We start from the raw sequence: 115343 nt of genomic DNA on the forward strand, positions 1-115343 counted from the left end.
AAGCTGGTTGCTTTTAATACTTAAGCTAAGTTAGATATTAATTTTTCAAATATAAATAATCTTTAAAATATTAAATAAATTTTTATTACTAATTTGATAGAATTGATATAAAGATAGAGCCCTAAAGCTCTATCTTTACTATTAAAATATATATAATGAAAATAACATCTGATATGTTGTTTTATATTAAGCTACTTTTACCAGCTTAATGCGCCACCCGTCTGATAATCAGTTACGCGTGTTTCAAAGAAGTTCTTTTCTTTACGCAAGTCCATCATCTCAGACATCCACTGGAATGGATTATTTACACCAGCAAACTGCTCAGGCAAGCCCAACTGGTTTAAACGACGATTACAAATAAATTTGAGATACTCTTCCATCATTGCTGCATTCATACCAAGTACTCCACGTGGCATGGTATCCCGTGCATACTCAATCTCAAGCATGGTGCCTTCTAAAATCATCTGAATGATTTCTTGCTGGAACTCCGCAGTCCATAGGTGCGGGTTTTCGATTTTGATCTGGTTGATCATATCGATCCCGAAATTCAAATGCATTGACTCATCACGCAAGATGTACTGGAACTGTTCAGCTACACCATTCATTTTATTACGGCGGCCCATTGATAAAATCTGGGTAAAGCCACAGTAAAAGAAAATACCTTCAAGAACACAATAAAAGGCAATCAGGTTACGTAGTAGAATCTGGTCATTTTCAGGGGTGCCCGTTTTAAAAGTCGGATCACTTAAAGACTGGGTATACTTCAGTCCCCACGCTGCCTTACGTGCTACTGACGGTACTTCACGGTACATATTGAAGACTTCGCCTTCATCCATGCCCAACGACTCGATACAATACTGGTAAGCATGGGTATGAATTGCTTCTTCAAATGCCTGTCGCAGAATATATTGACGGCATTCCGGGTTGGTAATATGACGGTAAATTGCCAGTACCAGGTTATTTGCGACCAGTGAATCGGCAGTCGAGAAGAAACCGAGTGAACGCATGACAATAGTACGCTCATCTTCAGTCAAGCCGTTTTCAGACTTCCAGAGCGCAATATCATGATTCATGTTAACTTCTTGCGGCATCCAGTGGTTGGCACAACCATCCAGATACTTTTGCCATGCCCACTCATATTTGAATGGAACAAGCTGGTTTAAATCAGCACGACAGTTGATCATGGCTTTATCATCAACCTGTACACGCTGCGCACCCATTTCCAGCTCTTCAAGCCCGGGCGCAACATCCAAATGATTTAAGGATTCAGATGCTCGAGCCAGCGTATCGGTTGAATCTGCTGGTCGCAGCTGACCGGTTCCAGCGAATTGTCCATAAGCCGCATTCTGCGGTGATGGCTTTGCATCAGATACCACTTGCGTATGAGCCGCTTTTTGCGGTTCGACGGGCGCAGGCTGCTGTGCTGGAGCAGCCGGTTTTTGCGAATCATCTTCGAAATCGTCCCAACTTAGGATAGACATGGGATTCTCCTTAAGTATAAAAAGGTGAACCCCATTTGAAATAGAGTCAAGATTATAAACCTGTCTCTATTTCAAAACCATTTAATATGAATATTAAAATGGCTGGGGGTTCCTATTCCTTTAAAATGTTTAACAAATTTTGGTCAATTGGAAAGACAACTAGATGGTCATTCAAATCAACACAATGCCTAAAATCGTTCATGATCTCATCAGTCGTTTTGGCTGTATCCAATAGCCATATCGACTTCTGTAATCTCTCATGTTTATACTTGCCAAGAGTTTGATAAATCTTGGAATAATTTGAGCGTGGTTTATTGTGTAGATCGTAACTTAAACACATGTAGTGCATAAAAATCTCCTAGTACTTGAGTGAAAAACAACTGAAAATTAACTTTCATTTTTAAAACTCCTAAAAACATAGTTTTAGACTAAATGTAAGAATTAACGGTTGACTCCAAACTCAAAGTGAACGAAGATTTCGTTACTTTCTTTATGGAAAGTATCTGAGTCAACCGTGTTTTCGGTTATCTGAGATTTATGGAGGGGATACTGCAATATCCCCAACATTTTTCTCAAATCTTTTCTAAATCTCCAATTACTTTTAGTTTTCGTAATCTTTAATTTAGATTTGATTTTGTATTTCTACATAATCAAAATAAGTAATTCATCTAAAGAAAATTACTTATTTTGGTTACGCTGTTGTGCCCGGATTTTAATAAAGGCATATACCATCGGTACGTAGAAAAAAATAAAGGAAAAAACCAGAACCGTGAGTCCTAACACATAGTTATGAGTCATATGAGGCATGATCATTTCCTTTACTTTTCAAATTTATTTTTGGCTCTCCATCCTTATCCTTAAACATATTATTATTTCCAGGATAAGGACAAAGGCCTTAGTTCATCAATTACTGACAAGCTTCACAGTCAGGATTATCAATTGAACATGCCATAGGCACCGGCGCAGCTTGAGCAAAACCGTCTTCTTCAGCTACAATTTCCGGTTTGGTTTCTACCACAGGAGCTGCAGCTACTGGGGCCGTCGCTGTGGCTTTAACAGCATTTAATGCACCGGTGTTGATAGTTGATTTCTCGGCTGAAGTAGCACCAAGCGCTCGCAGATAATAGGTTGTTTTCAGGCCACGCAACCATGCCATTTTATAGGTTAGATCAAGTTTCTTGCCATTGGCACCTGCAATATACAGGTTCAGAGACTGGGCCTGATCGATCCATTTCTGACGTCGTGAAGCAGCATCTACAATCCAGCGTGGCTCAACTTCAAATGCTGTGGCAAAAATAGCTTTTAACTCATCTGGAATACGGGCAATCTTCTGTACAGAACCTTCAAAGTGTTTCAGGTCATTTACCATTACCGAATCCCACAGGCCGCGTTCTTTCAGGGCACGTACCAGATACGGGTTAATCACTGTAAACTCACCAGACAGGTTTGATTTCACATACAGGTTCTGGAAGGTTGGCTCAATTGATTGCGAAACACCACAAATATTAGAAATGGTTGCAGTCGGTGCAATCGCCATTACATTCGAGTTGCGCATTCCGTCTTTCTGGACTTTGGCACGTAAAGTATTCCAGTCCAGACGTTGGGTACGGTCCACTTCAAACATACGGTCCGGGCGGGATTTTGCTACAATTTCCAGAGAGTCAATTGGTAAGATTCCTTGATCCCATAGTGAACCTTTGAAGGTTGAATAAGCACCACGCTCAACTGCAAGATCACTTGAAGTCTGAATGGCGTAGTAACTGATCACTTCCATAGATTCATCAGCAAATTCAACTGCTGCATCTGAACCGTAAGCCATGTCAAGTTCATACAGTGCATCCTGGAAGCCCATGATACCCATACCAACCGGACGGTGTTTCAGGTTAGAGTTTTTGGCTTGTGGTACAGCATAGTAGTTAATATCGATAACGTTATCGAGCATACGTACAGCTGTTTTTACGGTACGTGCCAGTTTCTCGCGGTCAAGCTTGCCGCCTTGTACATGCTGTACCAGGTTAATAGAACCGAGGTTACATACTGCAATTTCATCCTGATTGGTATTCAGGGTGATTTCAGTACACAGGTTGGAAGAGTGAACCACACCCACATGCTGCTGAGGTGAGCGCAGGTTACATACATCTTTGAAAGTAATCCAAGGATGACCTGTTTCAAACAGCATAGACAGCATTTTACGCCACAAGTCTTTTGCACGGATTTTCTTGTGCAACATGTTCTGTTCTTTGGCAACAGACTCATAATAAGCATAACGCTCCGCAAATGCTGAACCTGTCAGGTCATGCAGATCAGGCGTTTCAGAAGGGGTAAACAGAGTCCATTCACCATCTTCGAAGACACGCTGCATAAACAGGTCAGGTACCCAGTTGGCCGTGTTCATGTCATGGGTACGACGACGGTCATCACCTGTATTTTTACGTAGTTCCAGAAACTCTTCAATATCAAGATGCCAGGTTTCAAGATAGGCACATACTGCACCTTTACGCTTGCCACCTTGGTTAACTGCAACCGCAGTGTCATTTGCAACTTTAAGGAATGGAACTACACCTTGAGATTTGCCATTAGTCCCTTTGATATATGAGTTCAGCGCACGAACCGGGGTCCAGTCATTGCCCAGGCCACCAGCCCATTTTGACAGCATGGCATTATCACGCATTGCGCCATAGATATTATAAAGATCATCTGAAATGGTGGTCAGGTAGCAGCTGGAAAGCTGTGGACGCAGGGTACCTGAGTTAAATAGTGTCGGCGTAGACGCCATATAGTCAAAACTGGACAGCAGGTTATAAAATTCGATTGCACGGGCTTCTCGATCATCTTCCTGAACAGCAAGTCCCATAGAAACGCGCATAAAGAATAGTTGCGGCAGTTCGAAACGTATCCCATTAGAATGGATGAAATAACGGTCAAATAAGGTTTGCAGGCCTAAATAGGTAAACTGGTTTGAACGTTCTGGCTGAATTGCTGCTGCCAGCTTTTTCAGGTCAAATTTCAGCAACTCGGCATCAAGCAGTTCAAGCTCGACCCCTTTTTTCAAGAAAGCTTCAAGCGCTTCACTTTCCGGTGTATCTTCAGACAGTCCCAAAAATGCCAGACCGGTTGCCACCAGTTCATCACGTAACAGACGGGCCGTAACATAAGTATAGTTAGGTTCCTGTTCGATACGGGTACGTGTTGCCATCATCATGGTGGTGGCAATATCAGATGCTTTAACGCCGTTGTAGAGGTTTTTTACAGTTTCATCAATAATTGCTTGTACATCAATACCTTCCAGACCTTCACTAGCTTTTTCCAGTGTGGTTTGAAGTTTGCTCATGTCCAGTGGCTGAAGCTGTCCTTTACTGTCAGTAATCTGCAGTGTTGGATGGTGATGAGCGCCAGTTTGCTGGCGAGCTTGGTTACGCTGTTCACGATAAATAACATAAGCACGGGCAACTTTCTGCTCGCCAGTGCGCATAAGTGCCAGTTCAACCTGATCCTGAATTTCTTCAATATGAATCGTCCCGCCAGAAGGTAAACGACGCTTGAAGGTATTCATGACCATTTCAGTTAATTGGGTAATCCGGTCATGGACGCGACTAGAGTCAGCACTTTGCTGGCCTTCTACCGCCAAAAATGCTTTACCAATCGCAACAGAGATTTTTTCTGCATCGAAAGCGGCAACTTCACCGGTGCGTTTAATCACCTGAAGTTGACCTGGGGTTGAAGTGATTGCGCTCATCTCAGTCGCTCTCCATTGTCATCTATTGTTATGTTTAATAAGCCTGATTCATCTGTTTGCAAAACAGGACAGCTGATCAGGATAAACACAAGACTTAGTGGTTTATATTTGAATTGGACACAAGATACGGGAATTTTTAGGGTATATCAATATTGACATTTTAGTAAAAATTTTTCTTGAAAAAGGCCTTTGCTTCGCAGCAAATTTTCCCATTTTCTGTCATTCAGCTATAAGCCTTATTGGCTAAGGCATAGCATAACAAAGCTGGTTCAGCATGCTTATAGATAACTATGTGGATAACTAAAAAAGCGACGAATCAATTACTCAGTTTCTGAACAATGCAATCTTTTGTATATAAAAATACATTTTATCGGTTAAAAAAAAGCTAAAATCCGGGACAAATACTAGAATCTATATAAAAGCCTAGTGATATCAAGCATTAAAAGAATATTACAAAACAATGCTGACATGTATCAGTTTGGTGAACAGCTACTTGTTTACAATGTAAACGTGTGTATATTGCGAATTATTAATGACGTATCACTGAGTTTCGATTCATTAAAGATACCAACAAACATATACATAGAGGCATATTTCATGAGCCAAGAAGAAAAGTTACCAAAAATTTTAATTGTTGAAGATGATGAGCGTCTTGCTCGTCTGACCCAGGAATACTTAATCCGTAACGGGTTGGAAGTGGGGGTGGAAACGGATGGTAACCGTGCAATCCGCCGTATCATCAGTGAACAGCCAGATATGGTCGTACTTGATGTAATGTTACCAGGAGCAGACGGATTAACCGTTTGTCGTGAAGTGCGTCCACATTACCATCAACCGATTCTGATGCTTACCGCACGTACTGAAGACATGGATCAGGTACTGGGTCTGGAAATGGGCGCTGATGATTACGTGCCGAAACCAGTTCAGCCACGAGTACTATTGGCGCGTATCCGTGCACTGCTGCGTCGTACAGATAAAACTGTTGAAGATGAAGTGGCACAGCGTATTGAGTTTGATGATCTGGTTATTGACAATGGCGGTCGCTCGGTTACTCTCAATGGTGAGCTGGTTGATTTCACCAGTGCTGAGTATGATTTGCTGTGGTTACTGGCTTCGAACGCGGGCCGTATCTTGTCACGTGAAGATATCTTTGAGCGTCTGCGCGGTATTGAATATGATGGTCAGGACCGTTCAATCGATGTACGTATCTCACGTATTCGTCCAAAAATCGGTGATGATCCAGAAAATCCAAAACGTATTAAAACTGTACGAAGCAAGGGATATCTGTTTGTCAAAGAAACCAATGGTCTATAAGATATAGCGGTTTTTTTGCTTCTAAACAAATTCATCTCCTTACAAGGTTGGTCGAGTGTTCAAACACAGTATATTCCTGCGTATATACGCAGGACTTGTAGTTCTGGTTGCTTTAGTTGCTGTATTTGGTTACCTGCTGGTCCAAATTATTAACTATCAACGGGCGCAGGAATATCGGGAATCACTCACAGATGGTATTTCTTATGTGATCAGTGAGGGGGTTTCCCGGCAGCCAAGTGAACAGCAAAAGCTGGACTGGATTGCGGATGCCTCTGATCTTCTGGAACTTTCAATCTATTATGTTGATGCCAGTAAAGTAGAGCTGTCACGTGCGGAACGCAAACGAATCAATAATTTGCAGGCAGTAGTACGTTATGATGCCAAGAATACAACTGCGTATATTATTCTTGGGCTAAAAGATGATCCTAAGCATTATCTCTATGTCAAAGTAGACAAGATTGGCGAGCGTCAAATGAAGGCCTTGCCAATTTTTATTTTAGATTATCTGATTTACTATCCGGGTCAGGAGCGCGAGTATCTGGCCAAGATTCAAAAATACTTTACTTATCCAATTTCTATTCAAAACCTGCATGAGCTCCAGCTCGATTCTGAACAGATCGGGCAGCTGCGTCAGGATCAGAGCATTATGCTCTATAAAGACAGCGCGACCATGCGTGGTACCAACATCACGATTATTTCACCAATGCCAAGCAATCCGTCTGAAGTGCTGGTGATTGGTCCTGTGCCGGTCTTTAACTGGATGCCGTTCCAGCTGGCTGGTGGCATTACCTTGCTGAGCCTGTTTTTATTGAGCTTGGGAGTTTACGGTTTAATTGTACCGCTAGAGCGCAAGATCCGTCAGGTACGTTATGCTTTAAACCGTATGAAATCTGGTGATCTGTCATTACGTGTACCTATTGAAGGTAATGATGAAATGGCTAATCTGGCAGCCAGTTACAACAATATGTCAGATCATATCCAGCGTCTTATTGAAGCACAACGTGAGTTGATGCGCGCCGTTTCACATGAGCTAAGAACACCAGTGGCTCGGATTCGCTTCGGTATGGAAATGCTGGCAGAAGAAGATGATTATGAATATCGTCTGCAACAGATTGAAATGATCGATAAGGATATTGAAGCACTGAATACCCTGATTGATGAAATTATGACTTATGCCAAACTGGAGCAGGGGACACCTTCGCTTGAGTTTGAAGAACTTCCGCTGGTAGAAGTGCTGAGTCAGGTAGCAACCGAAACAGAAGCTTTAAAGACCCAAAAGGAAATTGAATTGTTAGCACCAGCCCCTGATCTCCGGGTAGATGCTGAACGCCGCTACCTTCATCGTGTAGTACAAAATCTGGTGGGTAATGCAGTACGTTATTGTGACCATAAGGTGCGAATTTCGGGTGGTATCGATAAAGATGGGAAAGCTTATGTCAGTGTTGAAGATGATGGAGCAGGTATTCCTGAAATAGACCGTGCCCGTATTTTTGAAGCCTTTGCTCGTCTAGATGACAGCAGAACCCGTGCTTCAGGTGGTTATGGACTGGGCCTTTCTATTGTCAGTCGTATTGCATACTGGTTTGGTGGAACCATACAGGTTGATCAGAGCCCGGACTTGGGAGGGGCGCGTTTCATTATGACTTGGCCTGCTCAGCGTTTTAAACATGAAGCCAGAAAAAATCGTATCGATAAAAAAAGCACCTGACAGGTGCTTTTTTATATTAGCCTTATTGCTGGATGGTGGGGTCAGGTGCAATCAGTGGATTGCCTTGGCGTAAACCTTCTAAAGCTGCCTGATTAAAATCAACCAGAAGTTTATGATTTTCGACATCGATACGATGGTTAAGAATTACTTTACAGTCCCCATTGATAGTTTCAACTGTATATTCGTCCGCAATATTTAAAATGCCAGCCAGATTAACGGTAGTAGAAGCATAATCTTCAGTGAAAAGCTTATAAATATCGTTTAAGTCAAAAATGGCATTATTAACTTCTGGATATTTACGTACATACCCCTGTATATATTTAATCAGTAAATCTGCATATAAAAAATAATTAGGTTTATGGGTAAATTTTAAACTCATGTTATTGCTCCTTATTCTTTGATTTTAAGCATAACCTGTAGTGAAAATTAGCAGTGTATTAAGTTCATTAAAGCATGTAACTGAATTATCAAAAAATTATTGAGTGATCACAACACGGTCCCGTCCTGAGCGTTTAGCTTCGTAGAGAGCTAAATCAGCTTTATGCAGTAGTACTTCTATATTGTGTGGGACTGCCGGATTAAATAAAGTCAGGCCAATACTGATCTGGATAGAAAATTGAGTCTCTGCATCTAGCTGGATGATATGTGTTTTTAAAGTTTCTCTTATTCTTTCAGCAATTTCAAATGCCTCAGCAGGACCAACATCAAGCAGCACTATAGCAAACTCTTCACCACCTAACCGGCCAAAAAGATCATAGCCGCGCAAGCTGCGCCGAATAACTGCAGCACAGGCCCTTAATGCCTCATCTCCAGCCTGATGCCCATATTTGTCATTGATCAGTTTAAAATGATCAATATCAAGCATAAGTACCGCAAGTGACTGACTTTCCTGAGTGCGCTGTCTAAGAAGTAAATGGGCAGAGCGCATAAATTGGCGCCGGGTTAAGCTGGCAGTCAGCTCATCATGTGCTACATGATGTTGAAGTTCCCGGATCAGTTGGGAACGGATGCGGTTAATACTTGAAACAGTTAAGGGGGCAATTGCCATGGTAATAATACCAAAGCGGAGTGAAATCATTTCCTGATAGTACTGTTCAGGATAAAGTGTCAGGTATTTATCTGACATGAAAAAAGCAATATAGAAGCAGCTAATTGATGTAATCAGTGCCACAGTAAAATGCCGGTAATTCAGGGCACACCAGATTAATGCTGCAATCGGATAAAGAATGGCGCCTGGGCCTGAATCGTAGTAACTGAGTGATAACGAAAATAACAGTACAAAAATGGGTAAGATATGCAGAAAGCTATATGGTCCATCTGCTGGGCGAAAGATCTGATGAATTCCTTTTTGATAAGGCAAGTTTAAAATAAGAGGCAAAATTAAAATCGCATTCTGTAACTCGGCACTAAACCAGTAACCAAAAATAGTCCAGAATGAGCCGTGAATAAGTTTGGTATCTAATTGAGGAAATAGACTGGCAATAAAGAGTGAGCTAACCAAACTGCCTATGCAGCAGAATAAAAGCAGAAACAAATAAAAATAGCCTTGGTGCAGTAGACGAAAATAAGGGCGAAATTTTATATAAAAGGCAAAAGCAATAATTACATAGAGCAAATTGGCAGTAGTAAAACCAAGGGCAATACTCCATGAGTGAAATGACAGAAGATCTGAAACTACATAACCAGTAAAAGCACCTGCTAAAGTATAGGCATTTCGGGTAGCTGGAAAGCGTGCCAAGCAACCCAAGAGAATGGAGTTAGCTGGCCAGAAAGCTGCCAGATGATTAAAAGGACGGGTTGCAATACCCCACATGCAGCAAGCGAAAATCATTATTGCGAAGATGAAGAAGTATTGCCATGCCTGAACCTTTAGTATTCTTCCTTGAAAATAGGGCATGAGCTAAGCCTTGCAAGATATATAATTACAATCTCATAAAAAGTTAATAAAGCATTGTTGTTTAAATGTTGATCATAGTTGAGTAATATTTATAAATACAGTCATGTTTTAAAGCAAGATCAAGAAAAATGTAAACTGAAAGAATAGGGATATTAGAAAAGAATATTAATATGAAAAAACAATAGAGCTTGAGAATATTATTTTTTTAACCGATTTTATGGCTGTAAAAGTACAAGACTTGTCTATATAGGTTTAAAAACGAATAAAAAATCATCCAAAAGACTAAGTGCCTTTAACTAGCAAGTCAAATCATAAATCAGGTACAATTGGCGGGATTAATTTTATGTTTGGTATATTTAAACGGCCAATACATACATTCTTTGTTAATATAGGCCTGCCAGGAGTTATCCCCGCATGAGTGCCATTACTCCATACGATTGGGCAATTATTGCTTTCGTGATCGGCGTTACATTTCTTTGTGTTTTTATGCTGACAGTTCCCTTACTCCTTGGGGGTAAATCATGGGGGCGTGCCAAGCAGGAACAGTTTGAATCAGGTGTAGTGAGTGCCGGTGGTGCACGTATTCGCTTGTCTGCAAAGTTCTATCTTGTTGCTATTTTCTTCGTGGTATTTGACCTTGAAGCTCTCTATCTTTATGCATGGGCATCTTCTGTGCGCGAAGTGGGCTGGATCGGTTTTGCAACAGCCGCTGTATTTATTTTAGTTTTACTCGTTGGTTTGATTTACGAAATGTCGACAGGTGCACTGAACTGGGCACCTTCAGACAAGCGTAAAGCAGCAGGGATTAAACCTAAAGTAGGCTCACCTAATATGGATCTTGCAGAAATTACCCGCTTCAACTCTATCGACGAGCTGGTGATGGACCCAACGGGTCAGATTCCAGCTCAATCCTCAGGTCGTATGAAACAAAAAACATCGACTGTTTTGACATCTGAACAGGAGTAACTCGGGATGAAATATACCTTAACCCGTGCGAATCCAGATGCTGAGCAATATCCGCTTCAAGAGCGTCAAATCGTAACTGATCCGCTTGAGAGTGAAGTGAATAAAAATGTGTTCATGACCCGTTTAGAGGACGTGCTGCACACAGCTGTAAACTGGGGCCGTAAAAATTCTATCTGGCCTTTTAACTTTGGTACATCTTGCTGTTATGTAGAGTATGCAACGACCTTAACAGGCGTTCATGATATGTCACGCTTTGGTGCCGAGGTTATCCGTGCTTCACCGCGTCAGGCTGACCTGATGATCGTTGCCGGAACCTGTTTTACCAAAATGGCACCGGTGATTCAGCGTCTGTATGAACAGATGCTTGAGCCAAAATGGGTTATTTCCATGGGTGCCTGCGCCAACTCGGGCGGTATGTATGACATTTACTCTGTAGTCCAGGGTGTAGATAAAATTATTCCTGTAGATGTATATGTACCAGGTTGTCCGCCGCGTCCTGAAGCTCTGCTCCAGGCATTGATGCTGTTACAAGACCAGATTCAATTAGAGCGCCGTCCGCTTTCTACAATAATCGGTGATGATCTTCAGCCAGTATATAAGCCAAAGATGATGCCGGAACGGGACCGTAAACAGGCTCAGCGTATTGCTGTGACTAATTTGCGCTCTATGGATGAAATTGAATAATTTTAGCGACTGAATTTTTAAATGCACCCGTATGGGTGTAATTGTCGTTAGGGTTGACCAAATTTGTATTGAATAGGAAGCCAAGCCAATGGCTGAAACTGACATTGCTATGCCAGAATCAACGCCAGTTGATTCACGCCCAGCATTTGCAATTGTAGAAGAACTCAAAACCAAGTTTGGTGAGAACTTCTACGTGCAACCGACTTGTGAAAATTTTCCGACGGTCTGGGTCGAACGCGCACGTGTACAAGAAGTGCTGATGTTCTTGCGTACGGTAAGTAAGCCGTATGTGATGCTATTTGACTTGTCTGCGATGGATGAGCGTTTACGCCAGCATCGTGATGGTTTGCCTGCATCAGACTTTACTGTGTTCTATCATTTGTTATCGCTTGAGCGCAATACCGATATCCGGATTAAAGTGGCGCTGAATGAGCATGACTTGAACCTAGGTACCATTACCAATATCTGGCCAAATGCCAACTGGTATGAACGCGAAGCTTATGACATGTTCGGGATTAACTTCGAAGGTCATCCGATGCTTCGTCGTATTCTCTTGCCAACTTACTGGGAAGGTCATCCGCTTCGTAAAGAGTACTCTGCGCGTGCAACTGAATATACGCCATATATGCAGGACAAGGCCAAGCAGGACTATGAACAGGAGCATCTGCGTTTTGTACCAGAAGACTGGGGTCTAAAACGCGGCAATGCCGATGAAGACTTTATGTTCCTGAATCTGGGTCCTAACCACCCGTCTGCGCATGGTGCATTCCGTGTCATCTTGCAGCTAGATGGTGAAGAGATTAAGGACTGTGTACCGGACATTGGTTATCACCATCGTGGTGCCGAAAAGATGGGTGAACGCCAGACTTGGCATTCATACATTCCTTATACTGACCGCGTAGATTATCTGGGTGGCTGTTCTCAGAACATGCCTTATCTGATGTCGATTGAACAGTTGGCTGGTATTACTGTGCCGGATCGTGCACAGTGTATTCGTGTCATGATGTCAGAGCTGTTTCGCATCAATAACCATCTGTTATATATCGGTACTGCGATTCAGGATGCCGGCGGTATGACTCCGGTGTTCTATATGTTCGCCGATCGCCAGAAAATTTATGATGCAATTGAAGCAATTACCGGTTTTCGTATGCATCCGGCCTGGTTCCGTATTGGTGGTACTGCACATGATCTGCCAAATAACTGGCAGAAACTCATCCGTGAAATCCTTGAGTGGATGCCGAAACGGATGAATGAATACTATACGGCTGCACTTCGCAACTCGGTGTTTATGGGCCGTACCAAAAATGTGGCACAGTATGATGCTAAAGCAGCATTGGCTTGGGGCGTAACGGGTACAGGTTTGCGTGCGACAGGTATTGATTTTGATGTGCGTAAATACCGTCCATATAGCGGTTATGAAAACTACGACTTTGAAGTACCAGTAGAGTATGAAGGTGATGCTTACGCGCGTGTCATGGTTCACTTCCATGAAATTAACGAAGCACTGAAAATTATCAAGCAATGCTTGGATAATATGCCTTCTGGTGCTTATAAGGCAGACCATCCACTGGCTGTACCACCACCAAAAGATAAAACTTTAAAAGATATTGAAACCCTGATTACCCACTTCTTGAGTGTGTCTTGGGGACCTGTAATGCCAGCAGGTGAATCCGCAGTGATGGCAGAGGTGGTTAAAGGCGCGTCAACTTATTATTTGACTTCAGACAAGTCAACGATGAGCTATCGTACCCGTATCCGTACACCGACCTTCACGCACTTGCAGCAAATTCCTTCTGTGATTAATGGCAGCCTTGTGTCTGACTTGATCATTTATTTAGCGACTATTGATGTCGTAATGGCAGACGTGGATCGCTAAGGGGTAACGCATTATGATGATTTTGACTGACAAAAAACCACGTGTGAATGTCGAAGGGATTTTAACTTCTGAAGAAATCCATGAAATTCAGCATCACATTGGTCATTATCCCTATGCACGTGCGGCGTCACTGGACGCACTAAAATGTGTGCAGCGCCGTAACGGCTGGGTAGATGATGCCCAGCTTAATGCGATTGCCCAGCTGCTTTCAATCAGTACTGCTGATCTGGAAGGCGTTGCAACGTTTTACAACCGTATTTATCGCCAGCCTGTAGGGCGTCATGTGATCCTGTTGTGTGATTCGATTGCATGCTTTCTGATGGGTGCAGAAACTTTGGCAGAAGCATTTCAGCGTGAACTTGGCATCCAGTTTGGTCAAACGACTGCTGATGGCCGTTTTACCTTGCTACCAATCTGCTGCCTGGGTAACTGTGACAAAGGCCCAACGTTAATGATTGATGGAGATACTCACGGTCTGGTTGAAGTGACCTCTATCCAACAGTTATTGGAGAAGTATGTATGAATACCGAACCAAAACCAATTTACGGCGACGGTAACCCGGAAACTCATCCATTAACTTTGCGTCTAAGTAAACAAGAGCATGTACGTAGTGCTGATGACTATGAAACGCTTGAAGGTTATGAAGGCTTTAAAAAAGCGCTAGGTATGCCGCCAAAAGATGTACTGGAAATTGTCAAAGCTGCAACCGTTAAAGGGCGTGGTGGTGCAGGCTTCCCGGCGGGTATCAAATGGTCGCTGATGGCGCCAAATGATAATTCAGGACCACGTTACCTTATCTGTAACGCCGATGAGATGGAGCCAGGTACGTTCAAAGACCGTTTGCTGATGGAGCGTTTACCGCATCAGCTGATCGAAGGTATGCTGATTGCAGGTTATACCCTGGAAGCGACTCACGGTTATATCTTCATCCGTGGCGAGTATATCGAAGCTGCACAGTATTTAAATGAAGCTTTGGAACAGATCCGTGCCAAAGGTTATTTGGGTGAAAATATCCTGGATACTGGCTGGAACTTTGAAATGTACGTGCACACTGGTGCAGGACGTTATATCTGTGGCGAAGAAACTGCACTGATCAACTCGCTGGAAGGCCGCCGTGCCAATCCGCGTACCAAACCGCCATTTCCACAGGTCGCAGGTGCTTGGGGACGTCCTACAATTGTCAACAACGTAGAGACTTACAACAACCTGCCAGCGATTATGCTACGTGGTCCAGAATGGTATATCGGTCTGTCTGCAGGCAAGTCTAAAGATCCTGGTACCAAAATTTATGGTGCATCAGGCAAGGTGAGATTTCCGGGGCTATGGGAGCTGCCATTTGGTACTACGGCACGTGAAGTCATTGAAGAGCATGCCGGTGGTATGCGTGATGGACTGAAACTGAAAGCCTGGCTGCCAGGTGGTGCATCAACAGACTTTCTGACCGCCGATCATATTGATCTGCCAATGGACTCTGACAGTATCATGAAAGCTGGCTCTCGTCTGGGAACCTGCTTGCTAATGGTTTTTGATGAGAACCAGTGCATGGTTTCAGCGACCCGTAATTTAGAAGAATTCTTTGCGCGTGAATCTTGTGGCTGGTGTACACCGTGCCGTGATGGTTTGCCATGGAGTGTGAAAGCACTGCGTTCAATTGAAAATGGTGAAGGCAAGATGGAGGATATCCAGCATCTTCAGGAACTCACCAAGAAATTGTGGATTGGCAAAACATTCTGTGCCCACGCACCAGGTGCGATGGAACCGCTACAGAGCGCATTAAAATATTGGCGTCATGAGTTCGAAGCGAAGATCAAAGATCATGCTCCAGCTCGTGAAGCAGAACAAGCTTAAGGAATTCGACTATGGCTACAATTCATGTCGATGGAAAATCATACGAAGTTGACGGCTCAGAAAACCTGCTACAGGCCTGTCTATCACTGGGTATCGATATTCCGTATTTTTGTTGGCATCCATCCTTAGGCTCTGTAGGTTCCTGCCGTCAATGTGCAGTAACCCAGTATGCAAATCCTGAGGATACGCGCGGTCGTCTGGTTATGTCATGTATGACCCCCGCGGCTGACAATACCTATATTTCGATTGAAGATAAGGAAGCGGTAGATTTTCGTGAGTCTGTCATTGAATTCTTGATGACAAACCACCCGCATGACTGTCCGGTATGCGAAGAGGGCGGCCACTGTCACTTGCAGGATATGACTGTGATGACCGGTCATGACCGCCGTCGTTACCGCTTTACCAAGCGGACGCATTACAATCAGGAACTGGGTTCATTTATTGCGCATGAAATGAACCGCTGTATCGCATGTTACCGCTGTGTACGTTATTACAATGACTATGCCGGCGGTACTGACCTGGGCGTATATGCCAACGCGTCACGTGTGTATTTCGGTCGTCCAGAATCAGGTGCCTTGGAATCTGAATTCTCTGGAAATCTGACAGAAATCTGTCCAACTGGCGTGTTCACTGATAAAACCCACTCAGAGCGTTATAACCGTAAATGGGACATGCAGTATGCGCCGAGCGTATGCCAAGGCTGTTCTTCAGGATGTAATATCTCTCCGGGCGAGCGTTATGGTGAGCTGCGCCGTGTTGAAAACCGGTTTAACGGAGAAGTAAACCAGTACTTCCTGTGTGACAAGGGTCGTTTTGGTACCGGCTATGTCAACCGTGCCGACCGTCCACGTCAACCGCAGTTCCGTTCAGGTACCACAGTGACTAACGCAACTGTAGATGAAGCGCTGGATCAAACAATTGCCAAGTTAAAAGGTAAAAAAGTTCTGGGAATTGGTTCGCCACGTGCCAGCCTTGAGTCTAACTTTGCACTACGCGAACTGGTTGGGCAGGAAAACTACTCAACAGGTATGAACCAGAAAGAGCAGTCACTGGTCGAGCTAGCCGCAGCTATCATGCAGACTGAGGGAATTTATAACCCGAGCATGCGTGAAATTGAAAGCTATGATGCCGTTCTGATTTTAGGTGAAGATCTGACCCAGACCGCACCACGTATGGCCTTGTCTGTACGTCAGGCTGCAAAAAATAAAGCCAAAGAAATGGCTGCAGAGCGCCGTACTCAAGAATGGCTGGCTGAACCGGTCAAGCGTATTGCTCAAGATGCAAAATCTCCGATTTATATCTTGGCTGCAACCCAGACCCGACTGGCAGATGTCGCTACAGGTGAAGTGGTTGCTTCTCCAAACGATATCGCGCGTTTAGGCTTTGCGGTCGCACAAGCAGTAGCGGGTGAAACCATTACTGGTCTGGATGACAGTGCATCTGCATTTGCACAGACTATTGCTGATACCCTGAAAGCTGCGAAAAAACCTTTGATCATTTCAGGCACCAGCTTGCAAGATGCTGCCATCATGGAAGCTGCTGCACAGGTCGCACAAAATCTGGGTGCTCATGCCGGTTTAAGTCTGACTGTTCCTGAAGTGAACTCAATGGGGCTGGCTCTGCTTGGTGGCTTAAGTCTCGAACAGGCGTTTGCACAGGATTATGATGCAGTAATTGTGGTTGAAAACGATTTGTATCGTCGTCTGCCAGCTACCCGTATTGATGCCGCACTGGCTAAAGCGGCTGAGGTTATTGTATTGGATCATTCTGATACAGCGACTGTTGCTCAAGCATCGATTATATTGTCTGCTGCAAGCTTTGCTGAAGGAGATGGTACGGTAGTTAGTCAGGAAGGTCGCGCACAGCGTTACTATCAGGTTTATGATCCGTCATACTATAACCCTGCTTATGCGATCAAGGAGTCTTGGCGCTGGCTGCATGCTTTACAGACCGGTCTTGAAGACAAGAACATTAGCTGGACTGTACTGGATGATGTCATTGAAAGTGTCGCCAAAAATGTACCTGTACTTGAAGCGATCCAAGATGTTGCTCCAGACGCAGGCTATCGTATCCATGGTCTGAAAATTGCGCGTGAACCACGTCGCTATTCTGGTCGTACTGCAATGCGTGCGCCGCTTTCTGTACATGAGCCAAAACAGCCAACAGATATTGACTCTGCATTAACCTTTTCTATGGAAGGTTATGTGGGTCCGCAAAAAGCATCATCTCTGGTACCATTTGCCTGGGCTGCGGGTTGGAACTCGCCACAAGCCTGGAATAAATATCAAGATGAAGTCGGTGGCCATTTAAAAGGTGGAGACTCCGGCGTGCGTCTGTTTGACCGTCTGGCTAAACGCCCGGCACGTAGCTATGTTGCACCTGCTGCAGTTCTGGCAAATGCAGAAAGCTTCCGCCTGGTTCCAATGCATCACATCTTTGCTTCTGGTGAGTTCACTGTTAAAACACCAGCGATGGAAACCCGTATTCCTGAAGCGATGTTTGCTGTAGGTGAACAGGATGCCAGCCGCCTCAATGTACAAGATGGTCAGCGTATTACTGTTAAAACAGGGGATACCTCCATCAGCCTTCCTGTACAAGTGATTGAATATTTACCGACAGGTTATATCGGTTATCCGGTAGGACTGGCGCCTACGGTATCCTTGGCTGAGCCTGTATCAGTTGCGGTAGGAGTGTAATCATGAACGAAACCTTACGCGTACTACCGCAATGGGCAGCCGGCTGGGAAACTACCTTTATGGTAGTACAGGCCATTATCGTACTGCTGGTGGTGGTATTAATGGCAGCACTGATGTCTTTTATTGAGCGTCGCCTGCTGGCTGTCTGGCAGGACCGTTATGGTCCGAACCGTGTAGGTCCAGGCGGTATGTTCCAGATCGTAGCCGACATGCTTAAAATCATGTTCAAGGAAGACTGGACACCAAAATTCTCTGACAAACTGACATTCCGTCTGGCACCTGCGGTTGCGATGGCAACTGCAGTACTCTCATTTATGGTGATACCTGTATCACCATCTCTGGGCGTAGCCGATATGAGTATCGGCCTGCTGTTCTTTATGGCGATGGCTGGTATTGCAGTTTATGCCGTATTATTTGGCGGCTGGTCTTCAAACAACAAGTACGCATTACTGGGTGGCCTGCGTTCTGCAGCCCAAACGATTTCTTATGAAGTCTTCCTGGGTATTTCACTGATGGGTGTAGTTGCAATTGCAGGTTCTTTCAACCTGCGTGAAATTGTAGAAGCCCAGCGTGACATGTGGTTTATCATTCCGCAGTTCCTTGGTTTTATGATCTTCGTAGTCGCAGGCGTAGCGGTGACTCACCGTCATCCATTTGACCAGCCGGAAGCCGAACAGGAACTTGCAGAAGGTTACCATGTTGAATATGGTGGTATGAAATGGGGGATGTTCTTCGTTGCTGAATACGTCAATATCATCCTGATTTCTGCCCTGATTGTAACTCTGTTCTTTGGTGGATGGCTTGCACCATTCAATCTTGAAATTCCGTTCTTGCCACCAGCATTTTGGTTCATTATTAAAACTGCTTTCTTTGTCATGATGTTTGTATTGGCTCGTGGTTCACTTATGCGTCCACGATATGACCAAGTGATGAATTTTGGCTGGAAAGTGTGTCTACCATTGGCGTTAGTAAACCTATTGGTAACTGGCGCTGTTATTCTGATGAATGCGGCCTAGGACAGCAGGGAGTTAAAAATGTATAAAATTCTAGCTGGAGTTGGGTCAATTGTTCGTACGCTATGGATGGTCTTCACCCATGTCGGACGTAAACGTGACACCATTTTATATCCGGAAGTACCTGCTGAGCAGATCGTACCGCCACGTTATCGTGGACGGATTATTCTGACACGTGACCCGGATGGTGAAGAGCGTTGTGTTGCCTGCAACCTGTGTGCTGTCGCCTGTCCAGTAGGCTGTATTTCACTGCAAAAGGCAGAGAAAGAAGATGGCCGCTGGTATCCGGAATTTTTCCGTATCAACTTTTCACGTTGTATCTTCTGCGGTATGTGTGAAGAAGCATGCCCAACCACAGCCATTCAGCTGACACCTGACTTTGAACTTGGTGAATATGTTCGTCAGGATCTGGTTTATGAAAAAGAACATCTGCTAATTTCTGGTCCCGGTAAATATCCTGACTATAATTTCTACCGTGTAGCAGGTATGGCAATCGAAGGCAAAGACAAAGGTCAGGCACAAAAAGAAAGTGCACCTATTGATGTACGGAGTCTATTACCATGATGTGGCCATTTTATCTGATGGCTCTTGTGGCCATTATCTCGACGATTCGTGTGGTAACCAACACCAATCCGGTACACGCTTTACTCAGCCTGATTGTTTCACTTCTGGCAGTAGCAGGTATTTTTCTGATCGTAGGTGCGCCTTTTGCTGGTGCACTTGAAGTGATCGTTTATGCAGGCGCTATTATGGTGCTGTTCGTGTTTGTGGTTATGATGCTGAATCTGGGGCAGCAAACCATGCAGCAGGAGCGTAAATGGTTAAACTCATCTGCCTGGGCTTACCCGGCACTGATGTCATTCCTGATGGGGTTGATTTTAGTGTGGATGCTCGGTGGTGAATACACTACTGCAGGTGCTACGCTCGGCCGTGAAATTATCGGACCCAAGGCTGTAGGTCAGTCACTCTTTACACATTATTTATTATTGGTTGAGGTTGCCGCAATGCTGCTTCTGGCTTCGCTGGTTGCTGCATTCCATATTGGTCGACGTGAACCGGGTGCAGAAGAGGAAAACAATAATGGGTAACATCCCTCTAGAACATGGTTTGATTGTCGCGACCATTCTTTTTGCACTGGGCTTTTATGGTGTAATGGTACGACGTAACCTTTTGTTTATGTTAATGAGCCTTGAAGTCATGATGAATGCAGCAGCATTGGCATTTGTATTGGCGGGGAGTGCCTGGGCACAGCCGGATGGACAGATTATGTTTATCCTGATTCTGACCTTGGCAGCAGCAGAGGCTTGTATCGGTCTCGCGATCGTCCTTCAGTTTTATCATCGCTTCCATCATCTGGATGTGGATGCTGCTAGTGAGATGCGCGGATGAGCTATTTATATTTAACAGTATTATTCCCGCTGATCGGTTTTCTCTTGTTGGCGGCAGGACGCGATAAGCTTTCTGAAAATATCTCTGCAGTAATCGGTGCAGGTTCAGTGGGCCTGTCTGCTCTGATCGCACTGATTGCCGGTATGGAATTTGTCGATAATGGTTCAGTGGCTCAGGTTCAGCATTTGTGGACCTGGTTCAGTGTTGGTACATTTGCTCCTGGCATTAGTCTGCATCTGGATGGTCTATCTTTATTGATGACCGGTATGATTACTGGGGTAGGCTTTCTGATCCATATCTTTGCTTCGTGGTATATGCGTGGTGAAGAAGGTTATGCACGCTTTTTCTCTTACTTCAACCTGTTTGTAGCAAGCATGTTGTTGTTAGTACTTGGCGATAACCTAGCACTTTTATTCTTGGGCTGGGAAGGCGTGGGCCTGTGTTCATATCTGCTGATCGGTTTTTATTATTCGAATCCTGCTAATGGCTGGGCGGCAATTAAAGCCTTTACCGTGACTCGTGTAGGTGACGTATTCCTGCTGATTGCATTATTCCTGCTTTATCAACAGTTCGGAACATTAAATATCCAGTATATCGTGGCAAATGCAGCTCAGGTCATGACTCTAAGCTCGTCACTATCTATCTGGACTGCGTTAATGTTATTCCTTGGAGCAGCCGGTAAATCTGCACAGATACCACTGCAAACTTGGCTTGCAGATGCAATGGCAGGTCCAACACCTGTTTCTGCACTGATCCATGCCGCTACTATGGTAACTGCAGGTGTCTATCTGACCTGCCGTATGTTTGCTGTAATGGAAATGGCGCCAGAAGTGATGCAGTTTATCTCTATTACTGGTGCGGTTACTTTGCTGGTTGCTGGTTTTGCTGCCTTGGTACAGACCGATATCAAACGTATTCTGGCTTACTCAACCATGAGTCAGCTGGGTTACATGTTTATGGCGGTTGGTGCAGAAGCTTATCAAGCAGGGCTGTTCCACATGCTGGCACATGCTTTCTTTAAAGCATTACTGTTCCTGGCTTCAGGTGCAGTGATTCTGGCTTGTCATCATGAACAGAATATTTTCAAAATGGGTGGCTTACGCAAGAAAATTCCATTTGTGTTCTGGTGCTTTGTTATTGGTGGTGGTGCACTGGCAGCGTTACCAATCGTGACCGTGGGCTTCTTCTCTAAAGATGCGATCCTTGGTGCAGTTTATGCACAGTCAGCCATGTCCAACCTGCCACTTTATAATACATTGTACTGGGTAGGGGTAGTTGGTGCTTTCCTCACTTCAATTTATACATTCCGCTTGATCTGGGTAGTATTCTTTGGTGAAGAGAAGACTCATGCGCATGAAATTAAGGGAGTGACCTATTGGGGTCCGCTGGCAATCCTTGCAGCGTTGTCAACTGGTTTGGGTTACTTCTTGCAAGGTCCAGTAAATAAGCTTCTGGCTACAGCTATTCCTGCATTTAGTATTCCTGAAACGCTGGAAGATGCGGTTGCACATGCCGAGCATCTAGCAAGCGGTGTTGCAATTGCTGGTCTGATTGTGGGAATTATCCTGTTTGCTTTTGCTTACAATGTCGTAAAAAGCATTGCCAATACATCGTTTGGTACAGGTATTGCCACTATCTGGCGTAATGCTTTTGGCTTCGATGCCCTTTATCATCTTGTTTTTGTAAAACCATATTTGCTCATCGCGAAGATCATGGGTCGTGATCCGATTGACAGTCTGTGGCTGGTTCTGCCTGCGCTAGTTAAAAGCGGCAACAGCTTTACAAGTTCTCGTCAAACCGGTTTGCTACGTGAATACGCATCTAGCATGTCACTCGGGGTAGTGGTGTTGCTGATGATCCTGATCGTGATTCAGGTAGTGGGGAAATAAAATGGAAAACAATTTAATTTTACCCGCGCTGATCCTTGTTCCGTTCATTGCAGGTTTTATTTGCTGGCTGGTCGACAAGCTCGACCAACATCTACCACGCTGGATTGCTTTAATTGGCATGCTCGTTACTTTGGGCCTGACCATTGCTCTTTGGCAGACTGGTACTTATGACTATAGCTTGGGCCAGAAGGTTCCAACCTGGTCTGCAGAATTTGCACTACCTTGGATTCAAACCCTGGGTATCAATATTCATTTGGCAGTAGATGGACTTTCTTTACTCATGGTCGGCCTGACAGCACTTCTTGGTGTGCTGGCAGTAGGCTGTTCATGGGGTGAAATCCAGAAAAATGTTGGTTTCTTCCACCTGAACTTATTATGGTCTCTAGGTGGAGTCATCGGGGTATTTCTGGCTATCGACATGTTCCTGTTCTTCTTCTTCTGGGAGATGATGCTGGTGCCGATCTACTTCCTGATCGCACTTTGGGGACATAAAGGTTCAAATGGACGTTCGCGTGTTTATGCGGCAACCAAGTTCTTTATTTATACGCAGGTTGCAGGCCTGATCATGCTGATCGGTATTCTGGGGCTGGTGATTTACGGTTATATGATGACCGGTACCATCAACTTCAGCTATAACTATCTGCTGGGCGTTGCCAATGCACTGGACACTCAGCTGCCTTCAGTTGCATACGCATTTATGATCTGTATGTTTATCGGGTTTGCGGTCAAGTTGCCAGTATTCCCGTTACATGGCTGGTTACCAGATGCCCATGCTCAGGCGCCTACAGCAGGTTCGGTTGACCTTGCAGGGATCCTGATTAAGACTGCTGCTTATGGTTTGCTCCGTTTTGTTATTCCGTTCTTTCCGGCAGCATCTGCAGATTTTGCCAATATCGCTATTATCTTTGGTTTGATCGGTATTTTTTACGGCGCATGGTGTGCTTTCCAGCAAACAGACATGAAGCGTCTGCTGGCTTACACTTCCATTTCGCACATGGGTTTTGTGTTATTGGCGCTATATGCCGGTAATATCCTGACCTTCCAGGGTCTGATGATCATGATGCTGGCTCATGGTTTGTCGTCTGCTGCATTGTTTATTATGTGTGGCCAGATTTATGAGCGTCTGCATACACGTGATATGCGTCTGATGGGCGGTATTCGCGGTCAGTTCCAGTATCTGCCATTCTTCCTGATGTTCTTTGTGGCAGCGTTAGTCGGTATTCCTGGTTTGGGTAACTTCATTGGTGAGTTCCTGATCCTGATGGGTTCTTATGCAAAATTCCCAGTATTTACAATTCTTGCAGCAGTCAGTCTGGTATTTGCCGGTCTGTATGGTTTAATCCTGATTCACAAAGCTTTATTTGGTGTGCCAAATGAAGAACAAAAGCAGCATTATTCACATCCATTAAAAGATCTGAATGCTCGTGAAATGGTAATTCTGCTGATCTGTGCGCTAGGTCTAGTCTGGCTTGGTCTCTATCCACAAACTTTCCTTGATGTGTCCAACTCAAGTATGGCGTGGTTAGCAAATAGCTACATTCCTGTTCAAGAAGTCGTTGATGTCACCCAGCAGGTGTCGACTCAACTCGAAAATGTGGAGATCCAATAAGCCATGAACTTCACAATGTCATTTTCCGAGCTTATGCCATTAGCTCCTGTGATGATCGTGGCCTTAACTGCGATCGTGGTAATGATCCTCACGGCAATCAAACGTAACCATAACTTGATTGCTACTGCCACAGTAGTGGGTTTAAACCTGTCCGTCATCTATATCCTGATGGAAATGTTCGGTGGTCATTTTGTACCGGCGAATGTTATGGGCATGTTTATGGTTGATCCATTTACCATGCTGTACCAGTTACTAATCTTGATCGCTGCACTGGCCTGTTCAACACTGTCTCATGCTTATATCGAGACCTATAAGAGTAACCGTGAAGAGCTGTATATTCTGCTACTGACTTCAGTGGTTGGTGCAATGCTGATGGTTTCAAGCAGTCACTATGCATCTTTCTTTATCAGCCTCGAACTGATGTCAATTCCGGTTTACGGTTTGCTGGCCTATACACATCAGCGCGCCCGCTCTCTTGAATCTGGTGTGAAGTACCTGGTGCTGTCAGCTACTGCTTCAGCTATGCTACTGATGGGTATGGCATATATCTATGCTTATACTGGCTCACTGTCATTCTATGATTCAGTACAGGCACTCATGCAGGCAATCCAGCAACCAATGGTAATTATTGGTCTGGGACTGATTATCTTTGCTATTGCATTTAAACTATCGCTGGCGCCATTTCATAAATGGACGCCTGATGTTTATGCAGGTGCACCAGCACCGATGGCAACCTTCCTTGCTACCGCAGCAAAAGTAGCGACTATTGGCCTGTTTGTGCGCTATATACTCACTTCAGGTGCGATCCTGATTGAGTCACTAGTGACTATTATTACCATTATTGCAGTTTTATCGATTCTGGTCGGTAACCTGCTGGCAGTTCGTCAAGTAAACTTAAAGCGCATTCTAGGTTATTCATCGATTTCGCATTTCGGTTATCTGCTGATTGCACTGGTCAGCATGACCTATGTAAGTCTGGGCAGTGTAAGCGTTTATGTGATTACTTATGTATTAACTACGATCGGCGCTTTCGGTGCTGTTGCCCTGATGTCGAGTCCATATAATAATCTGGATGAAGCTGAATCACTGGCAGATTACCGAGGTCTGTTCTGGCGCCGTCCGGTTCTGACTGCAACCTTAACTGTCATGATGCTGTCTCTAGCCGGTATTCCGTTGACTGCAGGCTTTATTGGTAAGTTTCTTGTAGTTATGGCAGCAGTTACTACCCAGCACTGGTTCTTGGCTGCAATGGTGATTGTAGGTTCAGGTATTGGTCTATATTACTACCTGCGTGTAATGGTGGTTATGTATATGACGCCGCCTGAGACACCGCGTATCGATGCAGATAAGCACTGGGGCCAGAAAGTCGGCGGTTTAATGGTTCTTGGTGCAGCTGTGCTGGTATTGTTCCTGGGTATCTATCCAGATCCGATGATCAAGCTTGCGCTCCAAGCCGAGATTTTATCTCCAATCCACTTCATGTTAAGTCAGCAATAATTCTTAAAAATTATTGGATTTAACAAAAAAAGCCCCCAGACATTGGGGGCTTTGCTTATTTCAGATATAAAAAACATTTATAATGCCCCCAACTAAAACTTATTCTTTAGGTGTTCTCCCGTGCCCATTCAAGAAATCCGACATCCATTAATCCGTCATAAAATTGGTCTTTTGCGTCGTGCCGATATCAGCACCAAGAATTTCCGTGAACTGGCTCAGGAAGTTACTATGCTGCTGACTTATGAAGCAACACAGGATCTGCCAGTAGTTGACCATGAAATCGCAGGATGGGCAGGACCAGTTACAACTCAACGTATTGCCGGTAAAAAAATTACCGTAGTACCAATTTTACGTGCCGGCATTGGTATGCTGGATGGTTTTTTAAACCTGATTCCGAGCGCCAAAGTTTCTGTATTGGGGCTTGAACGTGATGAAGAAACATTAGAAGCGCGGACTTACTATAAGAAACTGGTTCCAGATGTACAAAATCGTATCGCCATGATTATTGATCCAATGCTGGCCACAGGTGCTTCGCTAGTGGCTGCAATTGATGTCCTTAAAGCCAGTGGCTGTAAAGATATCCGGGTGATGGTCCTGGTTGCAGCGCCTGAAGGAATCAAGAAAGTAGAAGATGCTCATCCAGATGTGCGTATTTTTACTGCTTCAATTGATGAAGGACTAAATGCACAGGGGTACATTGTGCCGGGTTTAGGGGACGCAGGCGACAAGATTTTTGGTTCAGTACAAAAAGACTAAAATATTTGCTGTCGAGGTAAGAAAGAGGCGAAAGCCTCTTTTTTTATTAGAATATTTTAAATTTGAAATACTGCAAATTATGCTGTTAAGGTTAAGAGTGCAACATTATAGCAAAGGCCTGTACCCGCTTAATCTGGCTAGAATGAGCGTGATATTAGCCAGATGAATTCCTGCTAAAAAATGAAATTTTTTCAAAAATTGCTCCAAAATAAGAAAGACAGTAAGAATATAGCTAATGAAAATGATGTAGACTGATCAAAAAAAGCGCCTTAAGGCGCTTTTTTTTATTTCTCTTCACAAAATCGCATAAATGCTTTTAAACCCGGACCCTGATATTTCTGGCGGTGAACCAGCATAAAAAGAGGGCGCGTTAACTGCCAGAAGGGTGTATCTAGTATGACTAACTGACCTTTTTCACGAAGAGGCTCAATAGCTAGTCTGGAAATACAGGAAACCCCCATACCACCAGCAACTATTTTTAAAATGGCTTCATTATGCCCAAGCGTTAAACGGATGTTTGCATCAGGTAGATCCTGCAAAATACTATTATCAAATACTTCACGGGTACCTGAACCTTCTTCACGCAAAATCCACTCAGCATTTAAAAAATCTTTCTGACTCAGCGGTTGTTTATGCTGTGCCAATGGATGATCAGGTGCACAGCAGACAGCAAGCTCATCATCACGCCAATGGATACATTGCAGTTGGGGTAAATGGCATGAGCCTTCAATGAGTGCCAAATCCAGCTGAAACTGATTTACAGCTTCAATCATCTGGCGGGTATTACCTACCTGAAGCTGTAGATGAGCTTGGGGCTGAAGCTGCAAGAAGCCAGCCATCAGATCAGGCATTAAATAATCACTGATCGTTAAGGTCGCACCCAGACGCAAATCAATACTTTGTAGTTCACCTTTAGCAGCCTGTTCAAAAGACTCACAACGACCTAGTATTTCTAAAGCTTGCGGAAGCAAGAAACGTCCCAGATCATTCAGTTGCAGACGTTTACCTAAGCGGTCAAACAGGGGGGCACCCAAACCATCTTCCAGATCTGCCAGTGCCATACTGGCTGCACTTTGAGTCAGTTTTACGGCATCGCTTGCCCGGGTGACGGTACCCTCTTGAGCAACTGCTACAAAAACCGCCAGCTGGCGTAATGTCATACGCATGAATGAAGCCTTAACGTTTAAAAAATATAAAATAAATAGATGGTCATGCTACCATGAGCACAGTCTCTCATGCCATGTAGAAATCATGTCAATTGAAAAATTTACTCAGGAAAAAGTTTTATCAGTACAGCGCTGGACCTCTAACCTGTTCAGTTTTACGCTGACACGACCTGCACATTTCAAGTTTACTGCCGGCCAGTTTGCGCGTATAGGCTTAAAAGTTGGAGATGAGCTGATCGTACGCGCTTATTCAATTGTTTCTTCACCTTTTGATGAAACTCTGGAATTTTTCTCGATTGTTGTGCCTGACGGGGCTTTTACTTCTCAGCTACAGTACCTGAAAGTAAATGACGAGCTGTATCTGGAAAAGATTCCTTATGGATATCTGACTTTGGCACGTTATCAGTTGCCACTGCCTAAAGATCTATGGCTGCTTGCCACAGGAACTGGTCTGGCGCCGTTTCTATCAATGCTACAGGATTTTGAAACTTGGACTAAATATCAGTCAATTCAGCTGGTCTACAGTGTACGTACAGCGGCCGAGCTGGCTTATCTAGACCGCATTCAGGAAATGGCCAAAATATTTGGGGAAGGGCAACAAGGCTTTCATTTTATACCAGTTATCACCCGTGACCCAAATGCCCGATTACATGAACGTTTGCCCGTACTTATTGAAAATGGTGCACTGGAAGCTGCGGCAGGGCTGCAATTTAACCCTGAGACCAGTCATGTAATGCTTTGTGGTAATCCGCAAATGGTAGAAGATACCAAAGAGGCACTGAAACGGCGTGGGCTCAGTATGAATCGTCGGGGTGAGGGAAATATTGCGGTGGAAAATTACTGGTAAGGGATAATAAGTATATATAGATATGTTTAATGCACAAACATATCTACGAACTCGCGGATCTCCTGAATTGCACTGTCAACATCTGAACTGAGCCAAGTCGGTTCAAATATCCCTGAATAATGTTCAATACGGTCTTGTGGGACCACCAGCCGGATTGGACAGTCTTCTTCAAGCAGGCGCCAAGGAATGATAGGCACTTCCTGATCCAGAAATGCACTGATATTACGAATATCAATGATCATCGCATTTACACAATCGGGAAACGGCATTACTGAAAATTCTTCAGTACGACGCCGGAAGTATTCTAGATCGCCCCACTTTAATACATAGCTAGGCTTGCTAAACTCAATAATCCCGATCAGGTGCAGGTCACGCGTATGATGTAAATAGCACTGATGCGTAACATCGGTGTCTAAATCCAGTGAGGTACGCTGTAGACGATATGCCATAAATAAACAGAATGCATAAAACTTGGCCCAATAGTATAGCGCATTTTTAACTACAACTTAGAAACATTGCACACGTTCCCACTATGCTTTTTCACACAATACAACATAAGTGCTTGTTATGATGAAAATCCAAGCCATAAGAATAAGAGAATGACTATGCAACACGATTTTAATAAACCACCTCATACTAATGGCCCACAGGATACGGCAAAAAAAAACCGTTTACCTATTTATATTCTTATTGCGGTAGGTATTTTTCTGGCGGCTTTAGTGGTTTATATGATTGGCGACCGTGATCCGGATTCTTCTGAGGCTCCGCCACAGCATCCTAATGCAGAAATGGAACAAGCTTCCATGAACAATACAACTCCAGCAGTAGCCGGTAATACCGAAGCGACGGCAGTAGACAACAGTACGGCAACGGCAACAGATACTGGCGGTACAGCAGCAGCTCATGATACCGGTACTGGTTCTGCCCATGGTCAATAAGGCTAGCTAGATGAGGATCAGACTATAGTGGCGGCCGTTTAAATATTGCTATCCACTTAAGTCACCTCAGCCTATAGCCTTAATGTGTATACATTAGGGCTTTTTTGCAATCTTTTACTGACGATTTGTTGTATTTATGCTCACTGTAGTTGAATAAACATTGTCCACAAAATATGTTGAAAAGGAATATAAGCCTAGCTTTCTAAACATTCTTAACAACTTAAAACGCTTTAAAACAAGCAAATTGAAGCATAACAAGAGGGCATAACAAAATGAATGATTACTATGCTGGAGGAGCCCGAGGTCCGGGTTTTGATGCAATGTACTATTGGGATCAATTCCATCCCATTATTGCGGCGGTTGTGATATTAATTCTGGGCTGGATTATTGCATTGGTCATTGCTGCCGGAGTTAAAAAGCTTCTGCAAAAAATGAATACCAATCATAAATTATCTAATGCAGCAGGGCACACTACAACTACAGGAACGTCTCCGAATTATGAGGGACTTTTCTCACGTATTGTATTCTGGTTTATTTTAATTATTGCCATTATTGCTGCTTTAAATGTTCTGAATATCAATAGCGTCAGCGGTCCGTTTAGTAATATGATCAGTCAAGTGCTGGTATTTATTCCTAATCTGATTGCAGCAATCGCGGTAGGCTTTATTGGCTGGCTGGTAGCACGTCTGGTGCGTACCGGTTTAACCAAAGTACTGGCCCGTACACAACTTGATGAAAAGTTGAGTAATGATGTCGGTGTAAGTCCTATCAGTAAAAATATTGCTGATATCATTTACTGGTTAATCCTTTTACTGTTCCTGCCAATTGTCCTTTCTATTCTGGGACTGGATGGCCTCTTGGTGCCAGTTCAAAACCTGGTTAATAAAGCTGCGCTATATATTCCTAATATATTCATGGCAGCTATCATCCTGTTTGCAGGCTACATTCTGGCCAAAATTGTTCGTGGTATTGTAGAAGGTCTGGTTAACAGCCTTGACTTGCAGACTCAGGTACAAAAAGTAGGTTTATTTAAAAATTCTAATTTACCTGGATTCCTTGGTTCATTCGTGTTTGCAATCATTATGATTACAGCACTGATTGTAGCTTTTGAAGCACTAGGTATACAAAGTATTTCTCAACCTGCAACTGCGATGCTCTATGAAATCATGAATGCAATTCCGCATATTATTGCTGCGGGCCTGATTCTGATTCTGGCATACATCGTGTCACGCTTTGTTGGCCGTCTGGTTGCTGAACTGATTGCCGGTACAGGTGCAGATGAACTACCAGCTAAGGTTGGTGTTCAGCGTTTCATGGGTAATGCCAAAGTATCCAGTATTGTTGGTTACCTAATTGTATTCTTCACTATGCTGTTTGCTCTGTCTGAAGCAGCAAACCGTCTTGGTTTTGAGCAAGTCAGCGCGCTGATTGCCATGTTCATTTACTTTGGTGCCAATATTCTACTAGGTGCAGTAATTTTGGTAGTAGGTTTCTGGCTGGCCAATATAGTAGCGAATGTTGTTGAACGTGGTGAATACAATAGTTCACGTTGGTTAGGTTGCCTGGTTCGTGTATTAATCATGGGTCTGGTAATTGCTATGGGTCTACGTGCAATGGGCATTGCCGACTCTATTGTAAACCTTGCTTTTGGTCTAACTCTGGGTGCGGTGGCAGTAGCATTTGCTCTAGCCTTTGGTTTAGGTGGACGCCAACCGGCTGAACGTGTTTTGACTGACTTGATTGATAAAGCGAAACGTGAGGCGAACCATCCAAATCCTTTACGAAATAATGACTCCGGTACTACCAGTTCAACAATGACTTCAACCACTGGTTCATTTACAGCTGCTCACACCCCTGCAACTAGCCCGTCAATGACTTCATCTCAAGGTACAGATACTTCAGCTGCTAAATCATCTGAATTATCTATGGATGGGGCTTCGTCTCAGGTAACTGACAGCACAACTAAAACTGCGGAGAATGGAACTTTTATGCCAGATACCGATAATGATACCAATGCGCCAATGCGTACAGATTTGTCAAATACTACTCCGGCGACATTAACGACTGCACCATATGGTGATGATGAAGCCTCTGGCATTGATCAGGTTACGCCTGATTCAGTAGGGGTTAATCCAGTAAATCCGCCTACTAATAATCCATTTGGCTCTACAGGTGAAGCTGAGCCGAATGTAGATGCTAACAAAAATCCAGAAAAGAAAGATGATCAAAAATAAGCTTTGATCTGAATAAAAGATGGGTCACCTGAGCGTGGCCTTTCTTTTTAAGTTCATAACAGGAGAAGTATAAAAATAATGCAAAACTATCCGGAGCGACGTCCACCCAACAAGGTTCTTGCACCATTAATTATTGCCGGTATTACTACAGGTTTTTTAAGTGCGGCTTATAAGTTTATCTTTAAGAAAAATTCTGAGTTAAGTCATAAACAGAATGTAACCGAAAATAAGTCCGAACATAATTCAAAGATAAAATGTCCAGAACAGAAGCATGAGGAGTTCTGAAAAATCTTTAAGACCAAATATCGTCATGAAAATATGGTAAATTTTGTAGGGCCCCAATTGTGCTGAGGAAACAGTTTATATATGATGAAGACTTAAAGAAAAAATAGTATTCAATAAAAATCTAAACAAGGAACTGTTATGTTAATTAAAAATCTTTTAAATACAATATTTAAAACAGAAAAATCAAGTTCAATGATGCTTGCTGTAAACAAGATGGAGGCGACCATTAACCGTTTACAGCAGACGCGCCAGATTATTTTATTACGTACAGATTATCTCGAATAACTTATACATATTGACTGGCAGCATGGGCAGAAGCCCATGCCCATTGAAAGTTGTATCCCCCTAAGTGGCCAGTGACATCCAATACTTCACCAATAAAATAAATCCCTTTCTGTTTTTTACTTTCCATAGTTTTGGATGAAACTTCAGTCGTGTCTATCCCACCCAAAGTCACTTCAGCGGTACGGTAACCTTCTGTGCCAGAAGGCTTAACACTAAAATTTTGCAGATTCTCACCGATTTCTTCTAGTCTCTGGTCACTTAAATTAGCAATTCCGGTTTCAGATTCTTCAGGCCAAATCAAGTTCTGTAGCTCTACTACAATACTTTTAGCCATATATTCATTAAGTAATGTACGGAGCAGAACTTTAGGCTGCGACTGCTTTTTTTGTTTTAACCATATCGCTATATCTGTTCCCGGCAGAAAATTAATCTGAAAGCTTTCACCATTACACCAATAATTAGACAGCTGTAGGGCACTTGGGCCACTTAGACCGCGATGGGTAAATAACAGGGCCTCAGTAAAACTATTTAAAGAATTACTTAGAGTTGCTTCCAGTGCATTACCACTTAAACGGGTAGTTACTTCCTTGAACTGATCACTAAAGATGAAAGGAACTAAGCCTGCACGGGTAGGGTAAACATAATGACCGAACTGTTTTGCCAGTTCATAGCCGAAACCTGAACCACCCAGTGTAGGAATAGACAAACCACCAGAAGCTACAACAACAGATTCACAGTTAAACTGACCTTGTGCTGTGATAACTTCGAAGTTGTTTTCATAAAGTGGATTTACCGCTTTGACTTCACAGCTGCTTTGAATTTCAACATTTCCTGTTTTTTTACATTCACTGAGCAGCATATTTAAAATATCTTTGGCGCCGTTTAAGGTAAAGAGCTGTCCATGCTTGCGCTCTTCATACTCAATACCATAATCACACACCAGTCCAATAAAATCCCAGTTGCTATAGCGGGATAGAGCAGAGATAACAAAATGCGGATTATTGGAAATGTAGTGTTCAGGCTCGACATATAAATTGGTAAAGTTACATTTACCGCCACCAGACATAAGAATTTTTTTGCCGACTTTATTGGCTTTCTCTACAACCAGAACCTTACGCCCCCGTCTGGCAGCCAAAGCTGCGAGCATTAGTCCAGATGCGCCGGCACCTATAACAATCACATCATAATATGCTGCAGCCATCAGTAATTCCCAGTCATAAAAAAGCTCGGCATTATAGTCGATTTTCAGAAAAAGATTCAGGATGTAGAGGGAAACCTTGTAATCCTCCACTGTGAATGGCGAGAATACGGGTATGAGGTTGAAAATAATTTTTTTGAATCAGATCTATTAGTCCAAATAGCATTTTTGCCGTATAGATTGGTTCAAGAGGAATACTATAAGCTTTCTTAAAGTGTTGTATAAAGTCGAGCAGCGCAGGCGTAGTTTTAGCATAACCACCAAAGTGATAATCCTGTAGCAGCTGCCAGTGGGTTTTGTTAGTCCATTGAGTAATTTCTGCTTGTAAAAAATTTCCCTTTAGCACTGGAAAACCTAAGACCTGATGCTGTTCTGAACTGGCTTCAATCAAGCCACTCATAGTTCCGCCAGTACCCACCGCACAGCAGAAAACATCATAGTTTTCCAGATCTTGTGAAGAAAGGATTTCCTTGCACCCAGTTACAGCGAGTGAATTGGTACCGCCTTCTGGAATGATATAAGCCTGAGGAAAACGTTGCTGTAACGTCTGCAGGTAGGCCTGATCAGCCCGGTATTTGTATTCATGACGACTTATAAAATAGAGCTGCATGCCATTTGCTTGGGCCTGCATAAGGGTTGGATTAAACGGACGCTGAGCCAGTTCTTCTCCCCGGATAATACCTATAGTAGATAAACCGGCAAGTTTGCCTGCGGCGGCGGTAGCAGCAATATGATTCGAAAAAGCGCCTCCAAAAGTCAGAAGCTGTTTGAATCCTTCTGCCAGAGCAAAATGGATATTGTTTTTAAGTTTATAAAATTTATTGCCAGAAATTTCTGGATGAACCAGATCTAGCCGCTTGACAGTTAAGCTCAGTTGAGCGTGCTGAATAATAGTCTGGTAAGGTACAGGCTGAGCTAAAAGGTCAAGCATAAAAACTGGCAATATAGACTAGACTAAGATAAAACAATCATAAACTGTTGTAGCTAAAAAGGCAGTTCACTGCTGTTACATGGTAGTTATTTAAACAGCTCATTATGAGCTGGTATCAACTGAACTGATTACGGACATACCCGGACGCAAATCCTTAATTCCTGGCTGATTTGGATCAATTGCAATCCGTACCGATATACGCTGTACCACCTTGGTAAAATTGCCTGTAGCATTATCAGCCTTAATTACACTAAATTCTGAACCGGCTGCTGGAGCGATCCGTTCTACGCGACCAGTAAACTGACGATCATTCAAAGCATCTACTGTAAAACTTGCTTTCTGACCAACTTTCATATTGGCAATCTGGGTTTCTTTAAAGTTGGCAATAACCCAAGTCTGTTTTGGAATTAGAAATAACAGCTGTGAACCTGCAGCAACGTATTGCCCCACACGCGGGTTTACCTCCCCAAGCTGGCCGTCCATTGGAGCACTGATCAGACTATAATTTTGGGTGGTCTGAGCCTGTGCTTGTTGTGCCTGTGCATTTTTGACCTGTGCTTTCAGACCAATCTGGGCCACTTGAGCAGTTTTCAATGCTTCACGTGCGACCTCAACATTTGCCTCAGCCTGTCTAAGCTGTGCTTGTGCATTTTTTACATCAGCTGCGGCTCTATCCTGTTCTGTTTTAGAGGCAGCACCGCTATTACCAAGCTGCTGATAGCGCTGCAGCTGACTACGCGCCAGTTCATACTGTGCTTTGACCTGTTCTACCTGCGCCTGAGCTGCTGCAATATCGGCGCGGTGCTGGGCAATTGCCTGTTCTTGGTTAGCCAGATTATTTTCTGCCTGTTCTACCGCAGCTTCTGCCTGGACAACTTGTTCCCCATAAGTTTTTGCATCAATTCTCAGTAAAGGTTGCCCTTTTTTGACATAGTCAAAGTCTTTGACCATAACCTGCTGAATATAGCCATTAATTTGAGAAGACAAAATAGTTGTTTGCCCTTTAACATAGCTGTTATCAGTACGTTCGATTGCTGTATGAAACGGACCTAAACGCCAAGCCCATAAGATAATTGTAATACCAATAATTAAAACAAGCAGCATCCAGAATAAAGTGGAATGTCTGGTTGGAATCAGCTTGCTGGAAGGTTGAGGTGTAGCAGGGGCTTCAGTCTTTTCATGCTCAACCTGTTCAGATTGTGCTGCCGGTTCTGTCTGTTGATCAGTTTTATTTTGGTCTTCTGGCATGGATATAACTCAAATTCTGTTTTTATATCAAATTTTCATTTAACTTGCAGATTGTGTCTATGTCTGCATGCGTCTTGCAACAATCTTCATCCGGACAATAATAAACAGGCCCCAGATTAACAGTACTACAGCAAACAGCCCGTTCAGGGCAATAACATCATTATAGGCCCGGACTTGTGCTTCGCGGGTTACAACTTGATTCAAGTTTCGTAATGCTTGAGTTTGTGCGAGTACTATATCAGATGACTGAGCAGCTGTGGTTGCTTGGTACTGATGTAAACGCTGGCTAATCAGTGGATCGGTTCTGTCCATTTCTAAAGTAATTTCAGCTTTGTAGTTTTGGGTACGATGCTGTTGGTAGGTATTGAAAAATGAAGAACCGACCAGTCCGCCAAAAGTCTGAGTTGCAGAGAACAGCACAATGAAGGTAACGACATGCGATGGCCCTTGTGCTAGTGTTTTGGCAAAACCGGCCAGTAGCAGGGGGCCAATAAAAACACCACCTGCAAACCCAACCAGAAACTGACTGGTAAAGAAATTGGAAGGCCGTACCTCACTGGTCAGATGATAATCGAGACCACATGCCACCAGGATTAAAAACTCAGCCAGTACCAGATGTATAATAATTCGCTCTCTGGAAAAGGTTAGAGCGCTAAAAAGTGTACCGGACAAAATACCTGCTCCAATAACGATATACAGTGGCACAAACTGGTCTGGCCCCATACCTACCGTTTTTAAAAAACTGACAGCGGCATAACTTTGTTCCGACATGAGCAGACGAATAGCAAAAGCGCCCAGAATAAAATGTAAAATTGCCCCTGTACTCAACCAGCGCGTCATAATAAGCGGGTTGACCCGGTAGTGTTCATAAAGTAATCCGGCGACTAACAGGGTAAGACCAGCAATAAGCACATATGCCAGCCATTCACTATTAAACCACCACAAGATTGGTCCCTGAGTAAGTACTATACACAGGCAGGCAAAACCTGGAGCAAGTAATAAAAAGGTAAAAAAGTCCTGTTTTTCAAAAACATAAATTCTTAGACTGCGTGGTAATTTTAATGAAACTACCATTGCCAGACAGCAGATGGCTAACCCTAGTTCAAAAGTGTAAAGTACCATCCAGCTATGAGTATCGACCAGGTAAGGTGAAATAATCCAGGCTAGAGGCAAGCCAAGCTGCTGAAAACCAAAAGCAATATAAATACCTTTGGCCATATCTTCTTTCTTGAAAGCTTGCATAACATAATACATACCTAGAGAACTGAGCGGCGCGGCAGCCAGACCGGCAATAAAACGGGCAAAGAGAGCCATTTCATAGGTATGTACTAAAATATGCAGAATCAGAACTGCAATAAAAGCAATCAGCCCGACTTCTGAAAACAGACGTAAACCATATTGTTGTCGGGCTTTAAATAAAATCAGGTTTGAGCTGACATTAGCCATAACATAGGCTGCTGGTAGCCATGCCGCTTCTGATAGGGTTAAACCATATTCTCCCTGAATGATAGGTAGATTGGCAGTGATAAAGCCATTACTCAAGCTGGCCGCAATGGCTACAAATAATCCAATAAACAGATAAAGAAAACGCTTTGGGCGTGAGTGGGCGATTGCTGCTGGAGAACCAGGTAAGGTCGGGCGTTCATCCGGTGTCCAGTCCGGTGGAGTTTCTATAAAACGTGGTGTTTTATCCATACAGCTTCCCAGTTTTAGAACTCAAGGTTATAAACCTTAAGTTCCACTCATATTTCCCTATATTAAAGCGACCGCCAACTCTATAAATAAAGCTTCAAACAAAGAGTGAGCTTATTACAAGTCATAGCTTTCTCGCTAATTGAATTTTTAAGTATTAAAAATGATGGAGAGTTCGAATAGGCATATATTGAAAGCTATATACTGATATGTAAGTAAGTTTTTTGTTGAAACTTTAAAGCTTTAGTTAAATATAAGACACCATAGTATAAAAAGAAAACTGCATTTATACTTTTCAAAGGTGCAGTTTTGAGCATGCTCCCTATGGTTTTCTGCAAGTTCAAGGAAGGCTAAAGTAAATATAAGTTTTATATAAAAGTTTACTTATTCAGGCTGTTTGCTGAGCGATGACTGTTGTATTATTTTCAGTATGAAACAATAACAACAACAAAAAAGGAGTGCCAGTATGGAAAAGCAGTCCCCAATTTTTTATCTATTTGTATTAATGCTGCTGAGCGGATGCGGTCAAGATCAGTTGAATAAACCGGTAACTCAGACACCGCTCAGTATTGCAGGTACGCCTGTATATGAGCAGCATTACCGTTTGACAGATACACAAACAGCTAGGCCATAAGACAAATTATATCCTTACAAGAGAGTTAGCTGAAAAAGAAAGGAAGGTGGGCATATTGTCAGTACACGGTAGTGCCAACTAAAGAGTAAGAGATAAAAGATGAAAAGTGCTACGTCAGACTAATGAAGTATTGAAGTAGACGTCTTACCTCTATGCAAGGGTTTGTCTTATTTAAAACCTTACAAACCGGATAAAAAGGTCTTGTACTCGCCCAATATGCCCGAACTTTGAATATTGTCCTGTTTTTAAAAACAGATCAATAAAATAATCAAATGAGATCTACTTGCCAGTTTGATGCTTGAATTTCCAGATTGTTCTGACGTAATTTCTGACTGATCTGGTCGGCCTGTTTTTGTAGATCGCTGACAGAGACTACTTTTATCCAGCGAATTTCACTGGAACTGTATCGTGCAGATTCGCGCCGTGTACTGTCAATTGCCTGTTGAAGAATACGATGCTGACTAATCAGGAAATCCCGTTCATTTAAAACATCCAGTAAAGCTTTACCCTGAACGGTTTGGGCCTGGGCATTAGTCATGTGAATCCGTTTAATCAAATCATGCAGCTCGGTGTTGACTGCAAATGCTTCTTTTAGCAATTGCTCGGGGTCTTCACTGGGCTGGTCGCCTTCTTGTATCAGTACATTGTTATTAATACGTTGCTGCAAAGATGCAAGCTTGGTCTGTAAATCACTTCGCAGAATCAACGCTTCGGCAAGTTTCATGAGATAAAGTTATACTCTGCTATTTTCTTAATATAAAAATATTCTGAGTCTTTATTTAATACCATACAATTTCAGTTTGTATCTTGGCTGCTGTATATTTTCTAATAAATTGATAGACTAACCCTATACACTTCGCTATAAAGACCACAATTAAAGATTTCTCTCTAATGATTTGAGGACACGCTTGTGGAATCGTTATTTATTATAGGTTCAATTGCACTAGCTCTGATGCTGGGCGCAATAAGTCCGGGCCCAACATTTATTTATGTGGCAAAAAATTCAATTGCGATTTCACGTAAGCATGGCCTGTTTACTGCACTGGGCACAGGGACTGGCGCAGCATTGTTTGGTTTTCTTGCCGTCATGGGGTTACAAGCCATATTGCTGGCTGTGCCTTCGGCCTATTTTATTTTGAAAGTCTGTGGCGGTTTATATTTACTTTGGCTGGCTTATAAAATTATTAAGCATGCTAAAGAACCAATGGGTAGTACCTATGGATCTGTTCAACCGATGAGCTATGCCCAAGCTTATCGTTTAGGCCTGATTACACAGTTAAGTAATCCTAAAATTTCTATTATTTTAGCCAGTATTTTTACTGCACTCTTACCTAAAGAAATACCTCCCTATTTTTATGTGGTCTTACCTCTGCTGTGTTTCTTTATTGATGCTGGCTGGTATTCTCTGGTAGCTGTTGCACTATCTGCCGAGAAGCCACGTCAGGTTTATTTGAAGTTTAAAGCTATTTTTGACCGGATTGCTGGTGGTGTAATGACATTATTAGGTCTTAAATTAATTTTTGGGATGAAGTAATACTTTCTTTTTTTTATGAAATAATAAGGCTTGTTTAAAAAGCCCCTCACTTGAGGGGCTTTTATCTTATTTTCTACAGTTTGGTTGAGAAAGGTCAATCACTTGAGAGCCTTCTACACGGTAACCAATTTGACCAACAAGAAAAGCCTGATTTAATTGAGTGATAACTACATCAGAAAGCGCTACAGAGCATGGATTTTTTTCAATGGCACGATCAATAGCAGTTTTAAAGTTTGGTATGCCTAGTGGAAACAATATAACAGGTACTTTATCTTCACCTGTAACGCGTTCACCTTTAATAAACTGATTAGAGTTTAAGTTATAGTTTTTGGTTGAAGCAACCGTCATATCTGCAATACGCATCGTACAACCTGTAATTGCAATAGTTGATGCAGCTAGTGCAATTACTAATAGATTTTTCATATATTCCCCGAATAATTGTAATAAATAAAAAAGCGCAGGTATTTTTTAATAATTTAGAATAAATTTCAATAAATTAATTATACTTTTAAATAAAAAGGCCTCTATAGTTGCTATAAAGACCTTATGCAGTTTAAGTGTTGAGTGTTAAGACACTTTATCACCCGGTTTAGCACCATTCTCAGGTGAAATTACCCACACACCTTCGCCATTACCTGCCGCCAGAACCATCCCGTTAGAAACACCAAAACGCATTTTACGTGGGGCCAGGTTTGCCACCATAACAACTAATTTACCTTTAAGATCTTCAGGTTGGTAAAACTCACGAATTCCACTAAATACATTTCGCGGTTCAGTTTCGCCAACATTTAAGGTAAGTTGAAGAAGCTTATCAGACTCTTCTACATGCGCAGCTTCTAAAACTTCTGCTACACGCAGGTCAACTTTTATAAAGTCTTCAATACCAATAATGTCTGCTTCACCGACTTGAGCTTCAGCTTTTTTCTCTTTGGCTTTTTCTTTTTTCTTCTCTACTTTAGCAGGCTCTGCCACAGGTGCTCCTAATGACTCTTTAGATGCATCAACCATTGCTGTAACTGCTTTTGGATCAACGCGTTGCATCAGCGGCTGGAATAATTCAATTTCATGATTTACCAGTATCTGCTTACGGGATTCAAAGTTAAAACTGTCAAGCTTCAAAAAGTCTTGAACCTGTTGAGCTAATACTGGAAGTACGGGCGCCAAGTAAATTGCCAGTTGGCGGAACAGGTTAATACCAACAGAACATACATTATGAACTTGAAGCTCTTCACCTTCAATTTTCGCAAGCGCCCAAGGTTTTTTCTCATCAATATACTGATTTGCACGGTCAGCCAAGGCCATGATTTCACGAATAGCAGTCGAGAATTCACGGGCTTCATAAGCCTTCGCAATCGAATCGCCAGCTTCAATAAAACTCTGTACCAGCTCAGGTTCAGCACATTCAGCAGATAGTTTATGATCAAATTTAGTATTAATAAACTTGGCACAGCGGCTGGCAATATTAACCACTTTTCCAACTAGGTCAGAATTTACCTTCTGAATAAAATCGTCCATGTTAAGGTCGGAATCTTCTACTTTGTCTGAAAGCTTTGAAGCAAAATAATACCGCAGGTATTCAGGATTTAAATGTTCCAGATACGTTTCTGCTTTAATAAAGGTCCCACGAGATTTTGACATTTTCTGCCCATTGACAGTCAGAAAGCCGTTTACAAATAAACCTGTAGGGGTACGATAGTTAGCACCTTCAAGCATGGCAGGCCAAAACAGGGCATGGAAATAAACGATATCTTTTCCAATGAAGTGATATACCTCATTTTCAGAATCTTTTTTCCAGAAATCATCAAAATTTAAATCTGGGCGTTTGGTCTGGATATAGTTTTCAAAACTCGACATATAGCCAATCGGTGCATCTACCCAAACGTAGAAGTATTTATCCGGTGCATCTGGAATTTCGAAACCAAAATAAGGCGCATCACGGGAAATATCCCAGTCTGAAAGCCCTGCATCAAACCATTCATCTAACTTGTTGGCAATTGAAACCGGTAAACGTCCTGAATCACGAGTCCATGTCTGCAGATATTCTGAAAAGTTAGGTAATTTAAAAAAGTAATGATCTGAAGATTTCTCTACTGGTGTCGCGCCGCTTAAAGTTGATTTTGGATTAATCAGCTCAGTTGCATTATAGGTCGTTCCACATGCTTCACACGAGTCACCGTATTGGTCTTCCGTTTTACATTTTGGGCAGGTACCTTTAATGAAACGGTCTGAGAGGAACATGCCTTTTTCAGGGTCAAATAGCTGAGTAACCGGGCGAACCGCAATATTTCCAGCTTCACGGTTTTTAATATAGATTTCTTGAGAGCGTGCTTTATTCGTGTCGCTATTGGTAGAGTCATAATGATCAAAGTGAACCCCAAAGCCATTAAAGTCACGAATGTGTTCTTTTTGCACATTGGCAATCTGTTCTTCCGGTGTAATGCCATTTGCCTCGGCACGTAACATAATTGCTGTACCGTGAGCATCATCTGCGCAGACATAAGTCACGTCATGGCCCATTGCACGCATAGCACGAACCCAGATATCCGCCTGGATATAGCCAAGTAAGTGTCCCATATGGATGGGGCCATTAGCGTAGGGAAGGGCGTTAGTGACTAAGATATTACGCACGGATTGACTCTCTCATTCGTATTCATTATTTAAGACGGTCAATTTTACCTGATGAGCGAAGGAAAACAAAGCAAGGCTTTATTTAACAGTAAGTCTCACGCTGTAGTTAAGTAAAGAAAGAAAAATGAGTTTTTAAAGAAAATAAGACCAAATTTTTATTTGATGAATAAAGGCAGAGATAATTAAAAAGAATTGAATAGAACTAGATTTAGAAAAAAATTAGAAACCAACAGCTATAAAGCTGACTAAATTACTTGGAAATTAGAGGCTTTTGTCTGTCTGGCACAGAACAGCTCTTAACCTTCACGACACTTACAGGTAAACTAACCCTATTCAGCAGAAATGGTCCGGTTTGGAGTCAAAGTTATGTCATGGTTTTCTTCATTAAAATCAGTATTTTCACCAGCTAAAGGGGTGAAGGAAGAAGAAATCCAGCAGGTACTGCAAAATTATGTGCTGCCGCATTCTAATAACCGTTTGCAGGACCGTATTACGCAGTTGCAATTGCATGAGGCAACCCTGCAACTGACCATTAAAACATATCCTGAAGAAAAGCCTTATTTACAGCAATTACATGATGAACTGGCTGACCAGTTAGAAAAATGCGGATTGCAAGAACTGAACCTGCATGTAATTCAACAAAAAAATAATCTCGCAGCTGCGGCCCCTGCTCAAGACAGCCAGAGTGAGAAAAATTCTTTACCGCCGGTAGTGGATGCTTCAGCTCAAGTCAGTCCTAATACTGCGCCTGACAATGACCCGAATAATCCACCTATTGAAAAAGCTGCGCCCCAGCAACGCGATGTACCAAAACATTCACGTATTCAGAATATTATTCTGGTCTCTTCTGGAAAAGGTGGGGTAGGCAAGTCTACAACAACTGTTAATCTGGCGTTAGCATTACAGAAACTGGGCTTAAAAGTTGGAGTACTGGACGCCGATATTTATGGGCCGAGTATTCCGACTATGCTTGGCAATGCTGGACATACGCCTCTTATTGAAGCAGAAAATTTTGTTCCTCTTGAAGCCTATGGCATGGCCGTACTTTCAATCGGCCATTTAACCGGAGATCACAATACACCTGTAGCGTGGCGTGGTCCCAAAGCTACAGGCGCACTGATGCAGCTATTTAACCAGACTTTATGGCCTGAACTGGATGTACTGGTAATTGATATGCCACCTGGAACAGGGGATATACAGCTTACATTGGCTCAGCGTATTCCAGTAACAGGTGCTGTAATTGTAACTACACCCCAAAATGTAGCATTAATGGATGCCACTAAGGGAATCGAACTGTTCAATAAGGTACAAATTCCGGTGTTAGGTGTAATCGAAAATATGTCTACACATATCTGCTCAAATTGTGGTCATGAGGAACAGATTTTCGGTACAGGTGGAGGTGACCAGTTGGCAGATCAGTACCAGATCTCGCTGCTTGGGCGTCTTCCACTCAATGTTCAGATCCGTGAAAATGCCGATGCCGGTAAACCTTCTGTAATTGCAGAGGATGAGGCAGCTGAAAGTTATATTGAAATTGCCAGAAAAATTGCTGAAAAACTGCCTCAACATAGTCGAGATGAGAAGCGCATCTTCTAATTTCGATATTCTGAAAGCAAAGCCTTCTTGATACGGCAGGGGGAAGTTCAAGAAGGTTTTGTTGCTTAATATTTTAAAATAACTAAAATTAATTAAGTATTTACTCTAGAGTGACTGCCAAGTCAATTTGGAAATTTTCGCCGTTTTTATCATTTTTTCTTTACTAGCTCCCCGCTAAGCTCTCAGCTGTTTTTTTAACTGTTATTTTTAGAGCTAATCTTATGAAAACTCTCCTGAAAGTTTTACCTCTCTCTTTAGGTATACTAGTCGCGGCTGCTCCTATAATAAGTTCTGCTACAGTAGTTTATACTCCTTCATTTCCTGCTTCGAAAAAAACTGTGCCTGTTCAGGCAGCTGAGGTACAAAATACAGGAATTACTACAGAAGCAGCTGCTTAATATTTCAACTACCTAGTTATAAATAAAAAAGGATCAGAGCTGATCCTTTTTTATTTATAGTCTTTCGAACAGAAGAAGTGACTCAAGCGTTCTATTTGTATTTTTTCTTACAAATTATTGTATTTAAAATATTTATATAAATAACACTCGGTGGTAAATTCTATTTTATAAAGGCTCCTAAAATTATATTTTGCGAGTGTTTATAAACTCCTTTAATCTTCGCTCACTCAATAGTGAGGTGACTCTATGATTTCATGGCTTTTTATTGGCCTAGTGGCAAGCGTGCTGCTTACACCAGGACCGACAAATACTCTACTAGCCTCTTCTGGAATCCGGCTTGGGGTGCGACGTTCTGCACGTTTAATTCCAGCAGAAGTTTTAGGTTATATTATTGCCATTACTGTCTGGGGCACCTTGATTGATACAGTATCAGCTACCCTGCCGATCCTGCCAACTTTATTAAAGCTTTTAAGTGCGTTTTATATTATTTTTCTGGCAGTTAAACTATGGAAAACTGCAAATGTACAGCTTGATCTGAATCAGCCTGCGATTCGTCCTCGTGAGCTATTTGTAGCGACTCTACTTAATCCTAAAGCTTTATTGTTTGCTTCAGCTATTTTTCCGGTTGCTGCATGGGTCAACTGGTCTATCTATGCTGTGCATATGGGAGTTTTTCTGGCTCTTATTGTGCCGATTGCATTATTCTGGACTTTTATTGGCTCAAGTTTGAATACTCCAAAAGTCCGGTGGTTAAATCAGCGTAATCTACAGCGAACGGCTTCCTTGATTCTGGTCAGCTTTTCTATTCCACTAAGCTACTCGGCTTTACTGAGTCTGTAATAATATTCAACATGCATACGTGTCAAGGCTTGTAGCTGATCTTGTTTTCATTGTGACAGATTTAAGTTAAAGTACAGCGCAATAATTGATTTTCAGTATTTTTGGATAGAAACAAGATGGCTATTAAGTCTGATCGTTGGATTCGCGAAATGAGCGAAAAACACGGCATGATTGAACCGTATGCAGAAAACCAGGTCCGCCTCGATGAAAATGGTCAAAAACTGATTTCTTACGGTGTGTCCAGCTATGGCTATGATGTTCGCTGTGCACGTGAGTTTAAAGTTTTTACAAATGTCCATTCTGCAATTGTTGATCCAAAAAATTTCGATGATAAAAGTTTCATCGATATTGAATCAGATGTCTGTATTATTCCACCTAACTCGTTTGCTTTGGCCCGTACGGTAGAGTATTTCCGTATTCCACGCAATGTACTAACAATTTGTCTGGGTAAATCCACCTATGCACGCTGCGGTATTATTGTTAATGTCACACCACTTGAGCCAGAGTGGGAAGGCCATGTTACGTTAGAATTTTCAAATACTACCAATTTGCCAGCGCGTATTTATGCAGGTGAGGGTGTTGCTCAGATGCTGTTTTTTGAAAGTGATGAAGTGTGTGAAACTTCTTATAAGGATCGTGGCGGAAAATATCAGGGGCAACGAGGTGTGACTTTGCCAAAAGCATAATTCAGGTTTCATTTATAAGTAGGCGGATCATTTGAATCCGCCTATTTTTTTACAATTCATTCATCGGAAACCATGTCTTTCAAGGCTATTTTTTTTGCAATTACATTTATATTCAGCATAATTAACTTTAAAAGATCTAGGTATAAGTACTGTTATAGCAATAATTGAATAAAGCTAGAAATACCAAGATATCGAGGAATAAAAATAAATGATGCGGAGCATCAGATAAAAAGGAAGACCGAGATGATTCATCATTGGAAGACTACAGGATTTCGTATGTCCTGTTTGGCCGCTATGGCCGGCTTATGCTTGACCCAAACTGGTTATGCACTTGAATCCTTGTCTGATGACCGTTTAGCTGAAACAACAGGAGAGGGAATAGCACTTCTTCCCGAGAATTTTAAAATGGTCTTTCAGGGACCCAATGATCAGTCGGCAGCTTCAAGTTATAACCGTTCAAATATTACCGATGCAGCCAAGTATGATACAGGTTTCATCCGAATCATTCCGACGGGTGAGAACTATGAACAACTTAAACTGACCGCCGCCCAAGCCGCAGCAATGCATAATAAAGCAGACATTTTTATCTACGGTCTGGCCTTATCAAAATCCAATTCAGACTTGAACCAGAGGTTCAGTAATCAGGGATTTAACTGGGGAGATGCTGCAAATCCATGGTTATTCCGTGCTGGAACAGCGACCAATATTAAACAGTTCGCTGCAAAAAATCCTTCTGGTGATATCAGCTATCTGGCTCTAGAAGCTCCCCTGGTTAAAGTTGATGCCGATGAATCAGATAATAATATCAAGCTGGGTTTCTGGCTGGATGCTTTTTCACGCTCTTGGGATTCCTCTAATACATTAAATCCGATTACGGGAGCACCGATTCCCAAGCCAACTGCTGATGGAAATGATCAGGATCTTGATAGAAATCAAAGACTGCGGATGCAATTCGTAGCAAATGGCCTGAGCCTAAATGGATCTCAAGTCCGTTTATTTCAGACTCAAGCTTCAGACAATACCCAGCATAACCAGTCACTTGGTATGGCTAATATTATCCGGTTGAATACCAATGATAACCCATCCACTCTCAAGATAAGTGACTCAGAAACCAGCCGCAATGCTAAAGCTATACGTTTGAGTACAGCAGCTATTCAGGAGGGTACGGCAGCTACACCAGCTTTGGATAAATCTTTCGCGCCAATTTTTAATGATCAGGAAGGTTTATATCTGTACAGTCCAAACCTTAATCTGGTCTTGGGTAATATGTACCAGCCTTTTGTTCTAGGTTCTGAAGGAAACAATATTATTCTTGAGGTCACCCGCATTCCGAATGTGCCGGAAATCTATAGCCAGATTTATACTTTTTATAATGATACAGATAAAGATACCAAGCTTGAGGGTGCTTTAACCGCAGCTTCTTTTAAGGGCTCAACCTGTAATGTGGCTTATTGCGGTTCGAATTTATCTGATGTTAAAGCCAGTACCTCAACTATTAAATATCAGGGCACAAATGCTACTCATAGCAGTATCTCGATTGGTAGCGTAACACGTGATTCAACTACAAATTTACTTAAAGCAAATACTGATAGTAATGCTACAGGTGTGGTATTCAGAGGACCATCCAATACGATGACTAATTTAGGCTCTGCGGTGATTGACGGGGTCATGATACAGCATCTTAAATTCAAGACGACCGGACTATAGGAGAAGTATATGTTAAATAAATTTAATTTATTATGTGCTTTAGTCCTTTCATCTACAGCCCAAGCAGAACTTATAACTCTCGATAATGAGGCATTGTTGAATATTACAGGTCAGGGGGGAGCTGATTTAAGCTGGACACTGTCGTTAAACCATCAGTATGCAAATAATATGAGTCTTAAAAATATTTCTGAATATGATCCACAGGGAACTGTAACTCAGGCTTTTTATTCTTATCAATGTGTTTCAGATATTTTATGTCGATTCGCTTTTTCACCCAACAACCATACCGAAAACGGCAGTCAAAAATGGCTGGTATTTAAACAGTTACAGGGTACTCTTCAAATAGATAAATTCTCTTTAGATGGTTCTACAATTCTAAACCGGGAGGGTGAACCGCAAACTGCACTGCAACTTACTTTTTATGATGACCATCCGTTAAAAGTCCGTAATTTGGGCTTTAAAAGTCTTGCAGTAGAAAGCGGAAGTGAAGGGTATCTAAATGATAAAAAGTATACAACTTACGATGGCGGCAAGCTGGTTCCGAGATTTGATCAAGGAGGGGAACAAGGCTTTATGGGAGTGAACATGCATGGGAACCTGCATATGTCAGGTAATCTGAAGATTTTCAGTTATAACTGTGCGGGCACAACGACAAGTCGCTGTTAAAAGAAAAGAGAGCTCATCAATAAAGGATGTTGAAATGAGAAAAATAACAAAATTAAAGTGGCTCAGTGTCTGTATATTTATGGCACAGCATTCTTATGCATTGCAGCAACTTTCTGATACGTCATTAAGTACAGTCACCGGTCAGGATGGTATTTCTATTACTCATGAAGTATCTAAAGTGGTTATTGATCAAGCAAACTGGGTAGATTATTCCAACACTGGAAAAATGAAACTAGGTCTACATAATGTCAGAGTAGAGGGAATCCACCAGCAGAATATCAAAAGTACTTTAGATATTGATGTCGGAAAAACTGAGCGGGGCATAGGAATAAAAATACAGGGCAGTATTTCACCTTTTCAGGCGACTGTCGAAAAACTGATGCTGATCTGTGATACTAGTTGCACGAACACCGTGGCTCAACAAAACCTGGGTTCCTTGAGCCTCGCGACTATCTCGCCACTTATTTTTAATCTGGAAACAACAGCGGGCCTGTTTAACCGTGACGAGAAAGCTCATCTGGATTTCAGACTACAAAATGCCAGTATTGGTTATGGCTTTAATGGCCATAATCTGACCTTGAAAGATTTAAATTTTAATATTTCAGCGGATGGATATATGTATATCGACCCGACAGAAGGAATTGTACTGGCCACAAAAAGTAAAAATGGAGCTACAGATCATGTAATTGAACTGGGCCGGGTTTCTGATCTAACTGATGTTCATTCAAGCCGGAGTGATGCTACTAACCCTGGAGTAAACCTGGATTTACGTTACGGTTCTGATCTTGCTAACCAGAAAAACCTGATCCGTATGGGAGCATCAGGTGCTTTAACCAATGGTAAGATTTTTCTAAATGCTGACCAGACAGGACTGGCAAATTTTAATACAGTTAATGCTACAGATTTGAAAGAAACAACACGTAAAGCACAAGGGTATGATACCAAAGGTGGATTACACTTAGGACTGGCAGCAGAGTTTACCCGTCAGGGAAATCCATTACTTACTGCTAATCATCAGGCTACAACTCTTGAGCTAGGTCATACGGGTAAAGGCAGTTATGCGATCGAATTTTCTAACTTGTCTCCCTTGGCCATTCGCAATGCAAATAGTATAACTGCTTACAACACCCAAAATGCTTATATAGACTTGGGTGATATCTATATTAATGCTGGCCAGACACCTACATTAAGTTTTATCATTAATGAAAATATGAGAAAGGTATTAGGTGAAACAGCAACTGAACTGGTCTATAACATAGTGCCATCCGGTACTACACAAAACATTGCCTTACTGGCTATGCGTGGTATGGACTTTCAGGCGATTGCCCGTAAAGCAAGATTCATTTCTGATAATTCTATAGCAGCATTAACCAATCAAAGTGCGGAATGGGGTATTGGTATTCCTATTTTTAACTTAAATACCAATCTTGCCCTATTTTCTAAGGATTATAGTTATCACGGAAGCAGCAAAGCCGGGTTAGGCTATAACCTGGCTTTGTCTACAGAAGGTTATGGCATTGACCAGAAAACTAATACACCTAGTACTACCTCGCTTATTATTGTTGATGGCGCAAGAGGTTCGCATGGTGAAGAAGTAAATTATTATGCAGGTTTCAGAAATATAGATGCGTATTTAAAATCTGATGGTGTCATCGGATTTGAAGATGAAGGAATCTATATTAAGGCTGACCACTTGTTACTCGCTGCTAAAGCAGAAGTCGCAATTGGCCAGTTACCTGGCTCTTTATATAACTGTCCGGCTGGGGTAACGAGCTGTGATAAAAAGGTAGTACCCATTGATAACTTTGCTCGCAAAAATGATGTTTTAACCTCGTTGGCATTTAAACTGGATGGTAATGGTGAGTTATTTATTATTCCGGGTGTTAACCCGACTGAAGGAAATCTGGATAGCAATTTTTTAACTCTAAAGGCAAATTTCGATTTTAGCGAGTTAAATACTTCACAAAAGCAAGATCCTTCAGTGCTAGGAAGCTATGTAAGTCTGATTAATGAAGACATAAGGCCAGATGGTACGTTTAAAACTTCAAGCATAAATATCAATAAAATGCAGGGTAGTGTCGGTCTTGAATCTAGAGTCTATGTAAAGCAGGATACCGTGAAGGTAGACAGTCAAATACAGTTTAACCCGGCTTCTACATTAATGAGTCCTGGACAAGTTAATACATTGAATACGGGTAAGATTTTTAAAGCAGAGATGGCGATGTCCCCTTCAGGTAGCATGCAAAAGATTGCAGACCTTGCAATTACGGGTGGCACCATGCGTAGTACTTTAGGTATTACGCCACGCTAGATTATAAAAAGAACAGATAAGGAAAGATAATGAAAAAGACAGGTTTAGGTATTTTGTTTGTCTCTATATTAAGCAGTTCAACCCTCTATGCGATGACAGAGTTAGATGACAATGCCCTCTCACAAGTTGAAGGGCAGGCTTTACTTAATTTAGTTGTTACTAATGGTAATAATGGTAGCGATTCATTAGGTCAAAGTTACAATCAAGATAATATTAAATTTTATAAACTAGGCTTGGACGCTCAGATAGAATTAAATACAAACATTAAAAAACTACAGTTAGGATGCGGGGGGGATAACGGTACTGGAAATTGTGATATAGATATTGATCATTTAAGCTTAAGTGGTATATCAGATACAAGTAATGGGCGTGTAAATTCATCTGCCTTAATTAAAAACCCGTTTATAGAGTTTGCTATAAAAAATCCGTTGAATTCTGCAAATCGTGAAGTTCAAGGGTTTCGTGTTAGTGCTGAAGCGATAGAGGGATTATTAACTTTCGGTAAAGAGAATAGTGGAACTAAAAATGGTATTAATGCATTTAGTGGTTACATGGTAACAAAAGAAACTACAGGAACTGTTAAAACAGGTGCTGTAACCTCAGGATTAACACAGTCAGCCTTAAATAAAGTAATTACAGGACAAGCAAAAAGTTCATCAGGGGCTATTCGTGTTCCTTTTGAATCAAATGATTATGACATTAAGTTAAGTGCAGCTACAGGTTCTTTGCTTTTACCATCGCAAGTAATCAGTGGTAAACGGATTACTACAGCCGAACTAAAAGGTACGGCAAATGTAAGTGGTATTAATTTATCAGGTACTATAGATGCTACAGCTACACTTATAGGTTTTATTCCTATTGGAATTTCTGGCGATTTGTCAGGAGTTATTAATAACCTAGGGGTAAACGTAAGTGTTAGTGAAAATTTGGGGTATTTTCACAAGGTAAATTTAAATGGTACAGCAGCATCCTTGTCTTTACAAACACAAAATTTAGTTTGGCCCGGTGCAAAGTCTACAGCTTCCAAGGGCTGGTGGTTAGAACTTTCTAATCCTATTGATATTGGAGATGTATCACCGAAAAATGACGTTATAATTACCAAGGATGTAGTTGCTGCTACTCTAGATCAAGTTAGTGCTTATTTGTCTAAAAATGAAAATGCAGTTGATTGCGGCTTCTTAACTACGTCATGTTTACTAGCCGGAAAAATTAATACAGGTACTGTGAATTTAACAGGTAAATATGTGCCTATGGCATTAAATAATCTAGTCTTAACTAATCAAGGTTTTGCATCTAATTGTTACGGTGGCCTTAAATTCTGCTAATAAAAAATCCCGCATTGAGCGGGATTTTTTATGGAAACCTATTTAGCAAGTTTTGCCAGTAATTCATCTTTGTTGATGTTAACTGATTCTGTATCAGTACGGCCTTTATATTCAAAAGTACCTGCATCCAAGCCTTTTTCACCAATCATAATTCGATGTGGAATACCAGTTAGCTCCAGGTCAGAGAACTTAACGCCTGGGCGCTCATTACGGTCATCTAGCAGTACATCAAAACCTTGAACCTGTAGTTCGATGTACAGTGCTTCAGCGGCTTCCAGAGTACGGGGCGACTTATGGGCATTCATTGGTACAATCGCTACTTCAAAAGGAGCAATGGCAGCAGGCCAAATGATACCTTTTTCATCATAGTTTTGTTCAATTGCTGAAGCAATTACACGAGTTACCCCAATACCATAACAACCCATAGTAACGGTAAGTGGCTTGCCATCTTCTCCCAAAACTTTACAGCCTAGCGCTTCAGAATATTTTTTACCAAGCTGGAAAATATGTCCGACTTCAATACCACGCTTAATTTGTAAACTACCTTTGCCATCTGGAGATGGATCACCCTCTACCACATTACGCAAATCATAAACTTCAGTAAATGATGCATCACGTTCCCAGTTCACTCCAGTTGCATGTTTGTCAGCTTCATTCGCTCCAGCAACAAAATCTGAAAGTACTGAAGCAGCACGGTCAACAATTACGGTAAGCCCTTTCTCGACCAGCCCTTGGGGACCAATGAAGCCGGCAGTCAAGCCCAGTGCGGCAATTTGTTCTTCAGTCGCGAAAGTGAGCGGTGCAGCAATCAGTGGATGCTTCTCTGCTTTAATTTCATTAAGCTCATGGTCACCACGCAAAAATAATGCAATTACAGGTGAGTGACCTTTTTCATCGGGGATACCCTGCACGAGGAGTGCCTTAACAGAATGGGCAGGATCAGTGTTCAAGAAAGTTGAAACATCTGCAATGGTTTTTTGATTTGGCGTGTCTACAATTTCGAATGCTTGAGTAGGCGCTGCACGTTCTCCCACTAAAATAGCCTCTGCCATTTCAATATTGGCTGCATAATCTGACTCTGTCGAGAAAGCAATATCATCTTCACCACTTGAAGCGAGTACATGAAACTCATGTGAACCTGAGCCACCAATAGAACCTGTATCTGCTTGTACCGGACGGAAATCGAGTCCTAATCGACTGAAGATCCGGCAGTAAGTTTCATACATCACATCATAGGTTTCTTGTAGGGATGCCTGGTCAACATGAAAAGAATAGGCATCTTTCATGATAAATTCACGTGAGCGCATAACGCCAAAGCGCGGTCGAACTTCGTCACGAAACTTGGTCTGAATCTGGTAAAAATTGATTGGCAACTGCTTGTAGCTTTTAAGCTCATTACGCGCCAGGTCAGTGATTACTTCTTCATGAGTCGGACCGAGTACAAACGGGTTAGTATGACGGTCATTGAAGCGAAGTAATTCCGGACCATATTGTACATAACGGCCAGATTCTTCCCAGAGACTGGCAGGCTGGGGCACAGGCATAAAGGTTTCCAAAGCACCAGCCCTGTTCATTTCTTCACGTACGATCGCCTCTACTTTATTCAGCACACGTACGCCCATCGGCAACCAGGTATACAGCCCTGAAGCCAATTTACGAATCATCCCCGCTCTTAACATGAGCTGATGCGAAATAACTTCTGCATCATTTGGGGTTTCTCTTAACGTTGCAAATAGAAAGCGGCTTGCGCGCATGAAAACAGTCCTAAAAGTGAGCATTGTGAAAATAAGATTATACGACAAAAAATGAGATGAATATTTCATCTCATTTTTTTCATGGCCTGATTATGACATTAATTTACGGAATTGACGTATCATCAGGTTCTTTAGATCATCCAGATAAGTAAAAATGACTGGAACCACGACCAGTGTCAACAACGTAGAGGTAATCACGCCACCAATTACAGCATGAGCCATGGGCGAACTCTGTTCACCACTTTCACCTAAGCCCAGTGCCAGCGGTACCATCCCCATGACCATAGCGCTAGTTGTCATCAGAATGGGTCTCAAGCGTGTTGTACCCGCAGCAATAATGGCATCGTAGCGGTCCATTCCACTTTCAATTCCTTTTTTAATAAAATCAATCAGCAAAATGGCATTTTTGGTCACCAGACCCATTAACATGATGATACCGATAATCGAGAACAGGTTCATGGTCGAGTTAAATAGATAGAGGGCCAAGAATCCCCCAATCAGTGAAAGGGGGAGAGAAGCCATAATAGCAGCCGGATGAATAAAGCTATTAAACTGTGAACCTAAAACAATATAGATAAATACAATGGATAAGGTAATTGCAGTGATTGCATATCCTAAAGATTCAGCCATATCTGCATTAGCGCCTTCTGTGTCGAAACTATAGCCGGGCGGCAGTTTGAACTGGGCTTGCATGGCATCAATATCCCGGCCAATATCGCCAGCAGGGCGGCCTGAAGTATTCGCTTCAATCAGCACTTCACGGGACAGTTCACGGCGGTTAATCTGGGACGCACCTGAAGTTTCCTTGAAGCTTGCGACCGTTGCTAGCGGAACTAGAATATTCTGGTTGTTATTATCCAGTTTTTCTGAAGTAATATACATATTCTGGATATCACTTGGCAGAGTGCGCGCATTTTCACTCAAGCGTAAATTAACGTCATAATTCTCACCACGTTCATCTTCCCAGGTTGTGACGTTATCACCTGCAATTAGTGGACGTACGACATTTGCAATCTGGTTCACTGATAGTCCTAAATCACTCGCCAAGACACGATTAATACTGACAGAGAGTGTGGGTTTTGGCTCTTTAAGAGAAGTTTCAAGATCAACTACACCATTAATTTTTTTCATTTCTGCCATAAAACGGTCGGATATTTTCTGGAGTTCATCCAGATCGGGTCCTTTGATTGAAATCTGGATAGGTTTACGTCCACCAGAAACGACCTCATCTGCCGATGCCACTGAAGTAATAGTAATACCACCGACCTGTTGTAACCGGTTACGCAGGTCATTGTTCAGATCATTTAAGGTTTGTTCACGTTCGTGTCTTGGCGTAACAGTCACCCGGATGCTGCCGTGATTTTTCCCGCGGTCAGTCATACCGTTAATTACGCCATATGTGGTCTGTACTTCCGGGTGCTGCCGAATAATATTTTCGACCTGTTGCAGTTTTGCCTGGGTATATTGCAAAGAGGCATCAACCGGAGTTTCAAACTTTACCCGGATAGAACCTTTGTCAGGTGTAGGTACAAATTCAGTACCGATCAGTTTTGACAAGGCAAACGCCCCAAATAAAGAAAGTACAGCAATCAATACTGTTAACAGGCGAAAGCGTAAGGCTAACCTGAGCAACTTTTCATAAACTGCTGTCAGGTCATCCAGCTTTTTAGAAGTCCATGTAAAAAAACGAGTTAAAGCATTCTGTTTTTTAGGCCTGTCTTTGCGTTCAGCCCAGTGTGCAGAGAGCATCGGGTCAAGAGTAAAGCTGACAAACATGGAGATCAGGACAGCGGTACTAACAGTAACGCCAAACTGATAGAAGAAACGGCCAATAATGCCGCCCATGAAAGCAACAGGCAAAAATACAGCCACAATGGTAAGGGTAGTTGCCAGCACTGCCAGTCCAATTTCTTTGGTACCATCAAGTGCTGCGGTCACATGATCTTTACCCATATCACTATGCCGGACAATATTTTCCCGAACTACAATCGCATCATCAATTAGTAAGCCGATACTTAAAGAGAGTGCCAGTAGAGTCATCATATTGATAGTAAAACCAAATGCCCAGATAAAGGTTAGTGTTCCAAGCAAGGCAATCGGTAGAGTTAAACCGGTAATGACAGTAGAGCGGAAAGAACCTAAAAACAACAGTACAATAATAATTGCCAGTACCGCCCCCTCTACAATGGTGCGGGCAACGTCCTTAATGGTGGATTGAATTGATTCTGAGTTATCAACTACTACTTTTAGCGTAGTACCTGCCGGTAACTGTTGCTCGATCCGGTCAATGACTTGATAGGCATTTTTGACCACATCTACAATATTGGCGTCCGCACTACGTAAAATATCAATGGCAACTGCTGACTTGCCATTTAAATAGGCCGCGGTTTCCATTTCAGCCTGAGAGTCGGTAATCGTGGCAACCTGTTTTAGGTAAACTGGAGTACCTTGTTTATTGGCTATAATAAGCTCGCCGAACTGATACGGATTGAGAACCTTGGCCTGAATTTCAACCACCAGTTCCGAGTCAGGTTGCTGCAACGCTCCACCCGGAATCTGTACATTTTCATTTTTTAAAGTATTAATTACTTGGTCAATACCGACTCCAAAGCTTCGGAGCTTTTTGGGATCGACTGTAATGCGGATTTGTCGCTGTGCATCGCCGAGCAGATTAACGTTACCGACTCCTTCTACAGTCCTTAACTGCGGTAAAATTCGCTGATCCAGATAAGAGCTCAGGTCTTTTAATGACATATTGTTAGATTCGAATACCAGCGACATGATGGCACTTGAGGTCGGATCATACCGCTCTACTATCGGATCTTCAATTTCATCCCTGAACTGTGCTGTTACTGATGCAATTTTATCGCGAACGTCTTGTGCAGCTACAGAGGAGGAAATATCCAGGTCAAATTCTGCCACAATGGTAGAGAGCCCTTCGCTTGAGGTCGAGGTAAGCTTTTTCAGGCCTGAAATGGTGTTAATCTGATCTTCCATTTTTTTTGTAATTTCAGACTCAACCGTTTCCGGGGATGCGCCTGGGTAACTGGTATACACCACTACAAAGGGAAAATCTACGTCGGGATATTCTTCTACACCCATTCGCTGCCATGAGGCCAGTCCCAGCACCATCAAACATAACATCATCATGATGGTAAAGACCGGGTACTTCACACTGATCCGCGTAAACCACATATGTCTAGATCCTTATGATGCAGGCTTGCTGATACTGACCGGCTGGTTAACCTGATCATTGGAAAACTGGACCCGGCTGATCACATCCGTATTTTGCAGTCCCTTTACCACAGCCGTATTATTGCTGAAGTCTTGACGCAGGAGAGTAAGGGGAACCTTGGTAATACGATTATTGCGGATAGCCCAGACATATGGGCTCTGGTCTATGCTCTGAATCACATCTAGAGGTATAAGCTGACCCTGAAGCTGGTCACTGCTAATGATATAACCTTCAACAAAAGCACCAATACTTAGGGACTGAATGGCTTCATTTGGTCGTGCAAAGAACTCAATCTGGCGGCTGACCTGATTAGCAATTGGTGAAATCCGGCTTAAGGTTGCAGTGAGCTGCGCCGGGTTACCCTGAATCTGGTATTCGATTTTCTGGCCGACTTTCAAGGCCTGCTGCTGATCAGCTGGTAAGGATGCCTGTATTTCCAGCTGGCTAGGATCAACAATTTCAAATAAGGTCTGACCGGCGCTCACTGTCTGGCCCGGCTCCACTTGGCGTGCAGTAATTACACCTGAAATCGGACTGCGTAAAATACCGTCCCGGTCAGCTTTTTGTGCAATATCTACATTCGCTTGTTGAGCTCTGACGTTTTCCTGCTGACTTCTATAATCAACCTGGGCTTCTTCATACTCTACCTTGGAGATAAATCCTTGATTAAACAGGCGACGTTTACGTTCTACCATTAAACGACTCTGTTCAGCCTGAGCACGGGTAGAGGCTAAATTAGCTTGTGCTTGAGCCAGTCTGGCAGCATTATCCTGATTATTAAGCTGCACTAGCACTTGGCCTTTATGAACAGACTGACCTACGGATGCATTCACTTGAGTGGCAGTTGCTGTAATTTGTGCCTGAATTGAGCTTTGATTTACAGCTTTAATTGTTCCGGTAAAAGCCGTTCTATTAAATAAAGTACCACTTTTAACCGGAATCAGATCTTGAGGAATCAGTTCAATTTTAGTGGTTTCGGTCGGTGTTACAACAGGTTCTGACCTGTCACAGGCTATTAAAGCCAGACAGAGACATAACAGGCTTATTCTGGGAATAAGGTCAAGAGTAGGCAGAGTCAATATACGCGTTGCTACTCGCATGCATATTCATCCTTATGTTCAGCATAATGCTTTTAAATTATTTTTCTCTAAAAAGCTTACATTATTCAATGGCTTTTAAACGTGAGATAATTCTGTCGTATTGAGCTTGGGTATTGCGATAGTTCGTTTGTAAAGAAGTAATATTATTTTTAATGAGAACAATATTCTGATAATTGCTGTTCAGACTATTTTTCAAGACAGCAGGTACAGGTTGGCCTTTCCTTAAATAATCCATTTCCTGCCGTTTAAAATAGATCCGGTCACTCTGTAATTGTCGAAGCTGGTCTTGCTGAAAACCAAGCTGTTTTTTGAGGTTAGCTAAATGTTCATCACGTTTAGCCTGAGCTACCCGGCTGTTGGTATATGCTCTTTTAAGTTTTAGGTCCTGTTCACGCTCTCGGGCCTGAACAGCGCGCTGTGGAGCCTGCCTTATGTCTTTATCTACATTGTAGGGCCGACTGCGTTGAATAACTTGCATATTCTGATCTAGTGCTTCATATCCATAACGAATATGGGCCGGTGTCACCGAGGTACTAATATTGGCAATACCATTGTTATCATAATAACGGTACCACACCGCTTTAGGTGTTTCAGTGACATTTGCAATTACTGGAATAGACAGGCAGCTCAGGCTGCAAACCATCAAAAACTCACGGGTTATATTTTTCGTTCGTATCCAGCAACTTTTAGCTATAGCATGTAACACCATAAAATTCCCCAACACACTGGACCGAAACACTTATCTTTCAGTAATAAAATTGTTATATTAGAGCTGATTTTTGCAGTTAAAAATACGGTATAGGCAAAAAAAAACCAGTTTCTGATAAAAACATAAATTATCTTATTGATTTAAATGACACCCTGTAAAGCTATACTTAAAATGTTCATTGGAAATACAAGTAAATTTATGTTAAAAAAGTTGAATAACTGTAAAAATTAATCCGTCAAATATTATGTTGAATAAGCGGGAAGGCCGATTAGATGGAAGACAAATTTCAAAACCTTAAGGTTATGGTAATCGATGATTCAAAAACTATTCGCCGTACAGCAGAAACTTTGCTGCAACGTGAGGGCTGTGAGGTAATTACCGCAGTTGATGGTTTTGAAGCATTATCCAAGATTGCCGAAGCCAATCCTGATATTGTCTTTGTCGATATCATGATGCCGCGTCTAGATGGTTACCAGACCTGTGCACTGATTAAAAACTCACAAAATTACCAGAATATACCGGTCATTATGCTGTCTAGTAAAGATGGGCTATTTGATCAGGCTAAAGGTCGTGTCGTGGGTTCGGATGAATATCTGACCAAACCGTTTAGTAAAGACGAATTGCTCAATGCAATACGTAATCATGTCAGTGTCTAGAAAAAGAACTTGGGGAAGAAAATGGCTCGTATCTTGATTGTTGATGACTCACCTACCGAAACTTTCCGTTTTAAAGAGATCTTGACCAAGCATGGTTATGAGGTTCTTGAAGCGACTAATGGCGCAGATGGGGTAACTATTGCCCAGGCAGAATTACCGGACCTGGTATTGATGGATGTGGTGATGCCGGGTGTTAACGGTTTTCAGGCAACTCGTCAGATTGCTCGTGGTGAAACAACTAAAGATATCCCGGTGGTCATTGTCAGTACAAAAGACCAGGCAACTGACCGGGTTTGGGGCAAGCGTCAAGGCGCCCGTGACTATCTAACCAAACCTGTTGATGAAAATAAACTAATCGAAGTAATCCAACAATACCTCAACGCAGGATAGTGCTATGGCAGCAAATGGATTTATCGAATTACTTCGGCTGGCAAAGCGTGGCAACCGTAGCTATGCTGCCAGCAATAATGAAGTAAACCGGTGGTCAGGTATTGCTTTTGAAATGCTGGGGCAATATTTTGTTGCTCCACTTGGGGAAGTTTCTGAGGTTATTTATCCTCCAAAGTATACCGCGGTCCCTAATACTCAGCCTTGGGTCCGTGGACTGGCTAATATTCGGGGAAGACTACTTTGTGTGGCTGACTTGGCACAGTTTATATCTGGACAACGCAGCAATTTCTCACCTACTCAAAAAGTACTCTGCATTAGTCATAATGAACAATATGTGGGTGTGGTGGTCGATCGGGTTTTGGGGATTCAGCATTTTAACAAACAAAGTTTTTTTTCAAAGAATGACGGGCTGGAGGATCAGTTAAATCCATATTGTCAGGGTTATTTTTATCAGCATAACCAGCATTGGCATGTGTTTTTATTCAGCCGTTTATTGAAAGACTCACAGTACATGAACGCATCTACAAAATTTATAAACTAATTTGACGCGCCTACTCAATAAAAGCGTTTTCAGGGGAGAGGCTGTATGGGCTTTAAACTCAAAAAGAAAAATACGGGAGAAAGCGGTGCTGCTCACAGCAGTAATGCGTTTTTAACCAAAATACAAACACAAGTCGAAGACTTTGCACGGTTATTTGGAGATAGTTCCAAATCTAAACCGTTTATTTATGGGGCAGCATTATCTTTAATTCTATCCGTTATTCTTTTACTGTTTTTATTCTATAGCGTACCTCGTCATAATGAGTTAACTCGTAGTTTGGGTGAATTGCGTCTACTGTCGCAAACTATTTCCCGTCAAGCAACCGAGGCGACTGCTTCTGGAACGCCTGAGTCCATTAAAACCCTGTCACAGTCACAGGCGCGCTTTGCTGAAAACCTAGAAACTGTACAGGATATTCATGGCTCAACTGATGCCGAGGTTCGGCAGGTTGAACAGACTTGGAATGCGGTATCTCGAAATATTGACCAGATTACCAGCCAGCAAAAAATTATTAACAAACTCTACGATACCAATATTGCTATTTCTGAAACCATTCCAGGTATTCAGGCAGAATATAACCTGCTAGTCGACCAGATGGCACGACAAAATATGAGTAGTAGCCAGGTAGTTATTGCTAAAAACCAGGTATTTATCGCGGAACGTATCTTGCGTTCGATCAGTTCCGTACTTGTGGGTAATGATAGCTCACGTGAATCTGCAGACGACTTCAATGCTGATACTGAAACTTTCGGTACTTATCTCAATGCACAGCTGAACGGCAGTAGTGAGCTAGGTGTAGAGCGTATTAATGACCCTGCATTACGTGAATCTCTAACCAATATTCAAGATGAGTATAATGCGGTCTTAAAATCTGCTGCAGCGACAGTTCTAAATAACTCCAACCAGATTGTTCAGGTCCGTCAGGCATCAGCACAAATTTTCTCTCAATCTGACGAACTGCTGGCAGCTCTAAACAAACTGACTGAGTCGGCAAGCAGTAACTGGGCAGAAGTGGCGCTTGCAATTCTGCTGCTGGCGTCAATTGCTGCCTTGATCTTCTCTGTAATTAAACTTCTGGCACTACGGGGGGCAACGGATAAACAGCGTGTGACCCGCCTACAGGACGAATACGACCGTAACCAAAATGCAATTTTACGTTTGCTGGATGAAATTGCAGATCTTGCAGATGGTGACTTGCGTTCTTATGCAACCGTATCTGAAGACTTTACTGGTGCGATTGCGGATTCGATTAACTTTGCGATCGACCAGCTACGTGATCTGGTATCACGTATCAATGAAACCTCGCAAGAAGTATCACGTTATACCCAAAATACGCAGAATATTACTAACCAGCTGGCTGAGGCTTCAGAACATCAGGCTCAGGAAATTGCCGGCGCTTCCAGTGCAATCAGTGAAATGGCAACCTCAATTGACCAGGTATCTGCCAATGCTTCTGAATCTGCCGAGGTTGCACAGCGCTCAGTACAGATTGCTTCTAATGGTGCAGACGTTGTAAACCGCTCTATTGAAGGGATGGATACCATCCGTGAACAGATTCAGGAAACATCAAAGCGTATTAAGCGTCTGGGTGAGTCTTCTCAGGAAATTGGTAATATCGTTTCCCTCATCAATGATATTGCAGACCAGACAAATATTCTGGCATTGAATGCGGCTATTCAGGCATCGATGGCTGGTGAAGCAGGCCGTGGCTTTGCTGTGGTTGCCGATGAAGTACAGCGTCTTGCAGAGCGCTCAACCTCTGCAACGAAACAGATCGAGACACTGGTAAAAACCATTCAGGCCGATACCAATGAAGCAGTAATCTCGATGGAGCAGACCACAGCCGAGGTAGTACGCGGTGCCAATCTGGCAAAAGATGCGGGTATTGCACTGGATGAAATTCAGAAAGTATCAGGCGATCTGGCAAAACTGATTGCGAGCATTTCTGATGCTGCAAAGTTACAGGCTGCTTCAGCAGGTCATATTTCCAGTACCATGAGTATCGTACAGGAAATTACCTCGCAGACCACCAGCGCTACTTTCGATACTGCACGTTCAGTATCAGAGCTGGCCAGTATGGCAGAGTCACTACGTGAATCTGTAACTGACTTTAAACTGCCTGAATAACCTCAATAAAAATAGAAAACCAGACAGCAGTCCCTGAAGCAGGCTGCTGTCACAGGCACTAAGCGCATCGACAAGATGAATTCGTGTTCGAAAGTAACGTCTTGCATGATGGTTACAAAATAGTTTTCTGCCGGTCTTGGTAGAAGAAACGAAGAAGTTTTAGCTATGAAACAAATACTAAAAGACCTGATTGGAACAACGACTCTTCCTGAAGATAGCTATCTTGACCAAGATGCAGAGATTCTTGAAATTTTTGTTGAAGAACTAGAAGAAATCTTTACTGATTTGGATGTTTTGATCCAGCAGTGGATACAGCAGCCTGAGCAGCAGGACAAGCTGACCAGTATTCGCCGTTATTTTCATACCTTAAAAGGCTCCGGCCGGATGGTAGGAGCTAAAAGTTCCGGTGAGTTAGCTTGGACGGTTGAAGATCTCTTGAATCGAATAATTGCTAAAACACAGGCTTTTACCCCGGCGATCAGTCGTTATGTAGAATTAGTCTTTAAGATTTACAAATACAAGTTATTTTATAACTTTCAAAATAGTCAGCCTCATGCGATTGATTTGCGTCCCCTCGTATTGATCGGGCAACAACTGCAACAGCAGGGCAGTCTTGAACCGGCACTTGAGGAATTACTGGAGCTTAGCTGGACCTTATGTTCGTCTGAAACAGTCACCGGGCTTGAGCTGGTGGAACATACAGCAGAGACTCTACCACCACTAGGTGTAGAGAAGCTTGAAATTCACGAGGAATTTGATTCATTAACTGCCGAGACACTGGCGATCTTTCTTGAAGAGTCGGAAGAACATCTGGCAACTATTGATGAGTTCTTGAATAATAATGAACAGGGCAGTAATTATAATGCTCTGATCCGCGCTTTACATACTTTGCGTGGCAGCTCGGCCATGGCTCAGGTAGAACACATATTTGAAGCAAGTAGTAAAGTTGAAAACCTGTTTAAAACCATGCTGCAAGATGAGCTGGTATCTACTTCAAATGAAACCGCTTTACTTACTCATTATGCTGAATTTGTAAGGGATTATCTCTACATTCTAAAACAGGAATGTAATATAGAACAGTTGGAACAGGTTTATCAGACCTTTAATCATGCTTGGGAAAACTACGGATTTCATCAAGAACCTGTGGATGATCTCGTGAACCCCCAAGGTCTGGTTTCACGGCTCCTCGAGCTTGAAATCAACCAGTTGCTAGATGCCGAGTTTGAGTTTGATCAGCGGGTCCGTACCGAATATCCAGAATATTTACAGCTTTTGGTACAGCAGGCACAGGAGCTGGTTGAACATACACGAAACCGTGCCTCCCAAGGTGTATATGATTTTACGTTAGAACTACTTCAGAGCTATCAGCAGCTCTTGGCAAAGCCGCAGCTATTAAATCTTGATTATGCATATGAACTGTATACTCAAGCTCATCAGCAGCTGATTTATCTGTTTGATACGCTTGCAGCGGGACAGCGTGTCAGCCTGAGCCCGGCTCATCAAAGTCTGCTTGAAGAATTATCTGCATTTGTACAGCAAGAAATAGAACAGGTAGAAGAGTTGTCCACTGTTACTGAGCCTTTTAAAGCTCCGGTTGACGTAGCAGTTTTGGAACATACTTTCAACTTGGGAGAGCTTTCAGCACGTATAGCGGCTGATAAAGCGCTGATGCATTCTGAACATAGTAATCAGGTTACTGATGCTGATCTGCGCGATATCTTCTTGGAAGAGGCCGAAGAATTACTGGCTGGTATGGATAGTGACCTGAACAGTTGGACAAAAGAATCAGGCCAAGTTACTGCTCTGAACAATCTGATGCGTTATTTGCATACCTTAAAAGGTGGTGCAAACATGGTGCAGGCCACCCATATGGGATTAATTGCACATGAGCTGGAAAGCATTTATCAGAGAATTATTAACGGGCAGGTTCAGGTCTCTACTGTATTGATGAGTATTATCCGGCTGGTACAGGATGAGCTGGCAGAACGCATCCAGATACTACGTGAACAGCAGATTGACTACCCGGCGCCAGCAACTATTGAAATCCTCAAAAATATTGAGTCGATTAGCACTGGTGTATTAGTGACTACGGCTGAGCCAAAAGTAGCAGAAGAGAAGCTGTCCGAGTCGAGTCAAAATATTGAATTAGATATAACTGATTGTACACTTACGGATGCGGAAATCGCTGAGCATTCCGAAGAGTTACAAACAGATGAACAAGTAAGGTCAATTGTTGAAGAGGTTTTTCTCGAGGAAGCCGAAGAGCTGTTACAGACCGCTCATAAATTGCTAGATCAATGGGTAGAAGAGCGCAGTAACCGGAGTCTATTGCTACAGCTGCAACGGAATGCTCATAGTCTTAAGGGCGGCGCACGGATGGCCGAGCTTGAGCCGGTAGCCGTGATTGCTTATGCGCTGGAAAATACTTTTGAACAATTTGGTCTGCACAATCTTACCACCAGTGTTTATGACCCGCTTTTACATACTGCTTTACGCTGGTTGGAAAATGCTATCTTCAAAGAGCAGTATGAAAACTTTGACAGTTTGAAGCACAGCTTGGACTCGATCCAGTTTACTGAAATTCCTGCTCAGCTCATCAATCAGATTCCTGCAGATAATACCGTAGCTGATGGCAGTCTGTTTGAATTCGTGCATGGTGATGGTACTGAACCGCCTTCCATGATGGGTGAATGGGACAATACAGAGCGGGCTGAGAATAATGAAATGATCCGGATTTCAGCCGATCTGGTTGAGAAAATGATTGACCTTGCAGGTGAAAACTCCATCAACCGTTCCCGTATTGAAATGGATGTGGGACAGGTCGGCTCTATTCTTTCCGACATGGAGCTGGCTATTCAGCGACTGGCTGACCAGTTACGCCGTATGGAGGGTGAGCTTGAGAGTCAGATTATTGCCAAGCATGGTACGGAGAATTCACGTTACAGCGATTTTGATCCTTTAGAAATGGATCAGTATTCTTCACTAAATCAGTTATCCAAATCACTGGCTGAGTCAGCATCTGACTTACTTGACTTTAAAACCACATTATCTGAAAAAATACGTGATACTGAAGGTCTGCTATTACAGCAGTCAAGGATTCAGGCAGAGATTCAGGAAAACCTGATGCGGACCCGTCTGGTACCCTTTTCTCGATTATTACCGCGTTTACAGCGCATAGCACGGCAGACCTCTTCAGCACTAAACCGTCCTGCAGAACTCGTTGTTCAAAACACTGAAGGAGAGCTGGACCGCAATATTTTAGAGCGACTGGTCACCCCGCTTGAACATATGCTGCGAAATGCAATTGATCATGGTATTGAAACCATTGAGCAGCGTCTCAAGCAAGGGAAACCTGAAAGTGGCCGTATTGAGCTGAATATTAATCGCCAAGGTACAGATGTCATCATTACTTTTACAGATGATGGCCAAGGTATTAATCTTGAAAAGCTGAAAAATAAAGCACTAGAGCGAGGTCTGATTGGAGCGGAACAAAAACTGGAAGCTGAAGAGCTGGCCCAGTTGATCTTTCATCCAGGTTTAAGCACTGCAGTAGAAATTACCCAGATTTCTGGTCGTGGTGTAGGGCTGGATGTGGTACAGAGCAGTATCAAGGCGATGGGTGGTCATGTGACGGTCGAGTCTGTACAGGGGCAGGGTACAACATTTACGATTCGTGTACCAACTACAGTAGCAATCAGTGATGCCCTGATGGTTAAAGCAGGTGACCAGCAATACGCTGTACCATTGGCGCAGATTGAACGTATTGTGCGTATCTCTCCTTCTATGCTGGAAGACTATTTTGCTGGCAAAGAAGATACTTTCCGTATCGACAATATGTATTATAAGCTACGTTATCTTTCAGAGTTTGTAGCAAATCAGTCTCTGCCTCGTCTTACCGGTATAGCCCACTCTCTGCCGGTACTGCTGATTAAAGGGAGCAGTGGCCAGACAGTAGCGTTACTAGTTGACCAGCTGGTCGGATCTCGTGCACAAATTGTGGTGAAACCAGTGGGTCAACAGCTGGCTAGCGTAGGTGCAGTAGCTGGTGCAACAATTTTGGGTGATGGACAGGTTTGTCTCATTCTGGATGGGCAGTATATTGCTCGTCAGGTACAGTCTTCATTACGTGTCAAGGAAGTAAAAGAATCTCGTGAGTTGCATCGCTTTAATGATGAACGACGTCTGATTATGATCGTTGATGACTCAGTCACTGTACGCAAAGTCACCAGCCGATTGCTTGAGCGTCAAGGTTATGATGTAGTGACCGCTAAAGATGGTGTTGAAGCGATTGAACAGCTGGAAAGTATTAAGCCTGATTTAATGCTGCTCGATATTGAAATGCCGCGTATGGATGGTTTTGAAGTAACTAATCTGGTACGTCATCATGATGTACATCGTAATATGCCAATTATTATGATTACTTCACGTACAGGTGAGAAACATCGTGAGCGCGCTTTTGCACTCGGAGCAACGCAATATATGGGCAAACCTTTCCAGGAAGCAGACCTGTTGGCCAATATTGAAGCGTTACTTGAGGTTATGGTCTAACGCGGGAGAAAAAAGATGAGTCAAACCAAAGCGAATTCAACTCTGGCAAAGATTGATCAACAAGAGTTACAGCACCTGATTACAGTATCGACCGGTTTTATCGATGCTTATATTATTCAATGCTATGCTCAGGTACCGATGTTGCTACCCCAGAATATTGTATTGTCTGCTCTTGATAGTTCGATTAACGTCGATCATATTGATTGGCATGATTTTAAGCTTCCGGTCTATAAGGTAAATAGCCCTACGGCTAAAACAGCAGTTGCACTGGTAATAGAAGGAGAGCAGGTAGATCAGCGCTTTGCCTTGATCTGTGATGAAATGCCTCAGACTATCAGACTGCGGATTTCAGAGGTGGTCGATGAAGAACAGCCTTTTGATGATTCAAATATTTATCAGTATGTACGTATGGGAGACCAGATTTTTCAGGTTCCCAACCTGAACGAGATTCAAAACCAGTTAAGTCATAAGACATTCTAAAAATTCATTTGAAACAAAAGAGGAACCGACAGGGTTCCTTTTTTGTTTATCTTATATTCATCAGCTCAGGAGCTGTATCAGGATTTTTTCATAAATCTCTGCTAGCGGTTCCAGATCGTCTACATTTACGTGTTCATCAATTTGGTGGATACTGGCATTCAATACCCCAAGCTCCAGTACCTGTGCACCAGTTGGAGCAATAAAACGTCCATCTGAAGTACCACCGCTGGTTGAAAGCTTGGCTTCTACACCATTAACCTCATGTATCGCTTGTACAGCAGCGTTTACGAGCTCCCCCACGGGTGTCAGGAAAGGTAAGCCAGATAAGGTCCACTTAATATCAAAATCAACCTGATGACGCTGTAAAATAGCAATTACTCGTGCTTTAAGCTCATCCGCGGTCACTTCAGTAGAATAACGAAAATTAAATGTAACTGTCATTGTGCCAGGCACTACATTGGTTGCACCGGTACCAGCTTGGATATTGGAAATCTGGAAAGAGGTTGCTGGAAAATACTCATTCCCGCTGTCCCATACGGTCTCACATAGCTCTGCAAGCGCTGCAGAAGCTGTATGAATCGGGTTAATCGCCAGATGTGGATATGCTACATGTCCCTGTTTACCCTTAACAGTTAAAACACCATTTAGAGAGCCCCTACGACCATTCTTAATGATATCACCCAGCTGATGAGTACTAGACGGCTCGCCCACCAGACACCAGGTCATTTTCTCATTACGGGACTCAAGTGTTTCTACTACCTTTACGGTCCCATTTATTGAAGGACCTTCTTCATCAGAAGTAATTAAAAAAGCAATTGAGCCTTTATGATCAGGATACTTGGCAACAAAACGCTCTGAAGCGACTACCATCGCTGCCAGAGCTGTTTTCATATCGGCGCTACCACGACCATATAGCTTACCATCACGTATTTCAGGAATAAACGGATCAGAATTCCAGGCATCCAGGCTTCCAGTGGGCACCACATCAGTATGTCCTGCAAAACAGAAAACTGGGTCTTTAGTACCACGACGGGCCCATAAATTATCTACGTCTTCAAAGCGCATGTTTTCTATATGAAAACCAACCTTTGATAAACGTTCAGCCATAATATTCTGGCAGTTATGGTCTACAGGAGTAACTGAGGGTTGGCGCAAAAGTTGCAGGCTAAGGTCGAGAGTGTCTGATGATGAAGTCATACCGGAGAGTCAATGTCTTTAAAACTTGCCGATATAATAGGGGAATATGTAATTGAAAGGGAGTTTAATTAAAGCAAAGCTAGTCTGTATAAAATTAAGAAACCCTATCCGTAGATAAGGTTTTTTGAAAAACTGATAGCAAAATTAAAGTTTTTGTTTAGTATCTTCTGCAGTATTTGATACAGCACTTCCTGCACTAGAAACATCCTCGCCCAAGCCTTTTACTGTGTTACAACCAGTCAGTACAATTGCCAAAAACATTGAAGCAGCTAAAATTTTTTTCATCATCATCTCCAAGTTAGATTTATTTTGATGTTCACTCAGGCTAAAAAATCTGCTTACTAAATAACATTATGTTTTGATAGTAGAAACGTTATGAAATGTTTCAGAAAAAGATAAATGACTTATTTATATTGCATTTTTTAAACATTATTAGAGGTTTTGAGTAAGGGAGGTAGACGGTACATAAAGAACTGTGGAGATGCGTGATCAGAATAATATAAACCTTGAGTCCACCATAAAGCTCTGTTTGAACTTTGCACCTGATCCGGGCATAACCACTCCTGTCGCTGTAGACGATAGTAGTCTTGCTGGGGAATATAATCGGCCCATCCTCCAAATCTACGAGAGAAATTAATCCAGGTTGAAAAGGGCTCAGAAGAGTCAGGCCAGTTTTCTAAGGGGAAGTAAAGTTGTCCCTTGAGAATAGCGTAGCGCTCTTGAATGAGATGTCCTGATACCTCTTCAAACTGGAACTGTTTCTGTGTAAAGTGATTTAGTTTGCGTAATAAGGTATCACTACGGTTAAGACCAAACCACGATGCCAAAGAAGGTTCTCTTTCAGCCAGATAATATTTTAAAGCCACTTCCCAATGTTCTGTTTTTCCCGTTTCGGTATTTAGAATTAAAAAATCCAGCTCACCAATTGTTTTTGGTCCATCAATAATCTGGATGCTATGTCCAAGTAAACGATATGGATGATATGCATGATCAAGTAGCCAGAACCAGATCAGCATTTCAAAACGTAGTCCTAGGCGCGTACTTTTAAGCTGTCGAAGGAAGTGCTCAAGTGGTTCAGGTTGCTGGTCAAGCTGTTTTAAACGGGGCAAATAGGCTTGGAAATATTTTTGCCAGATATGGTTACTATGCAAATTAAAATGATGCTTAATTATGAGTTCTTGTGGCAGGCTTTTAAGAATATTCGGACTGGCTAGACTAAAAGCCAGCTGACGTATGGCAGGATGCTTAAATTGTAACCATGGTTCAAAATAAGCCTGCTGATCACCAAACATATACATAGTCCGCTCATAAATATCATAAGAAAACGCGCAGAATAAAAATATATTGCGCATATAAAACACTTTATACTAGCGCAATTGCGGGATTAGGAAAGAGATATGAGAACATTGTTTTGGCGAAGTCTGGTACTGATTTTTATTGTACTTGGACTGATAGGGGCAATTTTACCCGGTATGCCAACGACAGTGTTTTTAATACTTGCCGCATGGGCTGCGTCTAAAGGCTGGCCACAAATGGATAACTGGTTACTGAATCATCCAAAATATGGGCCAACGCTCAGGGCTTGGAGAGCTAATGGCACTGTTCCGCGTAAAGCAAAATGGTTGGCCAGTATCATGATGTTAATAAGCGGTATTATGATGCTGTTTACTAATGCACCACTGCTTGTCAAAATCTTTACAGATGGCATCATGCTGGTTGTGGCCATCTGGTTATGGATGCGTCCTGAGCCTCAAGATCGAACTTTACAGTCCATGGAAAAAAAAGTACCGGGAGAAATTGAGTAAAAAATGTCTAGCTATACCTTGGATCAGGCAGATCTGTTAATTGATCTGGCACAGCAGAAGCTTCATCTTCCTAAACTAAAAAAATGTTATGCCATTTCTTCTGGTAAAAATGGAGTAGGTGAGCAGGAAAATACAGGCCAGACTCCACGAGGTTGGCATCGTATAGAAAAAAAAAATTGGGGCGGAATATCCTAAAAACTCAGTGTTTATTGCACGTCAGTTCACTGATGAGATTTATAGTCCTGAACTGGCTGCTCAGTTCCCACAAAGAGACTGGATTCTAACACGCATACTCTGGTTACATGGGCTTGAGCCTGGTTTTAATCAGGGAGAAGGGCGAGATACCTTCCAGCGCTATATTTATATTCATGGTACACCAGATACTGAGCCGATGGGTATTCCGATGTCACATGGCTGTATTCGTATGCGTAATGAAGAAATCATTGAGCTTTTTGATTTAATCCCCGAGCAGGCTTTAGTTTTTCTCTCAGAAACACCGCTTGAATTGATTTAAACAATACATAAGTCACATTATGTTTATCAGATATAAATAAAAAATAGTCTGTATAAACACCTATAATTTTTTAGAGAAATGTTTAAATAAAATACAAAAAACATTGTTTTTCCTTTAATTTACCTATTTTTTAATCATTCGAAAGTATTTTTATGAAAACAGATAGAAAAGCGTTTGACACCAGATGAGGATTCTCTATAATGCACCTCACAAACGATGAAGACCTAAAGGGCGCTTAGCTCAGTTGGTAGAGCGTCTGCCTTACAAGCAGAATGTCGGCGGTTCGATCCCGTCAGCGCCCACCAAGCCTTTATGTTGTGATCTTTCGTGCAGCGGTAGTTCAGTTGGTTAGAATACCGGCCTGTCACGCCGGGGGTCGCGGGTTCGAGCCCCGTCCGCTGCGCCACTTAAGATTTCAGAGTTTGTACCACAATAGCGACATTGTGCAAATGCAGCGGTAGTTCAGTTGGTTAGAATACCGGCCTGTCACGCCGGGGGTCGCGGGTTCGAGCCCCGTCCGCTGCGCCACTTAAGATTTCAGAGTTTGTACCACAATAGCGACATTGTGCAAATGCAGCGGTAGTTCAGTTGGTTAGAATACCGGCCTGTCACGCCGGGGGTCGCGGGTTCGAGCCCCGTCCGCTGCGCCATTTATGCAAATCCTATTGAGGGCGCTTAGCTCAGTTGGTAGAGCGTCTGCCTTACAAGCAGAATGTCGGCGGTTCGATCCCGTCAGCGCCCACCATAACTTAGTGACTTTTACATTATTTTAAATAATGTAATGTGATGCAGCGGTAGTTCAGTTGGTTAGAATACCGGCCTGTCACGCCGGGGGTCGCGGGTTCGAGCCCCGTCCGCTGCGCCATTTCATAAAATTTGGTATCCTAATTTCCTGAGATTAAGATATTAATCAGTGTATAAGCATAACTGCTTATGCTACTATCTCTAATAGCTATGCTATTTCTCAGGGCGCTTAGCTCAGTTGGTAGAGCGTCTGCCTTACAAGCAGAATGTCGGCGGTTCGATCCCGTCAGCGCCCACCATATATCCTATTCAGTTGCAAAACATTATTTGTTCCCCTAAGATTATCTAAAAATATTCTTAATATAACTAATAATTATGAAAAACCCTTATCAGCGTAAAACTGTATCAAAAAATCAGCAAAAACCTTATTCGGTGCTCGAGAACTATCAGCAATTTATTCAAAATATTATCGCGCAACGTATGATTATTGCGCTTTATCATGAAGGATGGGCACTCTGCGCAACGCCTTCAGGTCAGCAGGCATTTCCCGCCTGGCAAAGTAGAAGTCTGGCAAGATTGTTAATAAAAGATCAGTGGGAAAACTATAAGATTCATGAAATTACATTAAAAGATTTGATTGGAAAAGTTCTGCCTTATCTGAGGGTAAATGACACACATCTGTCTTTAGATCTGACACCAGAGGGACAAAATATTCTGGTTCGACCAGAAAAATTTTTACTTGATCTTAAAAACTATTTATATCAGCTGTATTTACAGCAACCCGAAGTATTTAGAGAAATGCAATTACCTGCTCCTCGAAGTATTCGTCTTCATTAAAAGTTTATTTTTCTAAATAAAAAATCCCGCAATAGCGGGATTTTTTATTCGATTATTTTTAAAGAATTTCAATTGCCACAGCTGTAGCCTCACCGCCACCAATACATAACGCAGCTATGCCTTTATGTCCACCTGTACGTTTCAGGGCATGAATAAGTGTCAGAATAATACGTGAGCCGGTAGAACCTACAGGATGACCAAGAGCACATGCACCGCCATGAATATTTACTTTTTCTGGATCAAGGCCAAACTCATCGATTGGGCACATGGTAACCATTGCGAATGCCTCATTAATTTCCCATAAATCGACATCAGCCGCGGTCCAGCCTGCCTTGTCTAGAACTTTTTTTACTGCACCTACCGGCGCAATGGTAAATTCAGAAGGGTGCTGGGAGTTTGAAGCGCTCGCAATAATCTTTGCTAAAGGTTGTAAACCACGTTGCTTAGCAGTTTCATCCGAGCAGAGAACAAGCGCAGATGCTCCGTCCGAAATTGAGCTGGCATTGGCTGCTGTAATTGTTCCATCTTTTGCAAAAGCCGGACGCAAAGACGGGATTTTATCAATATTGGCATTAAATGGCTGCTCATCCTGATCTACTACTGCCTCACCTTTACGGCTAGATACAGTTACAGGGACAATTTCATCTTTAAAATAACCTTCAGTAATTGCGGTTTGAGCACGTTTTAAAGAGCGGATGGCAAAATCATCCATTTGTTCACGTGTATAACCGCGCTTATTGGCCATATCCTGGGCAAAAGATCCCATCAGGCGTCCAGTTTCTGCATCTTCCAGGCCGTCAAGAAACATGTGGTCTTTGATTTCGCCATGACCCATGCGAAAACCTCCACGGGCTTTTGGCAGAAGGTAAGGCGCATTTGTCATGGACTCCATACCGCCTGCAACTACAATGTCTGCTGAACCGGCTTTGATCATATCTGCGGCCTGCATTACAGCTTTCATCCCTGACCCACAGAGTTTATTAATAGTAACAGCGCCTGTACTATCTGGAATGCCAGCCAAACGCATTGCCTGGCGAGCAGGACCCTGTTTTAAGCCTGCTGGAAGCACGCAGCCCATAATGACTTCTTCAACGTCATGTGCCTGCAGCCCAGCACGGGAAACTGCTTCTTTAATTACTGCTGCACCCAATTCTGGTGCAGTCTTTGTAGCGAGTGAACCTTGGAAACCACCCATCGCAGTACGCGCACCGTTAAGAATCACGATGTTTACCATTGTTCTAATCTCCACTATTTCATTATAAAAATAACTGATCTTGAGCAGTATATTTAGAAAAAATTAATGAATAAAGAATAAACACTAGTGAACATTAGACTGAACAGTTCTTAGCAAGTACTTGCTAACGATTCTACTCGTAAGTGGCCCATGGGACTAAGTACTAAACGTTTATTTAGGCTGGCAGATGAGCTGGCACAATAGAAAAAACTGCCATTCGAACCACGCGGTAGCCCGGTATCTGCTTTAAAAAACAAACGCGGTTTATTAAGAGCACCTCGCCAATCTAGTCGACCATACTCAAGATCAAGCATTACTTTAGACAGTATTTTTTCATCAGAATTAAGCTCCTTATCATTATTGGTATCTACAAAGATGAGTAAACCTTTATTCCATTGCTCATCTTCACACTGTTCTAGGTTTTGGCTTGAACAGATAACTATTTGATTACGATAAGTTAATGCATGATTTTTAGCTTGAATAATCTGCATGTTTAATAAGTGTGGAAGTGATTTGGCTTCCTGCTGTGCTCGGTACTCTTGGTAAGCAGGAATAGCAAAAGAAGCTAAAATTGCCACAATCGCTATACAAACTACGAGTTCCAGTAAAGAAACTCCATTGTTATTTTTCTTCATGGTTAAAAAATTACCTGTTTATTATAGTTTTTTGTTTTTTTAACAGTAAATTAGTGTGTAGTTATTGCATTCAAAACCAGAACAAATGATCATTAGCTTAGCTTTTGAATACTGTTAAAATAAACAGAAGCGAAAAAGATAAGCTATTCATTAGAATAAATTGAGTGAAAATTTACCGAATTACAACGGAAATTGTAAGTAATTTTGTCAATAATTTACTTGATTAAAATTATCAAGCACTTGGAAAAAAAACAAAGTGTTTGTATGATTCAAAGTGAGTAGCTTAAAAATAATACTGGGGTATATATAAGCTTATCTCAGGAGCCAAAAAGTTAATTTTAGGCTGAGCTTGAACAACAATGTTATCTCTGGAGGATAATCCATGAAATTGAGTCGTATTGCACTTGCTATGCTTGTTGCTGCTCCTCTTGCTGCTGCAAATGCTGGCGTAACTATTACCCCATTAATGCTTGGTTACACAATGTTTGATACCCAGCACAACAATGGCGGTAACGATGGCGACCTGACTGATAGCGTAGAACTTGATGATGACCTGTTTGTTGGTGCAGCACTTGGTGTTGAACTTACTCCATGGTTAGGTTTTGAAGCTGAATATAGCCAGATCAAAGGTGATACCAGCGTTGCAGGCAATGAATATAAAGGCGAAAATATCGCTGGTAACTTCTATGTTACTTCTGACCTGTTCACTAAAAACTATGACAGTAAAATCAAGCCTTATGCATTGTTAGGTGCTGGTCACTATAAATATGAGTTTGACACTGATGCTGGTCGTGCTGGTCGTGGCTTAGATGAAGAAGGTACTCTAGGTAACGCAGGTCTTGGTGCATTCTGGCGTATTAATGATGCCCTGTCTCTACGTACAGAAGCACGTGGTACTTACCATTTTGACGAGCAGTTCTGGAACTATACAGCTTTAGCTGGTCTGAACGTTGTTTTAGGTGGTCACCTGAAACCTGCTGCTCCTGTAGTAGAAGTTGTTCCTGTTGAGCCAACACCAATTGTTGAGCCACAACCACAAGAACTGACTGAAGATCTGAATATGGAACTTCGTGTGTTCTTTGATACTAACAAATCAAATATCAAAGATCAGTACAAGCCAGAAATCGCTAAAGTTGCTGAGAAGTTAGTAGAATATCCAAATGCTACTGCTCGCATCGATGGTCACACTGATAACACTGGTCCACGTGCTCTGAACGAACGTCTGTCACTGGCTCGTGCTAACTCTGTGAAATCTTCACTGGTGAATGAGTACAATATTGATCCATCTCGCTTGACTGCTCAAGGTTTTGCCTGGGATCAACCAATTGCTGACAACAGCACTAAAGAAGGTCGTGCTATGAACCGTCGTGTATTCGCGACAATTACTGGTAGCCGTACTGTTGTTGCTCAACCAGGTCAAGCTCAATAATCTGAGTTTAACTAAAAAAAGCAGTTCTTCGGAACTGCTTTTTTATACTAATTTTATTTTAATAAGCCATCTTTCAGTATCCATCTTTACCTTTAATTAATCACGGCCTATCTGTGATCAGTTCAAAATTTTTACCTTAATTTTTATTCTTAACTTATAGACTACTTATTTATCTGGATTTTTTAAGAAGAGCAGGCGGGATTAGTAGAATAATTTTTATTTTCTAATTTAGAAGGCAATAATTGCTTTTCATAGTTACATCTTATGTCATATGAAAATAACCAAGAGCGCTACAAGTATAAAGAAATATAGAAATAAAAATACCCAGCACAATCATATATAGAGTGAGCTGGGTATATTCATATTTAGAAAGAGGGTTAAGTTCTTGAGGGTAGGAACTAGTCAAGGTTTCCTGGTTTAACATCCATTTCTTTATAAGAAACTAACTTGGTTTTATGTTTAAGCTTATAACCAAACCAGATGACTAAAAACAAGGGAATACTGATATAGGTTGATAGCAGTCCAATCCAATCAATTTTTCCTCCTGTCACAGCTTCGTAATTTTGCCCAAGAATAATAATGGAACATAAAATAAATGCGAACCATGGAGCGAAAGGAAAGAATTTTGCTCGATAAGCCAGGTCTTCAAGCTTGTAGCCTTGCGCGATATAACCTTTACGGAAACGATAATGTGAGATCGCAATACCCAACCAGACAATGAAACCGCACATGCCCGACATATTCAGTAACCAGTTAAAAACTTCCTGCTCACCGACAAATGTTGTCAAGAAGCACAGCGCGGCAATCGCAGTGGTGGCGTATAACGCGTTCATTGGAACGCCACGTAAATCCAGCTTAGAAAATATTTTTGGCGCCCGGCCTTCACGTGCCATATCAAATAACATGCGAGTGGACGAATACATCCCCGAGTTACCCGCCGATAGAATGGCGGTCAAAATTACAGCATTCATCAGGCTGGCAGCAAAGGCAAAGCCGGCCTGTTCATAAAGTAAAGTAAAGGGTGAAAGTGCTATATCTTCACTGGCAGCTGCTTGTAGCAATCTTGGATCATCATAGCTCACTAACGTGCCAATGATAAAAATACATACGATATAAAACAGCAGGATACGCCAGAAAATCTGTTTAATAGCAAGCGGAATAGTGCGTTTTGGATCTTTGGATTCACCTGCAGCTACTCCGACCATCTCAGTGCCCTGAAATGAAAAACCAGCAATCATGGCTACACCGATCATTGCCTGTAAGCCACCAACGAATGGTGCTTCGCCTTTGGTCCAGTTGCTAAAAGTAATCATTCCCGGCGTTAACATGATTTTTATAATCATGGCGATACCAATAATGATAAAGGCAATAATGGCTACTACTTTGACCATGGAAAACCAGAATTCGCTTTCTCCAAATCCTTTAACGGTCAGTGCATTGATGCCGAAAATGATGGCCAGAAAGATTGCACTCCAGTAAAAACCAGGAATATCTGGAAACCAGAATTTCATAATGAACTGAACTGCCACCAGTTCAAATGCGACAGTAATAGCCCAGTTGTACCAGTAGTTCCAGCCCAAGGCAAAACCAAACCCATCTTCTACATATTTGCTGCCATAGGTAAAAAAAGCACCAGAGGTTGGATTATGGGTGGCCAGTTCACCAAGACTGGTCATCAGAAAATAGATCATGATACCGATTAGGCCATAAGCCAGCAGCGCACCACCAGGACCGGCATTGGCAATAGTTGATCCTGACGCAAGGAACAGTCCTGTGCCAATAGAACCACCGATCGCAATCATATTTAAGTGGCGAGCTCCCAGCTTGCGCTTGAGTTTCGCGGGCTGATTTATTTCGCTCATCGAGATTCCTTTATTACATTAACGCGCACAGGCATACAAAACTTTAAAGCCTTGTTGATCAGCCTTAAGAGTGCATTGACCAAAACGCTGTTCAATCAAATGGGGATAATTTAAAAAACGGTTTGCAACAATCCATAGCTCGCCACCATTCTTTAAATGCTGAGGCGCAGTCTTACAGAGTTCTTCGCTGGCCTCATAATGGGTATGAATACCCTGATGAAAAGGCGGATTACTGACAATTGCATCAAGCTCAAAAGGTGCATCTGCAATACTGCTCACAGGTTGCAGACGCAATTGGGATGCTGGAACCTGATTACGCTGAAAAGTAAGTTCTGTTGAGCGTAAAGCAAAAGCATCAACATCAAGAGCATATACAGTACTTGCCGGATTGGATTTTGCCAAATAGCAGGCAATAACACCAGCCCCGCATCCAAAATCGGCAAGTGTACCTGATTTTACCTGGTCCAGATAAGGAATTAGTACAGCGGTGCCAACGTCCAGATGACTCTGGCTAAAAACGCCCGGAAGGGCACAAATCTCGATTTTCTGGTCTTTTAACTGGACAGTATAGGTTTTTAACCAGCTCTCAAGCGGTTTTTGCTGTTCTATATGTTCCAGTTTTACCTGCCAGAACTGGCAATGACGTGCACTGTCGAGCTTGACCGGATGCCCAAAAGTATGTAACTGCTTGGCTGCACGTTCAACACCTCCTTTTTTCTCTCCGACCAAAAACACAGTCTGACCGATTTCTAAATGGCTGACAATATTATGTAGTACATAGTTAAGTAGTTCCTTGGACTTAGGAACAAATATAACCACCTGATTAAACTGTTGTTGCGGAAAATCTACACCAAAATGGGCGTTAAAACCTGCTGCCTGAAATCCCTGATAATCACTAAAATTCCAGGTCCAGATAGAAGCATCTATCCGCGGTCCCAACTGGTTTAATAGCTGATCATTGGGTGCATGAATAAAAAGCACCTGCCCAGAGAGCTGGTCAATCTGCCGCAGCACAACTTCACTTCTTGGATCCATGGCATTTCTCATCAAAAACAATGCCCAGACTGGGCTGGGCAATATCACTATAACAAGTATTATTTCTTGGTTTCAGGTAATACGATATTAAGAATTAATGCTGCAATACCACCTGTCGCTACACCAGAACTAAAAATATTTTTAAATAATTCAGGCAAGTGTTCCAGAATTTGAGGCACCTGCGCCACACCCAAGCCCAGTGCCAGAGAAATTGCAATAATCAGCAGGGCACGACGGTCAAGCTGAATACCTGACAGGATATTTACTCCGGATGCAGCAACTGCACCGAACATCACCATCACTGCACCACCGAGTACTGCTTGTGGTACTGCTTGAATAATCCCGGCAACGGCAGGGAACAGACCCAGGATAATCAGCATAATTGCAATCCACAAACCTACATAACGGCTAGCCACACCAGTCAGCTGAATGACACCATTATTTTGTGCAAAGACTGAACTCGGGAAAGTATTAAATAAACCTGCCAGCAAAGAGTTGGCACCATTTACCAGAACGCCACCTTTAATACGTTGCATCCAGCTATCGCCATCTACTGGCTGATTTGACAGTTTACTGGTTGCAGTAATATCACCAATTGCTTCTAATGAAGTGACCAGATAGATGAAAGCCATCGGAATAAATAAACTCCATGAGAAGCTTAAGCCAAAGTGCATTGGTGTCGGTATCTGGATTAAAGGCGCCTCTTCAAGCGTAGAGAAGTCTAAATAACCCATAAATCCGGCCAGAATATAACCGGCAACTAAAGCAATTAAAATGGCGGAGCTTTTGATCCAGACTGCTCGCATACGGTTTAGCAAAATAATAATTGCCAGGACAGTACAAGACATAATCAGGTTATCGGCACTGGCAAAAGTTTTACTTTCCATTGCCTGATAGCCACCACCCATAGAGATCAGGCCTTCTTTAATTAAGGTTAACCCGATGAGCAGTACAACAATACCAGTTACTAAAGGCGTAATCAGTTTTTTTACCCAAGGTAAAATACGGGATACCCCCATTTCAATGAATGAGCCTGCAATCACTACACCGAAAATAGCAGCCATAACCGCTTCTACCGGCGTGCCTGACGCTACCATGGCTGAGCCAATCCCAATGATAGGGCCAATAAAATTAAAACTGGTGCCCTGTACAATCAGTAGTCCAGCACCAAATGGTCCGACTTTCTTACACTGCAAGAATGTTGCGATACCTGAAATGACCAGAGACATTGATAAAATCATGTTGGTATCTTCACGAGACACCCCCAGCGCCAGACAGATCAGCAGGCCTGGAGTAACAATAGGTACAATGATGGCCAGCAAATGCTGTAATGCAGCCAGAAATGCAATTAATGGACGAGGCCGGTCATTAAGGCCGTAGACTAGATCTAGACGCTCATTTTGATCAGATGAAGTGTTTAAGTCAGACATGAGACAAACAGGGGAGTGGCAAGGTGGCGCTATTCTAATCGAGTTGTTACACTTTAAAAACCTTAAAGTACACCGCTTGTCAAAATATATTGTAGTTGTCAATCAACTGTCACTACTAATGCGTAGCATTTTTTTGTATAATTTGCCCTCAAAATTGTAGGCGTATCGAATTTCATGTCAGATATCAAAACTCTCCGCAACATCGCAATTATTGCGCACGTTGACCACGGGAAAACCACTCTTGTCGATAAACTTCTTCAACAATCAGGTGCACTCGGTGATCGTGCCGGCGAGATTGAGCGTGTCATGGACTCGAATGCGCTTGAATCAGAGCGTGGTATTACCATTCTCGCTAAAAATACAGCGATTACATGGTTAGATAAGCGTACTGATACCACTTACCGTATCAACATCGTAGATACTCCGGGACACGCAGACTTTGGTGGTGAAGTTGAACGTGTTATGTCGATGGTAGACTGTGTACTTCTTCTGGTTGACTCTCAAGAAGGCCCAATGCCACAAACCCGTTTTGTAACACAAAAAGCATTTGCACGTGGTTTGAAACCAATCGTCATTATTAACAAAGTAGACAAGCCAAGTGCCCGTCCAGACTGGGTTATCGATCAGGTATTTGACTTGTTCGACAACTTGGGTGCAACTGATGAACAGTTAGACTTCCCGATTGTATATGCTTCAGGCTTACGCGGTGTTGCTGGTCCTTCACCAGAAGAACTGGCTGAAGACATGACACCGCTGTTTGAAACTATTGTTGACATCGTTGAGCCACCAGCAGTTGATGTTGATGGCCCATTCCAAATGCAGATTTCATCACTTGACTATAACAGTTTTGTTGGTGTAATCGGTGTTGGCCGTATTCAGCGCGGTTCAGTTAAAACCAATACACCAGTAACTGTGATTGATAAAGAAGGCAAGACCCGTAATGGTCGTATTCTGAAAATCATGGGTTACCATGGCCTCGAGCGTATCGATGTTGATTCTGCAAATGCAGGTGACATTGTATGTATTACCGGTATTGATGCACTAAACATCTCTGACACTATTTGTGATCCGAAAAATGTTGAAGCATTACCGCCACTGTCTGTAGATGAACCAACCGTATCTATGACTTTCCAGGTAAATAACTCACCATTTGCTGGCCGTGAAGGCAAGTTCGTAACTTCACGTAATATCCGTGAACGTCTGGACCGCGAATTGATCCATAACGTTGCTTTGCGTGTTGAAGATACAGACAGCCCGGACCGTTTCAAAGTTTCAGGCCGTGGCGAACTTCATCTGTCTGTACTGATTGAAAACATGCGTCGTGAAGGCTTCGAGATGGGTGTATCCCGTCCTCAAGTGATCATGAAAGAAGTTGACGGTCAAATGCAGGAACCGTATGAAAATGTGACCTTTGATGTTGAAGAACAGCATCAGGGTTCAATCATGGAACAGATGGGTAACCGTAAGGGCGAGCTGACCAATATGGAAGTTGACGGTAAAGGCCGTATCCGTATTGAAGCAACTGTACCTTCACGTGGTCTGATCGGCTTCCGTTCTGAATTCCTGACCATCACTTCTGGTACAGGTATCATGACTTCTAGCTTCTCACACTATGGCCCAGCCAAAGCAGGTGCTGTAGCTAAACGTCAAAACGGTGTGCTGATCTCTATGGTAAATGGTACCTGCCTGGCATTTGCTTTGTTCTCGCTGCAAGACCGTGGCCGTCTTTTTGCTGAACCACAGCTTGAAGTTTATGAAGGTATGATTGTTGGTATGAACTCACGTTCAGACGACATGGTGGTCAACCCGACTAAAGCAAAACAGTTAACTAACATGCGCGCATCTGGTACAGATGAAGCATTAACATTGACTCCAGCTATTAAATTTACACTGGAACAGGCGCTTGAATTTATTGAAGATGATGAACTGGTTGAAGTTACCCCTAAATCAATCCGTATTCGTAAGAAATTCCTGACAGAAAACGAACGTAAACGTGCTTCACGCAGTTAATTCTCGTTTAAGTTGAAAAAACCGCCAGTAATCTGGCGGTTTTTTTATATAAATAACAAAAAGAAATTGGAATCTTTAAAGAAATCGCTAAATTATCTTAAAGGTTAATGCCCTTTAAATAGGATTAAGAATGTGAAAAAGATTAGGGCATGGGTAAATTGAGTCTGGAGATAAAATGAGTATTATTCAAGAATTTAAAGAATTTGCCATTAAAGGCAATATGATTGATCTTGCAATTGGTGTCATTATTGGTGGGGCGTTTAATAAAATTATTGACTCTCTGGTTAAAGATATTTTTATGCCCCTGATTTCTTTTATCCTGGGTGGAGAAGTTGATTACTCTAATTGGTTTTTGGTGCTAGGCGATAATCCAAATAATGTTAGTAATCTTGCAGCGGCCAAGGAAGCAGGCTTGAATGTCTTTGCCTATGGCAATTTTCTCACCATCTTGATTAATTTTCTGTTGCTGGCTTGGGTTGTCTTTTTAATGGTTAAAATGATTAACCGTTTACGCCGTAAACACGAGGAAGCACCACCTAAAGAAGAGGCAGCACCTACACCAGAAGATATCCAGTTACTGCGCGAAATCCGTGATGAGCTTAAAAATCGCCCGGCATCTTAAAATATAAATGGAAAAACGGCACAACAAATGCCGTTTTTTATTTTGACCGAACGCATCACTTTAAGTCTTAAAAAAATAAAGCTGAATAAAACCGCTAGAAATTCATACGGAACTTGATTTCCAGCAAGTGGAAGCCAAACTGGCTTTTTACCGGACCATGGATTACACGTTCAGCACCACTAAAAACCAGTTTATCGATTACCGGCACCAGTTGACCTTTTTTGACTTCACCCAGTTAACCTCCGCGTCTAGCTGAGTTACAGGTCGAGTATTGCTGTGCAAGTTTATTAAAGTCTGCACCACTCTGGAGCTTCTTTTTCAACTGTTCAGCCAGTGTTTTTTCTTTAACCAGAATATGACGGACGATTGCTGTTTTCATATAGTTTCTCCTGCAGCTGAACCGGTTTATTTTACTGTTCGTAGCGGCTGGCATTCAGGGCAAAAAACACTTGCACGCTGTCCTAAACGGATATTCTGCAAAGGAGTTTCACAATTAATGCACATTTCACCTTCACGGCCATATGCCAGCAGAGTCTGTTGAAAATAGCCATTTTCTCCTGCGGCATTACTGTAATCACGCAAGGTCGAACCCCCCAGTTCAATTGCAAATTTTAAAATCCTTTTAATTTCAATCACCAACTGATCAATTTGTTCATAGCTTAAGCTTGAAGCAGGTTGAGCTGGATGGATTCTGGTATTGAAGAGACTCTCGGTTGCATAAATATTGCCGACACCGACCACTACATGATTATCCATGAGTGCAACTTTTATGCCGACCTGCTTGTTTTTGAGTTTATTTACCAGGTATTCAGTATTAAATGTCTCAGATAGTGGCTCTGGTCCTAACGGATCAATTAATTTATTTTGTGTTTCATGGTTCAGCCATAAAATACAGCCAAAACGACGCGGATCATGATAACGCAGCTGTATATTTTGGAAACTAATAATCAAATGATCATGTTTACGTAATTCGGTCGCAGCCTCACACAAGCGAAACGAACCTGACATGCCTAAGTGCCATAACATGGTATCGTGTTCAAACTGCGCAAGAATATATTTAGAGCGGCGATTTAGCCTGATGAGCTTCTGGCCTTGCAGCTTTTGAATATCTTGAGGAATGGCCCAGCGAAGCCGCGGCTCACGGACCTCAACAGACATAACTTTTTGCTGTAATAAGGGTTCAAGGCTCTTTTTGGTGGTTTCAACTTCGGGTAATTCAGGCATTGATCGAGTCATTCTTATGCAATAGCAATAATATCGGGTTGCATGAATAATTTACAAGCTGGTATTGATATGAAAAGGAGGAAAAACATGGCAGAGATTCTACCTTTAACCTGGTTTCAGCGCGATACTTCAGACGTTGCGCATGATCTGGTTGGGTGTAGGTTATGTGTGCGCCAAGATAGTGGAGAAATCAGGCGCTGTATCATTACAGAAACAGAAGCTTATCTGGGCTGTCAGGATAAAGCCTGTCATACCTATAATAACCGTAAAACACCACGTACCGAAGTTATGTACCAAGCAGGTGGAACTATTTATGTATATCTGATCTATGGCATGTATGAAATGCTTAATATTATTACCCAGACTGAAGGTGTGCCAGAAGGTGTGATGTTGCGGGCCGGCTATTTTGAGGATGCCGAGACACGGCAGGAATTCAAGTTAATGGCTGGGCCAGGGAAACTGACCCGGCATATGGGAATTAATCGTACTTTTAAAGGACAGAAAGTCGGACTGGAAAGTGGGCTATGGATAGAACAGAAAACTCAGCAGCCTGAAATTGTACAGACACCGCGTATTGGAATCGACTATGCTGAAGAGGCCAAAGACTGGCTGGAGCGTTACTGCTGGAAAGCACATCCGAGTTTGAGCCGTTAAGGTTTGGTTCATATTAACTCCTGTACAGAGTATGTTGTATTAAAGGCTGTCTTGCTCATGATTTTGTATGGTTTTTTTAGGCTGGACTATAAAAATAAAGCTGGTTCGGTGTAGGCTAGTGAGCGTCTAGGCACTCTGCCCACTTAATAATAAAACTGGAGAAATATATGGCCAAGCTGTTTGAGAAAATTAATTTTGGTAGCCTTGAACTTGCCAACCGCATTATTATTGCACCTATGTGCCAATATTCAGCCACTGATCAGGGTGAGGTAACTTACTGGCATGAACAGCAGTGGGCCAATTATGCACTGTCTGGTGCCGGTTTATGTATTGTAGAGGCAACAGCAGTACAGGCTGAAGGTCGAATCAGCTATGCTGATCTGGGCTTATGGAATGATCAGCAACGCGATCAGATGTGGGCTTTGCTCAGTAAAGTCCGTCAGATATCTCCTATGCCTTTTGCGATTCAGTTAGCTCATGCCGGGCGTAAGGCATCAACTGATAAGCCATGGCTAGGCAAAGGCCAGATTGCACCAGATCATGAACATGGCTGGAATACGGTGGCACCCAGTGAATTAAGTTTTGCCGCAGCTGACCTGAAACCACATGCCTTAACACTTGATCAGATTCATCAGGTACAGGCAGATTTTGCGGCAGCGGCACGTCGTGCAGTCGAAGCAGGTTTTGACCTGATTGAACTCCATGCAGCCCATGGATATTTGTTGCATCAGTTTTTATCGCCCTTATCCAATCAGCGTACAGATGAATATGGCGGCTCACTTGAAAACCGTATGCGAATGGTACTGGAAGTATTTCAGGCGATTCGTGATGCAGTACCAGCAGGCTTCCCCGTCGGGGTGCGTCTTTCGGCTACTGACTGGATGGATGAGCAGGGAGGCTGGAATGTAGAATGTAGTACCGGCCTGTCAAAAGCCCTACAGATGCTGGGAGCGGTTTACATCCATGTTTCATCAGGCGGACTGCATGAAATGCAGCGTATTGAAGTCGGGCCAAATTATCAGGTGCCTTTCGCAGAGAAAATTAAACAGGGTATAAGCATTCCTGTTATCGCAGTCGGACTGATTACCGAGCCTGAACAGGCCGAAGAAATCCTCCAAAAAGGTCAGGCAGATGCAATTGGTTTAGCCCGTGCCATGCTATATGACCCACGCTGGCCTTGGCATGCAGCTGCAAAACTCGGTGAAAATATTTCGATTGCACCGCAATATCTACGGAGTCAACCGCATGGTTTAAAAGAATTATTCCATCCTTTTAAAGCAGAAAAATAAATTATAAAAAACCCCGTCATCTGGCGGGGTTTTATATTGAATCTTTAGCTTTTCTTGGCTTTATTCTGATCAGTCATCATTTTATTAACGGTATCCAGTGATTCTTTAGCGCGTGGAACATTCTGCTGGGCCAGTGCACTAAAAATTTTCTGTGCCTCAGGCAGATTCTGCTGCACAATGGTTCCATTGGCAAGCATATTACCCACTGCCATCAAGGCGGGTATATAACCTTTTTTGGCCAGATTCTGAATACTTTGGAGTCCCTGATTAACCTTGTTTTCCTGCTTGTTCTTGATGCCTGTACTAATGTCATAGAGTGCCTTGGTATGAATTGCCGGCATACTATTTTTCTTAATAAGCGGATCAAGTCGCTTTAATGCCTGTTGGTCAGATGCTGGCTTATTTTCTGAAAATAGCGCCACTGCAAGCTGGACAGTTGCATCATCAAAGCCCGCATTTGAGGCTTTTTCCAGATACTCTCTGGCTTTCTTCTCATCTTTAGGCAGGCCCAGTCCACCAGTCACGTAGTTATTGGCAAGTACATAATCGGCCACTACATAGCCTTTCTCTGAGGCCTGCTGGTAGTATTTTAAGGCCTGCTGCTCATTTTTAGTTACGCCTTTTCCCACCTGGGTCAGGTAACCCAGATTATACAACGCTTGCGGATTACCTTCTTGAGCCAGCTTTTGCAACTGTTGATAAGCGGTGGTGTAATCATTTGCTTTAATTAGCTGTTCAATTTGTTCAAAAGCCGGATTTTTATCACTACTTGGTGCAGCCATGCTAAAAGTGCTGGTGACTGCAATCAGGCTGGCGAGCAGAATTTTTTTCATTTTTTTCCTCTTCTTTCTGCACATAATTCCATTTATGTGGAATAACTGTGATTCATTCAACATGAATCATAAGCTGAATTATATGAATGTAAATATGGGACACCAAAAATCTTGCAAGATTAATCAGGCTACAGCTATGACTATGCCGGTCTTTCCTTAAATTCTGATTAAAAAATAAAAGAATGTATTAGGTGATAATTTTTGATGAAAGCTCTAAAACTATTCAAATAGTTTTTATATCTTAACCTGCTTCATAGATAAAAAATATTTATAGTAATTTGATTTTTATATTAAAAATTTGGTCAAACTTGGTTTTTTTCCAGAACAATATGGTTCAAAGAATGAGTTTTAAAAAATATAGACTGATTGATAAAAAACCTCCAGATTTACTGGAGGTCATATTTACTACCCATAATTTCAAACACAGCTTTATTTTGGCCGTGCCACATCGCCTCTAAGCGATTCTGGCAATTCCAATAAGGTTAATCCAAGCGTATCAAGTGCTACCGGTTTAGCAACTACTAATGCCTTATAGCCATCTTCAACAGCGATACTATTAACCACTTCTACATCATCATGCAGTAGAGTCGCCGGAGCAGGGGCAGTACCTGAGCCTTGTACCAAATGTAGCCAGTGCTTCGGTTTTGCCTTGAACCATAGCCGAGCGACGATTTCCTGACCCAGATAACACCCCTTGTCATAATGCACACCACCACGCTGATGCAGGCGTAGTTCCTGAGGCTGGAATTCATGCTCGGTTAAGCTGGTGATCCAGGCCTGGCCCTGTTCAATTGCCTGTAATTGCCAGGCATTTAAATCCGTATCTTCACTACTAAATCTGGTGAGAGCATTATCCATGCTTGGAAAAACGGCACCAATATCTTCAAATGCCATTTTAGAGAATGCACCATATTTGCGGATATGCTTGGCAAATTCTTCAGACTGGTCCTGAGTTACCACAATACTGAAATTTTCAGCATCCTGCCGACTTAACCATAAGCCAAAATGAATACGGCCTTTTAAGTCACAAATAGCAGTATAACGGTAGTTACTGTCCAGCCGCTCTACATCTGCCGTGACTTGGCCCTGCAAGAATTTTTGTGCATCAACACCTTTTAAGCTAAAACAGAGAAAAGCCAAACTAGTCATGTTATCAGTCTCAATCTTGCAATTTAATACTAAAGAATGAGTTGTATTTTCCCTGATTTTTAATAAAAAAGCAGCTTTTTGCTAGAAAAGCCCATTTAAAGGTAACTAAATATTTCAAAAACCAGTATTTTTATATATAGGTATTTGAAATATATAAGATTTGGGAAATGGGTTTTGAACAGCGTACAATGCCAATGCACGGAAAGTGAAATCAACACAAAAAGATGAAATAAAGCAAAAAGATGCAGAGGCAAGTACGTATGAATAACCAATACCGCAAAACGTTGCCAGATACCCAGCTTGAATACTTTGATGTGCGTCAGGCCGTCGAAGATATTCAGCCAGGCGCTTATGACCAGCTTCCCTATACTTCCAAAGTACTTGCTGAACAACTGGTGCGCCGCTGTGAACCAGAAATATTAACCGAATCTTTACAGCAACTGATTGAGCGCCTCCAGACTCGTGACTTTCCATGGTATCCGGCACGTGTGGTTTGTCATGACATTTTAGGCCAGACTGCCTTGGTTGATCTGGCAGGCCTGCGTGATGCAATTGCTGAACAGGGCGGTGATCCGGCCAAAGTTAATCCGGTGGTACCGACCCAGCTGATTGTTGATCATTCGCTGGCTGTAGAATATGGCGGTTTTGACCCGGATGCTTTTGAAAAAAATCGCGCTATTGAAGACCGCCGTAATGAAGACCGGTTTCATTTTATTAACTGGACTAAAACTGCATTTAAAAATGTTGATGTCATTCCTGCTGGAAATGGCATTATGCACCAGATTAACCTTGAAAAAATGTCACCAGTGGTTCAGGTCAGAGATGGTGTTGCATTTCCAGATACCTGCGTCGGAACAGATTCGCATACCCCCCATACCGATGCGCTGGGCGTAATTTCGATTGGGGTGGGTGGCCTGGAAGCTGAAAACGTGATGCTTGGCCGTGCCTCATGGATGCGTCTGCCGGATATCATTGGTGTAGAGCTGGTTGGACAGCGTCAGCCTGGCATTACTGCGACTGATATTGTGCTGGCTTTAACTGAATTTCTGCGTAAGGAGCGTGTAGTAGGTGCCTATCTGGAGTTTTTTGGGGAAGGTGCTGATAGCATGTCAGTCGGTGACCGTGCCACGATTTCCAATATGACACCGGAATATGGCGCCACTGCAGCAATGTTCTATATTGACCAGAATACTATCGACTATTTGCGCCTCACAGGTCGTGAACCGGAGCAGGTACAACTGGTTGAGCAGTATGCCAAACAGATCGGGCTCTGGGCCGAGCAGATGAAAGAAGCGGTTTATCCAAAAGTATTACGTTTTGATCTGTCTCAGGTAACCCGTAACATCGCCGGTCCATCTAATCCGCATGCGCGTGTTTCTACCAGTGACTTAAAAGCAAAAGGAATTGCCGGGGTAGTTGAACAGCGTGATGACGGTTTAATGCCGGATGGGGCAGTTATTATTGCTGCCATTACCTCATGCACCAACACGTCGAACCCACGAAATACAGTAGCTGCTGGTTTGCTGGCACGTAAAGCCAATGAGTTAGGTCTAACCCGTAAGCCTTGGGTGAAATCTTCATTTGCCCCCGGCTCAAAGGCGGCAGCATTATATCTTGAAGAAGCAGGGGTGCTTGAAGATCTGGAAAAACTCGGTTTTGGTATCGTAGCTTATGCCTGTACCACCTGTAACGGTATGTCAGGCGCGTTAGATCCGGCTATCCAGCAGGAAATTATTGACCGTGACCTGTATGCCACAGCTGTACTTTCTGGTAACCGTAACTTCGATGGCCGGATTCATCCTTATGCTAAACAGGCATTTCTGGCTTCACCGCCATTAGTCATTGCCTATGCAATTGCCGGGACTATCCGCTTTGATATTGAAAATGATGTGCTGGGTCATGATCAGGCAGGAAACCCGATTTATTTAAAAGATATATGGCCTTCTGATGAGGAAATTGATGAACTGGTAGCACGTAGTGTAAAACCAGAGCAGTTTCAGCAGGTTTATATCCCTATGTTCAATCTGGACCGATCCGAGCAGGCAATAAGTCCGCTATATGACTGGCGGCCACAAAGTACTTATATTCGCCGTCCACCATATTGGGAAGGAGCATTGGCAGCACCGCGTACTCTTGCAAATATGCGTCCTTTAGCAATCCTTGGCGATAACATCACTACCGATCATTTATCTCCATCAAATGCGATTGTGCGTGATTCGGCAGCGGGTGAATACTTGGCAAAAATGGGTGTACCTGAGGAAGATTTTAACTCTTATGCAACGCATCGTGGTGATCACCTGACTGCACAGCGTGCCACCCTGGCGAATCCGAAGCTGTATAACGAAATGGTAGTGCGTTCTGACGGTACGATCAAGCAGGGTTCAAAAGCACGTGTAGAGCCTGAAGGCGAAGTGATGCGTATGTGGGAAGCGATTGAAACCTACATGAACCGCAAGCAGCCGCTCATCATTATTGCCGGTAAGGATTATGGTCAGGGTTCAAGTCGTGACTGGGCTGCCAAAGGTGTACGTCTGGCGGGAGTTGAAGCAATTGTGGCTGAAGGTTTTGAGCGTATTCACCGTACTAATCTGGTGGGTATGGGGGTGTTGCCACTTGAGTTTAAACCGGGTACAGACCGTAAAACATTAAAACTGGATGGTACGGAGCTGTATAGCGTAATTGGTAATATTGCGCCACGTTCGACTTTAACTCTGGTGATTGAGCGTGCCACAGAAGATGGTAAGGAGCAGATCATTGAAGTGCCTGTGACCTGCCGTTTAGATACAGAAGAAGAAGTTTCTGTGTATGAAGCGGGTGGGGTATTACAGCGCTTTGCTCAGGATTTCTTGGAAGGGAATGTGGCTTGATGACTTATTCTGAAAGTATTTGATTTTTTTTGTGAAAGGACCCTACATTTATGTGGGGTTTTTAAATTTGAGGACATGATGAAACCAGAACTGCATGATGAGTTATTAAAAGCTATTAAGGAACTAAAACAATTAACTTCAACAATTAGTTTAGAATCTTTAATAAACTTTATAAGTATGAGACAGTTTGAGTTTAATCATGGAAAATCCACGACACTTAGTTCACCCTTTCAACAAGGTACTTACTTATTAGGTTTAGCTGCATCACAGGAAGAACCGACAAATCCTACTGAATTTAATGATCATTTAGATAAAAAAATTAGTAAACTATTAAATCGAATTTTTAGTTTTTATACCCTTAATTATTTTGATGTAGACAAAAATAATGAAAATGATAAACAAACTAAGTTAGTGGTAATGTCTGCTTTTATCCATTATTTTTTTACAAGTAAAACATTAAATTCTCATCAGATTAAAGAATGGATATTCTTTTGGTTCAAAGATTATTCAACAATTTTGCAAGAAAATTATAAGTTTTCGGTTGAAGATTTACTTAGTTTTTCGACTCTTTTAGAAGATGAAATACAGAATAATTTTGATGAGAGAAAAAAAGAAATTCAATTATTAGATTTATATCGCCAACGTTTTTTAGAGAAATGTGATGAGGATATCGCTAATTTCCCATTGGAAATGCAAAGAATAAAAGACGATAGCGAACTACAGGGAAAAATGAAGAATTTTTTTGACAATAGTTTAAAAGTTTTTTCTGTTCCTATTTCTAAAATTTCAGATAAATTCGAAAGTGAAAAATTAGATAATATCTTAAATGTGTTTTCATTAAAAAGAGGTGACGCAGAAGAAATAATATATCTTACTGATAAAAATCCCATCCAGTTTAAATCTCTATTTATTGATAAAGATAGAATTTATTATGTCGCTAATAATTCATTTTTCATTGCAATCATTAATTTTTTAGAAAATTTTTTATACAAAGAAGTAAAAAGCGCTCAAAAAAATATTCAAAATCGAGATAAAAAGCTAGAGTCAAAGACTACCGAATTATTTAAAAGATTATGTAGCAGTAATGCTGAGTTTTATGAAAGCGCCTTTCAGAATGCAAATTCTACAAATGAGCATGACTTAGTCATTTATGATAATGGTGTGCTATTAATTGTTGAGGCTAAAGCATCTCCGCCAAAAGAGCCAATGCGTGATGCAGAAAAAGCTTTTATCAAAATTAGAGATCATTTTAAAAGTAGTGCAGGTTTACAGAAAGCATTTGATCAGGCTAATAGTTTAAAAAATCGAGTGTTAGACGATCAAAAACTAACTTTATTTACTAAAAAGGGAAAACTTTTAATTGAAATCCCTTTGGTGGAAATTAAAGTTATTCATACTATTTGTGTGACAAGGGATGATTTTGGAGCTCTTGGTTGCAATTTGAATTATTTATTGGATAAACAAGAGGGTGAATCGTATCCTTGGGTTATTGATATTGCAAATCTCGATAGTATTGTTCAGGCATGGGATCATTTAGAGTTAAATTATTCTGATTTTTATGAGTTTTTATCACAAAGAAATCAGTTGCATAATAAAGTAATAAGCATGGATGAGTTGGAATATGTGGGAGCTTATTTAAAATATCAAGGAGGCTTAAAAGGTTTTATTTCAGCTAAAGCAGACTATATACCTCTAACAATGAAGAATGCTGATATTTTTGATGAAATTTATTTTAAAACATTAGCAGATAAAAAATATGAGTTAAAGAAAATTTCTTTAGATTTACAACGTTTAAAAAGAGAGGATTTATTTGGGCATGAAGTTAAAGAGCATAGAAAGAAAGTAAATAGAAAGCCAAAGTCTAAAATTCAAAAAAAATCGAGAAAAGTAAATAGAAAGTGAAATTTCTTGAAATCATTTCTTGCAAAAATGACACCATCATTTTTCAAAATAACCAATAGACTTTCATCACAACAGGGTTATACTGCTTAGACCATTTTCTAAACACTCATGGAGAACAAAGATGGTAACAGCTGGCTCAAAACCGGGAACAGGTTTCTATTTTTGTGTTCAATGCGGGCATCGCGTTTACTTAGAAATTGGTACAGACCGTTTACCCCCGTGTACCAAATGCTACGGCACCCAATATAACGATAAGGTGGCTTAAGCAATAAATAAAACAGATACCCCTGTTTTTTAGAAAAGCCCTATTACTCCATAGGGCTTTTTGCTTTTTAAACACTCCTGTATTTTACAGAAAGTTGAGTTCATACTGTAATAAGCTACTACCTTAGAAGTATCATTCTGATGATTCCTTATATTTTTATAGTCTTCATGGTTGTCACATTTCCAACATTAATATGGGCTGAAAATAAAAGTTCTGAAGAAATCCGGCTGAAAGAAGACAGTAGTCGCTACAAATCTTATATTCCGAGAAGTTACAGACTCACTGAAGTTATAACAGGAGATTTGAATAAAGACCGGAAAACAGATGTGGTGCTGATAGTTAAGGCAACTGATCTTGCAAAATGGGTAAATGATAAGTATCAGGGAAAGCTGGACCGAAATCGTCGTGGCATAATTGTGCTTGTAAATGAAAATGGTCAATATAAAAAGATCATACAGAATCTGTCATGCTTCTCGTCGGAGTATGAGGATGGGGGCGTGTATTATGCGCCGGAATTACTATTATCTGTCGAACAAGGATTGCTGAATGTGCATTATGCCCATGGCCGTTATGGTTACTTGCGCTACCGCTTTCAACTAAAAGAATATGATCTGCAATTGGTGGGCTATGACAATTCAGATAATTTCGGTCCTTATATTAATAGTCAAACCAGTATTAACTACTTAACTCAGCGGAAATTAGTAAGAGAAAATATAAATAAGAACCGGGATGATGATACACCAAAATTTAAAGAAACTTGGTATAAGATGAATCAGGCACCTGTGTATTTATCTAAAATTAAAGATTTTGATCATTTAAATTAATTAAAATAAGCAGACTGAACTACAAAAAAGGACATAAGGGTGAATGATAAAAACGAATTACATAAATGTCTGATTTGTAAAAGAAATTTTAATGAAAAGAGTCTGATTCTTTTAGATGCGGTACGGCAAGATATTACACAGGAAATAGCAAAAGATTTTCCAGCATGGTCTGTTCATGATTATATTTGTCAGGTTGATTTAACCCATTATCGTATGCAGTACGTGCAAGGGTTATTAAAGTCTGAACAGGGGGAAGTTTCTAGTCTTCAGTATGAAGTTATTCAAAGCCTGCAAGAACATGAGCTTATTACAAAAGACACAGAATCAGAATTTGACCAGAACTGGACACTGGGTGAACGGCTGGCCGATAAAATAGCAACTTTTGGTGGTAGCTGGGCATTTCTGATCTGCTTTACACTTTTTCTGGCAGGCTGGATATTAGTCAATACCGTTATAATGATAAACCGTCCGGCAGATCCTTATCCATTTATCTTGCTAAACCTGATTTTATCGTGTCTGGCTGCAGTGCAGGCGCCTATTATTATGATGAGTCAGAACCGGCAGGAAGCCAAAGACCGGTTACGTTCGCAAAATGATTATCAGGTCAACCTGAAAGCAGAGCTTGAAATCCGGCATTTACATGAAAAGCTTGATCATCTGCTGATGCACCAGTGGGACCGGTTAGCTAAAATTCAGGAAATTCAGCTAGATCTATTAACTGAGCTCAACAAAAGAAACTTAAAGTAATAAAATTATTTAATGATCAGATGAAGATAGAGTTAGAAGTTTTCTGACTTTAAAAGAAAATAATTCTGTAAAAATAAACTTTACTGCAATAAAAATATTAAAAAATGAGAGATAAAAGAAAAAATCCTTAAAATTTTACTTTTAGTAGAAAATTTTTCTAAAAAATATAAAAATTAACTGAACTTCGAAAATTAATTCCGTCCAGCATTAGTTAAAGTAGATCTCAAGGTGTAGTAGGGATCGAAAAGAGTAGCATGCTGTGAGCGGCGCAAAACGCGAGTGCAGTACTTACCCAAAAGGTCTCGATTCGGCTTAGGACGCTATAAACCAGAAGTTTATAGGCTATAAGATCATCACTTACAAAGTTATGATAGTTGAAGTAAACCGTAAAGTTTTCCCTGACACCTGAAATATTCTGTTATTACAATAAATCTTTAGATAGTAGAACTATCAAAATAATACTTTCAAAAATATAAAGCTGCCCTTTCAGTTTGAATTCCAGACCAGAAAATCAACTGATTAACCTGTTATAAATCAAGAATTGACAGCTGTATAATCCCTTGTTATTTTTCGGGCTAATTCATTCTTCATATAACCGCATGGCTTTGAATCAACCCTTTATCTATGCACCGCCGCAACAGCCATTATCTATTATATATGAAGATGATGATTTAATTATTATAGATAAACCAGCAGGATTACTTTCTGTACCCGGACGTCTGCCTGAGCATCAGGACAGCGCATATCTACGTCTGTTAGAAAAATATCCGCATGCTAAGATCACCCATCGGCTGGATATGGCAACTTCAGGTATCCTGATGTTTGCCAAACATCGTGATGCAGAAGTCGCGATCAGCAAAATGTTTCAGGCACGTACCGTAACCAAGCGTTATGTTGCGCTGATACAGGGCCAGCTTAATGATCAGGGCAGTATTGATGTGCCATTAATTACCGATTGGGAAAACCGCCCGCGGCAAATCGTACATTTTGAACTGGGAAAATCGGCTAAAACCTTATTTCAGGTACTTCAATATCATGAGGAGCATGACATGACCCGGGTATTACTGACACCTATAACTGGTCGTTCGCACCAGTTAAGAGTACATATGCAATATATTGGACATCCTATTATGGGAGATAAGCTATATCACCCTGAACCTGGTGGTTTTTACTTAAAGCGAATGGCATTGCATGCCAGTTACCTGGCTTTCCAGCAACCGCTAAGCAAAGATTTGATTGAAATTAATATGGCTATCCCGTTTTAATCACAGGTGATCTTTAGACTGGTATATTAGCTATATAAATTAATTTAAATATAAAACAGGTGGTTCTTAAACCAGGTGCAGGGTTATAAACTTTATATTTAAAATCATCATGAATTAATTAGAAACAGAATTAAGCTGGTCATGTGAAATTAAAATAGATTAATCTTTGTGCTGATATTGAATAATGATGATTTATTTATAATGACCACAAGCATAACAAGGATAATCTCATGACTCGTGACTATCAGCAATTTCCTGACGATGAAAATGGCGATGTACTTTGGCAAATGTATGAAGACGGCAATGACTTGAGTGACCTGCATGAGGTCGAATTTTCTATTGTTTTTAAAACTCAGGAACTGGCAGAAAAGTGCGCGCTACATTTACTGCAGCAGGAACAAAAAGTTTCCATGTTTCAGGAAGACGAGCAGACTGACGGGGCAAACTTATGGATAGTAAATATTCATATTAATATGATTCCTGAACATGAAGATATTGTGGACCTAGAAGAATGGTTTACTAAAATTGCTGGAGAATTCGACGGTGAATATGATGGTTGGGGCTGCATGTCTTATATCTATGAAGATGAAGAAGAAAGCCCTAATATTTCATCCTGATAAAATTTTGATCTGACCTCAAGATTGTAAATAAAAGTATTTTGTTTCTGATATTAAGTACGCTATTTTGGCCGATAAATTTTCTAGATTTAATCGGTCATGATTCGTACTTTATTTTTAAGCCTGCTGTTGGCTAGCCCTTTGACTTATGCAGCCAACTGGAGCTGCAAAAATCATGATTTCGAAATCTATTGTGGTGCGCGTGGCTGTGAAATAAATCAGGAAAATTTTACGCCGATGTATATCCAGCTGCAGCAAGCTGGTGAGTTAAAGGTTTGTGCCTATAGCGCTTGTTGGTCAGGACAAGCAAAAATTTTATATGACCGGCAGCATCTTTTAGCCTCAGCGAATGAATTGGCAATGCATGGACAAAAAGATATTGCAGCCAATTTTATTCTGGCGATAAATGAAAATAACCAGACTGGATTTATTCAGGGTGAGGGTTTCGCAATGCCGGTACAATGTGAGCCTGAAAAATAATTATAAGTATCTTTTATCATGGGAAGCCTAATTTTATGGCAGCTGAACTTATTAGCCATTATTTAAATACATGAAGTATTCAGGTTGCTTTTGAGCGTTTGCCCGTTGATCAAAATTATACAAAGCGGTAGGGCTGAAAGATTAAACTAATACAACGTAAATTAAAAAATCAGTTGCTCGCCTTGCAGGATAGAATAGGGCGACTGTGTTAAGAGACAGGTGGGCCTGATCTTGGAACCATATAAAGATGTTAGCGGTAAATCCCATATTGAATTTTATTATATTGGCTCGGACTATATCATGGTGCAGTTTAAAGGATCAGCCAAACAATATGTCTATACCTATATTAGTGCGGGCGAACATCATATCGAAAAGATGAAGCAGCTTGCAGTCAGTGGTAAAGGACTCACAGCTTATATTAATCAGCATGTGCGTGATGCCTTTGCTACTATAATGTATGCTCAATAAAAAGTAAGATTAACTAAGGCACAGAGATTTTAAGATAAAAAACTGAATAGCTGAAAGAAGACTAAAACTGAAACCAATGATGCAATAAATAAACATCACCAGTTTAGATGAAATGGTATAAAGGTTATATGAAAATTCTGAAAGTATTCAGTGGATTATTGGTATTATTGATTGCCGGTTGGTGGTTTGCATCACCTTATTGGGTACTTTATCAGGTTAAGCAGGCAGTTGAGGAGAATCAGCTTGGCAAGCTTTCATCTTATATCGATTATCCGGCTGTGCGGCAAAGCTTAAAAAGTCAGCTAAGCCAATACTTAGAGCAAAAAATGGGTTTTGAGCAACGCTCTAATCCGTTTGAGCAATTTGGTGCGCAGCTTACAACAGACTTGACTAACTACCTGGTAGAAACTTTGGTTAATCCATATGGTGTCGCACTGTTACTACAAGGGAAGGAGTTCTCAGAAGCAATCCGGCTCACCCGGTATGAAGGCTCTTCAGTTGTTTATCATCTGCCTGAACCTAAAAAAGCTGCTGCCTCATTCTTATCTGGGGCATCTGTTGCTTCAGCATCTTCTTCACAAACAGCTTTAAATTACAAGGCTGGGTATTTGAGCATGAACAGGTTTAGAGTTCAGGTACCTACAGCTAATAGGTATACCAGCTTTATCTTGAGTCGTAGTGGGTGGAGCTGGAAAATTACGGCCATTGAACTGCCTCAGTAAATAAAAAAATTTAAAAAACTATAATTATTTCTTTTTATTTACAATTTCAAACTAGGCATCTGGGCAGATGCAATTCAATATCAGGGACAATAAAATAAGTACAGGAAGCCAATATGAAAACAGTATTTGGTCTCGGCGCTATTTTAATGTGGCCCACATTATGTCTGGCTGGTGCCTCTGCCAGTTTGGCCTTTGAATATAAAGACTGGTCACTCGCCTGTGAAAATACAGGTACCTGTCGTGCTGCCGGTTATCAGACTGAAGAAAACATCTCTCATCCGGTATCAGTTTTGTTGACACGTAAGGCTGGGCCAGATACCGCAGTGCTGGCTCAGGTCCAGATTAGTCATGAAGACGAGAAATTTCTGGAACAGATTAAAGGTACTCCTCATCTTAGTTTATATATTAATGGTCGCCCCCTAGGCAGTATTATACTAAAAAGAGACAATGCGCGTGGTACGCTCTCTAAACAGCAGACTCAGCATCTTTTAACCGCCTTGAAGGGCAGTAGCCAGATTGTCTTCAGTTTGGGTAAGGAGCAGTGGCAACTATCTGATCAGGGTGCAACCGCAGTATTACTTAAAATGGATGCCTTTCAGAACCGGGTAGATACTGCATCTGCTCTGATTCGTTCTGGAAATGTTAGCCAAGATAAAGTAATCAAGGCCCAGTCTATGCCAGTACTTACTAAAACCTACCGGCCGGGCACAGCACGATATTTCGCCTTAAATAGCCCGCAAGCCAAGGCACTAATTACTAAATTTAAAAAAACAGCAGACCGGGAAGGCTGTCCAATTTTATTTGAAGCAAATTATCTTGATCATGACCAGATAACGGTCTATACATTAGACAGGCAGAATGTTGTAGTTGAAAGTCCGTGCTGGCGTGGTGCCTATAATGCCGGTTCAGGTTACTGGGTGATGGACCCTCAACTTAAACAGGTCAAGCATCTGGCAACTACACAGGGTTCAAGTTTTAGTGAGGGTGAAATTTTTGCCCATCATAAAGGACGTGGCTTGGGGGACTGCTGGAGCCGGCAGGAGTGGGTCTGGACCAGTAACGGTTTTGTAGAAAGTTACAATGCAACCACTGGTCAATGCAAAGGTTTTGCAGGTGGAGCCTGGCAGTTACCTACTTTTGTTTCACAAGTTAAGTAAGTGGTATGGCCAGTCTGTCATATTTTAATTTTACGGACTGGCAACTGTATTGTGATCTTTTCATTAATCTCGTCAATTTTTTTCAGACGTTTGATTTCATTCCACAGCATTTTTGCTTCTGGATAATGTTTTGACATCATGCCTAACCACTGTTTATAACGGCCAACCATACCGATTTCAGTTTTGGATGGACCATTGATAAAGCGTATCTGTAAATCTAACAGGTCTTGCCAGCAAAGCAGAGGTTCATCTGAGTTATTGCGGATGCATTGAGTTAAATCGGGGGTGGTAACTGCACCACGTCCAATCATCAAATCTTCACAGCCAGATTCTAGCTGGCATTGACGTGCATCAGTGTTGTTCCAGATTTCGCCATTGGCAATTACATTAATCTTTAGGGCTTCACGAATGGGTTGCAGCTGGTCCCAGAACGCAGGCGGAGTATAACCATCAGCTTTGGTACGGGCATGAACTGTCACCCAAGATGCGCCTGCGTCTTCAATAGCATGCGCATTGTCCAGCATAAAGTTACGGTCCATATAGCCTAAGCGTATTTTAGCTGAAACTGGAATATGGGCCGGGACTGCATCACGTACAGCTCTTACCAGCTCGTATACAACCTCTGGTTCATCCAGTAGTACAGAACCACCACGATGGCGGTTTACAGTTTTTGCAGGGCAGCCAAAATTCATATCGATTGCGGGAGCACCCAGTGTAGCAGCGCGTACTGCATTTGCCGCCAGCATTTCAGGATTATTGCCTAAAAACTGGACATGAACCGGAGTACCTGCGGCTGTTTTACCTTCAGCTTTTAATTCAGGACAATAACTGTAATAGATATGGTCGGGCAGAACAGAGTCCGTAACACGAATAAACTCGGTCACACACCAGTCAAAGCTCCCCACATGTGTGAGTACATCCCGCATAATCGGATCAGTTAAGCCTTCCATAGGCGCAAGAACAAGTTTCACAGTGTCTTACCTGGACAATGAAAAAACAGCGTTATACGCATTTTTAAGTGGGATGTCCAGAATCGAGATAAAATAAGTTTTAATAGAATTAAACTAAGTTATGAGGATCAATTAATCTACCAAACTACTTTGTATTTTAACTATTGTAATAGATAGCAACAGGATAGGCTTTGCATTGTACAAGGTTTTATTCAAACTCAGGCAGGATGGGTTCCCATGGAAAACCGACAGTTTAAGGACTACTTTTCAAAAGACTCAAGACTGTATGCATTGTACCGGCCGAACTACCCCCATATATTAGCCAAAATGTTGGCCGAGCTTGCTCCATCTTGTGCACGTGCATTGGATTGTGGCTGCGGTACAGGCCAACTTTCGGTCTTGCTTGCCGAGTATTTTGATGAGGTAGTCGCGACAGATGCCAGTACAGAGCAGATTGCCAAGGCTCAGCCACATCAACGGATAAACTATAAAACTGCCTTAGCAGATAATAGTGGACTACCCGGAGAAAGTGTAGATCTGATCACGGTCGCGCAAGCCGCGCACTGGTTTAAACTGGAAAGTTTTTATGAAGAGGTGAGACGGGTTGCACGTCCAGATGCCATAATCGCTCTGATAAGTTATGGTGTGTTACATGTAGACGGAGAGGTAAATGCACCTATTCAACATTTTTACTACGACACCATCATGCCTTATTGGCCTTCTGAACGGCGCCATGTAGAAGATGAATACCAGAACTTGGCTTTTCCATTTCAACCAGTTGAAACACCTGCTCTGACCATGCACATGATGTGGAATCTGGAACAGCTTCTCGGGTATATCAGTACGTGGTCTGTATTAAAACAGGCCAGACAGAGCTTGGGTATTGATCCCTTAAAGTCACTTCGAGCCGAATTAGTGGCAATGTGGGGCAACCCTCAACAGACCAAACTGGTTAAATGGCCATTAGCCTTGCGTATTGGTCGTGTACATCCAGTATTAAAATAAGAAGCTGGCGTAAAACTGAGATTCAAGAAATACTCAATTTTATTTAACGGCCTAATATCATTTCTAAAATAAATTTACTGCCAATGAAGCCAATAGCCAGCAAAAGAAAACCGACTAATGTAAAGCGAATCGCCTTTTGACCACGCCAGCCGAATTTGTAATGCCCAAGTAAAAGGGCACCATAAATAAACCAAGAAATGATACTAAAAGCCGTTTTATGAGCCAGATGCTGGGCGAAGAAGTTATCAACAGTAAAGAAACCCAGACCTAAGGCAATCGTAAGTAAAATAAAGCCGGTAATAATCAGGTCAAATAGCAGGGATTCCATTGCCTGAACAGAAGGCAATAAATTCACCCAAATCCGGCGTTTCTGTTTGTTTTTAAGTTCACGGTTCTGGAACCAGAGCAGCACCGCATGAATAGTTGCCATCAGCAGAACCGCGTATGCAGATAATGATAAGATTATGTGCAGGTCTAAACCTAAATCCCGCTGCTCAATAATCTGGGTCGGACGGCTAAAAGCGAATCCCATGACCAGACCGGTTGCCGCTACAGGTATGCCTAACAGGTTTAAGGCCAATACCGGCCGGTAAGTACTAAAAAGCAGGCTCAACAGCAGCATCAGTCCTGAGGTGAAAGACATCAGGTTGAAAACATCATAATTAATGCCCGCTGGTGTAAGCATATCGCTATACAATACTGCTGCATGCAGAAAAAGTCCTAAGCCCAGCATAACGCCGATGAGCCCATGGTTTGGTTGATGTTTAGACATTAAATTAACAAACAAATACCAGAATGATGTGGTATAAGCGATTAATGCTAAGATCGTAAAAACCAAGGGGAGACTGAGCATGTCAAACCTTTTCTCGGACTATGAATATTGAAGTTATAAGATATAAATTCTACGCGAACTACAGTATCCTATAGCATTCTATGCATAAATTTTCTATTTTTAGGAAAGATTTTTTGCAACTGGCCATTTTAAGCGGATTTTGCAATGTTTGATACCTTAACAGAACGACTCACGCAGAGTTTAAGAAATGTTACTGGCTCAGGGCAACTGACCGAAGACAATATTAAAGATACGTTACGCGAAGTACGTATGGCGCTTCTTGAAGCCGATGTTGCGTTACCTGTAACTCGTGAATTTATTGCGAAAGTTAAGGAACAGGCATTGGGTCAGGAAGTTATGAGCCAACTTTCTCCTGGGCAGGCTTTTGTCAAGATCGTCTATGACGAACTGACCAAAATGATGGGAGAGGCTAATGAAAGTCTTGACTTAGCTGCAAAGCCTCCAGTTATAGTACTACTTGCAGGTTTGCAGGGCGCCGGTAAAACCACAACTGCTGCAAAACTGGCTCGCTTTTTAAAAGAACGTCAAAAGAAAAAAGTAGCAATGGTTTCTGCCGATATTTACCGCCCGGCAGCCATTAAACAGCTTCAGACCGTTGCGAATGAAGTCGGTGCGGAATTCATTGAGTCAAGTGCTGATGAAGATCCGATTGTTATTGCGAATCGTGCCATAGAACAGGCCAAGATCAAGTTTGCTGATGTGCTGATTGTCGATACTGCAGGCCGTCTGCATATTGATGATGACATGATGGGCGAAATTAAAGCACTCCATGCCGCCATTCAACCAACTGAAACCCTGTTCGTGGTAGATGCCATGACTGGTCAGGATGCTGCAAATACTGCCAAGGCGTTTAATGATGCCTTGCCTTTGACTGGCGTGATCCTGACCAAAACTGATGGTGATGCGCGCGGTGGTGCGGCATTGTCAGTGCGTGCTATTACCGGCAAGCCAATCAAATTTCTGGGGATGGGTGAGAAACTTGATGCCCTGGAACCTTTCCATCCGGAACGTGTTGCACAGCGTATTCTGGGTATGGGTGATGTTCTGTCACTGGTCGAAGAAGTTGAACGCAAGATCGACAAAGAAAAAGCCGAAAAAATGGCGAAGAAACTGCAAAAAGGTGGCAGTTTTAACTTTGAAGATATGCTGATGCAATTCGAACAGATGAGCAAAATGGGCGGCATGATGGGTTTTCTGGACAAGTTGCCAGGTATGAGCAACTCAGGAATTCAGCAGGCGCTAGAGCAGGCTAATCCTGAAAAGCAGGTCAAGAAAATGGAAGCTATCATTCAGTCTATGACTGTAAAAGAGCGCCGTAATCCTGATCTGATTAACCCGAGCCGTAAAAAACGTATTGCTGCTGGTTGTGGTATGGATGTTGCTGAAGTCAATAAACTGATTAAACAGCATGCTCAGATGGCAAAAATGATGAAAAAGTTCTCCAATCCCGCAGGTATGAGCAAGATGATGCGTTCACTTGGCAATCTGCAAAAACAGTTTGGTGGCGGTGGTGGCGCAGGCCCGCTTTTTGGCGGAAACGACCCGCAGAAAAAACCTTAACCGTATTTAAAAACAGAGCGCACTAAGCGCTCTTTTTTATTTTCAAGCTTAAGAATTTATATATTTTAAAGTTAAGAAAACCCAACATTTGCTTACCCGAATCAGTCATAGTTTACGGCACACTCAAGGCATTCATCGTCAAAAGTGAGAAGAAAAATGACACAGGTTATTGTAGTTCATGGTTATACCGCTGGCCCTGAACAGAACTGGTTTCCCTGGATTCAACAATATGCCAAACAGCAAAATGTCAGTTTGCAGGTACTACGTCTGGACCCTTCAACAACTCCTAAACTGGAAGACTGGGATCAGCAAATGGCTGAGCAAATTAAAGAGATTAATGAAAACAGTATCTTTATTGGTCACAGTCTGGGCTGTATTGCCACCTTGCATTACTTATCACATCAATTAAAGAACCAGAAGATCAAACAATTGGTACTGGTGGCAGGCTTTAACGGTCGTTTAGGGCGTCTTGAAGAGGTTGACCCTTTTATTGATGCCTGCAAAATTGACCTGGAACTATTAAAGCAGCAGATAGAGCATCGGGTTGTGATCTATTCAGAGGGTGATGACCGTGTACCACCAAAATTTAGCTTGGAACAGGCTAAAAGCCTGGATGCTGAAGTTATCCAGGCTAAGCATCAAGGGCACTTTATTGACTCTGAAGGCTGTACCGAGCTGCCGGAGGTGTGGCAGGCGATTGAACCTTATGTGCTGACTGAATAATAATGAATATAACGTTGTAGCCCCTTGAGCAGTAAATCAGTTTCAACTTCAGGTTGATACTGCTCAAGGAAGCGGGCAAACAGTGGTGCATCGCCTCCAGTTAGAATTAACTGGCGGGGGGACTGTAGCAAGACATGCTTGATAGTACTGAGGAGGCCTAATAATATTCCATGGTGTACTGCATCGAGTGTATTACGGCCAGGGCTCAAGTCATCAAAAGCTGCTTCAGGAATACGAATTCCTTTAGTGTGCTGAATCAATGCATCACGTTGCAGATAGAGGTTCGGCAAAATATATCCACCTAAATGCTGATGACCGTGGGTCAGATCAATAGTCAGTGCTGTTCCACAGCTAATGATACATAAGTCCTGTTTTGGCCGGGCTACGGCAAGAACCTGCAGCCAGCGGTCAATACCGAGCTGCGTGACATCATAGGCACATTCAAGGCCAGCATATTCAGCATGAACTTTGGCAAAAGTTACAGGAATATTCAGGAACCTTAAAATTTTATAAATACGGTCATTATTTTTTTTATCCTGAACCGAGGATACGCCAACCCGGGATAAATCTAAACTTTTAAAGTGCTGAATCAGACCTAACAGCAAGTCAGACGGTGACTGTAAATGCAACTCGGCTGCATGTTCAATCACCTGTTGATCTTCAGTAATCCAGTATTTCAGGCGTGTATTGCCAATATCTAACCATAACTCTCTCATAGCACAACCCTGATTTTTTACTGCTGACGGCGTAAGCGGCCCTGATAAAAAGTATGGCTTTCATCAGCGATTTGTAACGTAACTGCGCCATCATTTTGAATTCCGATGAATTTTCCTTCAGCAATACCTTGATGATGCTCGAAGTAAACCATATCGTTTAAAAAAGCGGCATGATGATTAAAGCGGTTTGCCAGCTGATGGCTACCATGACTAAACCATTCTCCTGCCTGCTGGATGGCATGGTAAAGTTCGGCGATAAGTTGCATTAAATCTGTTTGAGCCAAACCCAGCTGTGTCAATGAAGTTACCGACTGGTCGAGTACATCATGTATCTGGTAAATGTTGATCCCTACGCCAATAATAGCCTGCTGTGCAGTAATCGGTTCCACCAGAATGCCGCCCCATTTTCCTTGATGGCTGTAAAGATCGTTTGGCCACTTGACCTGAAGTTTAAGTGGTTGTAAAGAAGGGCATTGCAAGATGTTCAGGGCTATTTCAAGAGCCAGCCGGCCGTCTATTGCTGTTCCTGTCTGTAGCAATGTGCTTAAATAAATGTTTCCTTCAGGCGATACCCAAGGCCTCTGATGCTGGCCACGCCCTTGAGTTTGTCTGGCACTACAGACCAGTGCAGACTTTATTCCTTTCTGTGCAATTTCACGGACATCATCATTGGTTGAGGTGGTCTCTGCTTTAAGTACTACTGCCTCAGGGTAATGGTGTGTTTGCGCCAGGAGTTGCTGGAGCCGGCGGGAATCTAAATCCATATTGAAATAAAGAGAAATGAGAAATTAATGATGGAGTTAATCATATATTTGCTGATTGGTGCAATTGCATGTTTTGCTGCCGGTCTGTTTGGAGTAGGCGGTGGCCTGATTATTGTTCCTATTCTTTATATCGTTTTTACCCAGTTAAATTCTGATCCGAATGTGCTGATGCATATGGCGGTTGGTACTTCTCTAGCCACCATCATTGTTACTTCAATCAGTTCGGTAATGGCACATCATAAACGCGGTGCCGTATTATGGGCAGTGTTTAAAAACTTGGCTCCTGGCTTGGTTCTTGGTTCTTTTCTGGGAGCGGGTGTGGCAGATCTGCTGTCTGGACAGCATCTGCAGCTGGCTATTGGGCTGTTTGCCATATGGGTTGCATACAAGATGTTCAGGGGCGCACATGTTCAGGTAAATCCGGACCGCACATTACCTTCTGCACCGGTACAAATGCTGGCCGGAGGAGGTATTGGTATAGCTTCTGCCATTTTTGGCATTGGTGGAGGCAGTCTGACAGTGCCTTATTTAAACCGGCATGGTGTGATCATGCAAAAGGCTGTAGCTACCTCTGCGGCCTGTGGCTTACCAATTGCCATTGCAGGGGCCTTGGGCTTTATCTGGTTTGGACGCCAAGCAAATGTAGAAGTGCCAAATGCGATTGGCTATGTTCATATCTATGCATTTATTGGTATCAGTACAATGAGTTTCATTACGGCCAAGCTGGGTGCCAGAGTCGCCCATATGCTTTCTGCCGCTATGCTCAAAAAGTGCTTTGCCGGACTGTTGAGTGTCGTAGGTGTATATTTTATCTATCAGGCAGTCAGTATTTATTTCTAAAGCTTTCTCTTTCATGATGTGAGAATTGACCTAAAATACCTGAAAATTGTCCGACAATGACATAGTTTTAAAGTTTAAAGCTGTCAACAATTCATTTACCAATAAAAAACTGCATTCAGTGCAGTTTATATAAATAAAAGTAGGTGAGTCATGACAGTTAAAGCAACAGACAGTCTCTCTGAACAAATTGCTAAAAGCATTGCTGAACAGATTATCAGCGGAGAACTGGTTGAGGGTGAACGGATACAGGAATTGAGAATTGCCAAGGAGCTGGATGTCAGCCGTGGGTCAGTCCGTGAAGCACTGCTTTTATTAGAGCGTACTCATCTGATTGAGATTTATCCGCGTCGGGGGGCAATTGTAGCTGAAATGTCGCCTCAACAGGTTCGGGCACTATTTGATACCAGTTGCTTGCTGCTCGGGCAGGTGGTCCAGCAGATCAGTCAGGGCTGGCGTGGTACAGATGCCCAAATTCTACAGCAACTTCTGGTTTATTTGCAGGAGCAGGTAAAACATGGCCATACAGAAAAATTTTATGATCAGATTTTCGAATATCTGATGGAGCAGCAAGGATTAGTTGTCAATCTCTATTTAATGAAATTTCTGAATGAGCTGTTACCTTCTTTGAGACGTAGTTATTTTCTGACCTTAAATACTTCACGTCGTGAGCTGCAGGAGTCATTTGAACTGTTTAAATTAGTGATTGATGCTATTTTGAACCGAAATTCACAACAAGCCACTTTATTTATGGAAGATTTTTGTCGACACTTGCGCAACCTTGTGTTGGAATCGCTGACACGAATGAAACAGATCGAATTAGCTTGGGCCCGTCGCTCGCATCGCTAATCAGGACACTATGCGTTTAAGCAGTTTAAAACTTTCCGGCTTCAAATCGTTTGCCGATTCAACCACCTTGAATTTCAGAGATAGCCGCAGTGCAGTGGTAGGCCCAAATGGCTGTGGCAAATCTAATGTGATTGACGCTATCCGCTGGGTAATGGGCGAGTCTAGTGCTCGTCAGCTGCGAGGTGGCAGCATGCAGGATGTTATTTTTACCGGTACAGCAAAACGAAAACCTGTGGGTATGGCCAGTGTCGAGCTCCGCTTTGACAATACCTATGGAAAACTGGGCGGCGCCTACAATGCATATAACGAACTGGCTGTACGTCGACAGGTTAACCGTGAAGGCAAGTCTGAATATTTTCTTAATGGTACGCGCTGCCGCCGCCGCGATATAACTGATATCTTTTTGGGAACCGGTTTGGGCCCACGTTCCTATGCCATTATTGAACAGGGCATGATTAACCGGCTGGTAGATGCCAAACCTGATGAAATGCGGGTTTTCATTGAGGAGGCCGCCGGTATTTCACGTTATCAGGCCCGTCGCCGAGAAACGCTGCTACATCTTGAACATACCACTCAAAACCTATCCCGTCTGGAAGATATTGCGCTAGAGCTTAAAAGTCAGCTAAAAAGTTTAAAAAAACAGGCCGAAACTGCAGTTCAGTACAAGGAACTGGAAAACCGGATTCGTACCCTTAAAATCGAAATTCTCTCTGTGCAATGTGAACGAAGCCAGCATTTGCAGCAGGAATATACCTTGCAGATGAATGAACTGAGAGAGTCTTTTAAACTGGTGCGTTCTGAGCTACATACTCTAGAGCATAATCTGACCTCGACCAGCGAGCTGTTTCAGCGGTTATTGCAGCAATCTGCCCCTTTACAGAGTGAGTGGCAGCAAGCTGAAAAAAAAATGGCTGAACTCAAAATGACGCTGGAACAGAAGCAGTCACTATTTCAGCAAAACACCACGATGCTTAACCAGCTTGAGCAGCAGAAAGTTCAGACTAAAGAACGGCTGAAGTTGATTGAGCTTCAGCTGGAAAATCTGTATCAGCAACAGGAACAGCTGGATGAGCAGACACAGCAACAGGAACAGCAGCACCAAGGTCGGACTCAGGATATACAACTTTTAAAAGCCCAGCAGCAACAGGTAGGGCAACAGTTTGAGCAGCTCAAACAACAGGTCGAAAAACAGCAACAGCAGAAAATGCAGATGTTGGCGCAGACCGAGCAGCTCTTAAAAAATATTGGTCGGATTGAACAGCAACGTGAAACCTTACATACCCAGATTGCCCAGCTTCAACAGCAGTATGAATCAGATGAGCTTAAACAGCGACATACTGAAAAACAGCAGTTGCAACAGCAGATTGAAGTTTTAGAACTGCAGATTAATACAAGAAAGCAGAAAATTATCGGGCTTGAATCAGTCTATACACAAAAGAGCAGTAAACTGGGAGAGCTGAAATCATCAATTCAGATACTATATTCTGAACAGAAAAACCTGAAACAGTTGATGACTCAATATGGCCCGGTAATCCAGAAAGACCAGGTACAGTTAGTACAAATACTTAAACTGAACAAGCAGGCCAAACCATATGCAAGCCTCATTGAAAAGTTTCTGTCTAAATGGCTGACTGCACATGTGCTAGAGACCGGGCAAAGCTTCAGCGAGAACATTTCAAGACAACTTAAAGGCCATTCAGATGAACTCATTCAACTGGACCACTTACCCTGTTTAGCCAACTGGATTGAAACACCACATTATTCTTTATGGACTCAGGTTGCGGTCGCTACAACTTTATCTGAAGCGCTATCTTTAAAGGATAAACTGCATACTGGTCAGTCCATCCTGACACTCGATGGTTATCATGTAGGTGCAGATTGGGTCATTGCACTTTATTATGATGATGACAGCCAAGCCGGACAAGGTATGTTAAGCCACCGTATCCGTCTGGAAGAAATCGAAGCATTATTAATGCAGTCTGGTGAGCAGCTGGAACAGCAAGAAGCTCAGCTGTTAACGGTCAAGCAGCAAGTCCAGACCGAGCAGCATCAACAGCAATTACAGCTGGATCTGCTTAAGCAGCAGCAAACAATATTACAGCAGCTTAATATCAGCATTGCTAAAATACAAAGTACCGCACAGGCACTGAAATTACAGCAGCAGCAATTACATATCCAGCTGCAACAGTTTGATCTTCAGCTGCAAGAAGATGCCATGCAAAAGGATGATCTGGAAATTGATCTGCATGCCCTAGATTTAAAGCTTGAGCAGATACTGCCAAACTATAAAGCCCAGCAGTTCCAGTTTGAAGAATTGACTGAGCAGCTGGAAAGTACCCAGCAAAATCTGCAAAATGCCCAACAGGAGCTGGATTTAATACGCCGGCAGGCAATACAAACCAAGCAACAGATTGAATTGCTGGAAAAAGATGCTTCATTTTTGAAAGTCCAGTATCAGCAGATTATAACGCAAATAGAGCAGTCTAAAAAATTTGTTGACCCTATTCAGCTGGAGTTACCTAATCTGGAGTCGCAATTTTCACAGCAGCAGCAACTTACTGAAAATTTAGAAAAAAGCTGGCATAAATGGCAAGTTGAACTGAATCAGGTTCAGGAAAAACAACAGCAACTGACGGAACAGCGTCATCGTTTTCAGCAGCAGGATGAGTCTTTGCGTACCGAGCTGGAAGAAAAGCGTCTAGCCTGGCAGGCGGCCAAATCAGACTTTTTGCATTATGCTGAACAGCTTAAAGAATTAAATAGCGAGCCGGTTTTAGGGCTAAAGATTGATTTGTCTGGTCATCAGCAGCAGCTTGAAAAAATACAGCAAAAATTTGAAAAAATTGGTGCAGTAAATCTGGCTGCTTCACAGGAATATGATGAGGTAAGCCAGCGTTTTGAAGAGCTGAGTCATCAGATGCGGGACTTGGAAAATACTGTAGAGCAGCTAAAAAATGCCATGAAGAGTATCGATCAGGAAACCCGCAAGCTGTTTATGAGTACTTTTGATCAGGTAAATGCCGAGCTACAGGTACTATTTCCTAAAGTCTTTAATGGCGGTGAGGCCAGTCTGAGCTTGGAAGATGACTGGCAATCTGGTATTAAATTAATGGCACGGCCACCTGGGAAACGTAACAGTTCTCTGGCTTTATTGTCAGGTGGAGAGAAAGCACTGACTGCACTGGCCTTGGTATTTGCAATTTTCAGGCTAAATCCGGCTCCGTTTTGTGTACTGGATGAAGTTGATGCACCTTTAGATGATGCCAATGTTCAGCGGTTTTGTAATTTGGTAAAAGAGCTTTCTGAACAGGTACAATTCATTTACATTACACATAATAAAATTGCAATGACCATGGCAACAGACTTACTCGGTGTAACCATGCCTGAGCCAGGAACATCAAAATTAGTCACAGTCAATTTAGAACAAGCAAAAGAATACGGTTTAGTCACGGAGGCATAAGTATGGAAGTCACTACCCTGATAGGGATTATTGTTGCTGTTATTATTATTCTGGTCGGGCTGCGTATGATGCTGAAAAAGCCAAATACGGCACCCTCACTCGAATCTGAACTTTATATAGACCCGCAAAGCAACAAGCCGGTGATTCCCCGTCATGTCCGTGACCAGCTACAGGCCAGCGAGAGTGCAGCTACGCCAACAGTGCGTAAAGAACCACAGCTTGATCAGAGCTCGGCCACTCAACAGTCTGTACCAATAGCCGGACAACATTCTAACCAAGCTTCAGAACCTGAAGTATCTGCTTCTCAGTCTGTCTCTACAGATAAGGCTGAAACTCGGGCTCAGCCAGAAGCACCTGCAGAAGCTATTGCTTTGAGTGAAACTCAGGCGCAAGTAAAGAAAGTAGAAAAGACAACTTCAGAATCAACTGAAGTGGCTGATGGGTCTGAGCCAAAAGAGCCGGAATTTAGCTTGAATCCTACTATTGAAACTGCCGAAATTGCCGAGTTTGATGGTGAAAGTAATATCCTTGATGTACATTTACATGAACAGCAGCGCTGTGATGATGAAAGTGCTCTAGCAACTGCGCAGCAGATTATTGCACTGAATGTTTATCCGAATCCGCGCCGTGCTTTATCAGGTGATAAAGCCCTGAAGGTACTGTTAAAATATGGTTTGCGTTATGGTGAGATGTCCTGCTTCCACCGCTATGAAAAAACAGAAGAACAAAGTCCACTGATGTTCTCTGTACTGCGTATTACTGATGAAGGTCCAGCAGGTTTTGACCTTGAAAGTCTGTCTACCGAGCAAGTACAGGGTTTGGCTTTCTTTCTGGCATTGCCAAATCCGAATGCTATTACCGGTTTTGATATGATGACCAGTATTGCCGGCCTGATTGCGCGGGAAATTGATGGTAAAGTATATGATGAACAGAATCTTGAGTTTACGCCACAGCTTAAAGAGCACTGGCGTCATCAAGTGATTGATTACCGGCCGGATCATGTCAGTGTCTGATCCGGCATTTAATTAAAAAACAGATTAAAAGCAGCATCAGGGCGGGAGTATCCGCCCTTTTATATGGTGAATCTTATGGAATCTACAGCAGGCATTGTGACGCAGATGCGTCAACTTATACAGCTGATCGCACAGCATAATCACGCTTATTATGTAATGGATCAGCCCAGTATTTCCGATAATGAATATGATTCCCTGTTTCATCAGTTAAAAGCACTCGAAGAGCAGTATCCGGATCTTGTTCAAAATGATACGCCGACTCGTCGTGTAGGTGGACAAGCTCTGAGCAAGTTTATGTCAGTCAGACATGCAGTGCCGATGCTGTCGCTCGGAAACGTGTTTAATAAGGAAGACCTGTTCGCGTTTGCCCGCCGGGTAGAGGAGCGTCTTCCGGGGCAACAGGTCAAGTATGAGGTCGAGTTAAAACTCGATGGGCTGGCTATTTCACTCTGGTACGAAAATGGTGAGCTGGTACGTGGGGTAACGCGGGGCGATGGAGAAACTGGAGAAGATATTACCCAGAATGTTAAAACTATCCGTAATTTGCCAAAGTACCTTTATTCTGATCAGGCTGCTATACCTAAATTGCTGGAAGTGCGAGGGGAAGTTCTAATTCCTAAAACCGGTTTTTTAAAATTAAATGCTGAAAATGAAGCCAAAGGTGAAAAAATATTTGCCAATCCGCGCAATGCTGCTGCTGGAAGCCTTCGCCAGTTAGATCCGGGTATTGCCGCTGCACGTCCATTAGCCTTTTATGCTTATGGAATTGCCCAGTGTGAACCAGAGCATCACTTAAATTCCATGACCGAAAGTCTGCACTGGTTACGTGATCTGGGCTTTGAAATTGCCGAACGGCAATTTTTATGTGATTCGATTGAAGAAGTACAGCGCCGCTATGAAAAAATTATGGAAGAGCGCGCTGACCTGGGTGTAGAAATTGATGGCATGGTGGTTAAGGTAGATAGCCTTAAACAGCAAAAACAGTTGGGCTTTCTAAGCCGGGAACCACGCTGGGCAACTGCCTATAAGTTCCCTGCAATTGCAGCCCTCACTACAGTAGAGAATATAGACTGGCAGGTAGGACGAACAGGTATCCTGACGCCTGTTGCCCGGTTAAATCCGGTATTTGTCGGAGGTGTAACAGTATCCAATGTAACACTACATAATATTGGCGAGATTCACCGTCTGGATGTAAGAATTGGCGATACAGTGAGCGTTTACCGAACCGGAGACGTGATTCCTAAAGTGGAAAAAGTCTGGCCTGAGTTTCGTCCGGACACTGCCGAAGTCATAAACCTACCGGAAACCTGTCCTGTGTGTGCCTCACCTGTAGTGATGCCGGAAGGTGAGGCTTTGGCCCGCTGTTCGGGAGAGTTATATTGTGCAGCACAGCGAATTGAATCAATTCGCCATTTTGTGTCCCGCAAGGCTATGGATATTGAAGGTCTGGGGGACCGCTGGGTAGAGTCACTGCTGCATCTTGAACTGTTGAAAGATGTCTCAGACATTTATCATCTGCACCAGCATCGGAATACGTTGCTTGGCATTGAAAAAATGGGTGAAAAATCAGTTCAGAACCTGATCAATGCAATTGAACAAAGTAAAAAAACTACACTGGCCCGTTTTATTTATGCCTTGGGGATACGAGGTGTCGGTGAAACAACGGCACGGATGCTGGCCAACAGCTTTCAAACCCTAGAAGCCTTGCAACAGGCAGATGTAGATAGCTTGAAAAAAGTGCCTGATGTAGGCGATATAACAGCCGAATGGATTTATGACTTTTTCCGTGCAGAACATAATCTGGAAGTAATTGATCGATTGCTGGCCGCAGGCATCCATTGGGATGCACCAATTGCCTCAACGCGCCAGCCATTGAATGGTGAAAGCTGGGTTTTAACAGGCACACTTGAGCACCTTACACGCGAACAGGCTACCCAGATGTTACAGGCATTAGGCGCACGTGTAAGTGGCAGTGTATCTGCCAAAACTAAATGTGTGGTTGCCGGGGAAAAGGCTGGGTCAAAACTGGAAAAGGCACAAAAGCTTAATATTCAGACACTAAATGAAAAGCAGTTTATTGAGCTAATGGAAACCTATGGTCAAGTAATTTAATGTAAATTAAATTACATGGTTTATCCATATTTATGCTGTTTTTTAGTGCATTGAAAATGTTTTCAAAACCTTATGTAGTAAGGCTTTTACAGTTACAAAAAAGACTGAAAAAATATTTTGAAATGGATGTATTGTTCTTGTAAGTGTGTATAATTTCGCCATCAAAAGCCCTTGCCAATAAGTAGATATATCTACAAACCGGTAGGGGTTTTTCTATTGGAATTCTCTGGAATGGAATACCGAGGTCTTTTTTAATGGTGGTGGCACACTGTGATACTTTTCTCCAGAACAGCAGTTTTAGATAGCGCAGCTCAACTGAGTGCACAACGTCTATCTACACGTTTGAACTTTTTTAGCTTGGGCTTTGGAACGGCGGCCTGGGCGCCCTTGATTCCATTTGCACAGCAGCGTCTAAATTTAAATCATGCTGATTTTGGTTTGTTATTGCTCTGTATGGGTGTAGGGTCAATGATTGCTATGCCTGCGACTGGGGCTCTGGTACAACGAATCGGTTGCCGTGCAATTATTGGCTTTGCGGCGCTGTTGATACTGTTAGTATTGCCGGGGCTTGCTGTCTGGAATACATCAGTAATGATGGCGGTTTCTCTGTTCCTGTTCGGTACAGCTGCAGGAAGTTTTGGGGTTGCCCTCAATTTACAGGCAGTTATTGTAGAGAAGAACAGTCTGCGTGCCATGATGTCGAGTTTTCATGGTATGTGCAGCTTAGGTGGCTTAGCTGGTGTAATGACTGTAACGGCGCTTTTAGCGGCTGGCGTATCGCCACTGATCAGTGCGCTGGCAGTAAGTATTATGCTACTCGTCATCAGCATTATTGCGGTCCCAGCTTCATTAAGTGAAATTGAACGCGATGAACAGATTGAAGCAGACACGGCAGAGCATAAAAAAAGTCATAAAAAACTGCCTGCGCCTATTATCTTGCTGATTGGACTGATGTGCTTTATCGCATTTTTATCGGAAGGTGCGGCCATGGACTGGAGTGGCATTTACCTGACCAGCAAATATGGTGTTAATCCCGCTTTTGCAGGGCTGGCTTACACTTTCTTTGCGATTGCCATGACATTGGGCCGTTTCTCGGGGCGTTACCTGTTGAAAAAACTGGGTGAAAAAAATATTGTAACTTATAGCGCCATTTGTGCTGCTACAGGTTTAGCAGTAGTGGTACTGGCTCCACATTGGTTTATTGTACTGTTAGGTTATGCACTGGTTGGTCTGGGTTGTTCAAATATCGTACCTGTCATGTTTTCACGTGTTGGACGTCAGAACTTTATGCCTAAAGCGGCAGCCCTATCTTGTGTATCGACTATGGCTTATACAGGATCTCTGTCTGGCCCGGCATTGATCGGTGTAATTGGTGAGATGACCGGCTTAACCATCATGTTTGCGAGTGTGGCAGTATTATTGGCTACTGTAGCTATTTTAAACCGGTTTACTCGAGTAGACCCCGCCTAAAGTCAGCTTATTTAAACGCCACTACATAAAAACCGGTAAGCTGGAAGTTTACCGGTTTTTTTATGGACAATACTTCTATATAAATATATAAACTGAGGGCACTACAGCAATTGATAAACTGGATTGGCTGTATCACGGCCAGGCCGTTTAAAGTTCTGCAATTCAT

At 42.3% G+C, this 115343-nt stretch carries 99 protein-coding genes, 7 tRNA genes and 2 pseudogenes (1 of these 108 running past the window's edge); 72 read left to right on the top strand and 36 right to left on the bottom strand.

The genetic code is table 11. The features are described 5' to 3' along the window. Positions 1-197: 197 nt before the first annotated feature. The 4 genes from J502_RS02170 to J502_RS02180 all read right to left on the bottom strand — a co-directional run bounded on the left by J502_RS02170 (position 198) and on the right by J502_RS02180 (position 5217). Complete coding sequence (locus tag J502_RS02170; protein WP_034682957.1) at positions 198-1481, bottom strand: ribonucleotide-diphosphate reductase subunit beta; 1284 nt, start codon at positions 1479-1481, stop codon at positions 198-200. Positions 1482-1593: 112 nt separating this feature from the next. Beyond that, positions 1594-1830, bottom strand: a complete 237-nt coding sequence (locus J502_RS02175; protein WP_034682959.1) for a CRISPR-associated protein Cas2 — start codon at positions 1828-1830, stop codon at positions 1594-1596. 329 nt (positions 1831-2159) lie between these two features. Further along, positions 2160-2288, bottom strand: coding sequence for a preprotein translocase subunit YajC (locus tag J502_RS16475; RefSeq protein ID WP_075040964.1), 129 nt, complete (start codon positions 2286-2288; stop codon positions 2160-2162). 100 nt (positions 2289-2388) lie between these two features. Next, entirely contained in the window at positions 2389-5217 is a 2829-nt protein-coding gene (locus J502_RS02180) for a ribonucleoside-diphosphate reductase subunit alpha (RefSeq protein WP_034682960.1), read from the bottom strand. A 597-nt stretch (positions 5218-5814) separates the two neighbouring features. Between J502_RS02180 and bfmR the strand changes: the two genes are divergently transcribed. Beyond that, positions 5815-6531, top strand: coding sequence for a response regulator transcription factor BfmR (bfmR, locus tag J502_RS02185; protein ID WP_005018641.1), 717 nt, complete (start codon positions 5815-5817; stop codon positions 6529-6531). A 55-nt stretch (positions 6532-6586) separates the two neighbouring features. Further along, positions 6587-8239: a sensor histidine kinase BfmS gene (bfmS, locus tag J502_RS02190; protein ID WP_005018642.1), complete on the top strand. Its 1653-nt coding sequence runs from the start codon at positions 6587-6589 to the stop codon at positions 8237-8239. A 22-nt stretch (positions 8240-8261) separates the two neighbouring features. Here bfmS and J502_RS02195 read toward each other — a convergent pair whose 3' ends face one another. Together J502_RS02195 and J502_RS02200 are read right to left on the bottom strand one after the other, a co-directional pair. Then, positions 8262-8618: a hypothetical protein gene (locus tag J502_RS02195; protein ID WP_005018643.1), complete on the bottom strand. Its 357-nt coding sequence runs from the start codon at positions 8616-8618 to the stop codon at positions 8262-8264. Between the two features lie 96 nt (positions 8619-8714). Beyond that, on the bottom strand, positions 8715-10136 hold the full coding sequence (locus J502_RS02200; protein WP_034682961.1) for a GGDEF domain-containing protein: 1422 nt from the start codon (positions 10134-10136) through the stop codon (positions 8715-8717). 414 nt (positions 10137-10550) lie between these two features. Between J502_RS02200 and J502_RS02205 the strand changes: the two genes are divergently transcribed. From J502_RS02205 to upp, 14 genes are all read left to right on the top strand, one after another. Then, a complete protein-coding gene (locus J502_RS02205; RefSeq protein ID WP_005018657.1) occupies positions 10551-11102 on the top strand; it encodes an NADH-quinone oxidoreductase subunit A in 552 nt (183 codons plus the stop codon). A 6-nt stretch (positions 11103-11108) separates the two neighbouring features. Next, positions 11109-11786, top strand: coding sequence for a NuoB/complex I 20 kDa subunit family protein (locus J502_RS02210; RefSeq protein ID WP_005018660.1), 678 nt, complete (start codon positions 11109-11111; stop codon positions 11784-11786). Between the two features lie 88 nt (positions 11787-11874). Beyond that, on the top strand, positions 11875-13662 hold the full coding sequence (gene nuoC, locus J502_RS02215; RefSeq protein WP_005018663.1) for an NADH-quinone oxidoreductase subunit C/D: 1788 nt from the start codon (positions 11875-11877) through the stop codon (positions 13660-13662). Between the two features lie 13 nt (positions 13663-13675). Then, positions 13676-14185: an NADH-quinone oxidoreductase subunit NuoE gene (nuoE, locus tag J502_RS02220; RefSeq protein WP_005018664.1), complete on the top strand. Its 510-nt coding sequence runs from the start codon at positions 13676-13678 to the stop codon at positions 14183-14185. Continuing rightward, on the top strand, positions 14182-15510 hold the full coding sequence (gene nuoF, locus J502_RS02225; protein WP_034682963.1) for an NADH-quinone oxidoreductase subunit NuoF: 1329 nt from the start codon (positions 14182-14184) through the stop codon (positions 15508-15510). Before nuoE ends, nuoF begins: the two co-directional genes overlap by 4 nt. Before the next feature lie 11 nt (positions 15511-15521). Continuing rightward, positions 15522-18206 carry an NADH-quinone oxidoreductase subunit NuoG gene (gene nuoG / locus J502_RS02230; RefSeq protein WP_034682964.1) on the top strand — a complete coding sequence of 895 codons (2685 nt, stop codon included), beginning with the start codon at positions 15522-15524 and terminating at the stop codon, positions 18204-18206. A gap of 2 nt (positions 18207-18208) precedes the next feature. Beyond that, the gene (nuoH, locus tag J502_RS02235; RefSeq protein WP_005027679.1) at positions 18209-19222 is read left to right on the top strand and encodes an NADH-quinone oxidoreductase subunit NuoH; all 1014 of its coding nucleotides are present in this window, start codon (positions 18209-18211) and stop codon (positions 19220-19222) included. 18 nt (positions 19223-19240) lie between these two features. Beyond that, positions 19241-19783 carry an NADH-quinone oxidoreductase subunit NuoI gene (gene nuoI, locus J502_RS02240; protein WP_005018674.1) on the top strand — a complete coding sequence of 181 codons (543 nt, stop codon included), beginning with the start codon at positions 19241-19243 and terminating at the stop codon, positions 19781-19783. Further along, positions 19783-20307 (top strand): NADH-quinone oxidoreductase subunit J, encoded by a 525-nt coding sequence (nuoJ, locus tag J502_RS02245; RefSeq protein WP_171054446.1) that lies wholly within the window; start codon positions 19783-19785, stop codon positions 20305-20307. The genes nuoI and nuoJ overlap by 1 nt, the downstream gene beginning before the upstream one ends. Next, complete coding sequence (nuoK, locus tag J502_RS02250) at positions 20300-20608, top strand: NADH-quinone oxidoreductase subunit NuoK (RefSeq protein ID WP_005018679.1); 309 nt, start codon at positions 20300-20302, stop codon at positions 20606-20608. The genes nuoJ and nuoK overlap by 8 nt, the downstream gene beginning before the upstream one ends. Continuing rightward, on the top strand, positions 20605-22497 hold the full coding sequence (gene nuoL, locus J502_RS02255; protein ID WP_034682966.1) for an NADH-quinone oxidoreductase subunit L: 1893 nt from the start codon (positions 20605-20607) through the stop codon (positions 22495-22497). Before nuoK ends, nuoL begins: the two co-directional genes overlap by 4 nt. Position 22498: 1 nt before the next feature. After that, positions 22499-24106, top strand: coding sequence for an NADH-quinone oxidoreductase subunit M (gene nuoM, locus J502_RS02260; protein WP_005018684.1), 1608 nt, complete (start codon positions 22499-22501; stop codon positions 24104-24106). A gap of 3 nt (positions 24107-24109) precedes the next feature. After that, the gene (gene nuoN / locus J502_RS02265; RefSeq protein WP_005018687.1) at positions 24110-25603 is read left to right on the top strand and encodes an NADH-quinone oxidoreductase subunit NuoN; all 1494 of its coding nucleotides are present in this window, start codon (positions 24110-24112) and stop codon (positions 25601-25603) included. 120 nt (positions 25604-25723) lie between these two features. Then, positions 25724-26359 (top strand): uracil phosphoribosyltransferase, encoded by a 636-nt coding sequence (gene upp / locus J502_RS02270; protein WP_005018688.1) that lies wholly within the window; start codon positions 25724-25726, stop codon positions 26357-26359. A gap of 284 nt (positions 26360-26643) precedes the next feature. Here the strand turns inward: upp and gigC are convergent, their stop codons facing one another. Then, positions 26644-27525: a LysR family transcriptional regulator GigC gene (gigC, locus tag J502_RS02275; protein WP_026443998.1), complete on the bottom strand. Its 882-nt coding sequence runs from the start codon at positions 27523-27525 to the stop codon at positions 26644-26646. 85 nt (positions 27526-27610) lie between these two features. Between gigC and J502_RS02280 the strand changes: the two genes are divergently transcribed. Continuing rightward, the gene (locus J502_RS02280) at positions 27611-28372 is read left to right on the top strand and encodes a ferredoxin--NADP reductase (protein ID WP_005406562.1); all 762 of its coding nucleotides are present in this window, start codon (positions 27611-27613) and stop codon (positions 28370-28372) included. A 26-nt stretch (positions 28373-28398) separates the two neighbouring features. On the opposite strand, the gene J502_RS02285 is transcribed toward J502_RS02280, so the two are convergent. After that, positions 28399-28821, bottom strand: coding sequence for a hypothetical protein (locus J502_RS02285; protein WP_005018694.1), 423 nt, complete (start codon positions 28819-28821; stop codon positions 28399-28401). A 156-nt stretch (positions 28822-28977) separates the two neighbouring features. Here J502_RS02285 and J502_RS02290 point away from each other — a divergent pair, with 156 nt between their 5' ends. The 4 genes from J502_RS02290 to J502_RS16890 all read left to right on the top strand — a co-directional run bounded on the left by J502_RS02290 (position 28978) and on the right by J502_RS16890 (position 32114). After that, the gene (locus tag J502_RS02290) at positions 28978-29310 is read left to right on the top strand and encodes a flagellar basal body-associated FliL family protein (protein WP_005406693.1); all 333 of its coding nucleotides are present in this window, start codon (positions 28978-28980) and stop codon (positions 29308-29310) included. Positions 29311-29582: 272 nt separating this feature from the next. After that, positions 29583-31544: a mechanosensitive ion channel gene (locus J502_RS02295; protein ID WP_005018698.1), complete on the top strand. Its 1962-nt coding sequence runs from the start codon at positions 29583-29585 to the stop codon at positions 31542-31544. A 78-nt stretch (positions 31545-31622) separates the two neighbouring features. Then, positions 31623-31829 carry a hypothetical protein gene (locus tag J502_RS02300; protein ID WP_005018700.1) on the top strand — a complete coding sequence of 69 codons (207 nt, stop codon included), beginning with the start codon at positions 31623-31625 and terminating at the stop codon, positions 31827-31829. Between the two features lie 138 nt (positions 31830-31967). Next, a complete protein-coding gene (locus J502_RS16890) occupies positions 31968-32114 on the top strand; it encodes a hypothetical protein (protein WP_171072007.1) in 147 nt (48 codons plus the stop codon). A gap of 1 nt (position 32115) precedes the next feature. Here J502_RS16890 and J502_RS02305 read toward each other — a convergent pair whose 3' ends face one another. The 4 genes from J502_RS02305 to J502_RS02320 form a co-directional block, all read right to left on the bottom strand. After that, on the bottom strand, positions 32116-33315 hold the full coding sequence (locus J502_RS02305; protein ID WP_034682969.1) for a BaiN/RdsA family NAD(P)/FAD-dependent oxidoreductase: 1200 nt from the start codon (positions 33313-33315) through the stop codon (positions 32116-32118). 31 nt (positions 33316-33346) lie between these two features. Continuing rightward, positions 33347-34243 (bottom strand): 1-aminocyclopropane-1-carboxylate deaminase/D-cysteine desulfhydrase, encoded by an 897-nt coding sequence (locus J502_RS02310; RefSeq protein WP_005018708.1) that lies wholly within the window; start codon positions 34241-34243, stop codon positions 33347-33349. Between the two features lie 102 nt (positions 34244-34345). Next, positions 34346-35491 (bottom strand): HlyD family secretion protein, encoded by a 1146-nt coding sequence (locus tag J502_RS02315; RefSeq protein WP_034682972.1) that lies wholly within the window; start codon positions 35489-35491, stop codon positions 34346-34348. A 57-nt stretch (positions 35492-35548) separates the two neighbouring features. Continuing rightward, complete coding sequence (locus J502_RS02320; RefSeq protein WP_034682974.1) at positions 35549-37186, bottom strand: MFS transporter; 1638 nt, start codon at positions 37184-37186, stop codon at positions 35549-35551. A 463-nt stretch (positions 37187-37649) separates the two neighbouring features. Here J502_RS02320 and J502_RS16895 point away from each other — a divergent pair, with 463 nt between their 5' ends. Continuing rightward, positions 37650-37817, top strand: coding sequence for an NF038215 family lipoprotein (locus tag J502_RS16895; RefSeq protein ID WP_005018716.1), 168 nt, complete (start codon positions 37650-37652; stop codon positions 37815-37817). 268 nt (positions 37818-38085) lie between these two features. Here the strand turns inward: J502_RS16895 and J502_RS02325 are convergent, their stop codons facing one another. Beyond that, positions 38086-38541, bottom strand: coding sequence for a DIP1984 family protein (locus tag J502_RS02325; protein WP_005027650.1), 456 nt, complete (start codon positions 38539-38541; stop codon positions 38086-38088). Between the two features lie 186 nt (positions 38542-38727). On the opposite strand from J502_RS02325, the gene J502_RS02330 reads away from it, so the two are divergent. Next, positions 38728-39351 carry a LysE family translocator gene (locus J502_RS02330; RefSeq protein ID WP_005027647.1) on the top strand — a complete coding sequence of 208 codons (624 nt, stop codon included), beginning with the start codon at positions 38728-38730 and terminating at the stop codon, positions 39349-39351. A 66-nt stretch (positions 39352-39417) separates the two neighbouring features. Here the strand turns inward: J502_RS02330 and J502_RS02335 are convergent, their stop codons facing one another. Beyond that, positions 39418-39774 (bottom strand): hypothetical protein, encoded by a 357-nt coding sequence (locus tag J502_RS02335; protein ID WP_005027645.1) that lies wholly within the window; start codon positions 39772-39774, stop codon positions 39418-39420. Between the two features lie 144 nt (positions 39775-39918). Beyond that, the gene (gene metG, locus J502_RS02340; protein ID WP_034682977.1) at positions 39919-41979 is read right to left on the bottom strand and encodes a methionine--tRNA ligase; all 2061 of its coding nucleotides are present in this window, start codon (positions 41977-41979) and stop codon (positions 39919-39921) included. A gap of 366 nt (positions 41980-42345) precedes the next feature. Between metG and apbC the strand changes: the two genes are divergently transcribed. The 8 genes from apbC to J502_RS02375 all read left to right on the top strand — a co-directional run bounded on the left by apbC (position 42346) and on the right by J502_RS02375 (position 51508). After that, positions 42346-43575, top strand: coding sequence for an iron-sulfur cluster carrier protein ApbC (gene apbC / locus J502_RS02345; protein WP_034682980.1), 1230 nt, complete (start codon positions 42346-42348; stop codon positions 43573-43575). A 221-nt stretch (positions 43576-43796) separates the two neighbouring features. Continuing rightward, on the top strand, positions 43797-43973 hold the full coding sequence (locus J502_RS16900; protein WP_171072008.1) for a hypothetical protein: 177 nt from the start codon (positions 43797-43799) through the stop codon (positions 43971-43973). A 246-nt stretch (positions 43974-44219) separates the two neighbouring features. Then, entirely contained in the window at positions 44220-44813 is a 594-nt protein-coding gene (locus tag J502_RS02350; protein ID WP_005018736.1) for a LysE family translocator, read from the top strand. A gap of 116 nt (positions 44814-44929) precedes the next feature. After that, positions 44930-45499 carry a dCTP deaminase gene (dcd, locus tag J502_RS02355; protein WP_005018739.1) on the top strand — a complete coding sequence of 190 codons (570 nt, stop codon included), beginning with the start codon at positions 44930-44932 and terminating at the stop codon, positions 45497-45499. Positions 45500-45742: 243 nt separating this feature from the next. Continuing rightward, positions 45743-47206, top strand: a complete 1464-nt coding sequence (locus tag J502_RS02360; protein WP_005406624.1) for a hypothetical protein — start codon at positions 45743-45745, stop codon at positions 47204-47206. A 9-nt stretch (positions 47207-47215) separates the two neighbouring features. Then, positions 47216-47872, top strand: a complete 657-nt coding sequence (locus J502_RS02365) for a hypothetical protein (protein ID WP_005406836.1) — start codon at positions 47216-47218, stop codon at positions 47870-47872. A gap of 34 nt (positions 47873-47906) precedes the next feature. Beyond that, positions 47907-50183: a DUF6160 family protein gene (locus tag J502_RS02370; RefSeq protein ID WP_034682983.1), complete on the top strand. Its 2277-nt coding sequence runs from the start codon at positions 47907-47909 to the stop codon at positions 50181-50183. A gap of 29 nt (positions 50184-50212) precedes the next feature. Beyond that, entirely contained in the window at positions 50213-51508 is a 1296-nt protein-coding gene (locus J502_RS02375) for a hypothetical protein (RefSeq protein WP_034682986.1), read from the top strand. 38 nt (positions 51509-51546) lie between these two features. Here the strand turns inward: J502_RS02375 and J502_RS02380 are convergent, their stop codons facing one another. The 4 genes from J502_RS02380 to J502_RS02395 form a co-directional block, all read right to left on the bottom strand. Continuing rightward, complete coding sequence (locus J502_RS02380; protein WP_034682988.1) at positions 51547-53262, bottom strand: proline--tRNA ligase; 1716 nt, start codon at positions 53260-53262, stop codon at positions 51547-51549. Between the two features lie 90 nt (positions 53263-53352). Then, a complete protein-coding gene (locus tag J502_RS02385; RefSeq protein WP_034682990.1) occupies positions 53353-56457 on the bottom strand; it encodes an efflux RND transporter permease subunit in 3105 nt (1034 codons plus the stop codon). A 12-nt stretch (positions 56458-56469) separates the two neighbouring features. Further along, positions 56470-57597 carry an efflux RND transporter periplasmic adaptor subunit gene (locus J502_RS02390; RefSeq protein ID WP_034682993.1) on the bottom strand — a complete coding sequence of 376 codons (1128 nt, stop codon included), beginning with the start codon at positions 57595-57597 and terminating at the stop codon, positions 56470-56472. 61 nt (positions 57598-57658) lie between these two features. Beyond that, positions 57659-58240, bottom strand: coding sequence for a hypothetical protein (locus J502_RS02395; protein WP_081374981.1), 582 nt, complete (start codon positions 58238-58240; stop codon positions 57659-57661). A gap of 338 nt (positions 58241-58578) precedes the next feature. On the opposite strand from J502_RS02395, the gene pilG reads away from it, so the two are divergent. The 6 genes from pilG (at position 58579) to J502_RS02425 (ending at position 67048) form a co-directional block, all read left to right on the top strand. Then, positions 58579-58962, top strand: a complete 384-nt coding sequence (gene pilG, locus J502_RS02400) for a twitching motility response regulator PilG (RefSeq protein WP_005018759.1) — start codon at positions 58579-58581, stop codon at positions 58960-58962. A 21-nt stretch (positions 58963-58983) separates the two neighbouring features. Next, positions 58984-59352 (top strand): response regulator, encoded by a 369-nt coding sequence (locus tag J502_RS02405; protein ID WP_005018768.1) that lies wholly within the window; start codon positions 58984-58986, stop codon positions 59350-59352. A gap of 4 nt (positions 59353-59356) precedes the next feature. After that, positions 59357-59893, top strand: a complete 537-nt coding sequence (locus J502_RS02410) for a chemotaxis protein CheW (RefSeq protein ID WP_005018769.1) — start codon at positions 59357-59359, stop codon at positions 59891-59893. Between the two features lie 45 nt (positions 59894-59938). After that, the gene (locus J502_RS02415) at positions 59939-62020 is read left to right on the top strand and encodes a methyl-accepting chemotaxis protein (protein WP_005018770.1); all 2082 of its coding nucleotides are present in this window, start codon (positions 59939-59941) and stop codon (positions 62018-62020) included. A 165-nt stretch (positions 62021-62185) separates the two neighbouring features. Beyond that, positions 62186-66568 (top strand): hybrid sensor histidine kinase/response regulator, encoded by a 4383-nt coding sequence (locus tag J502_RS02420; protein ID WP_034682999.1) that lies wholly within the window; start codon positions 62186-62188, stop codon positions 66566-66568. Positions 66569-66583: 15 nt separating this feature from the next. After that, positions 66584-67048 carry a hypothetical protein gene (locus J502_RS02425; protein WP_005027621.1) on the top strand — a complete coding sequence of 155 codons (465 nt, stop codon included), beginning with the start codon at positions 66584-66586 and terminating at the stop codon, positions 67046-67048. 60 nt (positions 67049-67108) lie between these two features. Here the strand turns inward: J502_RS02425 and dapE are convergent, their stop codons facing one another. From dapE to J502_RS02440, 3 genes are all read right to left on the bottom strand, one after another. After that, complete coding sequence (gene dapE / locus J502_RS02430; protein ID WP_005406621.1) at positions 67109-68245, bottom strand: succinyl-diaminopimelate desuccinylase; 1137 nt, start codon at positions 68243-68245, stop codon at positions 67109-67111. Positions 68246-68389: 144 nt separating this feature from the next. Continuing rightward, positions 68390-68530 (bottom strand): entericidin A/B family lipoprotein, encoded by a 141-nt coding sequence (locus tag J502_RS02435; RefSeq protein ID WP_005018775.1) that lies wholly within the window; start codon positions 68528-68530, stop codon positions 68390-68392. Positions 68531-68667: 137 nt separating this feature from the next. Continuing rightward, entirely contained in the window at positions 68668-69537 is an 870-nt protein-coding gene (locus J502_RS02440; protein ID WP_081403942.1) for a DUF1853 family protein, read from the bottom strand. A gap of 105 nt (positions 69538-69642) precedes the next feature. On the opposite strand from J502_RS02440, the gene J502_RS02445 reads away from it, so the two are divergent. The 10 genes and pseudogenes from J502_RS02445 (at position 69643) to J502_RS02490 (ending at position 72145) form a co-directional block, all read left to right on the top strand. Continuing rightward, entirely contained in the window at positions 69643-70050 is a 408-nt protein-coding gene (locus J502_RS02445; protein WP_034683005.1) for a YbaN family protein, read from the top strand. 3 nt (positions 70051-70053) lie between these two features. Beyond that, a pseudogene (gene elsL / locus J502_RS02450) lies at positions 70054-70564 on the top strand (cell wall-recycling L,D-carboxypeptidase ElsL). A 229-nt stretch (positions 70565-70793) separates the two neighbouring features. Then, positions 70794-70869: transfer RNA gene (locus J502_RS02455), tRNA-Val, on the top strand. Positions 70870-70893: 24 nt separating this feature from the next. Further along, a tRNA-Asp gene (locus J502_RS02460) sits at positions 70894-70970 on the top strand. A 45-nt stretch (positions 70971-71015) separates the two neighbouring features. Beyond that, positions 71016-71092: transfer RNA gene (locus tag J502_RS02465), tRNA-Asp, on the top strand. Positions 71093-71137: 45 nt separating this feature from the next. Then, positions 71138-71214 (top strand) — tRNA-Asp (locus J502_RS02470). Positions 71215-71233: 19 nt separating this feature from the next. Next, a tRNA-Val gene (locus tag J502_RS02475) sits at positions 71234-71309 on the top strand. A gap of 43 nt (positions 71310-71352) precedes the next feature. Beyond that, positions 71353-71429 (top strand) — tRNA-Asp (locus J502_RS02480). A gap of 102 nt (positions 71430-71531) precedes the next feature. Continuing rightward, positions 71532-71607: transfer RNA gene (locus tag J502_RS02485), tRNA-Val, on the top strand. Between the two features lie 76 nt (positions 71608-71683). Next, entirely contained in the window at positions 71684-72145 is a 462-nt protein-coding gene (locus J502_RS02490; RefSeq protein WP_005404351.1) for a DUF2750 domain-containing protein, read from the top strand. A gap of 58 nt (positions 72146-72203) precedes the next feature. Here the strand turns inward: J502_RS02490 and J502_RS02495 are convergent, their stop codons facing one another. Next, positions 72204-73379 carry a thiolase family protein gene (locus tag J502_RS02495; RefSeq protein ID WP_034683008.1) on the bottom strand — a complete coding sequence of 392 codons (1176 nt, stop codon included), beginning with the start codon at positions 73377-73379 and terminating at the stop codon, positions 72204-72206. A 110-nt stretch (positions 73380-73489) separates the two neighbouring features. Continuing rightward, on the bottom strand, positions 73490-74014 hold the full coding sequence (locus J502_RS02500; protein ID WP_017400927.1) for a pilus assembly FimT family protein: 525 nt from the start codon (positions 74012-74014) through the stop codon (positions 73490-73492). Positions 74015-74396: 382 nt separating this feature from the next. Here J502_RS02500 and omp38 point away from each other — a divergent pair, with 382 nt between their 5' ends. Further along, on the top strand, positions 74397-75443 hold the full coding sequence (gene omp38, locus J502_RS02505; protein WP_005018785.1) for an outer membrane protein Omp38: 1047 nt from the start codon (positions 74397-74399) through the stop codon (positions 75441-75443). Positions 75444-75841: 398 nt separating this feature from the next. Here omp38 and J502_RS02510 read toward each other — a convergent pair whose 3' ends face one another. The 3 genes from J502_RS02510 to J502_RS02520 are packed head-to-tail and all read right to left on the bottom strand — an operon-like array spanning position 75842 to position 79770. Next, the gene (locus tag J502_RS02510) at positions 75842-77305 is read right to left on the bottom strand and encodes an amino acid permease (protein ID WP_005018786.1); all 1464 of its coding nucleotides are present in this window, start codon (positions 77303-77305) and stop codon (positions 75842-75844) included. A gap of 18 nt (positions 77306-77323) precedes the next feature. Continuing rightward, positions 77324-78340: a methyltransferase gene (locus J502_RS02515; protein ID WP_034683011.1), complete on the bottom strand. Its 1017-nt coding sequence runs from the start codon at positions 78338-78340 to the stop codon at positions 77324-77326. Between the two features lie 59 nt (positions 78341-78399). After that, on the bottom strand, positions 78400-79770 hold the full coding sequence (locus J502_RS02520) for a uracil-xanthine permease family protein (RefSeq protein ID WP_005027602.1): 1371 nt from the start codon (positions 79768-79770) through the stop codon (positions 78400-78402). 174 nt (positions 79771-79944) lie between these two features. Between J502_RS02520 and typA the strand changes: the two genes are divergently transcribed. Together typA and mscL are read left to right on the top strand one after the other, a co-directional pair. Beyond that, positions 79945-81780, top strand: coding sequence for a translational GTPase TypA (typA, locus tag J502_RS02525; protein ID WP_005018791.1), 1836 nt, complete (start codon positions 79945-79947; stop codon positions 81778-81780). A gap of 175 nt (positions 81781-81955) precedes the next feature. Then, entirely contained in the window at positions 81956-82402 is a 447-nt protein-coding gene (mscL, locus tag J502_RS02530; RefSeq protein WP_005406581.1) for a large conductance mechanosensitive channel protein MscL, read from the top strand. 94 nt (positions 82403-82496) lie between these two features. On the opposite strand, the pseudogene J502_RS02535 reads toward mscL, so the two are convergent. Then, a pseudogene (locus J502_RS02535) lies at positions 82497-82781 on the bottom strand (peptidylprolyl isomerase). 26 nt (positions 82782-82807) lie between these two features. Then, complete coding sequence (mutM, locus tag J502_RS02540; RefSeq protein ID WP_005406844.1) at positions 82808-83626, bottom strand: bifunctional DNA-formamidopyrimidine glycosylase/DNA-(apurinic or apyrimidinic site) lyase; 819 nt, start codon at positions 83624-83626, stop codon at positions 82808-82810. A gap of 87 nt (positions 83627-83713) precedes the next feature. Between mutM and J502_RS02545 the strand changes: the two genes are divergently transcribed. Continuing rightward, positions 83714-84280, top strand: a complete 567-nt coding sequence (locus J502_RS02545; RefSeq protein ID WP_005018795.1) for a DNA-3-methyladenine glycosylase — start codon at positions 83714-83716, stop codon at positions 84278-84280. A gap of 167 nt (positions 84281-84447) precedes the next feature. Next, complete coding sequence (locus tag J502_RS02550) at positions 84448-85569, top strand: NADH:flavin oxidoreductase/NADH oxidase (RefSeq protein WP_017401157.1); 1122 nt, start codon at positions 84448-84450, stop codon at positions 85567-85569. A 44-nt stretch (positions 85570-85613) separates the two neighbouring features. On the opposite strand, the gene J502_RS02555 is transcribed toward J502_RS02550, so the two are convergent. Both J502_RS02555 and ygfZ read right to left on the bottom strand, forming a co-directional pair. Next, entirely contained in the window at positions 85614-86402 is a 789-nt protein-coding gene (locus tag J502_RS02555; RefSeq protein WP_005406724.1) for a tetratricopeptide repeat protein, read from the bottom strand. Positions 86403-86831: 429 nt separating this feature from the next. After that, positions 86832-87551, bottom strand: coding sequence for a CAF17-like 4Fe-4S cluster assembly/insertion protein YgfZ (gene ygfZ / locus J502_RS02560; protein WP_005406851.1), 720 nt, complete (start codon positions 87549-87551; stop codon positions 86832-86834). A gap of 260 nt (positions 87552-87811) precedes the next feature. Between ygfZ and acnD the strand changes: the two genes are divergently transcribed. The 11 genes from acnD (at position 87812) to J502_RS02610 (ending at position 98865) form a co-directional block, all read left to right on the top strand. Next, positions 87812-90418, top strand: a complete 2607-nt coding sequence (gene acnD, locus J502_RS02565; protein WP_005406611.1) for a Fe/S-dependent 2-methylisocitrate dehydratase AcnD — start codon at positions 87812-87814, stop codon at positions 90416-90418. A 75-nt stretch (positions 90419-90493) separates the two neighbouring features. Next, a complete protein-coding gene (locus J502_RS02570) occupies positions 90494-92320 on the top strand; it encodes a hypothetical protein (protein ID WP_046206316.1) in 1827 nt (608 codons plus the stop codon). A gap of 82 nt (positions 92321-92402) precedes the next feature. After that, positions 92403-92585, top strand: coding sequence for a zinc ribbon-containing protein (locus J502_RS17060; protein ID WP_227499300.1), 183 nt, complete (start codon positions 92403-92405; stop codon positions 92583-92585). A 140-nt stretch (positions 92586-92725) separates the two neighbouring features. Continuing rightward, a complete protein-coding gene (locus tag J502_RS02575) occupies positions 92726-93409 on the top strand; it encodes a hypothetical protein (RefSeq protein ID WP_005406532.1) in 684 nt (227 codons plus the stop codon). Positions 93410-93448: 39 nt separating this feature from the next. After that, the gene (locus J502_RS02580; RefSeq protein ID WP_005406765.1) at positions 93449-94156 is read left to right on the top strand and encodes a DUF1003 domain-containing protein; all 708 of its coding nucleotides are present in this window, start codon (positions 93449-93451) and stop codon (positions 94154-94156) included. A 599-nt stretch (positions 94157-94755) separates the two neighbouring features. Then, positions 94756-95421 carry an RluA family pseudouridine synthase gene (locus J502_RS02585; protein ID WP_005406687.1) on the top strand — a complete coding sequence of 222 codons (666 nt, stop codon included), beginning with the start codon at positions 94756-94758 and terminating at the stop codon, positions 95419-95421. Between the two features lie 230 nt (positions 95422-95651). Then, positions 95652-96038: a ribonuclease E inhibitor RraB gene (locus tag J502_RS02590; protein ID WP_005018810.1), complete on the top strand. Its 387-nt coding sequence runs from the start codon at positions 95652-95654 to the stop codon at positions 96036-96038. A 99-nt stretch (positions 96039-96137) separates the two neighbouring features. Beyond that, complete coding sequence (locus tag J502_RS02595; protein WP_005406595.1) at positions 96138-96518, top strand: hypothetical protein; 381 nt, start codon at positions 96138-96140, stop codon at positions 96516-96518. 231 nt (positions 96519-96749) lie between these two features. After that, positions 96750-96986 carry a hypothetical protein gene (locus J502_RS02600; protein ID WP_034429002.1) on the top strand — a complete coding sequence of 79 codons (237 nt, stop codon included), beginning with the start codon at positions 96750-96752 and terminating at the stop codon, positions 96984-96986. A 128-nt stretch (positions 96987-97114) separates the two neighbouring features. Further along, complete coding sequence (locus J502_RS02605; RefSeq protein WP_005406657.1) at positions 97115-97708, top strand: DUF2939 domain-containing protein; 594 nt, start codon at positions 97115-97117, stop codon at positions 97706-97708. A 113-nt stretch (positions 97709-97821) separates the two neighbouring features. Then, on the top strand, positions 97822-98865 hold the full coding sequence (locus tag J502_RS02610) for a DUF1176 domain-containing protein (protein WP_034683020.1): 1044 nt from the start codon (positions 97822-97824) through the stop codon (positions 98863-98865). A gap of 17 nt (positions 98866-98882) precedes the next feature. Here J502_RS02610 and J502_RS02615 read toward each other — a convergent pair whose 3' ends face one another. Further along, positions 98883-99836, bottom strand: coding sequence for a tRNA-dihydrouridine synthase (locus J502_RS02615; RefSeq protein ID WP_005406543.1), 954 nt, complete (start codon positions 99834-99836; stop codon positions 98883-98885). A 216-nt stretch (positions 99837-100052) separates the two neighbouring features. Between J502_RS02615 and J502_RS02620 the strand changes: the two genes are divergently transcribed. After that, positions 100053-100820 (top strand): class I SAM-dependent methyltransferase, encoded by a 768-nt coding sequence (locus tag J502_RS02620; RefSeq protein WP_005406721.1) that lies wholly within the window; start codon positions 100053-100055, stop codon positions 100818-100820. Positions 100821-100863: 43 nt separating this feature from the next. Here the strand turns inward: J502_RS02620 and J502_RS02625 are convergent, their stop codons facing one another. Beyond that, complete coding sequence (locus tag J502_RS02625; protein WP_005018823.1) at positions 100864-101673, bottom strand: cytochrome C assembly family protein; 810 nt, start codon at positions 101671-101673, stop codon at positions 100864-100866. A 144-nt stretch (positions 101674-101817) separates the two neighbouring features. Between J502_RS02625 and ffh the strand changes: the two genes are divergently transcribed. Together ffh and J502_RS02635 are read left to right on the top strand one after the other, a co-directional pair. Continuing rightward, positions 101818-103233, top strand: a complete 1416-nt coding sequence (gene ffh / locus J502_RS02630; protein WP_005018824.1) for a signal recognition particle protein — start codon at positions 101818-101820, stop codon at positions 103231-103233. Between the two features lie 156 nt (positions 103234-103389). Next, complete coding sequence (locus J502_RS02635) at positions 103390-103956, top strand: RBBP9/YdeN family alpha/beta hydrolase (RefSeq protein WP_005406582.1); 567 nt, start codon at positions 103390-103392, stop codon at positions 103954-103956. On the opposite strand, the gene J502_RS02640 is transcribed toward J502_RS02635, so the two are convergent. Beyond that, positions 103938-104672: a type III pantothenate kinase gene (locus J502_RS02640; protein ID WP_005018826.1), complete on the bottom strand. Its 735-nt coding sequence runs from the start codon at positions 104670-104672 to the stop codon at positions 103938-103940. The two genes, J502_RS02635 and J502_RS02640, sit on opposite strands and share 19 nt — an antisense overlap. A gap of 17 nt (positions 104673-104689) precedes the next feature. Next, positions 104690-105436 (bottom strand): biotin--[acetyl-CoA-carboxylase] ligase, encoded by a 747-nt coding sequence (locus tag J502_RS02645; protein WP_005018828.1) that lies wholly within the window; start codon positions 105434-105436, stop codon positions 104690-104692. A gap of 30 nt (positions 105437-105466) precedes the next feature. Here J502_RS02645 and J502_RS02650 point away from each other — a divergent pair, with 30 nt between their 5' ends. From J502_RS02650 to J502_RS02675, 6 genes are all read left to right on the top strand, one after another. Further along, entirely contained in the window at positions 105467-106276 is an 810-nt protein-coding gene (locus J502_RS02650) for a sulfite exporter TauE/SafE family protein (protein ID WP_034683035.1), read from the top strand. Positions 106277-106426: 150 nt separating this feature from the next. After that, entirely contained in the window at positions 106427-107122 is a 696-nt protein-coding gene (locus J502_RS02655) for a GntR family transcriptional regulator (RefSeq protein WP_005406842.1), read from the top strand. Between the two features lie 10 nt (positions 107123-107132). Then, a complete protein-coding gene (gene smc / locus J502_RS02660; RefSeq protein WP_005406695.1) occupies positions 107133-110582 on the top strand; it encodes a chromosome segregation protein SMC in 3450 nt (1149 codons plus the stop codon). Between the two features lie 2 nt (positions 110583-110584). After that, positions 110585-111595: a cell division protein ZipA C-terminal FtsZ-binding domain-containing protein gene (locus tag J502_RS02665; RefSeq protein ID WP_005406659.1), complete on the top strand. Its 1011-nt coding sequence runs from the start codon at positions 110585-110587 to the stop codon at positions 111593-111595. A gap of 75 nt (positions 111596-111670) precedes the next feature. After that, positions 111671-113707, top strand: a complete 2037-nt coding sequence (gene ligA, locus J502_RS02670) for an NAD-dependent DNA ligase LigA (RefSeq protein WP_005404910.1) — start codon at positions 111671-111673, stop codon at positions 113705-113707. A gap of 270 nt (positions 113708-113977) precedes the next feature. Continuing rightward, a complete protein-coding gene (locus tag J502_RS02675) occupies positions 113978-115177 on the top strand; it encodes an MFS transporter (RefSeq protein WP_005406670.1) in 1200 nt (399 codons plus the stop codon). Between the two features lie 101 nt (positions 115178-115278). Here J502_RS02675 and J502_RS02680 read toward each other — a convergent pair whose 3' ends face one another. Continuing rightward, on the bottom strand, positions 115279-115343 hold the 3' end of the coding sequence (locus J502_RS02680; RefSeq protein ID WP_034683024.1) for a trehalose-6-phosphate synthase. Its footprint extends 1372 nt past the window's final position; only the last 65 of its 1437 coding nucleotides appear in the window; the start codon falls outside the window, past its right edge; it ends in the stop codon at positions 115279-115281.

Origin of the sequence: Acinetobacter sp. 1294596 (assembly GCF_000582925.1) — a bacterium.
Lineage (GTDB): Bacteria > Pseudomonadota > Gammaproteobacteria > Pseudomonadales > Moraxellaceae > Acinetobacter > Acinetobacter radioresistens.

Excerpts from the sequence above, each read along its gene's own strand:
- J502_RS02170 (WP_034682957.1), bottom strand. The coding sequence starts at position 1,481 with ATGTCTATCCTAAGTTGGGACGATTTCGAAGATGATTCGCAAAAACCG.
- J502_RS02175 (WP_034682959.1), bottom strand. The coding sequence starts at position 1,830 with ATGCACTACATGTGTTTAAGTTACGATCTACACAATAAACCACGCTCA.
- J502_RS16475 (WP_075040964.1), bottom strand. The coding sequence starts at position 2,288 with ATGCCTCATATGACTCATAACTATGTGTTAGGACTCACGGTTCTGGTT.
- J502_RS02180 (WP_034682960.1), bottom strand. The coding sequence starts at position 5,217 with ATGAGCGCAATCACTTCAACCCCAGGTCAACTTCAGGTGATTAAACGC.
- bfmR (WP_005018641.1), top strand. The coding sequence starts at position 5,815 with ATGAGCCAAGAAGAAAAGTTACCAAAAATTTTAATTGTTGAAGATGAT.
- J502_RS02195 (WP_005018643.1), bottom strand. The coding sequence starts at position 8,618 with ATGAGTTTAAAATTTACCCATAAACCTAATTATTTTTTATATGCAGAT.
- J502_RS02200 (WP_034682961.1), bottom strand. The coding sequence starts at position 10,136 with ATGCCCTATTTTCAAGGAAGAATACTAAAGGTTCAGGCATGGCAATAC.
- J502_RS02205 (WP_005018657.1), top strand. The coding sequence starts at position 10,551 with ATGAGTGCCATTACTCCATACGATTGGGCAATTATTGCTTTCGTGATC.
- J502_RS02210 (WP_005018660.1), top strand. The coding sequence starts at position 11,109 with ATGAAATATACCTTAACCCGTGCGAATCCAGATGCTGAGCAATATCCG.
- nuoC (WP_005018663.1), top strand. The coding sequence starts at position 11,875 with ATGGCTGAAACTGACATTGCTATGCCAGAATCAACGCCAGTTGATTCA.
- nuoE (WP_005018664.1), top strand. The coding sequence starts at position 13,676 with ATGATGATTTTGACTGACAAAAAACCACGTGTGAATGTCGAAGGGATT.
- nuoF (WP_034682963.1), top strand. The coding sequence starts at position 14,182 with ATGAATACCGAACCAAAACCAATTTACGGCGACGGTAACCCGGAAACT.
- nuoG (WP_034682964.1), top strand. The coding sequence starts at position 15,522 with ATGGCTACAATTCATGTCGATGGAAAATCATACGAAGTTGACGGCTCA.
- nuoH (WP_005027679.1), top strand. The coding sequence starts at position 18,209 with ATGAACGAAACCTTACGCGTACTACCGCAATGGGCAGCCGGCTGGGAA.
- nuoI (WP_005018674.1), top strand. The coding sequence starts at position 19,241 with ATGTATAAAATTCTAGCTGGAGTTGGGTCAATTGTTCGTACGCTATGG.
- nuoJ (WP_171054446.1), top strand. The coding sequence starts at position 19,783 with ATGTGGCCATTTTATCTGATGGCTCTTGTGGCCATTATCTCGACGATT.
- nuoK (WP_005018679.1), top strand. The coding sequence starts at position 20,300 with ATGGGTAACATCCCTCTAGAACATGGTTTGATTGTCGCGACCATTCTT.
- nuoL (WP_034682966.1), top strand. The coding sequence starts at position 20,605 with ATGAGCTATTTATATTTAACAGTATTATTCCCGCTGATCGGTTTTCTC.
- nuoM (WP_005018684.1), top strand. The coding sequence starts at position 22,499 with ATGGAAAACAATTTAATTTTACCCGCGCTGATCCTTGTTCCGTTCATT.
- nuoN (WP_005018687.1), top strand. The coding sequence starts at position 24,110 with ATGAACTTCACAATGTCATTTTCCGAGCTTATGCCATTAGCTCCTGTG.
- gigC (WP_026443998.1), bottom strand. The coding sequence starts at position 27,525 with ATGCGTATGACATTACGCCAGCTGGCGGTTTTTGTAGCAGTTGCTCAA.
- J502_RS02280 (WP_005406562.1), top strand. The coding sequence starts at position 27,611 with ATGTCAATTGAAAAATTTACTCAGGAAAAAGTTTTATCAGTACAGCGC.
- J502_RS02285 (WP_005018694.1), bottom strand. The coding sequence starts at position 28,821 with ATGGCATATCGTCTACAGCGTACCTCACTGGATTTAGACACCGATGTT.
- J502_RS02290 (WP_005406693.1), top strand. The coding sequence starts at position 28,978 with ATGCAACACGATTTTAATAAACCACCTCATACTAATGGCCCACAGGAT.
- J502_RS02295 (WP_005018698.1), top strand. The coding sequence starts at position 29,583 with ATGAATGATTACTATGCTGGAGGAGCCCGAGGTCCGGGTTTTGATGCA.
- J502_RS02300 (WP_005018700.1), top strand. The coding sequence starts at position 31,623 with ATGCAAAACTATCCGGAGCGACGTCCACCCAACAAGGTTCTTGCACCA.
- J502_RS16890 (WP_171072007.1), top strand. The coding sequence starts at position 31,968 with ATGTTAATTAAAAATCTTTTAAATACAATATTTAAAACAGAAAAATCA.
- J502_RS02305 (WP_034682969.1), bottom strand. The coding sequence starts at position 33,315 with ATGGCTGCAGCATATTATGATGTGATTGTTATAGGTGCCGGCGCATCT.
- J502_RS02310 (WP_005018708.1), bottom strand. The coding sequence starts at position 34,243 with ATGCTTGACCTTTTAGCTCAGCCTGTACCTTACCAGACTATTATTCAG.
- J502_RS02315 (WP_034682972.1), bottom strand. The coding sequence starts at position 35,491 with ATGCCAGAAGACCAAAATAAAACTGATCAACAGACAGAACCGGCAGCA.
- J502_RS02320 (WP_034682974.1), bottom strand. The coding sequence starts at position 37,186 with ATGGATAAAACACCACGTTTTATAGAAACTCCACCGGACTGGACACCG.
- J502_RS16895 (WP_005018716.1), top strand. The coding sequence starts at position 37,650 with ATGGAAAAGCAGTCCCCAATTTTTTATCTATTTGTATTAATGCTGCTG.
- J502_RS02325 (WP_005027650.1), bottom strand. The coding sequence starts at position 38,541 with ATGAAACTTGCCGAAGCGTTGATTCTGCGAAGTGATTTACAGACCAAG.
- J502_RS02335 (WP_005027645.1), bottom strand. The coding sequence starts at position 39,774 with ATGAAAAATCTATTAGTAATTGCACTAGCTGCATCAACTATTGCAATT.
- apbC (WP_034682980.1), top strand. The coding sequence starts at position 42,346 with ATGTCATGGTTTTCTTCATTAAAATCAGTATTTTCACCAGCTAAAGGG.
- J502_RS16900 (WP_171072008.1), top strand. The coding sequence starts at position 43,797 with ATGAAAACTCTCCTGAAAGTTTTACCTCTCTCTTTAGGTATACTAGTC.
- J502_RS02350 (WP_005018736.1), top strand. The coding sequence starts at position 44,220 with ATGATTTCATGGCTTTTTATTGGCCTAGTGGCAAGCGTGCTGCTTACA.
- dcd (WP_005018739.1), top strand. The coding sequence starts at position 44,930 with ATGGCTATTAAGTCTGATCGTTGGATTCGCGAAATGAGCGAAAAACAC.
- J502_RS02360 (WP_005406624.1), top strand. The coding sequence starts at position 45,743 with ATGATTCATCATTGGAAGACTACAGGATTTCGTATGTCCTGTTTGGCC.
- J502_RS02365 (WP_005406836.1), top strand. The coding sequence starts at position 47,216 with ATGTTAAATAAATTTAATTTATTATGTGCTTTAGTCCTTTCATCTACA.
- J502_RS02370 (WP_034682983.1), top strand. The coding sequence starts at position 47,907 with ATGAGAAAAATAACAAAATTAAAGTGGCTCAGTGTCTGTATATTTATG.
- J502_RS02375 (WP_034682986.1), top strand. The coding sequence starts at position 50,213 with ATGAAAAAGACAGGTTTAGGTATTTTGTTTGTCTCTATATTAAGCAGT.
- J502_RS02380 (WP_034682988.1), bottom strand. The coding sequence starts at position 53,262 with ATGCGCGCAAGCCGCTTTCTATTTGCAACGTTAAGAGAAACCCCAAAT.
- J502_RS02385 (WP_034682990.1), bottom strand. The coding sequence starts at position 56,457 with ATGTGGTTTACGCGGATCAGTGTGAAGTACCCGGTCTTTACCATCATG.
- J502_RS02390 (WP_034682993.1), bottom strand. The coding sequence starts at position 57,597 with ATGCGAGTAGCAACGCGTATATTGACTCTGCCTACTCTTGACCTTATT.
- J502_RS02395 (WP_081374981.1), bottom strand. The coding sequence starts at position 58,240 with ATGGTTTGCAGCCTGAGCTGCCTGTCTATTCCAGTAATTGCAAATGTC.
- pilG (WP_005018759.1), top strand. The coding sequence starts at position 58,579 with ATGGAAGACAAATTTCAAAACCTTAAGGTTATGGTAATCGATGATTCA.
- J502_RS02405 (WP_005018768.1), top strand. The coding sequence starts at position 58,984 with ATGGCTCGTATCTTGATTGTTGATGACTCACCTACCGAAACTTTCCGT.
- J502_RS02410 (WP_005018769.1), top strand. The coding sequence starts at position 59,357 with ATGGCAGCAAATGGATTTATCGAATTACTTCGGCTGGCAAAGCGTGGC.
- J502_RS02415 (WP_005018770.1), top strand. The coding sequence starts at position 59,939 with ATGGGCTTTAAACTCAAAAAGAAAAATACGGGAGAAAGCGGTGCTGCT.
- J502_RS02420 (WP_034682999.1), top strand. The coding sequence starts at position 62,186 with ATGAAACAAATACTAAAAGACCTGATTGGAACAACGACTCTTCCTGAA.
- J502_RS02425 (WP_005027621.1), top strand. The coding sequence starts at position 66,584 with ATGAGTCAAACCAAAGCGAATTCAACTCTGGCAAAGATTGATCAACAA.
- dapE (WP_005406621.1), bottom strand. The coding sequence starts at position 68,245 with ATGACTTCATCATCAGACACTCTCGACCTTAGCCTGCAACTTTTGCGC.
- J502_RS02435 (WP_005018775.1), bottom strand. The coding sequence starts at position 68,530 with ATGAAAAAAATTTTAGCTGCTTCAATGTTTTTGGCAATTGTACTGACT.
- J502_RS02440 (WP_081403942.1), bottom strand. The coding sequence starts at position 69,537 with ATGTTTGGTGATCAGCAGGCTTATTTTGAACCATGGTTACAATTTAAG.
- J502_RS02445 (WP_034683005.1), top strand. The coding sequence starts at position 69,643 with ATGAGAACATTGTTTTGGCGAAGTCTGGTACTGATTTTTATTGTACTT.
- J502_RS02490 (WP_005404351.1), top strand. The coding sequence starts at position 71,684 with ATGAAAAACCCTTATCAGCGTAAAACTGTATCAAAAAATCAGCAAAAA.
- J502_RS02495 (WP_034683008.1), bottom strand. The coding sequence starts at position 73,379 with ATGGTAAACATCGTGATTCTTAACGGTGCGCGTACTGCGATGGGTGGT.
- J502_RS02500 (WP_017400927.1), bottom strand. The coding sequence starts at position 74,014 with ATGAAGAAAAATAACAATGGAGTTTCTTTACTGGAACTCGTAGTTTGT.
- omp38 (WP_005018785.1), top strand. The coding sequence starts at position 74,397 with ATGAAATTGAGTCGTATTGCACTTGCTATGCTTGTTGCTGCTCCTCTT.
- J502_RS02510 (WP_005018786.1), bottom strand. The coding sequence starts at position 77,305 with ATGAGCGAAATAAATCAGCCCGCGAAACTCAAGCGCAAGCTGGGAGCT.
- J502_RS02515 (WP_034683011.1), bottom strand. The coding sequence starts at position 78,340 with ATGGATCCAAGAAGTGAAGTTGTGCTGCGGCAGATTGACCAGCTCTCT.
- J502_RS02520 (WP_005027602.1), bottom strand. The coding sequence starts at position 79,770 with ATGTCTGACTTAAACACTTCATCTGATCAAAATGAGCGTCTAGATCTA.
- typA (WP_005018791.1), top strand. The coding sequence starts at position 79,945 with ATGTCAGATATCAAAACTCTCCGCAACATCGCAATTATTGCGCACGTT.
- mscL (WP_005406581.1), top strand. The coding sequence starts at position 81,956 with ATGAGTATTATTCAAGAATTTAAAGAATTTGCCATTAAAGGCAATATG.
- mutM (WP_005406844.1), bottom strand. The coding sequence starts at position 83,626 with ATGCCTGAATTACCCGAAGTTGAAACCACCAAAAAGAGCCTTGAACCC.
- J502_RS02545 (WP_005018795.1), top strand. The coding sequence starts at position 83,714 with ATGGCAGAGATTCTACCTTTAACCTGGTTTCAGCGCGATACTTCAGAC.
- J502_RS02550 (WP_017401157.1), top strand. The coding sequence starts at position 84,448 with ATGGCCAAGCTGTTTGAGAAAATTAATTTTGGTAGCCTTGAACTTGCC.
- J502_RS02555 (WP_005406724.1), bottom strand. The coding sequence starts at position 86,402 with ATGAAAAAAATTCTGCTCGCCAGCCTGATTGCAGTCACCAGCACTTTT.
- ygfZ (WP_005406851.1), bottom strand. The coding sequence starts at position 87,551 with ATGACTAGTTTGGCTTTTCTCTGTTTTAGCTTAAAAGGTGTTGATGCA.
- acnD (WP_005406611.1), top strand. The coding sequence starts at position 87,812 with ATGAATAACCAATACCGCAAAACGTTGCCAGATACCCAGCTTGAATAC.
- J502_RS02570 (WP_046206316.1), top strand. The coding sequence starts at position 90,494 with ATGATGAAACCAGAACTGCATGATGAGTTATTAAAAGCTATTAAGGAA.
- J502_RS02575 (WP_005406532.1), top strand. The coding sequence starts at position 92,726 with ATGATTCCTTATATTTTTATAGTCTTCATGGTTGTCACATTTCCAACA.
- J502_RS02585 (WP_005406687.1), top strand. The coding sequence starts at position 94,756 with ATGGCTTTGAATCAACCCTTTATCTATGCACCGCCGCAACAGCCATTA.
- J502_RS02590 (WP_005018810.1), top strand. The coding sequence starts at position 95,652 with ATGACTCGTGACTATCAGCAATTTCCTGACGATGAAAATGGCGATGTA.
- J502_RS02595 (WP_005406595.1), top strand. The coding sequence starts at position 96,138 with ATGATTCGTACTTTATTTTTAAGCCTGCTGTTGGCTAGCCCTTTGACT.
- J502_RS02605 (WP_005406657.1), top strand. The coding sequence starts at position 97,115 with ATGAAAATTCTGAAAGTATTCAGTGGATTATTGGTATTATTGATTGCC.
- J502_RS02610 (WP_034683020.1), top strand. The coding sequence starts at position 97,822 with ATGAAAACAGTATTTGGTCTCGGCGCTATTTTAATGTGGCCCACATTA.
- J502_RS02620 (WP_005406721.1), top strand. The coding sequence starts at position 100,053 with ATGGAAAACCGACAGTTTAAGGACTACTTTTCAAAAGACTCAAGACTG.
- J502_RS02625 (WP_005018823.1), bottom strand. The coding sequence starts at position 101,673 with ATGCTCAGTCTCCCCTTGGTTTTTACGATCTTAGCATTAATCGCTTAT.
- ffh (WP_005018824.1), top strand. The coding sequence starts at position 101,818 with ATGTTTGATACCTTAACAGAACGACTCACGCAGAGTTTAAGAAATGTT.
- J502_RS02635 (WP_005406582.1), top strand. The coding sequence starts at position 103,390 with ATGACACAGGTTATTGTAGTTCATGGTTATACCGCTGGCCCTGAACAG.
- J502_RS02640 (WP_005018826.1), bottom strand. The coding sequence starts at position 104,672 with ATGAGAGAGTTATGGTTAGATATTGGCAATACACGCCTGAAATACTGG.
- J502_RS02645 (WP_005018828.1), bottom strand. The coding sequence starts at position 105,436 with ATGGATTTAGATTCCCGCCGGCTCCAGCAACTCCTGGCGCAAACACAC.
- J502_RS02650 (WP_034683035.1), top strand. The coding sequence starts at position 105,467 with ATGGAGTTAATCATATATTTGCTGATTGGTGCAATTGCATGTTTTGCT.
- J502_RS02655 (WP_005406842.1), top strand. The coding sequence starts at position 106,427 with ATGACAGTTAAAGCAACAGACAGTCTCTCTGAACAAATTGCTAAAAGC.
- smc (WP_005406695.1), top strand. The coding sequence starts at position 107,133 with ATGCGTTTAAGCAGTTTAAAACTTTCCGGCTTCAAATCGTTTGCCGAT.
- J502_RS02665 (WP_005406659.1), top strand. The coding sequence starts at position 110,585 with ATGGAAGTCACTACCCTGATAGGGATTATTGTTGCTGTTATTATTATT.
- ligA (WP_005404910.1), top strand. The coding sequence starts at position 111,671 with ATGGAATCTACAGCAGGCATTGTGACGCAGATGCGTCAACTTATACAG.